Annotated in this window: 74 protein-coding genes and 3 tRNA genes; 39 read left to right on the top strand and 38 right to left on the bottom strand. The window is 60.6% G+C overall.

The window, feature by feature from the left end; translation table 11 throughout:
• From AC07RZ_RS21315 to AC07RZ_RS21295, 5 genes are all read right to left on the bottom strand, one after another.
• The coding region (locus AC07RZ_RS21315; RefSeq protein ID WP_230518179.1) for a GTP-binding protein at positions 1-212 on the bottom strand (212 nt) is incomplete at its 3' end.
• Positions 213-361: 149 nt separating this feature from the next.
• Positions 362-436 (bottom strand) — tRNA-Thr (locus tag AC07RZ_RS21310).
• A 62-nt stretch (positions 437-498) separates the two neighbouring features.
• Positions 499-572 (bottom strand) — tRNA-Gly (locus AC07RZ_RS21305).
• Positions 573-630: 58 nt separating this feature from the next.
• Positions 631-716: transfer RNA gene (locus tag AC07RZ_RS21300), tRNA-Tyr, on the bottom strand.
• A 169-nt stretch (positions 717-885) separates the two neighbouring features.
• Positions 886-1,971 carry a gamma-glutamyl-gamma-aminobutyrate hydrolase family protein gene (locus tag AC07RZ_RS21295; RefSeq protein WP_494669489.1) on the bottom strand — a complete coding sequence of 362 codons (1,086 nt, stop codon included), beginning with the start codon at positions 1,969-1,971 and terminating at the stop codon, positions 886-888.
• A gap of 211 nt (positions 1,972-2,182) precedes the next feature.
• On the opposite strand from AC07RZ_RS21295, the gene kefF reads away from it, so the two are divergent.
• The 3 genes from kefF to arsC are packed head-to-tail and all read left to right on the top strand — an operon-like array spanning position 2,183 to position 4,973.
• Entirely contained in the window at positions 2,183-2,770 is a 588-nt protein-coding gene (kefF, locus tag AC07RZ_RS21290) for a glutathione-regulated potassium-efflux system oxidoreductase KefF (protein WP_494669488.1), read from the top strand.
• Positions 2,771-2,775: 5 nt separating this feature from the next.
• A complete protein-coding gene (kefC, locus tag AC07RZ_RS21285) occupies positions 2,776-4,620 on the top strand; it encodes a glutathione-regulated potassium-efflux system protein KefC (protein WP_494669487.1) in 1,845 nt (614 codons plus the stop codon).
• Positions 4,617-4,973 (top strand): arsenate reductase (glutaredoxin), encoded by a 357-nt coding sequence (gene arsC / locus AC07RZ_RS21280; RefSeq protein ID WP_144737922.1) that lies wholly within the window; start codon positions 4,617-4,619, stop codon positions 4,971-4,973. Before kefC ends, arsC begins: the two co-directional genes overlap by 4 nt.
• Positions 4,974-4,977: 4 nt before the next feature.
• Here arsC and AC07RZ_RS21275 read toward each other — a convergent pair whose 3' ends face one another.
• Both AC07RZ_RS21275 and AC07RZ_RS21270 read right to left on the bottom strand, forming a co-directional pair.
• Positions 4,978-5,172, bottom strand: coding sequence for a DUF2905 domain-containing protein (locus tag AC07RZ_RS21275; protein ID WP_144737923.1), 195 nt, complete (start codon positions 5,170-5,172; stop codon positions 4,978-4,980).
• Positions 5,173-5,194: 22 nt separating this feature from the next.
• The gene (locus tag AC07RZ_RS21270) at positions 5,195-6,379 is read right to left on the bottom strand and encodes a class I SAM-dependent methyltransferase (protein WP_494669486.1); all 1,185 of its coding nucleotides are present in this window, start codon (positions 6,377-6,379) and stop codon (positions 5,195-5,197) included.
• 128 nt (positions 6,380-6,507) lie between these two features.
• On the opposite strand from AC07RZ_RS21270, the gene AC07RZ_RS21265 reads away from it, so the two are divergent.
• The 6 genes from AC07RZ_RS21265 (at position 6,508) to glmU (ending at position 11,356) form a co-directional block, all read left to right on the top strand.
• Positions 6,508-7,266: an SDR family oxidoreductase gene (locus tag AC07RZ_RS21265; RefSeq protein WP_494669485.1), complete on the top strand. Its 759-nt coding sequence runs from the start codon at positions 6,508-6,510 to the stop codon at positions 7,264-7,266.
• Positions 7,267-7,273: 7 nt separating this feature from the next.
• Positions 7,274-7,672, top strand: coding sequence for a dihydroneopterin aldolase (locus AC07RZ_RS21260; protein ID WP_144737926.1), 399 nt, complete (start codon positions 7,274-7,276; stop codon positions 7,670-7,672).
• A gap of 13 nt (positions 7,673-7,685) precedes the next feature.
• A complete protein-coding gene (gene ttcA / locus AC07RZ_RS21255; protein WP_494669484.1) occupies positions 7,686-8,663 on the top strand; it encodes a tRNA 2-thiocytidine(32) synthetase TtcA in 978 nt (325 codons plus the stop codon).
• A gap of 118 nt (positions 8,664-8,781) precedes the next feature.
• A complete protein-coding gene (locus AC07RZ_RS21250; protein ID WP_092394382.1) occupies positions 8,782-9,114 on the top strand; it encodes a YegP family protein in 333 nt (110 codons plus the stop codon).
• Between the two features lie 104 nt (positions 9,115-9,218).
• Positions 9,219-9,809: a YXWGXW repeat-containing protein gene (locus AC07RZ_RS21245; RefSeq protein ID WP_494669483.1), complete on the top strand. Its 591-nt coding sequence runs from the start codon at positions 9,219-9,221 to the stop codon at positions 9,807-9,809.
• Positions 9,810-9,997: 188 nt separating this feature from the next.
• Positions 9,998-11,356, top strand: a complete 1,359-nt coding sequence (gene glmU / locus AC07RZ_RS21240) for a bifunctional UDP-N-acetylglucosamine diphosphorylase/glucosamine-1-phosphate N-acetyltransferase GlmU (RefSeq protein WP_494669482.1) — start codon at positions 9,998-10,000, stop codon at positions 11,354-11,356.
• A gap of 37 nt (positions 11,357-11,393) precedes the next feature.
• On the opposite strand, the gene AC07RZ_RS21235 is transcribed toward glmU, so the two are convergent.
• Positions 11,394-11,858, bottom strand: coding sequence for an Lrp/AsnC family transcriptional regulator (locus tag AC07RZ_RS21235; RefSeq protein WP_494669481.1), 465 nt, complete (start codon positions 11,856-11,858; stop codon positions 11,394-11,396).
• A 160-nt stretch (positions 11,859-12,018) separates the two neighbouring features.
• On the opposite strand from AC07RZ_RS21235, the gene glmS reads away from it, so the two are divergent.
• Positions 12,019-13,836: a glutamine--fructose-6-phosphate transaminase (isomerizing) gene (gene glmS, locus AC07RZ_RS21230; protein WP_494669480.1), complete on the top strand. Its 1,818-nt coding sequence runs from the start codon at positions 12,019-12,021 to the stop codon at positions 13,834-13,836.
• A 13-nt stretch (positions 13,837-13,849) separates the two neighbouring features.
• Here glmS and AC07RZ_RS21225 read toward each other — a convergent pair whose 3' ends face one another.
• The 5 genes from AC07RZ_RS21225 to AC07RZ_RS21205 all read right to left on the bottom strand — a co-directional run bounded on the left by AC07RZ_RS21225 (position 13,850) and on the right by AC07RZ_RS21205 (position 18,284).
• Positions 13,850-15,076, bottom strand: a complete 1,227-nt coding sequence (locus tag AC07RZ_RS21225; protein WP_494669479.1) for a radical SAM protein — start codon at positions 15,074-15,076, stop codon at positions 13,850-13,852.
• Between the two features lie 11 nt (positions 15,077-15,087).
• Positions 15,088-15,576 carry a pyruvoyl-dependent arginine decarboxylase gene (locus AC07RZ_RS21220; RefSeq protein ID WP_494669478.1) on the bottom strand — a complete coding sequence of 163 codons (489 nt, stop codon included), beginning with the start codon at positions 15,574-15,576 and terminating at the stop codon, positions 15,088-15,090.
• Positions 15,577-15,586: 10 nt separating this feature from the next.
• Complete coding sequence (locus tag AC07RZ_RS21215; protein ID WP_494669477.1) at positions 15,587-16,846, bottom strand: radical SAM/SPASM domain-containing protein; 1,260 nt, start codon at positions 16,844-16,846, stop codon at positions 15,587-15,589.
• Positions 16,836-17,024 carry a hypothetical protein gene (locus tag AC07RZ_RS21210; protein WP_342831843.1) on the bottom strand — a complete coding sequence of 63 codons (189 nt, stop codon included), beginning with the start codon at positions 17,022-17,024 and terminating at the stop codon, positions 16,836-16,838. The genes AC07RZ_RS21215 and AC07RZ_RS21210 overlap by 11 nt, the downstream gene beginning before the upstream one ends.
• A 318-nt stretch (positions 17,025-17,342) precedes the next feature.
• Positions 17,343-18,284 (bottom strand): LysR substrate-binding domain-containing protein, encoded by a 942-nt coding sequence (locus tag AC07RZ_RS21205; RefSeq protein WP_494669476.1) that lies wholly within the window; start codon positions 18,282-18,284, stop codon positions 17,343-17,345.
• A 177-nt stretch (positions 18,285-18,461) separates the two neighbouring features.
• Between AC07RZ_RS21205 and AC07RZ_RS21200 the strand changes: the two genes are divergently transcribed.
• Together AC07RZ_RS21200 and AC07RZ_RS21195 are read left to right on the top strand one after the other, a co-directional pair.
• On the top strand, positions 18,462-19,160 hold the full coding sequence (locus tag AC07RZ_RS21200; RefSeq protein WP_494669475.1) for a pirin family protein: 699 nt from the start codon (positions 18,462-18,464) through the stop codon (positions 19,158-19,160).
• 63 nt (positions 19,161-19,223) lie between these two features.
• Complete coding sequence (locus AC07RZ_RS21195) at positions 19,224-19,646, top strand: DoxX family protein (RefSeq protein WP_342831847.1); 423 nt, start codon at positions 19,224-19,226, stop codon at positions 19,644-19,646.
• Between the two features lie 499 nt (positions 19,647-20,145).
• Here the strand turns inward: AC07RZ_RS21195 and AC07RZ_RS21190 are convergent, their stop codons facing one another.
• On the bottom strand, positions 20,146-20,784 hold the full coding sequence (locus tag AC07RZ_RS21190) for an FMN-binding negative transcriptional regulator (protein WP_494669474.1): 639 nt from the start codon (positions 20,782-20,784) through the stop codon (positions 20,146-20,148).
• A 141-nt stretch (positions 20,785-20,925) separates the two neighbouring features.
• Between AC07RZ_RS21190 and pdxR the strand changes: the two genes are divergently transcribed.
• Positions 20,926-22,425, top strand: coding sequence for a MocR-like pyridoxine biosynthesis transcription factor PdxR (pdxR, locus tag AC07RZ_RS21185; RefSeq protein ID WP_494669473.1), 1,500 nt, complete (start codon positions 20,926-20,928; stop codon positions 22,423-22,425).
• 234 nt (positions 22,426-22,659) lie between these two features.
• On the opposite strand, the gene AC07RZ_RS21180 is transcribed toward pdxR, so the two are convergent.
• On the bottom strand, positions 22,660-24,633 hold the full coding sequence (locus AC07RZ_RS21180) for an acid phosphatase (protein ID WP_494669472.1): 1,974 nt from the start codon (positions 24,631-24,633) through the stop codon (positions 22,660-22,662).
• A 179-nt stretch (positions 24,634-24,812) separates the two neighbouring features.
• Here AC07RZ_RS21180 and AC07RZ_RS21175 point away from each other — a divergent pair, with 179 nt between their 5' ends.
• The 5 genes from AC07RZ_RS21175 to AC07RZ_RS21155 all read left to right on the top strand — a co-directional run bounded on the left by AC07RZ_RS21175 (position 24,813) and on the right by AC07RZ_RS21155 (position 34,059).
• Positions 24,813-26,930 (top strand): autotransporter-associated beta strand repeat-containing protein, encoded by a 2,118-nt coding sequence (locus AC07RZ_RS21175; protein ID WP_494669471.1) that lies wholly within the window; start codon positions 24,813-24,815, stop codon positions 26,928-26,930.
• 408 nt (positions 26,931-27,338) lie between these two features.
• Positions 27,339-28,391, top strand: a complete 1,053-nt coding sequence (locus tag AC07RZ_RS21170) for an alginate lyase family protein (protein ID WP_494669470.1) — start codon at positions 27,339-27,341, stop codon at positions 28,389-28,391.
• 665 nt (positions 28,392-29,056) lie between these two features.
• Positions 29,057-32,275 carry a di-heme oxidoredictase family protein gene (locus AC07RZ_RS21165; protein WP_494669469.1) on the top strand — a complete coding sequence of 1,073 codons (3,219 nt, stop codon included), beginning with the start codon at positions 29,057-29,059 and terminating at the stop codon, positions 32,273-32,275.
• 350 nt (positions 32,276-32,625) lie between these two features.
• On the top strand, positions 32,626-33,105 hold the full coding sequence (locus tag AC07RZ_RS21160; RefSeq protein WP_494669468.1) for a hypothetical protein: 480 nt from the start codon (positions 32,626-32,628) through the stop codon (positions 33,103-33,105).
• 144 nt (positions 33,106-33,249) lie between these two features.
• On the top strand, positions 33,250-34,059 hold the full coding sequence (locus AC07RZ_RS21155) for a hypothetical protein (RefSeq protein ID WP_494669467.1): 810 nt from the start codon (positions 33,250-33,252) through the stop codon (positions 34,057-34,059).
• Between the two features lie 11 nt (positions 34,060-34,070).
• Here the strand turns inward: AC07RZ_RS21155 and AC07RZ_RS21150 are convergent, their stop codons facing one another.
• The 3 genes from AC07RZ_RS21150 to AC07RZ_RS21140 all read right to left on the bottom strand — a co-directional run bounded on the left by AC07RZ_RS21150 (position 34,071) and on the right by AC07RZ_RS21140 (position 45,517).
• Entirely contained in the window at positions 34,071-34,826 is a 756-nt protein-coding gene (locus AC07RZ_RS21150; RefSeq protein ID WP_494669466.1) for an OmpA family protein, read from the bottom strand.
• Between the two features lie 150 nt (positions 34,827-34,976).
• A complete protein-coding gene (locus AC07RZ_RS21145; protein ID WP_494669465.1) occupies positions 34,977-42,269 on the bottom strand; it encodes an ESPR-type extended signal peptide-containing protein in 7,293 nt (2,430 codons plus the stop codon).
• A 788-nt stretch (positions 42,270-43,057) separates the two neighbouring features.
• On the bottom strand, positions 43,058-45,517 hold the full coding sequence (locus AC07RZ_RS21140; RefSeq protein WP_494669464.1) for an ATP-binding protein: 2,460 nt from the start codon (positions 45,515-45,517) through the stop codon (positions 43,058-43,060).
• Between the two features lie 672 nt (positions 45,518-46,189).
• Here AC07RZ_RS21140 and AC07RZ_RS21135 point away from each other — a divergent pair.
• Positions 46,190-48,007 (top strand): AI-2E family transporter, encoded by a 1,818-nt coding sequence (locus AC07RZ_RS21135; RefSeq protein ID WP_494669463.1) that lies wholly within the window; start codon positions 46,190-46,192, stop codon positions 48,005-48,007.
• A 55-nt stretch (positions 48,008-48,062) separates the two neighbouring features.
• On the opposite strand, the gene AC07RZ_RS21130 is transcribed toward AC07RZ_RS21135, so the two are convergent.
• Entirely contained in the window at positions 48,063-48,599 is a 537-nt protein-coding gene (locus AC07RZ_RS21130; protein WP_144737954.1) for a DUF2058 domain-containing protein, read from the bottom strand.
• A 232-nt stretch (positions 48,600-48,831) separates the two neighbouring features.
• Here AC07RZ_RS21130 and AC07RZ_RS21125 point away from each other — a divergent pair, with 232 nt between their 5' ends.
• The 9 genes from AC07RZ_RS21125 to AC07RZ_RS21085 all read left to right on the top strand — a co-directional run bounded on the left by AC07RZ_RS21125 (position 48,832) and on the right by AC07RZ_RS21085 (position 58,536).
• Positions 48,832-49,236, top strand: a complete 405-nt coding sequence (locus tag AC07RZ_RS21125; RefSeq protein ID WP_494669462.1) for a hypothetical protein — start codon at positions 48,832-48,834, stop codon at positions 49,234-49,236.
• A 75-nt stretch (positions 49,237-49,311) separates the two neighbouring features.
• A complete protein-coding gene (locus AC07RZ_RS21120) occupies positions 49,312-50,661 on the top strand; it encodes a TolC family protein (RefSeq protein ID WP_494669461.1) in 1,350 nt (449 codons plus the stop codon).
• Positions 50,658-52,199: an efflux RND transporter periplasmic adaptor subunit gene (locus AC07RZ_RS21115; RefSeq protein WP_494669460.1), complete on the top strand. Its 1,542-nt coding sequence runs from the start codon at positions 50,658-50,660 to the stop codon at positions 52,197-52,199. Before AC07RZ_RS21120 ends, AC07RZ_RS21115 begins: the two co-directional genes overlap by 4 nt.
• On the top strand, positions 52,196-55,330 hold the full coding sequence (locus AC07RZ_RS21110) for an efflux RND transporter permease subunit (protein WP_494669459.1): 3,135 nt from the start codon (positions 52,196-52,198) through the stop codon (positions 55,328-55,330). Before AC07RZ_RS21115 ends, AC07RZ_RS21110 begins: the two co-directional genes overlap by 4 nt.
• Positions 55,331-55,519: 189 nt before the next feature.
• On the top strand, positions 55,520-55,879 hold the full coding sequence (locus tag AC07RZ_RS21105; RefSeq protein WP_494669458.1) for a copper-binding protein: 360 nt from the start codon (positions 55,520-55,522) through the stop codon (positions 55,877-55,879).
• A 158-nt stretch (positions 55,880-56,037) separates the two neighbouring features.
• Positions 56,038-56,388, top strand: coding sequence for an ArsR/SmtB family transcription factor (locus tag AC07RZ_RS21100; protein ID WP_494669457.1), 351 nt, complete (start codon positions 56,038-56,040; stop codon positions 56,386-56,388).
• Positions 56,385-56,792, top strand: a complete 408-nt coding sequence (locus AC07RZ_RS21095) for an SRPBCC family protein (RefSeq protein ID WP_494669456.1) — start codon at positions 56,385-56,387, stop codon at positions 56,790-56,792. Before AC07RZ_RS21100 ends, AC07RZ_RS21095 begins: the two co-directional genes overlap by 4 nt.
• A gap of 51 nt (positions 56,793-56,843) precedes the next feature.
• On the top strand, positions 56,844-57,263 hold the full coding sequence (locus AC07RZ_RS21090) for a DUF1801 domain-containing protein (RefSeq protein ID WP_494669455.1): 420 nt from the start codon (positions 56,844-56,846) through the stop codon (positions 57,261-57,263).
• 286 nt (positions 57,264-57,549) lie between these two features.
• Positions 57,550-58,536 carry an MBL fold metallo-hydrolase gene (locus AC07RZ_RS21085; protein ID WP_494669454.1) on the top strand — a complete coding sequence of 329 codons (987 nt, stop codon included), beginning with the start codon at positions 57,550-57,552 and terminating at the stop codon, positions 58,534-58,536.
• Between the two features lie 73 nt (positions 58,537-58,609).
• Here the strand turns inward: AC07RZ_RS21085 and AC07RZ_RS21080 are convergent, their stop codons facing one another.
• The 5 genes from AC07RZ_RS21080 to AC07RZ_RS21060 all read right to left on the bottom strand — a co-directional run bounded on the left by AC07RZ_RS21080 (position 58,610) and on the right by AC07RZ_RS21060 (position 62,188).
• On the bottom strand, positions 58,610-59,233 hold the full coding sequence (locus tag AC07RZ_RS21080; protein WP_494669453.1) for a DJ-1/PfpI family protein: 624 nt from the start codon (positions 59,231-59,233) through the stop codon (positions 58,610-58,612).
• A 34-nt stretch (positions 59,234-59,267) separates the two neighbouring features.
• Positions 59,268-59,711 carry a cyanase gene (gene cynS / locus AC07RZ_RS21075; RefSeq protein ID WP_494669452.1) on the bottom strand — a complete coding sequence of 148 codons (444 nt, stop codon included), beginning with the start codon at positions 59,709-59,711 and terminating at the stop codon, positions 59,268-59,270.
• A 116-nt stretch (positions 59,712-59,827) separates the two neighbouring features.
• The gene (locus AC07RZ_RS21070) at positions 59,828-60,808 is read right to left on the bottom strand and encodes an MBL fold metallo-hydrolase (RefSeq protein WP_494669451.1); all 981 of its coding nucleotides are present in this window, start codon (positions 60,806-60,808) and stop codon (positions 59,828-59,830) included.
• A gap of 271 nt (positions 60,809-61,079) precedes the next feature.
• Positions 61,080-61,385 carry a hypothetical protein gene (locus AC07RZ_RS21065; protein ID WP_494669450.1) on the bottom strand — a complete coding sequence of 102 codons (306 nt, stop codon included), beginning with the start codon at positions 61,383-61,385 and terminating at the stop codon, positions 61,080-61,082.
• 53 nt (positions 61,386-61,438) lie between these two features.
• A complete protein-coding gene (locus AC07RZ_RS21060) occupies positions 61,439-62,188 on the bottom strand; it encodes an SDR family oxidoreductase (protein ID WP_494669449.1) in 750 nt (249 codons plus the stop codon).
• A gap of 191 nt (positions 62,189-62,379) precedes the next feature.
• Here AC07RZ_RS21060 and AC07RZ_RS21055 point away from each other — a divergent pair, with 191 nt between their 5' ends.
• The 7 genes from AC07RZ_RS21055 (at position 62,380) to AC07RZ_RS21025 (ending at position 68,850) form a co-directional block, all read left to right on the top strand.
• Positions 62,380-63,327: an AraC family transcriptional regulator gene (locus AC07RZ_RS21055; protein ID WP_494669448.1), complete on the top strand. Its 948-nt coding sequence runs from the start codon at positions 62,380-62,382 to the stop codon at positions 63,325-63,327.
• A 180-nt stretch (positions 63,328-63,507) separates the two neighbouring features.
• Positions 63,508-64,077 carry a TetR/AcrR family transcriptional regulator gene (locus tag AC07RZ_RS21050; protein ID WP_494669447.1) on the top strand — a complete coding sequence of 190 codons (570 nt, stop codon included), beginning with the start codon at positions 63,508-63,510 and terminating at the stop codon, positions 64,075-64,077.
• 472 nt (positions 64,078-64,549) lie between these two features.
• Positions 64,550-65,215 carry a DUF3313 domain-containing protein gene (locus AC07RZ_RS21045; RefSeq protein ID WP_494669446.1) on the top strand — a complete coding sequence of 222 codons (666 nt, stop codon included), beginning with the start codon at positions 64,550-64,552 and terminating at the stop codon, positions 65,213-65,215.
• A gap of 27 nt (positions 65,216-65,242) precedes the next feature.
• Entirely contained in the window at positions 65,243-65,893 is a 651-nt protein-coding gene (locus AC07RZ_RS21040) for a paraquat-inducible protein A (protein WP_494669445.1), read from the top strand.
• Positions 65,890-66,525 (top strand): paraquat-inducible protein A, encoded by a 636-nt coding sequence (locus AC07RZ_RS21035; RefSeq protein WP_494669444.1) that lies wholly within the window; start codon positions 65,890-65,892, stop codon positions 66,523-66,525. Before AC07RZ_RS21040 ends, AC07RZ_RS21035 begins: the two co-directional genes overlap by 4 nt.
• Positions 66,518-68,158: a PqiB family protein gene (locus AC07RZ_RS21030; protein ID WP_494669443.1), complete on the top strand. Its 1,641-nt coding sequence runs from the start codon at positions 66,518-66,520 to the stop codon at positions 68,156-68,158. The genes AC07RZ_RS21035 and AC07RZ_RS21030 overlap by 8 nt, the downstream gene beginning before the upstream one ends.
• Entirely contained in the window at positions 68,155-68,850 is a 696-nt protein-coding gene (locus tag AC07RZ_RS21025) for a PqiC family protein (protein ID WP_494669442.1), read from the top strand. Before AC07RZ_RS21030 ends, AC07RZ_RS21025 begins: the two co-directional genes overlap by 4 nt.
• A 2-nt stretch (positions 68,851-68,852) precedes the next feature.
• Here the strand turns inward: AC07RZ_RS21025 and AC07RZ_RS21020 are convergent, their stop codons facing one another.
• Both AC07RZ_RS21020 and AC07RZ_RS21015 read right to left on the bottom strand, forming a co-directional pair.
• On the bottom strand, positions 68,853-69,242 hold the full coding sequence (locus AC07RZ_RS21020; RefSeq protein ID WP_494669441.1) for a DoxX family protein: 390 nt from the start codon (positions 69,240-69,242) through the stop codon (positions 68,853-68,855).
• Positions 69,243-69,336: 94 nt separating this feature from the next.
• Entirely contained in the window at positions 69,337-69,636 is a 300-nt protein-coding gene (locus tag AC07RZ_RS21015; protein ID WP_494669440.1) for a DUF4148 domain-containing protein, read from the bottom strand.
• 175 nt (positions 69,637-69,811) lie between these two features.
• Between AC07RZ_RS21015 and AC07RZ_RS21010 the strand changes: the two genes are divergently transcribed.
• Both AC07RZ_RS21010 and AC07RZ_RS21005 read left to right on the top strand, forming a co-directional pair.
• Positions 69,812-70,744 carry a LysR substrate-binding domain-containing protein gene (locus AC07RZ_RS21010; protein WP_494669439.1) on the top strand — a complete coding sequence of 311 codons (933 nt, stop codon included), beginning with the start codon at positions 69,812-69,814 and terminating at the stop codon, positions 70,742-70,744.
• A gap of 98 nt (positions 70,745-70,842) precedes the next feature.
• On the top strand, positions 70,843-71,697 hold the full coding sequence (locus tag AC07RZ_RS21005; RefSeq protein ID WP_494669438.1) for an NAD(P)-dependent oxidoreductase: 855 nt from the start codon (positions 70,843-70,845) through the stop codon (positions 71,695-71,697).
• Between the two features lie 45 nt (positions 71,698-71,742).
• Here the strand turns inward: AC07RZ_RS21005 and AC07RZ_RS21000 are convergent, their stop codons facing one another.
• On the bottom strand, positions 71,743-72,537 hold the full coding sequence (locus tag AC07RZ_RS21000) for a transporter substrate-binding domain-containing protein (RefSeq protein ID WP_494669437.1): 795 nt from the start codon (positions 72,535-72,537) through the stop codon (positions 71,743-71,745).
• Positions 72,538-72,729: 192 nt separating this feature from the next.
• Between AC07RZ_RS21000 and AC07RZ_RS20995 the strand changes: the two genes are divergently transcribed.
• Positions 72,730-73,533 (top strand): ParB N-terminal domain-containing protein, encoded by an 804-nt coding sequence (locus tag AC07RZ_RS20995; protein ID WP_494669436.1) that lies wholly within the window; start codon positions 72,730-72,732, stop codon positions 73,531-73,533.
• Positions 73,534-73,637: 104 nt separating this feature from the next.
• On the opposite strand, the gene AC07RZ_RS20990 is transcribed toward AC07RZ_RS20995, so the two are convergent.
• From AC07RZ_RS20990 to AC07RZ_RS20965, 6 genes are all read right to left on the bottom strand, one after another.
• Positions 73,638-74,897 carry an MFS transporter gene (locus AC07RZ_RS20990; RefSeq protein WP_494669435.1) on the bottom strand — a complete coding sequence of 420 codons (1,260 nt, stop codon included), beginning with the start codon at positions 74,895-74,897 and terminating at the stop codon, positions 73,638-73,640.
• Positions 74,894-75,193, bottom strand: a complete 300-nt coding sequence (locus AC07RZ_RS20985) for a 4Fe-4S dicluster domain-containing protein (RefSeq protein ID WP_186450476.1) — start codon at positions 75,191-75,193, stop codon at positions 74,894-74,896. The genes AC07RZ_RS20990 and AC07RZ_RS20985 overlap by 4 nt, the downstream gene beginning before the upstream one ends.
• On the bottom strand, positions 75,190-75,489 hold the full coding sequence (locus tag AC07RZ_RS20980) for a hypothetical protein (RefSeq protein WP_144737969.1): 300 nt from the start codon (positions 75,487-75,489) through the stop codon (positions 75,190-75,192). The genes AC07RZ_RS20985 and AC07RZ_RS20980 overlap by 4 nt, the downstream gene beginning before the upstream one ends.
• Positions 75,490-75,845: 356 nt before the next feature.
• The gene (locus AC07RZ_RS20975) at positions 75,846-76,436 is read right to left on the bottom strand and encodes an RNA polymerase sigma factor (RefSeq protein ID WP_494669434.1); all 591 of its coding nucleotides are present in this window, start codon (positions 76,434-76,436) and stop codon (positions 75,846-75,848) included.
• A gap of 55 nt (positions 76,437-76,491) precedes the next feature.
• Positions 76,492-77,286, bottom strand: a complete 795-nt coding sequence (map, locus tag AC07RZ_RS20970) for a type I methionyl aminopeptidase (protein ID WP_144737971.1) — start codon at positions 77,284-77,286, stop codon at positions 76,492-76,494.
• Positions 77,283-77,546, bottom strand: coding sequence for a ParD-like family protein (locus AC07RZ_RS20965; RefSeq protein WP_494669490.1), 264 nt, complete (start codon positions 77,544-77,546; stop codon positions 77,283-77,285). The genes map and AC07RZ_RS20965 overlap by 4 nt, the downstream gene beginning before the upstream one ends.
• 193 nt (positions 77,547-77,739) lie before the next feature.
• Here AC07RZ_RS20965 and AC07RZ_RS20960 point away from each other — a divergent pair, with 193 nt between their 5' ends.
• Positions 77,740-80,286: a S9 family peptidase gene (locus AC07RZ_RS20960; protein ID WP_494669433.1), complete on the top strand. Its 2,547-nt coding sequence runs from the start codon at positions 77,740-77,742 to the stop codon at positions 80,284-80,286.
• A gap of 107 nt (positions 80,287-80,393) precedes the next feature.
• On the opposite strand, the gene AC07RZ_RS20955 is transcribed toward AC07RZ_RS20960, so the two are convergent.
• The 5 genes from AC07RZ_RS20955 to AC07RZ_RS20935 form a co-directional block, all read right to left on the bottom strand.
• Positions 80,394-81,092, bottom strand: a complete 699-nt coding sequence (locus AC07RZ_RS20955) for a dienelactone hydrolase family protein (RefSeq protein ID WP_494669432.1) — start codon at positions 81,090-81,092, stop codon at positions 80,394-80,396.
• Positions 81,093-81,313: 221 nt separating this feature from the next.
• Positions 81,314-82,594: a TRAP transporter large permease gene (locus AC07RZ_RS20950; protein ID WP_494669431.1), complete on the bottom strand. Its 1,281-nt coding sequence runs from the start codon at positions 82,592-82,594 to the stop codon at positions 81,314-81,316.
• Positions 82,585-83,145 carry a TRAP transporter small permease gene (locus AC07RZ_RS20945; RefSeq protein WP_175501004.1) on the bottom strand — a complete coding sequence of 187 codons (561 nt, stop codon included), beginning with the start codon at positions 83,143-83,145 and terminating at the stop codon, positions 82,585-82,587. The genes AC07RZ_RS20950 and AC07RZ_RS20945 overlap by 10 nt, the downstream gene beginning before the upstream one ends.
• 34 nt (positions 83,146-83,179) lie before the next feature.
• Positions 83,180-84,154 (bottom strand): TRAP transporter substrate-binding protein, encoded by a 975-nt coding sequence (locus tag AC07RZ_RS20940; protein WP_494669430.1) that lies wholly within the window; start codon positions 84,152-84,154, stop codon positions 83,180-83,182.
• A gap of 26 nt (positions 84,155-84,180) precedes the next feature.
• The gene (locus tag AC07RZ_RS20935; protein WP_494669429.1) at positions 84,181-85,113 is read right to left on the bottom strand and encodes an SMP-30/gluconolactonase/LRE family protein; all 933 of its coding nucleotides are present in this window, start codon (positions 85,111-85,113) and stop codon (positions 84,181-84,183) included.
• Positions 85,114-85,511 lie beyond the last annotated feature (398 nt).

The raw sequence follows: 85,511 nt of genomic DNA, 5'->3' as shown, positions 1-85,511 counted from the left end.
TCGTATTCAACGTGCGCTGTGTTGATCGTGATGCCGCGCGCTTTTTCTTCTGGCGCTGCGTCAATCTGATCGTATGCTTTGGCTTCGCCGCCAAATTTCTTCGACAATACTGTCGCGATCGCTGCTGTCAGCGTGGTCTTGCCGTGGTCGACGTGGCCGATAGTGCCAACGTTGACGTGCGGCTTGGTCCGCTCAAACTTGCCTTTTGCCATCTTAGACTCCTAAAGATTTGATGAGAATGTCCAGGCCCGCGCCCGACCGTCTTACAGATTGAATTCGACAGACATCGAATCAGAAACTTGATATCCAGCTTTTACTGCGCTTGCCGTGCCCTATGCGGACACCAGCAACAAACCAATTCTGGTGCCCTTGACGTGGATCGAACACGTGGCCTCTCCCTTACCAAGGGAGTGCTCTACCACTGAGCTACAAGGGCTATGCTGTACGCGTGCTTCTTGACTACAACACGCCCAACTTAATGTTCCTGCAAAAAACTACTGGAGCGGGTGAAGGGAATCGAACCCTCGTCATAAGCTTGGAAGGCTTCAGCTCTACCATTGAGCTACACCCGCAAATTACCGAATTTTCACTTCACCGCTACAATTTTGTACCTGTTGCTACTTCCCTAAATGGTGGAGAGGGCTGGATTCGAACCAGCGTACTCGTAAGAGGGCAGATTTACAGTCTGCTGCCATTAACCACTCGGCCACCTCTCCGCAGGGAACCCCAGATTATAGTAAAGCACCCCTAGAGTGTCAACCATGGAAACCGATTTCTTCTAAATATTTCTTAGTTTTTTCAGTTTCACCGTCGGACTGCTGCCGGGCCTGGCCGGAATCGGGAAAAAGCGCAAAAACGCTTCACCGGCCAAGGGGCGAGATAATATCAGAAACGCGTCTCGCGTGCAGCTCTTAGAAAGCCATCGAGTATCGGCGTGCAATCGAGCAATTGCGGACCGCCGGCGCGGTGGAATTCCGGATGCCATTGCAAACCCATGACAAAGGCTGCCTTGCGGTAACGTATCGCCTCGACAATATTGTCGCTGCCCGAGATCGCCTCCACCGTCAGGTCGCGCCCCAGGTCGCGTACCGCCTGGTGATGGATGGAGTTGACCACCCATTCGTTCTGCTCGCTGCCTTGGCTGTTGAACAACGTTGCCAACGAGGAACCCTGAGGAAACTGGATCGCATGGTGCAGGCGGTCGTATTCGTCGTTCACATGCTTGATCGAGGTCGGGACATCGGTAGCGATGTCCTGGTACAAGGTGCCGCCAAAGGCCACATTGATCAGCTGGCAGCCGCGGCATATTCCCAGCACCGGTTTGCCGGCTTCGATAAACTCGTGCAGCAGTTCCAGTTCGTACATGTCGCGCACGCGGTCGCCGCCCCATTCCGGCCGGGTCGCGGCTTGTGCATAACTCTGCGGCGAGACGTCGGCGCCGCCCTGCAGCACCAGGCCATCCAGGTGCTTGGCATAGTCGCGCAGGCGGATTGAACTAGGATGGACCAAGCCATTGGTGTTGACCGTAGGAATCATGAACACCAGCACATTGCGCGACATGACCCATTGCGCAATCGACTCCTCCAGGTATTGCAAGGTGCGTCCGCGCAGGCCTTTGGCGCCTTCTTCCGGATGAAATATCCGCGCTGAAATGCCGATCTTCAGGGTCCGCTGCATCATGCGGCGGCCGGCCTTGTCGGACAGCGCGCGGAAGCGCGCGGCGATCAGCTTCCAGGTTTGCGGCCATGGCGCGCTGTAGTCATTGACCGGATCGGCTGCCTTGGGCGGGGCACTGGCTGCGGCAGGCTTGGCTTCAGCCTGCGGTTGGGCCTTGGCCGGCTCGGCGGCAGCGGGTTCTGGCGCTGCGGCAGGCTTGGCCTCAGCGGCCGTTGCTGGAGCCGTTGCAGGAGCCGTTGCTGGAACCGCATCGGGAGCCGGGGGGACGGGATCTTTAGATTGAGAGTCGGACATATATGTCAGAAATTGTCAGAAATAAAAAAATTGGGGGAAGTGCTGCTAGCATGTCCGCTGTAAGCAAAAAGAATGCCCTGACCGCGGACGAGGACCATTTATGTAGTGCCAAAGTATAGACTTGATATCTTGTGTGAACATTGTTTTCCATATCAGTTCATCCCCAGTTACCCATTTTTACCATTTCGTCCGAAACGCACCCTGCCCGCCCATGACCAAGCCACCGCAAATCCTGATCCTGTATGCGCACCCGACGCCGCACCACTCGCGCGTCAACCGCCGCCTGGCGCAGGTTGCCGCCAAAGTGCCCAACGTACAGGTACACGACCTGTATGAGCTGTATCCCGATTTCCATATCCCGGTGCGGCGCGAGCAGGCGCTGCTGGCACAAGCCGACCTGATCGTGTTCCAGCATCCGGTCCAGTGGTATAGCATGCCGGCGCTGCTGAAACAGTGGGTCGATTCGGTCCTCACCCCCGGCTGGGCCTATGGCCCGGGCGGCGACGCCTTGCACGGCAAGGATTTCTGGCTGGTCGCCACCACCGGCGGCTCGGTGCGCTCTTACCAGGCGGAAGGCCATAACCTGTTCCCGTTCTCGGCATTCCTGCCGCCGTACCAGCAGACCGCGCAGCTGTGCGGCATGCGCTGGCTGCCGCCGCACCTGCTGTTCGGCGCGCACCAGATCAACCAGCAAACCCTGGCCGCGCACATCGAGACCTACCGGAAACGGCTGGCGAACTACCCGAACTGGCCGGAATTGCTGGCAACCGATCCATCGATACCGCTCACAGGCAGCTAAACACCATGGAACAGAATCTCTTATTCAACGGCTTGATCTACCTGGCGGCGGCAGTCGCCGCCGTGCCGATCGCCAAGCGCCTGGGCCTGGGTGCGGTGCTGGGCTACCTGCTGGCCGGCATGGCGATCGGTCCCTGGGGCCTGCGCCTGATCGACAATGTCGAAGACATCCTGCATTTCTCTGAATTCGGCGTGGTGCTGCTGCTGTTCATGATCGGCCTGGAACTCGAACCCAAGCGGCTGTGGTCGCTGCGGCGTTCGATTTTCGGCTGGGGCACGGCCCAGGTGGTGACGGTTTCGCTGGCGCTGTTCGGCGCCGCCGTAGCCGCCGGGGTCGACTGGAAAACCGCGCTGATCGCCGCGCTCGGCATGTCGCTGTCGTCCACCGCGATCGCCCTGGCAACCATCAACGAACGCAAGATCAACAGCACGCCGGCCGGCCGCGCCGGCTTTGCGATCCTGCTGTTCCAGGACATCGCCGCCATTCCCATGATCGCCATCGTGCCGCTGCTCGGCGTCGCCGCCGCCCACGGCAGCGGCCAAGGCTGGATCGGCGGCCTCAAGGTGGTGGCGGTGATCGCTACGCTGATCATCGGCGGCCGTTACCTGGTGCGGCCCTTGATGCGCATGATTGCCCGCACCGGACTGCGTGAAATATTCACTGCCTTTGCGCTGCTGCTGGTGATAGCGATCGGCCTGCTGATGGAATCGGTCGGCATGTCGATGGCGCTGGGCAGCTTCCTGGCCGGCGTGCTGCTGGCCGATTCCGAATACCGCCATGCGCTGGAAACCGACCTGGAGCCGTTCAAGGGCCTGCTGCTGGGACTGTTCTTCATCGCCGTCGGCATGTCGGTCGACTTCGGCCTGCTGCTCAGCCAGCCGTGGCTGATCCTGGGCCTGGTGGCTGGTTTCCTGGCGATCAAGCTGGCGGTCCTGTACCTGCTCAGCAAGGTGTTCCAGATCGCCCGCGCCCAGCAGTTCCTGTTTGCGGCGCTGCTGTCGCAAGGCGGCGAATTCGCTTTCGTGGTGTTCGGCGCCGCCGCCGCCGCCCGCGTGTTTTCCCAGGAAACCTCGTCGATCCTGGTGGTGGTGGTGGCGCTGTCGATGGTGACCACGCCGCTGCTGCTGGTGGCCTATGACAAACTCATCGCGCCGTATTTCCTGAATGCGATGAAGCGTCCCGACGACGAAATCGACGACAATGAAAACCCGGTGATCATCGCCGGCTTCGGCCGCTTCGGCCAGATCATCGGCCGCCTGCTGCATGCCAACAAGATCGGCCTGACCGTGCTCGACCACGATCCCGACCAGATCGACCTGCTGCGCAAATTCGGCTTCAAGGTATTCTACGGCGACGCCACCCGCATGGACCTGATGCACGCCGCCGGCATCGCCAAGGCGCGGCTGCTGGTGGTGGCGCTGGACGACATCGAAGGCAGCCTGAAGCTGGTCGCGGCGGTACGCCACGTATTTCCCGACCTGCCGATCATCGCGCGGGCGCGCAACGTTTCGCACTATTTCGACTTGATGGACCTGGGCGTGACCGTGATCGAGCGCGAGACTTTCGAATCGGCCCTGCAGCTCGGACGGCAGGCGCTGCGCACGATGGGTTTCGGCGCCTACCGGGCGCGCCAGGCAGCGATGAAATTCCGCGCCCACAACCTGCAAACCCTGCACGATATGTACCCGCACCAGAAAAACCAGCAGGAAATCGTCTCGATCGCCAAAAAAGCGCGCGAGGAACTGGAAGAAATGTTTGCGCACGACCGCATCTTGCGCGAAGACATGCCCGCCAGCGGCTGGGACGACGAAGTGTTGCCGCTGGATGAACCCACTCAGGAGCCGACATGATCAAGATCTATCACAACCCGCGCTGCTCGAAATCGCGCGAAGCCCTGGCCCTCGCCGAGCAATACAGCAATGAACACCAGCTCAAGCTGGAAGTCGTCGATTACCAGAAAACGCCGCTGACCCTGGCGCAGCTGAAAACCCTGCACAAGCAGCTGGGCGGTCCGGTCAGCGCCATGGTGCGCGACAACGAAGCCGAATATGCGGCGCTTAACCTGGCCCAGGCCGATGACGCGACACTGCTGCAAGCGCTCGCCGCGCATCCGAAACTGTTGCAGCGGCCGGTCGTGACTTACCAGGACCGCGCAGTGATCGCGCGGCCGCCCGGCGTGTTCAACGAATTGATGGACACTTGATTGACTAAAGTAGCCGTACCAGCAGGAACAATACCGTCGACAGCAGGATGGTCGAGGCAAACGGCAAGGAGAATTTCCTGCCGAACAGGGTAAACCGCAGGTCGCCGGGCAAGCGGCCGAGCCCGAGCTTTTCCAGCCAGGGCAAGGCGCTGGAGAATACGATGACGGCGATGAAGATCACCAGCATCCAGCGGATCATGCGGCGCTTTCAGGTTGCACGGTCATAGCCGGTGGCTGCGGTCGTGAGTGGAAAAACGTTCCGGCAACCCGGCGTGGATGCCGACCGCCAGGACCTTGAACAACTCGCCCATCTCGGCCGGCGATACCAGTTTTTGCAAGGCATTGGCTTGCGGCAGGTAAGCCATCGCATCCTCCGGCGGCGTGCGCAGCAGCAGCTTGCCGATGCCGGCTTCCAGCAGGAACGCCGCCTGGCTGCTGTAGCCCAGCAAATCCAGCCCGCTATCAAGAGCCGCCAGCGCCATCGCCGTGAAATCGACGTGGGCGGTGACATCCTGCAAACCCGGCATGTAAAACGGATCGGGATGGGCGTGGTGCCGGTAATGGCACATCAACGTGCCCTGGTCGCGCTGCTGCAGATAATATTCCGCGGCCGGGAAACCATAGTCGAAAAATAGCGCGACCCCGCCCTGCCCCGCCTTCAGCATGCTGCCCAGCGAATGCATGAATCCGACCGCCACCGGATGCACTTCGGTCAGGTGGCCGACCGTCAGCGACTCGGCATCAGGAATCTGCGCAACCAGGGCCGGTTCAGCCGGGCGGTCAATGTAGACAAATTGGCCATCCTCGCCGTCGACGCCGGTTTCAGCCAGGCCAACCCCGCGCTGCAGCCAGCCTTGCTCGCCGCGCAACACCAGTTCTACCGGCATCGCATCCAGCACTTCGTTGCCGATCACGACCCCGGAAAACGCTTCGGGCAAACGATCCAGCCATTGCACCTGCGGAAACGCCTGCAGTTTCAGCTGCTGGCGGGCCCGCAGTTCAGCCGATAATTCGACGATGTAATACGCTTGCAGCAAGCCGGCGCCATCGGCGCTGGCTGCCAGCTCGGTCAGGATGTCGTGGGCCAGCTGGCCGCTGCCGGCGCCGAATTCCAGGATCCGGGGCTGCAGCGCTGGCGAAGAACGCAGCAATTCTGTTGTCAAATGGGCCAAAGTCGCGCCAAAAAGCGGCGTAATCTCGGGCGCGGTTGTAAAATCACCGTCTTTGCCCAATTTTGCCGCGCCGCCGCTGTAATAACCGAGGTCGGGCGCGTACAGCAGCAGTTCCATATAACGCGCGAATGAAATCCAGCCATGCTGCCGGCGGATATCAGTGGCGATCAGATTGTGTAACAGGCGCGATGCGCGCTGTGCTTCGACCGAAGCTTCGGGTAATTGCAGTTGCATGGCGCTATTGTAGAAGATATCGTCCAGGCGAAAGCAAGCAACGCCGATGAAACCGTGCAAAACAGGGGAAATAAGGCCCGGCCATGCCGCCCCAAGGAACCCTGCCCAGCAATAATGACTAGTTAACCATGCTTACCACGCCGATCCGATCCGTAGCCCTTGTCACCGACGCCGCCAGTCCGGTCGGCCGCGCCGTTGCGCTGGCGCTGGCGCGGCAGGGCTGGGACCTGGCGCTGCATTACCAGGATGACGCCGTGCCGGCGGCGCTGTCGGCGCTGCTGCCGGATTGCCAGGCGCTGGGAGCGCAGGCGATGACGATCCGGTGCACGTTGAGCAAGGAAACCGAGATCCATGCGCTGCTGCCAAGCGTGGCGGCAGAACTCGGCAACGTCCGCTGCATCGTCAACAACGCCAGCCACGTGGAACAGGACAGCCCCGCCGGTTTTTCCGCGGCGGTCCTGGAACGCCACATGCAAAGCAACCTGGCCGCGCCGCTGCTGCTGGCGCAAGCGCTGCATGCGGCGACGCTCAAGAGCGGCGGCGCGCAGGCGGTGGTCATCAACCTGCTGGACCAGAAGCTGTTCAACCCGCAGCCCGATTTCCTGTCGTATACGCTGTCCAAGGCGGCGCTGCATAGCGCCACTGCCTTGCTGGCGCAGGCTTTTGCGCCGCAGCTGCGGGTGGTCGCGATAGCGCCTTCGCTGGCCGCGACCGGAGGCTCGTCGAAGCCACCCGCGACTTTAGAAGACATTGCGGCGACCGTCTGTTTCGTCGCCGCCTCCTCCGCCATTACCGGCAGCACGCTGCTGGTCGATGGCGGCCAACATTTGTATCCTCACCCACGGGACCACGCTGCGGCTCACAGCCAGCAGTCCCACCCTCACTGAAAACACCATGCCCTCCGCACTCATCCATCCCGACCTTAGCGATTGCCGCCGCCTGTTCCTGCGCGACTACGAAGTGCAGATCAATATCGGCGTCTACGAATTTGAAAAAAAAGGCGAGCAGCGCGCGCTGATCAATGTCGACCTGTTTGTACCGCTGGCCCTGTCGACGCCCAGCAAAGACCATATGGATGAGGTGCTGGATTACAATTTCATGCGCAACACCGTGGCCAAGCGCATGGCGCAAGGCCATATCCATTTGCAGGAAACCTTGTGCGACGACCTCGCCAACGCCTTGCTGCAGCATCCGAAAGTGCGCGCAGTGCGGGTCTCCTCGGAAAAACCCGATGCCTATTCCGACTGCCACTCGGTGGGCGTCGAGGTATTCCGGATCAAACCGAAAGCCTGAGCGCGCAATCATCATGAATGACCTATTGAAGCAGGAAGTCCTTATGCAAGACCCCATCACAGCCGTGGCGCCGGCCGACGCCGCAGCCAACGTTCCCGGCAGCCGCAGCGTGGAGAAAATCGCGCACGAAAACAACAAGCTGCACAAGCGCCTGTGCCGCCAGGTCGGCCAGGCGATCGGCGATTTCAACATGATCGAAGACGGCGACAAGGTAATGGTCTGCCTGTCCGGCGGCAAGGACAGCTACGCCCTGCTGGATATCCTGATGACCTTGCGCGAACGGGCGCCGATCAATTTCGAGATCGTCGCGGTGAACCTGGACCAGAAGCAGCCGAATTTCCCGGACCACATCCTGCCGGCCTACCTGGACAAGCTGGGAGTCGCCTACCATATCGAAAACCAGGATACCTACAGCATCGTCAAGCGCCTGATCCCGGAAGGCAAGACCACCTGCTCGCTGTGCTCGCGCCTGCGGCGCGGCATCCTGTACCGGGTCGCCACCGAACTGGGCGCGACCAAGGTCGCCCTCGGCCACCATCGCGACGACATCATGGAAACCTTCTTCCTGAACATGTTCTTCGGCGGCAAGCTGAAGAGCATGCCGGCCAAGCTGCAATCGGACGACGGCAAGCAGATCGTGATCCGGCCGCTGGCCTACGTCAAGGAAGCCGACCTCAGCCGCTATGCCGAGGTCAAGCAGTTCCCCATCATCCCTTGCGACCTGTGCGGCAGCCAGGAAAACCTGCAGCGCAAGCAGATCAAGGGCATGCTGCGCGAATGGGAAAAGAAATTCCCGGGCCGGGTGGAAAACATCTTCTCTTCGCTGTCGACGGTAGCGCCGTCGCACCTGATGGACCGCAACCTGTTCGGCTTTGCCGACCTGAAAGCCGACGGCATCGCCGATCCCAACGGCGATATCGCGTTTGACGACGATCCTTGCTCGACGCCGGCAACCGTTGCCAGCATCATCCCGTTGCGGCCGGCAGACTAATCCATCGATTTCCCCGCCCGGCTATATAATCAAAGCGGACCAGCGGCGACCAGTACAACCAGCTGAGCAGATTCAGCGAACTGCGCCGCCTGGCCGGCAACTTATCAGGAGACGCGCAATGGCAGGGTCCTATGTACTCAAGAAGTCGGTGGATGGACAGTTCTATTTCCTGCTCTACTCCAGCAACGGCGAAGTCGTGCTGAACAGTGAAATGTACGTCGCCAAGGCATCCGCCGAGAACGGCATCGCCTCGGTCCAGAGCAACAGCACCCAGGACGACCGCTACAGCCGCAACCAGGCTTCCAACGGCAAGTTCTATTTCAACCTGAAAGCCGCCAATCACCAGGTCATCGGCAGCAGCCAGATGTACAGCACCACCAGCGCCCGCGACGCCGGCATCGACGCGGTCAAGAAAAACGGTCCTAGCACCGACGTCAAGGACGAAGCCTGAGCGGGCGGCGCGGATAGCCGGCGAATTGCAAGTATTTGTAATCCCTGTATTCATTCCGTACGGCAAACCGTTTAATACCCAGGATCTTTTTCTGGGAGATATAAATGAACCGTCGTCGTTTTCAACGTTATCTTGTATTGTCAGCCGTGGCAGCCGCCACCCTGTCCCTGGCAGGCTGCGTGGTCGAACCGCCGCGCACCCGCGTCGAATACCGCGAAGTCAAAGTAGTGCAAGCGCCGCCGGCGCCGCTGGAGGAAGTGGCGCCGCCAGCACCCTACCCGGATTCCTACTGGATCCCTGGCCACTGGAAGTGGGAAAACAACCGTTACGCCTGGAATAACGGCCACTGGGAACAGGCGCGCCAGAACATGGTTTACCAGCACGCCTATTGGGCCAACGAAGGCGGCCAGTGGGTATTCCATGGCGGCCGCTGGGTAGCGCTCAACAATACCTATAGCGCGCCGCCGGTGGTGATCAACGTCGCCCCGCCGCCGCCTCGGATTGAAGTCATGACACCGGCGCCTAGCCCCAGCCATGTCTGGATCGGCGGCTACTGGCGCTGGAACAACGGCCGCCACGACTGGGTCAACGGCCATTGGGAAGCGCGCCGCGACGGTTATTTCTGGGCGCCGGGACATTGGGTCCGCAACGGCAACAGCTGGGCTTTCTCGGGCGGATTCTGGCAACGCTATTAATCCCGGCCTTTGACCGATACTGTCGACAGGACATCGCCTCAACGCTGCAGACGCGGCGTTGAGGCGATTTTTCTTGTCGCCGCAACAACCTGCCCACCTTCACCACATTGTCATGCAGGCAGCGCCGGCGCTGAATTTCCGGTTGCCGCGCGTGATAAAATTTGCCACCTATTCTTTCTCTGTCCACTATGAACGTTGTCATTCTCGCTGCCGGCATGGGCAAGCGCATGCGGTCCGCACTACCGAAAGTATTGCACCCGCTGGCGGGCAAACCGCTGCTGTCGCACGTGATCGAGGCGGCGCGCACCCTGTCGCCCACCACCTTGTGCATCATCTACGGCCATGGCGGCGACGCCGTGCCAAGTTCGCTGGCAGCCGCCGACCTGGTGTTCGCCAGGCAGGAGCCGCAGCTGGGCACCGGCCATGCGGTGGCGCAAGCCGCCGCGCACCTGGATGACGCCGTGCCTACGCTGGTGCTGTACGGCGACGTGCCGCTGATCGCCAGCAGCACGCTGCAACGGCTGGTCGACAGCGCCGGCAACGACAAGCTGGCGGTCCTGACGGTAGACCTGCCGGATCCGACCGGCTACGGCCGCATCGTCCGCGAGCACGGCAAGATCGTCAGCATCGTCGAGCAAAAAGACGCGACACCGGAACAGCAGGCAATCCGCGAATGCAATACCGGTATCATGGTCGCGCCCACCGTGCAGCTCAAGAAATGGCTGGCCGGCCTGTCCAACAATAATGCGCAAGGCGAATACTACCTGACCGATATCGTCGCCAGCGCCGTCGCCGACGGCACGCCGGTGGTATCGGCCCAGCCGGCGGCCGTAGCCGAAACGCTGGGCGTCAACAGCAAGCTGCAGCTGGCCGAACTGGAGCGCATCCACCAGCGCGCCATCGCCGAGCGCTTGCTGGAACAGGGCGTCACCCTGCTCGATCCGGCCCGGCTGGACGTGCGCGGCACGCTGGATTGCGGCCGCGACGTCAGCATCGATGTCGGCTGCGTCTTCGAAGGTGAAGTCAGCATAGAAGACGGCGCAACCGTCGGCGCCTATTGCATCGTCAAGAATGCCCGCATCGGCCGCGGCGCCAGCATCAAACCCTTCAGCCACATCGAAGATGCGGTGATCGGCGCAGCTTCCCAGATCGGCCCCTATGCGCGCCTGCGTCCTGGCACCGAGCTAGGCGAAGACGTCCATATCGGCAATTTCGTCGAAGTGAAAAACAGCCAGGTCGCCGCCCACAGCAAAGCCAACCACCTGGCCTACATCGGCGACGCCACGGTGGGTTCGCGCGTCAATATCGGCGCCGGCACCATCACCTGCAACTACGACGGCGCCAACAAATCGCGCACCATCATCGAAGACGACGCTTTCATCGGCAGCGACACCCAGCTGGTGGCGCCGGTGCGCGTCGGCAAAGGCGCCACCCTGGGCGCCGGCACCACGCTGACCAAGGACGCGCCGGAAGGCAAGCTGACCATCTCGCGCGCGCGCCAGGTCACCATCGACGGCTGGCAACGGCCGGTCAAGCTGAAGAAATAAACGAGATGGGTAAACGCCGGTTTCGACCGGCGTTTTTTTATACCGCGAGCCGGGTATCGAACTTGCTGCGGTGGACCGAGAAATACGTACGCACGTTGCGCACATTCTTTTGCGCGGCAAACAGCTGGTGCGCCAGCGCATGGTAGGCAGCCATGTCAGCCACCTGCATCACCAGCACAAAATCCGGCCCCGGCGACACCCGGTAGCATTGCAGCAGCGCCGGTTCGCTGGCCGCCAGCGCTTCAAATTCCTGCAAGCGTTCAGCAGCCTGGTTATCCAGCGTGACTTCGACAATCGCGGTCAGGCCGGCGCCGACCTTGTCCGGCGCCACGATCGCCACCTGGCGCAGGATGATGCCGGCATCGGTCAGCCGCTTGACCCGCCGCAGGCAGGTCGGCGGCGAGGCGTGCACCAGCTGCGCCAGCTGATGGTTGGTTTGGGCGGCGTCGGCCTGCAAGGCATTCAAAATCCGCTTGTCCAGTTCGTCCAGAACGATATCCATAACTATATGCAGTTTATTAAATAAATCTAAGTATAAATGAAATAATATTTCACATCGTTTACATGATGAAATATTTATCCATATATAACAAAACTTTGGAATCTAATTTCATAAATGTTAGCTTAAGATTCATTCATTCACCCAATCACCGAGGAAAGCCATGTGCGGTATCGTCGCAGCAGTTGCCCAGATTAATGTCACGCCCATCCTGCTGGAAGGATTGAAGCGGCTCGAATACCGCGGTTACGATTCTTGCGGCGTCGCCTTGCACATGGATGGAAAATTGCAGCGTTCGCGCAGCACATCACGCGTGGCCGACCTGGAATTCCAGGTCGAGAAAGCCAGCCTGTCGGGTTTCACCGGCATTGCGCACACGCGCTGGGCCACCCACGGCGCGCCGGCCACCCACAATGCCCATCCGCATTTCTCGCGCGACCGCATCGCCCTGGTCCACAACGGCATCATCGAAAACCACGACGAACTGCGCGCCGAACTGCAGGCCGCCGGTTATCACTTCGAAAGCCAGACCGACACCGAGGTCATCGCCCACCTGGTCGAGCACATGTATAACGGCGACCTGTTCGCCACCGTGCAGCAGGCCGTGAAACGCCTGGCCGGCGCCTATGCGATCGCCGTGTTCTGCGTCGACGAACCGCATCGCGTAGTCGCCGCCCGCCAGGGTTCGCCATTGATCGTCGGCATCGGCAAAGGCCAGAACTTCGTCGCCTCCGACGCCATGGCGCTGGCCGGCACCACCGACCAGATCATTTACCTGGAAGAAGGCGACGTGGTCGACCTGCAGCTGCAGCGCGTCTGGATCGTCGACGCCGCCGGCAAAGCGGTGGAACGCGAAGTCAAGACCGTGCATGCCTACAGCAGCGCGGTTGAATTGGGCCCGTACCAGCACTACATGCAAAAGGAAATTTTCGAACAGCCGCGAGCGATCGCCAGCACCCTCGAAGGCGTCACCGCCATCATGCCGGAACTGTTCGGCGACGGTGCATTCAACGTGTTCAAGCAGATCGATTCGGTCTTGATCCTGGCCTGCGGCACCAGCTATTACGCCGGCCTGACTGCAAAATACTGGATCGAATCGATCGCCAAGATCCCGGTCAACGTCGAAATCGCCAGCGAATACCGCTACCGAGACAGCGTGCCGAACCCAAATTCGCTGGTGGTCACCATCACCCAAAGCGGCGAAACCGCCGACACCCTGGCCGCGCTCAAGCACGCCCGCGCCCTGGGCATGCAACATACGCTGACCATCTGCAACGTCGCCACCAGCGCCATGGTGCGCGAATGCGCGCTGGCTTACATCACCCGCGCCGGCGTCGAAGTCGGCGTCGCCTCGACCAAGGCCTTCACCACCCAGCTGGTCGCACTATTCCTGCTGACCCTGGCGCTGGCGCAGAGCAAAGGCCGGCTCAGCGACGAAGAAGAAGCCGCCCACCTGAAAGCGGTACGCCACCTGCCTGCGGCGCTGCAAAGCGTGCTGGCGCTAGAGCCGCACATCGTGGCCTGGGCCGAAGCCTTCGCCCGCAAGGAAAACGCCCTGTTCCTGGGCCGCGGCATCCACTACCCGATCGCACTGGAAGGCGCGCTGAAGCTCAAGGAAATCACCTACATCCACGCCGAAGCCTACGCCGCCGGCGAACTCAAGCACGGCCCGCTGGCGCTGGTGACAGAGGAAATGCCGGTGGTGACTGTGGCGCCGAACGATACGCTGATCGAGAAACTCAAATCGAACATGCAGGAAGTGCGCGCCCGCGGCGGCCAGCTCTACGTTTTTGCCGATGCCGATTCGCATATCAGGTCGAGCGATGGCGTGCACGTGATCCGGCTGCCGGAAAACTATGGCCTGCTGTCGCCTATCCTGCATGTGGTGCCGCTGCAGCTGCTGGCGTATCACACGGCGCTGGCGCGGGGGACGGATGTGGATAAGCCGCGTAATTTGGCCAAGTCGGTTACTGTCGAATAGCGAATAGCACTATTTACAGCTTGCCCTTTTGTTCCTGGAGCATTTCCGCCGCAAAGCAGCCATCCTGGTAGCTTCCATTCAGTCGCTTGCGGGTCAGTTCGTCAATGACGTCATAAAAAAACTCCAGATGATAGCGGGGTGCGCCAAATCGCAATGGCGTTTCGCGCACCAACTTGCCGACGATAGGTTTGAACGCATCGACGCATGCCGCTATCGATCCGATCTTTTCTTTGCGGCTGAATTCGCTCACGCCAATTTCCTCCGGCGTGTCGGGAACGATAGCGAAAAGCTGCCGTCCGGCGCGGCACCAGCCGACATGTGGAGGAAAATCCATCACGCCAATGCCATTGCTACCGAAATCCTCGTCGACGCCAAGTTGGAAATCGAGAGGCAGATTCTCATGTACCCACTTCAAATCTCGATACCACTGCGCAATTTCATCTCTCGTTAACGGCAGATGCGGCAATCGCCATCCATGATCGTGGAATGTATTAAAGCGCAATACTGAAATACGCCACTTTGAAAAATATTGCACATATCGGATCAAGTGCTCGCGGCCGTGATTATGCTTGCCGATTGTTACGCCAAGATTGATGTTTAGCGGCTGCCGACTGGCGGCATCCAGTTCGGCGTTGAATTCGTGGATGCGCGCCATGACCCGTTCGCAATCCTGTCCGTGAAATACCCCTTTGATTGGATAAGTGCGGGCCGGCATGAGCGTCAAGTTTTCATCCAGGACACCATGAAAGGTGATGGTGACATTGCCAAAGCCGTTTTCGATGCCGGTCCACAAATAATCTTTCCAGTTAGCGTCCAGCAGCGGGGCGCCGCTGGTCCACATATCGCCCCTCTGCATGGTTTTAGTCGGTTTGCAATCGTGCTCTTGATGAAAGTCGCGGTTATGCGTATTGCCGAATAGTCGCAAAAATGCACCGTTGGCGCTGAAACTGTCCGAGATCATGGGAAAGACGCGATAACCTTGATTGCCAAGGTCGTCCATGATGCGTCTTCCTTCTAGCAAGTCGATTGAACGATTGGCCGCCTCGGGCTGGTTGATGTAGAAGCAATGGGCGCACGCTTGCCGGCAAGTTTTCTTGCCGACCGTGGTATCGAGTTGTAGATAAAGGCTGATATCTTTTGCTTCGATTTGGCGGAACGGCAGCTCGAACGGGATGTCGCCATGTTCGTCATAGGAAATGGGTTCGTTGCCTGTTGTGTCGATCCTATTGCGAATATCCATGATCGGATTTCTCACCAATCCTCTTCCTTGAACACGGCGACCACCAATGCGCAGCTAGGAACGTGCGCAGTAGTCGATGTGGTCATTTTTCCCTGAATCACAGGAAGCGCATCGCGCCGATGGCAAAGATCATCGATTGAAAGCGCGATTTGTCGTTCGACATCCCGTAACGCATGATCTGCATCGGACGAAACCGCGTGATGTTCCACGAATACTCCGCCTCCATGATCGAATATCGCCCACCCGATGCCGGCGGCAAGCCCAATGCGTGCATTGTCGCCCGCCGTGCACATTGCTTGCACTACATATAAACGGTTGCCCCAGCGGGGAATAAAGTCGAGTCGGGCGTTGCTGCGCGGCGCCCACGCCGGTGGGATGACGCTGGAGAGCGGGATCAGGTTGCAGTTGCCAATCCCGGCCTTCCACAAGGCGTCATCGTATGCGGACAACTCAGTCTGTCCAGTGCCGATGCTGGAAATGACGGGTATCGTTCGCTTCATGCTATCGACGCTAATCGCCAGCCGGTTCCGGAAACTCTGTTTGCAATAACTGCGTTCGTCTCTTCAAGCTTGCTTTGATAAACGGCGTGGCGCCGCAACCCAATTCATCGCCCGTATGCACTTCTGCCATCACGGGACAGCGCGAGGTGCAATAGTATGGATCGCGGGACAGTTCGCAATTCGGACATTCCTTGAATTTGTCGTAGGTAAATTGACGAATTCCGCTGAACGAGTTTTCCCAAATATGTTTGAATGATTTGTCGCGTATGTTGCCGGCGCCGAATTTTTCATTCGAGGCGCAAATCGAACATGGATAAAGCGAGCCATCGCTTAGCAGATATGCCATCGCGACGCCGCAAAATTCACGCCCGGTCGCTTGCGCGATGCGATGGCATTCGTCGAGGAACTTGGCAACGCACAATCCCACGGTATCGTTCATGATTTGGTCGTGACGCTTGTCGGCGATATAAAGCTGGGCAGCTTGCTCGACGATATCGGGTTTCGGCTGGTATTCGGCAAAGAATCGTCCGCGTCCAATTGGACTAAATGGCGTCGATCCGAAGAAACACAGGTTCTCACGCGCAAACGCTAAAATCGAGTGCAGTTCCTCGACATTGCGATCCGCTTGCGTCGACATGATGGCGGTTGGAATATTGTTCTTGCGAAGCAGAAGTATGCGTTCGCGCAAATCTTCCCAGGTAGAGCGAATGCGCATTTCCTTATGAAATGCCATGCCGTCGATGCTGACGCTGACCACGCATTCTTCTCGCGGCAGAACATCGATTAATTCTTGGGTGATATAAGCGCCATTTGTCGCTATCGAGATGACAAAGCCCAACGCATGTGCGTAATTGAGTATTTGCAAAAAATCAGGATGTTGCATCGGCTCGCCGCCGACCAGCACCAATGCAAAGACACCTGCTGCTTTTAACTGATCCAATGCATTGAAAATCTCAGGCGTCGATAACTCATTTTTCCTGGGCTTCCCGGCTTCAATATAACAGTGCCGGCATGACAAGTTGCACGAACGGGTGATTTCGAACCATACGATCAACGGGGCGCTCAGGTGAAATTCGTCGCGTACCGGAATGGCATGCAATCTATAGGGTTCAAGTTCTTCCCGCGCCGCGCCGTGCAGCAATCGGGAGGCGACTTCGTCGTTATAAAAACCTATTTCTCCTGTGCCAAATGCTAATACGTACCCGAATTCTTCTCGTCGAATACGCACATCCGGCACGCCTCGACTAACCGGCACGGAATTAGATGGCATTGCCTACCAATACAGCGACTGGAGCAATCGTTTTAGCCGAAACATTGCCTTCAAATAAAAGATCAATGTCCAGTTTTGCGTGACCGTTTTCAGTAATGAATCGCACCAATTCTTCGCGTTGTGCATCGGAAAGATTCAATTTCAATCCTTGCTCGTGATTGCTATTTGATTTAGTCATGGCTGCTTCCTTTAGTTTCGATGGAGGGATGACAACAAATATTTAGCAAATACCTAGCAAATTCAATATATGTCGGTTTCGGGAAATAAGAACTGACAGTTTTGACAGGTAGGAATTGATCTGCTCCCTTGAAATAGTCCGGCATCTGCCTCGCCGCTTGGCTATAACCATCAATCCAATTGGAGACCTTCCGCGAGGACGGCCACCTCGAACGGGCATGCGGGATCTGATTTGAGATCGGTCGGGTTGAACAGCGGGCAGTGCGAGAAAATCGATCATATCCGGTTTCAACAAGATGAATAATTGCTATACGCTTGCCTACGTTTCCTTGCCCTCCCGCACCAAAGGATGCCAGGAATCCTCCGCCAGCTCCGCAGCAAGGAAATCGAGCAAGGTCCTGACAGCTGGAATCATCCCGCGCCGTGACGGAAATACGGCGTGGATGATGCCCGAGCGCGCGCTTAATTGCGGCAGCAGCCTGATCAGCGTGCCGGTTTCCAATTCTTCCACCACCGCTAGCGCAGGCATATAGGCGACGCCTATGCCTTGCAATGCAGCGGCGCGTAGCGTGAGCAGGTCGTCCGTGTGCAGGCGCGGCGTGTGCACGAGTTCTTCGGAATTGCCATCCTTGTCTTGAGAACGCCAGGTGACCTTGTCGCCGGCATAGCCCATGGCGACGATAGGCATTTTTGCCAGGTCCGCCAGTTGCGCAGGCATGCCATGCCGGAGCACCAGCTTGGGGCTGGCGACCAGGATCATTTTCGATGGCCCGAAGGCGCGCATGGCGAGGTCCGAGTCTTCCAGCGGCGGCACCCTGACACGAATGGCGATGTCGATTCCTTCATCGACGACATCGACGCGGCGATTGGTCGCGTCGAGCGCGATGCGTACCTGCGGTTCGGCAGCCAGGAACTTGGCGAGGATGTCGGCCAGGCCGCCCTGGAGAAGTCCGACCGGGCAGCTCATGCGTATTAATCCCTGCGGCGACGATAGCGTCTGGTGCACGGCGTCTTTTGCCGACTGCGCTTCCGCGATCAAGGCCACGCAATGGCCATAAAAGGTCTTGCCGATCTCGGTCAGGGAAAGCTTGCGCGTAGTGCGGTTGAGCAAGCGCACCCCCAGCTCCGCTTCCAGCGCGCTGACGCGCCGGCTCAGCTTGGAGGTCTGCATGCCGAGCGCCTCGGCTGCAGCGGAATAGCTGCCGGCATCGACGACCTTTGCGAAAAAGACAAGGTTATTCAGGTCATTGATTGGTGTCATACCCGCCCCCATTGGTTGATTCCATTTATTTTTCTATTTTCGACAAATATCCATTCTATTTCAACCCATTAATCCCGGTTTGTTGCTGGACTATGATGGCTTCATCAACTCGCAAGGCAAGGTGCAACGGCACTTGGCAATAAGAGCACACCTACTTGGCGATTCTTGGAGAGCAACATGCTGCAAATTCGAAATCTGGATTCACTCGCCGGCAGCGACTTGACCTGGCTGAAGGCCAAGCATCATTTCGCGCTGCACGGGCATAACAATGCGGCTCACGAGCCATTGGGGAGCCTGGTGGTCTTGAACGACGACGAAGTCGCGCCCGGCACAGGATTTCCCATGCATGGCCATCGCGACATGGAAATCGTGACCTATGTCAGAGAGGGTCTGCTCGAACATACAGACACGACCGGCGGACGCGGCCAGATTGCCGCGGGCAACGTCCAGGCATTTTCCGCGGGCAGCGGCATCCGCCACTCGGAAACCAATCCCGGCAGCGGGCCGCTGAAGCTTTTCCAGATCTGGCTGCGTCCACGTCGCCTCGGCATCGCGCCGCGCTGGTCGGCCAAGCCTTTTCCCAAGGCCGAACGGGCCAATCGCTGGGTAGTGCTGGCGAGCGGCCTGCCTGGCGACAAGGAAGCGATTGCCATCGAAGCCGACGCGCGCGTGCTTGGCGCAACGATCACACGCGGCCAGTCCATCGGGTATGAAATCGGCGCTTCCCGCCACGGCTACCTGGTGGTCGCGCGCGGCGCGGTTTCAGTTAACGGATTGCGCCTCGATGCACGCGACGGCATCGCGGCCAAGGATGTTTCAAAGATCGTCGTCGCAGCAATCGACGATGCGGAAGTTGTTCTTGTTGATGCAGCTTGATTTTCCCATTTTTTATTTCTTGCTTTTTATTTCTTATCTTTCATTTTCTTTAAGGAGCACATCATGTCCACACCTAACAAATACCTGCCTTTGATCGGACGTATCCTCATCGGCGCCCCCTTCATCATGAGCGGCCTCGGAAAACTGACTTCCTATGAAGCTACCGTCGGCTACATCGCCAGCGTCGGCTTGCCGCTGGCCGGATTGGGCTTTGCCATCGCGGTGCTGATGGAAGCCGGCGGCGGCGCCTTGCTCCTGCTGGGATACCGCACGCGCCTGGTTGCCCCCTTGATGGCCTTGTTCACGTTGGCGACAGCGATTTTCTTCCACCACAATTTTGCGGATCAGAACCAGATGATCCACTTCCTCAAGAACATCATGTTGGTGGGAGGCTTGCTCAACATCGCCTACTTCGGCGCCGGCCCGGTCAGCCTCGACAGCGCGGCAGGCAGGCAAGCCTTGGGGCCGCAAGGGAAACACGCCTGACAACTGCGCACCGGACTACCGACCTGTTCAACGCAGGCCCGCGAATCCGAAGGGACATGGATCATGCTCTGATCCATGTCCGCGATTTTTTGCCGAATATACTTGCCTGCTCCCTGCGACAAAGAGAATTTTTGCTGGCCAGGAGTGAAACACAGGGAGGCACCTGCCTTGCCACCCCGCCGGCTTACCCTAGCAAAGCGCGCCCACAAAGGGCTCGACAGACTATGTTGTCCGTTTTGACTGAAAATTTAAAAATCGCGGTTGCCCCGACAGACTTTATTGTTCGCTTTCAGTTGAAAATATCGATATGTATGGCAACAATGGTTTTCTACCGGACGGGCTCATTTCTGTAATCGCGCCGGCCATGCATCCGGCATTCTGCAGCCAGCGCCAACAGGTTAGGATCTCGTTCCCGGGTCTTCGGCACGGCATTGACGTCTTTCAGGTGAAAGCCGACGTCGACCGAACCGTGAGCTCTGATTGCAAACAGGTAGAAAATTCATGGCGACTTGGCGTCGGCACAAGCCAGCATGGCGTCACCGATCACACGATCACCTTGGGCCTTGAGCGCCTCGCCGACGCCACGGATGTCACGCACTTCTTTGTTCTGGCTCAGTTTTGACTTGCCCACAAGGCGCGTGATTTCGATCTCCAGACCGACGATGGCCTTGAGCATCGTGTCAATGTACTCCTTGGAGCTGTCCGTCATCTTCCACGGCGTCGGCTGCGACGCTTCATGGGTTCGGGTCAGGCGGGCAACCAGGCCGCGCACGAAGCGCTCATCGTCGCGGATGGCGATGCGTCCGTAGGCATGAGCCACCACGTAATTCCAGGTGGGCACCTGCTTGTGGAACTCATGCTTGGACGGATACCAAGTGGGCGAAACATACGCATCGGCGACGCGAAACACCACCAGTACCTCATCGCCGTCGGATACGTCCCTCCACACCGGATTGGCGCGCGCCACATGGGCATGCAGCACACCCATCTCGCCCTGCTGGGGATCGAGTTCAAAAGGAATATGGTTGGCATCCAGTCCACTTGCGCCATGCGTGAACAGTATTCCAAAGGGATGTTGCCTGATGAGGTCGTGCAGCACGTCTATACGAGGCTCATCGAAATGGGTGGGTACATACATGTCAGTTCTCCCGGTTTTAACCTGGTTGCAACGCTCATGCCTTTGCAGGCAGTAATGGCTGGTTATCCAATCTGGATTATGGTTATTTTCTGGATTACTATGTAGATCCACAATTGATCAATTTTAGCAGGCCAGAATCGTATGCCGCGACGCCCCCAAGCTGTTGATTTGCCGCCCATCAGCGGCTTGGACCGTGCCAGCGGCCATCTCGGCCGCCAATTGACGCACGCCCTGCGCGAGGCAATACGCACCGGCAACTTGAAACCTGGCGACCTTCTGCCTTCGACCCGCCAGCTGGCGGGCGCGCTCGATATCGCGCGCGGCACCGTCATGGAGGCGTACGAACAGCTGATCGCCGAGGGATTTCTCGATGCACAACCAAGGGCGGGCACGCGAGTCGCTTCCGCGCTGGCCCAATCGCGGCCAGCTGCCAGCGGTTCGCAAAAGCCGGCGGCAAACACGACGCCTACCCCACTTCCGGCGCCTGCAGCCGCCTTCGCCAAAGTCGCGGAGCAATTCAAGCCGCTCCCGCCGGTACCCTTTGCCGTTTCCGTTCCCAGCGGCCCGGCAGCGCCCGATGCAGCGTGGCGACGACTCGGCAACCGCATCCGCGCCCGGGGACCAGGCGCGCCCTCGGGCTATGACGATCCTCAGGGCGTCAAGGTCCTGCGGGAAGCCGTGGCAGAGTATGTGCGGAGGTCGCGCTCGGTACAGTGCAGTGCTGAACAAGTCATCATCACGGCGGGAACCCAGCAAGGGTTGTACGTCGCCTGCCAGGTGCTGCTGGGCGCCACCGACATCGCATGGGTGGAAGACCCCGCCTATCGGGGCATTACCGGAATTCTCGAAAGCACAGGGCGGCAGGATCGCATGGTGCGCGTCCCAGTTGACGATGCCGGCATCGACGTCGACGCCGGCATGGCGATGGCAAAGGATGCGCGTGCCGCATTCGTCACGCCTTCGCACCAATATCCGTTGGGAATGCCGATGAGCATGGGGCGCAGGAATGCGCTGCTGGCTTGGGCAAAGAAGAACGGCGCCTGGATCGTAGAGGACGACTACGACAGTGAACTGCGCTATGCCGGACATCCGTTTCCGTCACTGCAGGGACTTGCGCCGGATCGCGTCGTCTACCTCGGCACCTTCAGCAAGATCCTGTTTCCGTCGCTGCGCCTTGGCTACGCCATTGTTCCAGAAGTCTTGGTGCCCGCCTTCTGCGGTGCGCGCGTATTGATGGACCGGCATACACCAAGCGCCGACCAGCACGTCCTCGCCGCGTTCATCACCGAAGGTCACCTGGACCGGCATATCCGACGCATTCGCGGGGTATACGCCGACCGCCGAAACCAGCTGGCAGGCATGCTCGCGCGCTGGATTCCCAAGGATCTTGGATGGCTGCAGCCAAGCGATCAGGGCATGCACCTGGTGCTCTGGCTAGCGCGCGGTATCGATGACGTCCTGCTGGCGTCACGCGCCGTGGAGGCTGGAGTCGCCGTGCGCGCTGTGTCTCCAATGTATTCGGAGGGCAATGGCCGCCCAGGACTCGTCCTCGGTTTAGGCGGATACAGCAACGAGCAGATGGAGACTGCGGTTCGGGTCCTTGCCGAAATCATTATGTCGATGAAAAAGACCACGCGATAAGGTCACGCGGCATCGGCACCGTTGGATTACATTGCACCATAAGCTCTTGCAGCGCGTATTTCCTGAATTGCTTGTGCAATTCTTGAGCTTCACGAATTGGAAAATGAAGATTCAAGAAAGAAAAAGCTTGATTCAAATGTTTACCTCTTCCGTTGGCACTGACGAATGCCTCCTTTATGGAGTGGGACAGAGAGAGGAACCAAGCAATGCGCATCCAAAGTCAATACGAGCACTTTAGGCGCCAATACGCAATTGCAATCCCGTATTGCCGTATAACGGCGTCGCAGAAAAACCGTCCACAGAAATCGTGTCGAATTTCCCTTTAAGACTCGTCGCTGCAATGATATTGATCGTGTCGCCAACGGCAGGTTTATAGCCTCCCTGGAACTTGACATGAAGAGTGCCGCCAGCAATGGTCATGTTTCCTACGACGGCAAGTGTTCCCTGCTGGCCGTTCCCTAAATTCAGTTCCAATGTGCTGTTCGCCAGTTGCGTATATTTCCCGCGGATTGTCAGTGCGCCAGGCGCATTGCTTGCCAGCGTACCGCCGCTGACGTACACATCGCTCGCACCAAAGGCTGACACGGAATCCCCTTCCAGCGTCCCCGCCTCCAGCTGCGCGCCGCCGCTCCAGGTATTGTTGCCGCTCAGTTTCAAGACTCCGCTTCCTTGCTTCGTCAGCTTACCCGCACCTGATATATCGTTACGCCAGTTATCAACGGCGTAAAAACCTCCCTTGCTGGCGTCCATCGATACCACGACATTGCCATTGAAGGCCGCATATCCGTCTGCCGCGGCAAAAAGATTGAGGCGTCCCCAGCCTTCGGCGTCATCCAGAACCGGATATCCGGAGGCAATCGCCGTGGTTTTCAACACTACCCGGCGCTGGACATCGCTGAGGTAAGGCAAGCGCGTCTCCAACAGCACCTCGGCGCCTTTGGGTACATTGGCGGGCGCGGTAGTTGCGCCTATTTGTGCAAAACCATAAGTCGTGCGGCGCAAATAATTTGCCTTGTTGCTCGCATAATCTGCAAACCGGTCTGTGGTAGCGTTAGCAGAGTGAGCAAAAGCATTAAAGGTGTCGGCAGTTGTATTGGTTTGCGCCATAAGCGCGGCATGGGCCTGTGCAACAGCAGCAGTTTTTGCAGCCGCATTAGCTGGATCGGCCAGATTGGCAGCAACCACGGCTTGGCCAAGTACGCGTCCGCTCATCACGTCCAATGGCGAGTGCATGCCAGCCAGAATCCGGTTTTCTCCCAATTCCAGGCCGCGGCTGATAATCTCCTGGAACCGTTCAGGAACGGCATAGGCCATCGCCACTGCGTCGCGGGTGGCCTCCGCCGAATGGCCGCTGGTAAAACCGCCATCCGTTGCGGGTGTCGGGCTCTTCGCCGGCACCAGGGCAGGCACCACAACCACGCTGCTGCTCCAGCGAAATGGCCGAGCATACTTGTAAAAACGTTTGGCTGGTTCTGTTGATCCGTTGTTGCCCATGGCGTTGATAAAATCGACAACTCCACCAAATGCCGGATTGGCGCTGCCGCCGACACCGGTATTGTTACCGCTGTCATTGTACAAAACAGTGGTGGCGTCGGCCGGGACCGCCGTAATGCTTGTAGCCTGTTGCGCCGCCTGGCGCCATGCAGTCGTCAGCGGGCCCATGCCATCAGTGACGCTATATCCTTTGCCGCGACGATCGTCCAGGTAAGCGGCCGCTGCCTGAGCAGAAGTGCGATTGGACGTCGCAGTGACTACATACTGGATGTTCGCGTTGTGCACGGCTGCATTGAGTATCGTGCCGCCCGGGGTTCCATCGTTCGGAATACCTGTCCAGGCCGACGGCGCAATGGCGGGAAAATTACCGACGGCGGGCGCGGTGACGCCAGCGTCGACAATATCGGTGAGCGGCTGCCATATTTCCTTGAAGCCCGCTAGAACACGTACGCCAGCATTCGTTTCCAGAGTCGCATAGCGTGCATCCCCGCGCTGGTTGCTCGCCACATTATCGACAAAAGCAGGGATCGATGCGGCAACTGGCGCTGTGTCGACATAGCCCGGGTCCGCCGGCGGCGGCGGAATGACCAGTGCCGATGGCGTGGATTGCGGAGTCTCGAGTTGATCTGATCCTCCACCGCAAGCTGTCAATGCCATGGATGCACTGATGGCGAGCGCCAGCGGGCGACGCAGGAAGGATTGTCGTAGTCGCATTTTCTATGCCTTCATTTATCAGAAATAAAACGAAGGGATGATAGTTGCCAAATGCTACGACAGCATGACGTTGCAGCCTGCATTTGAATGGCAATGGCGTTCATCGGAATGCATGTCGTTTTTTGTCAGGCACAATCCATGCTTAGAGCGAGGCATTGATTACTTCCCTGCTCTGAGTCATGAGAATAAAAAACCTCGTTCCGCTGGCCATCGTCGCTGCCTGGATCTCGACGCTCACCGCCTGCGGGGGCGGCGACGGCGCCAGCAACAGCGCTGCGAACACCGCCAGTCCAGCGACGCCCGCCACGACCAGTACCGTAAGCGGCAACAACTCAACGACTTCCACGGGCAGCACCGGCACCAATACGACAACCACCGGATCGACTGCCACGCCGGCGACAACGGCGGCGCTGATCGACATCAGCGCCGCGATCCTGGCAAACCAGAACGTCGTCCTCAATGGCGATTCCGTCGTCGACGTCCCCTCCGGGACGACAACTTACAGCGGAATCATTTCCGGCAGCGGTACACTCACGGTCCGCGCGCCGAGCGGATCAGGCACCCTGGTGCTCACCGCCGACAGCAGCTTCACGCTGCCGGCCTCGCAACAAACCGAGACCGCCACGCAGACCAAGAGCCCCACCGATCCCAACCATGTGCATTACTGGGTCATCCACAATCCCAATCCGCCGGCGGTGATAGTCAATGCAGGCGCCACATTGCAGCTGGGCACGCCGTCATCCACCGGCGGCAGCATTGGCAGCTATATTCCCAACACTGCCGGCACCACGATCAATCTCGACAATTTCCAGATCGACGGCACTCTGGTCCTTGAATCCGGCCCGACACTCAACATGGGCATCCTGAGCGGCAGCGGCGTCATCCGGCGTCCGCCCGTCGGCACTACCGGCGGCACCGTCCGTTTCGTCGGCGACAATCCATTCAGCGGTGTCTACTCGCAACTCTACGGCGGTTATTTCGGCGTCGACCATGTCATTTTTTCGATGCCGAATGCGACCATTTTCAGCAACGAGTCTTTCATCACGGCGGCCCCGGAGGGCTTGTTCGGCGATACCGCGCTCCACCAGCTGAAGTATCCGAAAACCATTTGGGAAAGCCATTACGGCGACGATATCAACACCAACTCCGGCCTGGTGATTTTTTCGGGCATCTACAGCTATAGCAACAGCGGCGACCAGCTTAAGCCAGCCTTAAGCGACCCCAGCTTGAATACCATGCTGGTGCAAAATGTCTCTGGCAGCCTCACCGGCGGTGATCACTCCAGCTTCCGCGGCATCAACATCGAGGGCGGCACGACCCAGTGGGGCGACGGCACAACCAGTCAGTTCTTCCTACCTTCGGCGCCGTCGCCCGCTGCGCCTAATTCGGCGGTTAAGAATGCCTATATCAATCTGCACAGAGGCGCGACCCTGGTGTTCGATTACAACGGCAAGTACAGCTGCAACGTAGGCATTACAGGGGGCGGCGGCGGACCGGATGCCGACGGTTCGACCGGAACCGGCAATCTCACCATCGCCGCCACCGCCGGCAATTACGCGATACTGACCATGCCGCAGAACTACAACGGCATCACCACCATCGGCGCCGGCGCCACGCTGCAGATCGGCAACGGTGCGCCGGTCAGCGCGGTGCAGGCGACGGTGGGCGCGCCGACCGCGGCTGCGCCGTATGGCGCTATCACGCGCCAGACCACCGTGGCCACCTACACCGGAGACAGCAGCCTGCTTACGGCGGAATCGGCCAACGGCAGCCTCAGCAACGCCATCGTCGACAACGGCACGCTGATTATCGCCAACACATCGACCGCCATCACCCTGTCGAACATCAGCGGCAGCGGTACGATCAAGCAGGCCGGAGCCGCAACGACTACCCTGTCTGGCGCCAGCAGCTACAGTGGCGGCACCACGATCAGCGGCGGCACGCTGAGCGTGGCCAGCGACACCGCATTGGGCAGCGGCAGCACCACCAACAGCGCGACCTTGGCAACCGCTGGCAGCCAGCATGCGATCAACGTCAGCGGCAACTACACACAGACAGCGGGCGGCAGCCTTGCATTATCGATCGGCAGCGTGTCCGATCAGCTCAAGGCCGGCGGACAGGCGCTTCTGGCCGGCAGCCTGGTCCTCAATTTCGCCTCAGCGCCGGCGCCGGGGACCAGGTTCGTGGTCGTGCAAGCTGCGGGCGGCGTCAGCGGCACGTTCACCAGCGTCAGCGGCAACGGCGTTTCTTTGGTAGGCGGGCAGGACGCTACGAGTTACTACGTGACGGTGCAATGACGGCGCCATGAAGAAAGACGCGGGCTGCCGCCAGCGCAGCTAAGGTTCCCATGACACCGTCACTTTTGGCCGCACGACAACAATTTCCAGCGGTACAAACCAGACAACGGGCCAGCTGAACGCCGGCCTGGTCGCAACAATCAGCAAATCGGCCAGCGCGTTTGTCACGGCAACCTGTACTGCCAGTCTCGGTGGAGCGCAACAGCGCACTGTTATGGCGGATGCAGGCATGCGGTGGAGCTGGTAAACAGATTTACTCTCACGGAGTTGGAAGAAATGACTTTTTCGTTACACAGAATAAGCAGCCTGATTTGTGCAGCAATGATAACCACGTTGGGTGCTGCGTCCGCAAGGGCGGATTCCTTTACACATCCTGGCGCCTTGCATACCCAAGCCGACCTGGAGCGGATGAAAGCCAAAGTCGCGCAAAGTGCACAGCCTTGGCTTGATGGATGGAATATTCTTGTCAAGAATCCTCATGCATCGTTGAACTGGGCGCCGCGTCCTGTTGTCGTGGTTTACCGAGGCAAAGACGGCGCCGGTCATCCAGAGAATTACAGTGCGCTATTCAACGATGCTGCGGCAGCCTATGCGCTTGCTTTGCGCTGGAAGATAAGTGGCGACGATGCCTATGCCGACAAGGCTGCTTCCATCCTGGACGCTTGGTCGGCGACGCTGACCGGGATAAGCGGGAGTTCGGACAAATTCCTGGCGTCCGGAATCTATGGCTATCAGTTCGCCAATGCGGCAGAGATCCTGCGCACATACAAGAAATGGCCTGAGAGTAATTTCAATCGCTTCAAAACGATGATGCTCAACATTTTCTATCCGATGAACCATGATTTCCTGACCAGGCATAACGGCGCAAAAATAGACCACTACTGGGCCAACTGGGACCTCGCCAACATGGATTCCTTGATTGCTATCGGCATACTCGCTGACCGTCGAGACATCTATGACGAGGCGATCGAATACTTCAAGCATGGCGGGGGCAATGGCGCTATCAATCACCTGGTATGGAAAATATATCCGGACGGACTAGGGCAGACGCAGGAGAGCGGGCGTGACCAAGGCCACAATACGCTGAACATTTCATTGCTTGGGGCGTTTTGCCAGATGGCGTGGAACCAGCACGACGACATGTTCGGTTATGACGACAAACGCGTCCTGAAGGGGGTCGAATACATCGCCAAATACAATCTGGGGCAGGATGTCCCTTACACACCGTACCGTAACAGCGACGTGACCCAGGAAGTCATTTCCAGCGCCGGTCGCGGTGATAGCCGTCCGGTCTGGGAATTGTTCTACAACCACTATGTGGTTCTCAAGGGACAGGATGCGCCGTATACAAAGGCGTTCGCCGAGAAAGTGCGTCCCGAAGGCGGCGGGGGCAACTACGGCCCGAACAGCGGTGGCTTTGATCAACTCGGCTATGGCACGTTGACTTATACGTTGCGATGAATTGCCAGAAGTTCGAGACCAAGATGCGATTGGATGACCCGGATGCCGCTGCCGCATAGGCAAAGCATCACATGCCACTCTTGGGCGCCGGCGAAAACAAAACCCCGATGACCTGCAGGAGCGGCGCATTCCTGCGCTGCCAGCCATCTTCTTTGCATGTCCGAGGCAATGCCGACACCGAAGATGCACTAAACAAATTGCAGGCACGCTAAACAAGCAGGACACCTGCTTGCCGCAGGCATCAGTCCCGCCGACAAAAAATGTCAGTCTCTGACAAATGACAGGCAATAAATTCTTCATTGCCGCTAAATGTCGAAAAAAAAGCCCACAATCCTGCTGGTACAACACTTGCTCATAAGCAAGTTCCCGCACTGCTCGCGCGGGTGAATCCGTCATCGGACATTCCATGCGAACCGTAGTCCGCAGGATCCAGCAATAGACACGTGCCGCGGCACGCGAATCGGCAAGTGAAATTATTTGCACAGGCATCAGGCCTGGCCAGAATCAGCACGCAAGCTTCACATGAACACCGGGCTCAACGTTCCAATGCCTTACATGGAAACAACGCATGGCAACGTTTTGAACGCTTATTTTGACCGCTTATAAACCAACTGAACCAACCTTTTTTTGACTAGAACGCAATAACAAAAACAAAGGAACGCACCATGAATAAAGTGCCATATCGACGTCGGCTCGAATTACCCCCATTGCGCCATCTGTCGACACAAATACTGCCTCTCGCCTTGGCGTTGCTGCTTGCAGCCTGCGGAGGAGGAGGCAGCGACGATCCAGCAACCCAGGATGCCGCGGCCAAGTCCTCCAAGGTCCTGGCCGCGGCAAGCGCGGCGGCGGAAACCGTGCTGACGCCGGTGAGCGCCAGCGCCAGTTCGGCGGAACGCGGCGACCTGTCTGCCGCTTCCGCCATCGACCACAACGAGAGTACGCGCTGGGGCAGCGGCTTCTCCGACGATGAATACCTGACGCTGGATTTCGGCACAACCCAGGTCATCAATCGCGTGCACATCGACTGGGAGAACGCGCACGCTCTCCAATACCTGCTGCAGGTCTCCGACGACAACGCCAACTGGACCACGATCAAGACCGTGGACAACAGCCAGGGCGGCTCCGAGGACTGGACCGGGCTCTCAGGGCAGGGCCGCTATCTGCGCATGAAGGGCATCAAACGCTCGACCCAGTACGGCTATTCGATCTTCGAGATCCAAGCCTTCTCAGGCACCCCGGTGGCGCCGCCCGTATCCAATCCGGCGCCCGTGCCGGTCGACACCAGCAAGCCGGGCGTGACCATCACACCGGTCGCGGCGACCTCGTCAGCCCTGGAAAACCCGGGCTTGTCGGCCGCCATGGCGATCGACGGCAAGATGACTACGCGCTGGTCCAGCGCATCCGAGGACGGCGCCTGGATTCAATTCGACTTTGGCGCCAAGACGCAGGTCGGCTATATGAAGCTGCTTTGGGAAAACTCCTACGGCAAGCAATACGCGTTACGCGTGTCGGACGACGGCCAGACCTGGTCGCAGCTGCGCTACGTGAGCAATGGCCAGGGCGGCACCGAGGAATTCTTCAATCTCGGCGTCAATGCCCGCTACATCCGGTTGCAGGGCATAGCCCGAGCCACGCAGTATGGCTACTCGCTATTCGAGGTGCAGTTCAAGACGCCAGGCAGCGACAACACGCTGCCCAGCAACACCACGTCGGCCCTGAAATTTCCCGCCAGCGGCAACGGCTGGACGCCATTGCCGACGTCGGCCGAGCCGCTGGAAACGCTGCAGTTCACGCTGCCCGACGGCACGCTGGTCACCCGCTTCGGTGCGCGCGGCCTGGCGCGCCACGGCCGCGAGCGCGGCGAGGAATGGAATGAGATCGGTTATGGCCCGAACGAGACGGTCGACCCGGCTACCGGCGCACCGGTGGACAAGGGGCCAGGCAATTACCTGACTTTCGTGCCGCAGTACTTCAAGAACCGCACCTGGGGTTTCGAGGTGATCGACAATAGCCGCGTGGCAGGCGTGACCAAGCCGACGCTGAAAGTCAACGAGTACTTCCAGCAAGCCCAGCTGCCCGGCGGCGTGGCCTGGTTCCGCGCCTTCGACCGGCCTGGCGTTACCGGATATGGCTGGATGAATCCCGGCGAGCTGGTGGACCGCAACCTCACCATCTGCCCTCCTGTACCGTACCCGCCGAACGGCAAACTGGCCAACGCCGGCATGTACAACAACGGCTGCAGCCTGACTGTCAGCGGCTACCCAGGGCATGGCGCCCTTGGTCCTGACGGCTTCCCCAATGGCGGCAACGTCCCCGGACGGCCGCTGGTGGTGGGCGATGTCATCGAAGTCTCGCCGTCGTTCTTCTCGACCAAGGACGCCATGCTCGCCAAAGGCGACGACGGCGGCATCCGCTACTACTCTTCCGAATGGATATACGTGGTGGGAACCGGCCTCAGGCCCTGGTACGGCGTGCAGCCGCGCCTGAATTCAGTGCCGCTGCCGGCCGAGACCTTGTCGGGCGGCGTGGGCTCGGTGTCCTACAACTACTCGGACAATGGCTTGTTCATGTTCCAGCAGCCGCAAAACAATGTCGGCATGCAGAACATCCAGCGCTTTGTCGAAGGCCGGCGGCTGGTGCATACCAACTTCACCACCGGCGACCACAACGAACCGGGCAACGACCGCTACGCACCGGCTGTCGGGCTGCAGGGACAACGCTTCAACCAGTCCGCCTGCATCGCCTGCCACGTCAACAACGGCCGCAGCATAGCGCCAGGCGGATTGAACCAGCGGCTTGACAGCATGTCGGTGCGGGTGGCGATGATCGACGCCACGGGGCAGCAGCTGCCGCATCCGCAGTATGGCACCGCAGTCCAGATGAATGGCGTATCGACAACCGGCACCTCGCAGAACTGGGGCAACAGCGTCAGTGTCGGCGGCTTCGAGACCCGTTCGGTGAAGCTTGCCGACGGCACCGCAGTCGAATTGCGCAAGCCGACGCTGGCGTTCGAGGGACCGGTGCCGGATGCCGTCTCGCTGCGCGCCGCCCAGCCCATGATCGGCACCGGCTTGCTCGAAGCCGTACCGGAAGCGGACATCCTTGCGCGAGCCCGCACGACAGCGGACGCCGATGGCGTCAAGGGCCTGCCTAACTTCGTCTTCGATCCTGAGACAGGCGCCGTCCGCCTGGGCCGCTTCGGCTGGAAGGCTTCCAAGGCGACGCTGCGCCAGCAGGCTGCTTCCGCACTGCTACTGGACATGGCTGTGACCTCCCCCGTCTACCCCAACCGTGCCTGCAACACCGACCCTGCCGGCTGCGCTTCCGCCGGCGCCCAAAAGGGCATCTCGGAGTCCGACCTGCAATCGATCTCCAACTATCTTTCGCTGGTGGGCGTGCCAGCCCAGCGCAGTATCGCCAGCGGTTTCCCCAAAGGCGTAGCGCCGCTGGATGAGCATCGCGTCGATCCGGCACAGGTAAGCAGCGGCGCCAAGGTCTTCCAGGGCATACGATGCACGGCCTGCCACGCGGTGGAGATGAAGACCGGGCCGGGCCATCTGTTTGCCGAATTGCGCAACCAGACGATCCACCCTTATACCGACTTGCTGCTGCATGACATGGGTGCGGACCTTGCCGACAAGTTTGTCGAGGGCCAGGCCAAAGGCAGCATGTGGCGTACCGCGCCTTTGTGGGGCATCGGCTACACCGACAAGGTCATGGGCAACAGCGCCAAAGTCGGTTATTTGCACGACGGCCGCGCCCGCAACCTGACCGAAGCCATCCTCTGGCATGGCGGCGAGGCGGATCGCGCCCGCCAGCGCTTCCAGGCGCTGTCCGCGACGGACCGCGACGCGCTGCTGGCGTTCCTCAAGTCGCTGTAGTTCCTAAAGGACCGTTTTGCATGATGTGCAGGCCGCTGGGTAGATGACCTACCCAGCGGCCTTTTGCATGGTTCTCGGCATTCTTATAACCAGCGGAGCCTGGGCGGCGTCCTTTACTTCGGGTTGATTAACAGGCAACATTAATTATTTCCACAGCGCAACGGAAAAATATTTCCTAAAGTCATCATTGCGTAATAAGTAACTGTTATTTTTTACAAGCCGCCAGGACGATATCCTGGCTTGCATGGCGCAGGCCGGAGAAAGTCCGTGCCGCGTGACGGTGAAAGCAACAGTCATCCCCTGTTTTATTAACCGATGGACCTTATAGAAACACGAAGGAGAAAACGTAAATGAAAAAATTCCTGCTTTCCCTTTGCCTGATGACCCAGGCAATGTACGCCATGGCCGATGGCCAAACCGATTGCGACGCCGCTGCCGGCAGTTATCTCACGGGCACCGTCAACGCCAAACCGACATTTGCGGATGGCAAGGCGCTCAAGGGCGTCAAGCTCTCGCATACGCATATCAGCGTAAAGGCGGATACGGATGGCAGGACTTACGACGTTGCCATGGACAACGTCTACGCGAAGGATTACCAAAAGAATTCGACCTCGATTCCGAAATCGCTGGCAGCATTCAAGATAGGCGACAAGGTGGAAATGTGCGGCCAGCTGTATACCAGCGGCTATGGCATCCATTGGGTCCACGACAACTGCAACGTCACGCCGGACCAGGCGCATCCGAATGGATTCATCAAGAAGGTGCTGGCCGACGGCAGCGAAGGCGCCAACCTGGAAGCCAGCGAAACTTATTGCTATCTGTGGAACTGAGCGCCGCCGTTCCTGCTCAGTTATTCCGCTAGGTTTCCCGATGCCGTGAACCTGACTATCCGTTATTCGCTGCTGCTCGCAGTGGCCGGTGCATGCCTTGGAATGTATCTGTCGGCGACAGGGAGTTCCGGGGAAAAGCCGGGCGTGAAAACCGCAAGCCCGGCTCCTGTTTACAGTCCGTCTCCTCGCAGCGGCGAACTGATTTCGCCGTTTGCGCCAGGAACGGCATACCAGGAAAACAGCTTCGCCGCGGCCCCTCCTCCCTCTGCCGCCGTGTATGCGCGAAACGGCCGCCAGGTCGACCTGGGCGGACTTACCGCGCAGGAGTACATCGCCAAATGGAATAGCCTGGCAAGGAGCGGCGACAAAGACGCAGCCTACAATGTTTACCAGGCGGCGGCGGTTTGCGCCAGCAACGACGAGCCCGCTCCCGCATACAACAGCGCCGCCGAGCTCGGCCGCTTTCTAGATGAGCGAAAAAAATTGCTGGCACTGTGCGCGGGCGTCAATCCGGCGCAACTGCAGGAGCGCCTGTCCTTCCTGGCCTTGGCCGCGCGCGCGGGGAAAGTTGAGGCGCAAATCGATTACTTCATGGAAGGGCCATACGGCCGTGACACCGACCTGGCAAAAAGCGCGGACGATCCCGTCGTCCAGCAGTGGAAAACCGAAGCCGTCGCTGAACTGAAATCCGCCGCCGGACAGGGAGAGCCATTTGCACTGGCATTGCTGGCGCAAGTGTATGACGCCGGCGAACTGCTGCCGCGCGATGCAAAACTAGCGCTCGCCTACAAGGTCGCCGAAGCCGATGCGAGAAACAGCGCCTTGTCGGAAGACCAGCTCAGGCGCAATGCCGGCGCGCAAATGTCCGACGCGGATTTTGCCGGCGCCTTGCAGACAGGCAGGCAAATCGCGTCCGCCTGTTGCAAAAAAAATCGCCTCTCGCCGCAAGAGTAGGCCGGTCAGGCTTATTGCTCGCCGACGATTTCGATCTCGATGCGCCGGTTGGGTTGCAGGCACTGCACCAGTTGCGGCGTCAGTTTCTGGCCCGGGCATTGCACCACCGGCTTGGCTTTGCCGGCGCCATATGCCCGCACCAGGCGGCCGTCCACGCCTTTCTGTATCAAATAATCGCGGATCGTATCGGCCCTTGCCTGCGACAATGCGAGGTTTGCCTCTTCAGAGCCAATCCGGTCCGTGTGCCCGGTCACAACTACCGACGACAATTTGACGCCGTCCTGCTTGAGACGGTTTGCCAGATCGTCGAGTTTGCCGCGTCCGGCCGGATCAAGGTTGCCGAGGTCCGATTTGCCAAATGCAAACAGGCCGTCCGCACCCAGCTCCACGCGGCGCGGCAAGACTTTTTCTATTACCGGCGCATCGTTGGCTGCGGGCGGATTGATGTACTTTTCGCAGCCCGGGTCCTTCCAATGGGTAGACGTAGCCCGGTTGTCCGCGTCGAACTTCACCTTGAACTGGCAGGTAACGTACTCGTTGCCCTTGCCGGTATAAAAATTGAACGCGTAATCCCATTCGCGAACGTTGAAGATGCCTTCGCTGAAATGCGGGTTGCCGAGCTCGCGGCGCACCTGGTCTTTGTTCAGGCCCGGCGTCACGCGTTTTACATGGTCCGGGCCGACAAAATCCCCGGTCTTCAGGTAGGAACTGTCAAGCGCCGGAAAATTCACCTCGCCGGAGTCGGCCGCGGTGGCGGAAAAGCTCATGCAATACAGCATGCTGATGCATAAAGCCCGATGGAAGATACTGGAAGAATGTCGCATACATTAGTCCTGGAAAAATGTGAATCGAAAGATTTCCCTGTGCCTTGGCAGGCACAGGGATCTACTTGAATAACCGTCCACCCTGCCTGGCGTTCAATTGAGAACGCCAGACACCGCAAGCCGGGCAGCTACACCACCGGAAGTCGTGCCGGAGACGCCGCCGCTAAGGCTCCAGCGGCCGTTATCCGCAGTGCGGCGCAACGACACGCCAATCGCATTCTGGTTCTGGTAGTACCCATATCCTGCCGAGTAGGTAATCTTGCCAGCCACGTACGGTGCACTCTCCATCGACATGGCCGCCGCGACACCTGCATAAGCCTTCTTGGCAACGTCGTTGATGTTGTTCTGCAGCTGCATGGCCAGCCCGCTAGCGTATTGGTTGGCTTGCTGCAGGCCGGTATTGAGCTGGGAAACGTTGACCGCGTCCGTGGCGGCGGTGCCGGCTTCGACGTTATGAATCGCTACAGGACTGCTGCCGCCGTTGCCCATCGTGACACTGGTGTAGTTGGTAGAACCGTCAGCGTTGGTGTCGTAATGCACCCCGCCTGACTGCACCGCCTGCAATTGACGCACATTGACCGCATCCGTCGCCTGGGTTCCGCCCGCCACATTGGTGATCTGGCGTTCGTTGCCGGCGCTGCCGACCGAGACCGCGCCTTGCGTCGATGCCACCACTGTATTGGAGAACGACTCCTTGGCGCCGCCCAGGCCTGCGCGATCAGCCGTCGAACCGGCGCCGATTGCCACGCCGTTGTTCGCCGTTGCGCTCGCACCCGCCCCCATGGCGACTGAATTCGTGCCGGAGGCGGTGGTGTTTTTGCCCGAGGCAATGGCATCGGCTCCGGTCGCTCCGTCATTGTTGACATTGCCGCCGCCGCTGGAATTGACGCTGTAATACTTGGTCTGGGTAGACGCCACCACGTTGCTCAGGTTGTTGATGGCGCTGTTGGTCGCATACAGCTGGCTGCCATTGATGGCATCGGTACTGGTCGCGCTCAGCTGTCCCGCAGCAACATTCTGGATCTGCCGTTCATTTCCGACGGAACCGACACTCACCGTGCCTACCGGCGCAGCGCCGGCGAAGGAATAGGCGGTTCCGCGGATGGTGGTGCCGGCAGTCGCCACGGCTGCGGTGGTGACCGAAGCACTGCCGATCGCCACACTGTTGCCGGTGCCGGCTACCGCTCCTTGTCCCAGCGCTGTGCTGTTGGCGGCGGTTGCCTGTGCGCCCTGGCCGAGCGCGGTAGTGTTGGCCTGGCTCGCCACCGATCCTTGGCCGGCGGCGGTCGAATTTTGGCCGGTTGCCACGGCATTGGTGCCCATGCCCAGCGAATTGCTGCCGGCCGCGCCGATAGAACCGGTAAACGCCTTGCCTTCGCTGGAAGCAATCGGGAACTGGTTGGCGTTGACAACGGTGGTCAGGTTATTGATTGCAGTGCCCAGGCCGTTTGCCACCGAATAGAGCTGGGAGCCGTTGATGGCGTCGGTTGAGCTTGCCGTGACCTGCCCCGCCGCGACGTTGGTGATCTGGCGCTCCGCTCCGGCCGCCCCCACCGATACGGTGGAAGTCGGCGTAGTCCCGGCAAAGCCGCCATAGGTGGTGCCGTTGACCGTGGCGCTGGAAGTGGGATTCGCCGCCGCTGCCGCACTGCCGCTGCCCAGCACCACGGAACCGTCCAGCCCCGCGGGCACCGTCACATTGCTGCCGAACACGAAGGTATTGTTGGAAGCGATGTTATTGTTATTGCCCACGGAAAAGCTGCCGGTCCCGGTAATAATGGTCGGATCGCCGATCGCCACGCTGCTGGCGCCGCTGACGACATTGCCGGTGCCTATGCTGATGCTGTTGGCGCCGGACGCCTGCGCGCCATCGCCGATGGCAATCGATGATCCGCCCGAAGCTGCAGCCAAATTGCCGATGGCGACATCGTTCGCCGCCGAGGCAGAGGATCCGACGCCGGCCGCCAGCGCATCCACTCCGGTGGCGCCGTTGTTATCGTAGTTTCCGCCTTGGGTGCCGCCGTCGTTGACGCTGTAGTAGTGGCTTTTGTTCGCTGCAATCGCCAGGTTGGTTGCGTTCAGCTGGCTGCCGTTCACCGCATCTGTGCTGTTCGCGTTCAACTGTCCGGCCGCCACATTGGTAATGGTGCGTTCCGCACCCGTCGTGCCCACGCTCACGGTTGAGCCCGGTGTCGTGCCGGCGAAGTTGTAGGTGGTGCCGGCGATGATGGCGCTGGCCGTGCCTACTGCCGCGTCCGTCTTCGATCCCGCACCCAGCGCCACGCTGCCTGCAAAGGCTGCCTGCGTCCCAGCACCCAATGCCATCGCCTGGATGCCGTTGGACGTGGCGTTGGTGCCAAGCGCCACGCCATCGGCAAGATTCACCGTGGCGTTCTGGCCGATCGCCGTGCCGCCCGGCGCTGTCTGCTGCACGATCGCGCCATTGCCCATGCCGATGCCGTTGTCGCCGTTTACCGTGGTCTTGGGACCGATGGCGACGGACTCCGCACCAATCGCCGCCGAGTCGGTGGCGGCGGAATTAGCGTGGAAATACTTGATCGGCGTGACCGAGAACGAACTCATCGCCCCCTTCAACTGACGCAATGTCACCGCGTCCTGATCCGTCGTGCCGTCCGCCACATTGGTGATCTGGCGGAAGTCGGTGGCGTTGCCCACAGACACCGCACCGCGCAGAATGCGATCGGTGGTGTTGTACGGAATGACATTGGTACCGACGAGGATCGAACCCGAGGACGGCGCAATCGCGCGATCGGACACTGCGCCAGAACCCAGCGCCACGCCGCCCAGTATCGAGACGTTCGTGTTCAGACCAAGCGACGTGCTGTTGTCCGCCGACGCTACAGCACCCACGCCCGCCGCCAGCGCGTTGATGCCGGTAGCTCCGTTGTTGGTGTAGTTGCCGCCGTGTGTGCCGTTGTCGTTCACACTGTAGTAGTGCGTCGCGTTGGCGGTGACCGTGCTGCTGAGGTTGTCCACCGCCTGGTTGGTGGCGAACAACTGCGAGCCGTTGATCGCATCCGTGCTGCTGCCACTGATGCGGCCCGCCGCCACATTGGTGATGGTGCGCTCGGCACCCGCCGCGCCCACGCTCACCGTGCTGGTCGGTGTGGTACCGACAAAGTTGTAGGTGGTGCCGGCGATAGTCGTACTGGGCGTGCCCACTGCCACTGCCGTCGTGCTGCCTGCGCCCAACGCCACATCGCCCGCGTTCGCGCCGGCGGTAGCGCCGTTGCCGATCGACACGGCATTGGTGGTTCCCGCGGTGGACACCGGACCGATCGCTACACTGTCGGTGCCGTTCGCCGCCGAATCGGCCAAGGTGGAGTTAGCGTGGAAATACTTGATGCCGCCGCCATTGTTGATATTGGTGATCGCGGTGGTGTTGGCCGTCACCTGCGTATTGGTTGCAAACAGCTGGCTGCCATTCACCGCATCGGTGCTTGCGCCGCTCAGTTGACCTGCCGCCACGTTGGTGATCTGACGCTCGTTGCCTGCACTGCCTACCGATACCACTCCGGTCGGCGCACCGCCGGCGAAGGTATAAGCCGTGCCGCCGATTGTCGCGCCGGTGGTCGGCACCGCTGCCGCCGCCACCGTGCTGCCCTGCCCCAGCGCCACATTGCTGCCGGCGGTGCCGGCCGCAATGCTGGCGCCCTGGCCCAATACCGTCGCATTGGCGTTGCCGTTATCGGTGGCCTGGTTGCCCAGCACCGTCGATGCCGCGCCCGTCGCCGTCGCTCCGAAGCCGCCGGCGCTGGCGTTGGCGCCGCTCGATACCGGTTGCACCGCTGTCACGCTGTTGTCTGACACGAATGGACCGGTCTTGCCGCTGGTAAGAGCGTATAGCTGCGAGCCGTTGACGGCATCGGTGCTGGTGGCGTTCAACGCCGCCGGCGCCAGGTTGGTGATGGTTACCGGCGCACCCGCGCCGGCGCCGCCGGTCGCACCCAGGGTAATCTTGGTGCCGCCCACCGCATCGTACTTGACCGCGATATTGGCTGTGTTGTCGACGTTGGCGTTCAGCGCCGTCAGCGCCCCTGCGACCGTGGTCTGCGCCGTCGGCCCGGTGACTGCACCAGTAGCGCTAACACTATTGATCGGCTGGCTAAAGCCGGCGACATTGCCGGTCGCCGGATCATAGGCAGCGCCGCCGCCCAGGGTGCTCGCCGTGGTCGTGCCCAGGTTATTGACGCCGGTGACGACCGAATTCAGCTGTGAACCGTTAATCGCATCGGTGCTGGTTGCTGAAATCACGCCTGCCGCCACGTTCTGGATCTGACGCTCGGTACCTACGGCACCCACAGAAACAACGCCGTTGGTCGAAGCTGCCGCTTCTACGCCGGCGGCGGTACCGCCAAATTGCGCTGTGGTGCCTGTGTGCGGCGCCGCAGTAGTCGAATGCGAACCCAAGGCGACATCGTTAGTGTTGTTGGCTACAGCGGTATCGCCCAGCGCCACTGCACCTGCCGCCGCCGCATTGCTGGCATTGCCCAACGCTACCGAACCCTGGCCGGTTGCCGTATTGGAGTTGCCGAGCGCCACAGCGCCTTGACCGTTGGAGGTATTGTTGGCGCCCATCGCTATTGCACCGGTGCCGATGGCCGAATTCGGGTCGCCAATCGCCACTGCACCGTCGCCGCTGGCGGTATTGCCAACCCCAATCGATACCGCCTTGCCGCCGGTTGCCCTAGCCGTCTGCCCAATGGCGATCGCTCCCGCCGAATTGGCAGTCGCTCCTGTACCCTGGGCGATAGAGTTGCCGCCCGTCGCCTTGGCAGCGTTGCCCAAGGCAATGTCGTTCGCCGTCGCCGGCGTACCGCTCACGCCCGCTACCGCGTTCAAGCCTTGCGCTATCGAACTGTTGCCGTATGCGTTCGCGACCGGGCCGACGGCAATGCTGTCGGTGCCAACTGCGTTACTGTCGGCCAACGTCGAATTGGCATGGAAATACTTGATGCCGCCACCGTTGTTGATGTTGGTGATCGCCGTGCTGTTCGCCGTCACCTGCTGGTTAGTCGCAAACAGCTGGCTGCCGTTCACTGCATCCGTGCTGGCGCCGCTCAACTGACCGGCCGCCACGTTGGTGATCTGACGGTCGTTGCCTGCACTGCCTACCGATACCACTCCGGTCGGCGCACCGCCGGCGAAGGTATAAGCTGTGCCGCCGATTGTCGCGCCGGTGGTCGGCACCGCTGCCGCCGCCACCGTGCTGCCCTGTCCCAGGGCGACATTGCTGCCGGTAATGCCGGCCGCAATGCTGGCGCCCTGGCCCAATACCGTCGCATTGGCGTTGCCGTTATCGGTGGCCTGGTTGCCCAGCACCGTCGATGCCGCACCCGTCGCCGTCGCCCCGAAACCGCCGGCGCTGGCGTTGGCGCCGCTCGATACCGGCTGCACCGCCGTCACGCTGTTGTCCGAGACGAACGGGCCAGCCTTGCCGTTGGTGATGTTCGCTACATTCTGGTTGGTGCCGAACAGTTGCGAACCGTTCACTGCATCCGTGCTGGTCGCGTTCAACGCCGCCGGCGCCAGGTTGGTGATGGTTACCGGCGCACCGGCGCCCGTGCCGCCGGTCGCACCCAGGGTAATCTTGGTGCCGCCCACCGCATCGTACTTGACCGCGATATTGGCCGTGTTGTCGACATTGGTATTCAATGCCGTCAACGCTCCTGCGACCGTGGTCCGCGCCGTCGGCCCGGTGACTGCACCGGTAGCGCTAACACTATTGATCGGCTGGCTGAAGCCGGTGACATTGCCGGTCGCCGGATCATAGGCAGCCCCGCCGCCCAGGGTGCTGGCTGTGGTCGTGCCCAGGTTATTGATGCCGGTGACGACCGTATTCAACTGCGAACCGTTGATCGCGTCGGTGCTGGTGGACGAAATCACGCCTGCCGCCACGTTCTGGATCTGACGCTCGGTACCCGCCGCACCGACCGACACCACGCCATTGGCAGCATTGGCAATGCCTGCCGCCGTGCCGCCAAACTGGGCGGTGACGCCCGTGTGCGGCGCCGCCGTGGTCGAGCCGGCTCCGAGCGCCACATCATTGGCGTTGTTAGCTTTTGAATTGGCGCCGATCGCCACGCCGTTGCCCAGCACCGCATTCGCCGTATCTCCGAGTGCAATGCCGCCGGCGGCCGCAGCGGTCGACGCGTTGCCCAAGGCGATAGAACCCTGTCCAATCGCGCTGTTGCTGTTGCCGATCGCGACGGCGCCATTGGCTGCAACAGTCCCGGCCGCATTGCCTGCCGCGATGTTGTTCGCTCCCATCGTGACGGCGCCCGTACCAAAAGACACATTCGGATCGCCGATTGCCACTGCGCCATTGCCATTGGCGACCTGCCCTTCACCCAAGGCTATCGCGCCGGTGCCGCCGGTTACCTGCGAATTATGGCCGCCGGCGATGGAGCCTGTGCCGGCTGCGGCGGCGACGGTACTGCTGTCGCCAAAGGCGATGGTAGAAGCCGCTTGCGCCTTCGATGCACGACCGATCGCTATGGCGTTGGCAGCCGACGCATTGGCTCCCAAACCCATGCCGATGGAATAGATGCCCGATGCGCTTACGTCCGTACCGATGCCGACGGCCGACTCGGCCGACGCACCAGTCCCGGCAGTGCGGGCGCCCAGGTAGACTGCGTTGAGGGCCGACGCATAGGCTTGCCAGCCGACGGCCGTCCCGTGGGTTCCTCCACTCACAAGCGAGCCCGAGCCGAGAGCAACGGCATTGTTGGAGTTGACGACCTTGGTCACATAACCAATGGCGATGCTGTTGACCGAGTTCGCATCCACCGAGCTGCTGTTGGCAAAAGCAACGCTATTGGTGCTGGCACTGACCGAAAGAGATCCCATGGCAAGGGCATTGGCACCGGAAGCCGTGACATCGGTGCCAATGCCAATCGCGCCACCCGCGGTCGCACCGGTGCCGGCAGCGCTACGCGCCCCCAGATAAATGGCATTGATAGAGTTGGTATAGGCTTGGAAACCCATGGCTATGCCGTTCTGGCCGGTGGAAAGAGAGTTGTAGCCCACGGCCAGCGCGCCCAGCACGTTGGCGTGCGCAAGCGATCCCAGCGCGGTGGCTCCAGTACCGCTGGCCGCGGACTGAAAACCCATGCACGACGCGGTGCTGTTATAGACGTTGTAAGGCGCCACGGAGCAATCCACCGCTTGCGCCTGCGCCAGCGAAGCCCATCCGAGCCAGCCCGACGCCACCAGCGCGGCAAACACCGCCGGGCTCCGGCTGCGCAACAATGCGCGCCGCCCGCCTTGTCCCGGTGCGCCGCCACGAGGGCAAGCGGCAATCTCCGAAGCGACCACGAACTGGTTCCGCGCGGGACTCCAGACCTTGCTGTGAATCTTGTTCATAACATCTCCTTGGTTTAGGGAATATGGGAAATAGCAACGGGCTCGACATGCTGGCGCGCAAAAGCTCTGGGCGCGGAGATCGGTATATTGAGCACATTTTTTACAAAAACTTGTCTTGCATCGGCTTGCTTATCGTGGCGAAGCACCGACGGTTTTTTTTCGACAGCCGTCCCCTGCCTCTGCTGAAAACCAGCAGGGGCTCACGGAAAAACTGAACAATCTGTCTGAAAACGGGGCCGGCTAGCTATCGCTGCGACGATGAGATAAGCGGCTTAGAAACACGCGAGGGCGCGATTCAACCAGCGCCTGGCGGGGAGAAAAATCTGTCGTCAGAGCAGCGATTAAACGCAAAAGAATACGTTTTTTTGAAACAGTGATTAAAGAAATACATTGATCGTTCCCTCCTAGTTATCCCGATTTCGATACGTCAATCGGGTTGCAAGAATTTCACTGACGATGATGTTTTAACGCTGCCGCCGGACGAAACCGAAATGTTTTAGTTGTTGCGAATTGTTACCTTCAGTGTCTCCACCCATCATCCATAAAACGTCCATAACCCGAGAAAAATACGGAAATTCAGATGGCGTTTTAATATTTTTAACAATGCTTAACAATCTGTGTCGCAATTGCAGCCAGGAAACAACATTTGAACGAGGGCCATGCAGGATGAGCTTGATGGAAACTCTATTTTTCATCGATAGCAGCGTGGCCGTTTTTTGCAGCTGCTATCGGTTTTTCACCAGGAGGGATTAATTGAGACGTATATGACGCGTACATGACGCAAGCCGTCATCGATAGCCAGCCGCGGCTTGCAACGCATTTGGCCGAGCGATCTTTGCAAGTATCTGTTGCCGTTCTTCAAACGTTAACATGCTATACGCTACCTCTCGCACAAGCCTGTAACGAAACTGGAAATGGCCCGCTTCAGGCTTCTTCTCAATCAAGCCTGAAGCGACCAGCGTCTGGATCAATTGCTGGCATTTGCGGATACTGACCGATTCGATTTCGGCCAGGACATGCAGCCCGAACTGGAAACCTATGCATGAGGCATGGCACAGCACCTGGCGTATCTCCCCAAGCATGTCTATCCTCTCCATCAAGAGGTTGCGCAACGACTTTGGACAGGTGAAATGAACTTCAGGATTCGGATTCTGAAGCAGCTTTTCAAGGAATAGCGGAATGCCGTCTGCCATTTTAAGCAGGTGCGATTGCCATGTCGGCGAGGCTTCGAGAAACTGGGGAAACTGCAGCGCCATGCTGGTCGCCTCAGCCATGCCAAGCGGCTGCATATCCATCGAAACGCCGGGGCTCAGGGCTGGTCCTGGCATTTTGGGATGCTTCCGGCATGTCACTATCAAAAATATGCCCAAGGACCTTTCCCTCTCCCTGAGCCAGGCGATGAAATCGAGCGAAACTTTATCCGCCCATTGGATATCTTCAAACACCAGTACGGTAAGAGACCCTTTGTGATTTTTTTTCAGGCTGCCGACCAGCGAGGAAAACAGCTTTTCCCGTTCAAAGACCGGGTATCCGTGAATATTTTTTTCATGCGCATTCAGGACATTGGATAGCAGGCTTGATCCATTGTCATCTACGGAGACAGCTCCAGGAAGCACATTGGCTGATGCCGTCCCGATGCCCTCGCCGGATCCGGTGTTTTCCAAGGCTCCCCCAAGCGAGCGGACCAATGCAAGGATGGGATGCAACGGCGACAGCAGGTTTTCGATATGAAAACAAGCACAATGTGCATTGGCGAACTGTGTTCTTTTTGCAGCAAGGAATTCCTGTATCAAGCGCGACTTGCCAACTCCCGCTTCACCGCTCAGCTGCACGCATATCCCGCCGTCGACGGTGGCCTTTGTCCACGCCAGGTCCAGCGTCTCGAGTTCATTCGCGCGGCCCACGAAAGTACAGCGATGCGATGGCGCGACGTCGCGCATTGCGTTGCAGGGCTCGCGCAGCGCATGCACCTCGACTGCCTTATGCGGGGCGCCATCAAGGGACTTCATGTCAAACAGCGACGCAATTCCATGCCGGGTCTCTGCCGATGCAACCAGCGCCCCCATCGGCGCCGACTCTGCCAGGTTGCGCGCAATCGTGGTGCATTCCCCCAGTATGTCAGGCAAGGTATATCCCGGGCCTGTCATCATGATGTCGGCATGGACCGCGCTTCGGATCCCGACATGATGGAACTCTTCCGCAATGCATTGACGGATGGACAATCCGGCGGCCAGGGACCATTCGGTTATGAATTCGTTTGAAACCGGATAGCCGAAATAGGCGATGACGACAGAATTCGATTGCTGCCGGAAGGTGCCGCAATATTTCGACAACAATTCGCGCAACCGCACGATGGCCGCCGTGCTCATGCGCAGCCATGCCTCCCGGTCACAATGGACAAGGGGAAACAGCTCGAGATAGAGGGTGGAAACCAATCGATATTCTCGCCTTGTCCCGGGTGCCGGAAATTTTCCCAAGACAGGATTTGATCTTGCTGCCTGCATTGCTGCCGGCGGTTGATATGCCGGTTTGTCGAAGAGCGAGGTGATTTCTTTGGGAGGAGAAGTTCCCAGGTGCTGCTGGGTCATGCTGCAGTAAGCATCGTATATATTGCGAGCCGCAACCTGGTTGCCCATCTCAAGGTGCATGTGCATGAGGCGGGAGTGCGCCAGTTCATTCAAGAAATCTGCCGAGATGAGCTGTCGGCACCGCCGTTCCATGACATCGAATTCGCCTGCATTCGAATGCAAAACGACGGCATGCTCAAGCAGCGAAACATTTTTCTGTTCGCAGCGCGCCCGCCTGAGCTGCAGCCAGTTGGCAAGCCTCTCGCCGGCTGGAAAAATCCCGTCCAGCAACGGCCCCCTGTAAAGCGCAAGTTGCCGATCGGTTAATTTTATGCAGTCGATCTTTTCCCAATTCTCGAATTCGTCCGCGTCGATCCAAAAGCGTTCTGTTGAAAGGCGGACAATGCTGCGATCTGCGTAGAGCAGCGATTTGTCCAGTCTGGCCCGCGCAAACGCCTGCTGCAGATTGAACAACGCCCGGCGCAGATTGGCCTTGGCATCGTGCTCGCCCAACTCCGGCCACAACAAGTCGGCAAGTGATTCGCGCGTATGGGCGCGGGGTTCCAGTGCAAGATATGCCAGCAGCAAGGCAAGCTTGGTGTAGCCCAGTTTTATTTTTTGACTGGTTTCAGCGCTGTAGAATTCGAGCGTACCTAACAAATTCAAACGAGCGCTAAACATGTAGAGATTCTCCGCACAGGCGTTGCCGCGCCGGTGGAACGATTGCAGTTATTGAATACAAGTGCCTGACAGCAGCCTCTTTTAATAGCATTTTTCATGCCATGAAATCCATCGCGCGCGAAAACCATGACATCTGGCCCGCCCGGATTCCGGTGGGATCCGGCTCGGCATAAAGAGCCGAAGAGCCGCTTGCCGAGCCGTATTGCGGGCAGAGATGCCATGCCGGCGCGACGGCAGGTTCGCGCTTTCCCGTGTCAGGGATTGGAAATTTTTGCAAAAGGAATGTGCAAGATCGAACGGATTGCCTCAGCCATTTCATTGCCGGAAAGTGCCGTTTTTTGGAAATTTCTGGCGAAATTTGTCTGAGGCTTTAACTGCACGGAACAGCGGCGATTTTGCAGGCAGAAGATGGGGAGGGAAACCGGTGTGATCGCCAAGCACTATGCCGAAATCCGAAATGCTCCACTTTGCCGCATAATCTGCACGCGGAGCCGGCCCGCGCTCAAGACCCGATCTTGCTTGCCGCATTGCGTGAGGATAAGCAGCATCGGTCAGGAACGGAGCGCAATCCGGCCATGTAAAGTTTAACCACCTCAGAGGCGTCCATTGTCGAAACTGCAAAACCTACAGAGGCAGCCCGACCGTATTACCGGCATCCTGGGAACGGCAATCGTGCTCGCGTTGCTCTACTTCGGGCGCGATGTCCTCATCCCGATCACGCTCGCCATCATCCTGAGCCTGCTCATCACGCCGTTTATCCATCGCCTGCGGCAGATCGGCATAGGACCAACCGTTTCGGTCTGCGTTGCGGTCGTGATGCTGGCGCTTGCGCTGGGGGCGGTCGGACTGGCGATTGGATCGCAGGTCGTGCGGATTGGCGCAAGCCTGCCGCAATACGCCGACACGATACGCAGCAAGGTAGCCGTGCTCGATCAGCTGACCCTTGGCAAACTGGGAGAACTGAACGGAGAGGCCGGGCGCTGGATCGAGCATCTGTCCGACCGGCAGCGAGGCGCCAGTCCTGACGCGGCGGCGCCAGGCAGCAGCAAGTCGCCGATTGCCGTCGAAATACATGAGCCGCCGCAACAGCCGCTGCAATTGCTGACGCGGATCGTCTCTTCCGTATGGCCTCCGCTGGAAATGGCGGGCATTGTCTTCGTCGTGCTGATTTTTGTGCTGCTGGAACACGAGGCATTGCGCGACCGCTTTATCCGCCTGGCCGGCGGCAACGATTTGCGCGCCACGACGGTCGCGGTCAACGACGCCGGCGAGCGCCTGTCGCGCTTTTTTGTGTCGCAGTTCGCCGTCAACATCGGCGTTGGCGTGCTGGTCTGGCTGGGACTGAGCATCCTTGGCCTGTCCCAGGCGCTGCTATGGGGCGCCATGGCGGCCATCCTGCGTTTCATTCCCTATGTCGGGGTATGGATTGCCGCATTCTGCGCCACCTTGCTGGCGGCCGCCATTTCGCCGGGCTGGTCGCTGGCCGTCATGACGCTCATCCTGTTTCTTGTCATCGAGGTTGTGTTCGCCCAGGTGGTGGAACCCAAACTGTACGGCCACACGACCGGGCTGTCGCCGCTTTCGGTGGTGATCGCTGCGATCTTCTGGAGCTGGATCTGGGGGCCTGTCGGGCTGGTGCTGTCGACGCCGCTGACCTTGTGCCTGGTTGTCGCCGGCCGCTATTTCAGGACACTGAACATGTTCGAGATCTTGCTTGGCGAGATACCGGCGCTCACGCTGCCGCAGAATTTCTACCAGCGCGCACTTTCGGGCGATACCCAGGAAATCATCGCCAGCGCGCGCCGGATACTGAAAAGAAAATCGTTCGCCGCCTATTGCGACTCCGTGCTGGTGCCCGCATTGCACCTGGCGCGGGCCGACCTCGATGCGGATGCCATCAGCAAAGGCGAGCAGCTGAAGGTGGCCAGCGCTATCGCCGCCGTCATCGAAGCGCTAGGCGAAAATCCGAAATGGTGGCGGCAATATACCCGCGTCTCCATGCTGGACGACGTCAACATCGGCCATCAGCTGCGGCGCCGGCGCGAGGCGGTGATCGGCAGCACGCAAGGCTCCTTCGATGTGCCGGCCGGCACCGTCGTCCTGGGCATCGGCGCCGGTTCGCTTGGCGATGAACTGGCGGCCGAAATCCTGGTGCGGATTTTGCGCAAACAGGGCGTGGACGGCCGCCACCTGACGCTTGACGAGTTGCTGAGAGAGGCTCCTCCTCCCGGCGCCAATCCGGAGATCGTTTCGGCATTTTGCCTGGTCAGCATCGAACCCATCAAGGAACAGGCGCAGATCGAATCCGCCCTGGCTCACCTGACGACCCGCCTGCCGCACGTCAAGCAGCTGGTGCTGCTGATTGCCAACCCATTCGAACCGCCTCAACTGCAGGACAATGAAATTGAAGGCGCGCACCACGTCACGCATTCGTTTGAAGAAGCAGTCCAGGACTGCCTGGGGACGCTGCATGCCGGCGATAAGGATTAAATGTCATTAGCGGCAGCCTGGCTGGCTCGCGCTGTTTTTTGTGCAAGCGCCAGGCCTACCACATCAAGTCGTCCGGGATCTGGAAGGCCGCATACGGATCGTCTGCATCGATTTCCGCGCTGGCCTTGTTCACCCGCACGACGAGCGAGGCATCGCGTTCCGCGATCTTGTCGGCGATTATCCTCGGCACCAGTTCCCTGGCGTCGCCCTGGCAGATGATCACCAGCCGCCCGGCCACCAGGTGCGCCTGGACCGCGGCCGACACGTACAGCCGTTCGATCTTGTTGTTGTAGGTGAAATTGTAGGCGATGTCGCCGGCGCCCTTGCTTTGGCGATTCTTTTGCACCATCTGGACGATTTGCGCAGCGATCGCCTTTTCGGCGGCGGCGGCGTCGCGCTGGGCATTCAGTTCGCGGGCCCGCTCGGCATTCTTGCGTTGCGCTTCGAGTGCGGCCAGGCGTGTTTCATCGACACTGGCCGTGCCGGTCCGGCGCTCGGCCTTCTTCTGCTTGTTCTTGTCCTGGTTGACCAGTTTGACTTTATTCTTGTCGACCAGGCCGGCTTTTAAAAATTGCTCCTGCAAAGAGGCCATATGTGCTGCTCCGTAAATGAGACTGCCGGCCCGGGCAATGGCGCCGGCCGGCGGAAAGACGCTAGCATAGCAAATTTGTGAACGCTGCCAAATATACCTTGACCTTCCCACAGGGGGAACGCTGACAATGCGCTATCGAGATCAGTTTGCCGGCCACGCGCTGGAAAATTGCCGTTGCTTGACAATAAATATCGCCGCTGCTTACTATAAATAAAGCAAAAACCTGAAGACAATGAAACTCTCCCGTCCATCCCGCCTGATCGCCGCGTTCATCGTGCTGGCCAGCATGCTGTTCATGCAGCTTGCCGTGGCGGGATACGCCTGCCCGGGTTTCAGCATCGGACAGGCCGGCGAGCAGGTATCGATGCCGATGGATGGCGACCAGGCGATGGCCGGATGCGCCGGCGCCGACAAGGTCCAGCCCAGCCTCTGCCATGCAAACGACCAGGCCGGCAACCAGTCGCTGGACAAGCCGTCCATGCCGCATGTGCAGCCTTTCATGGCTGCCGCATTGACGCTGGTATTCCGGAATATCGCGCTTGTCGGCCATGCCGCCGACGCCCGGCCCAACTCCCTGCTCCTGGCGCGGACCACCGCGCCGCCGCTCTCCATACGCAACTGCTGTTTCCGCATTTGACCTCCCAGATCGCCTAGTCCGCCATCGCCGTGCCGCGTGCACGCCCGATGCTGTCTCTTGCTATCTGGAGGTTTCATGCCATCCCCTGCATTTTCTGCATTTGCCGCCCGCCATCCGGTGCGCAATGCGGTTCTTCGGTTTTCCGTAAGAACCGTTTTTGCCGCGCTGGCAGGGTCGCTTGTACTTGTCGCCAACGTCTACGCGGCCGAAGCGCCGTTGACGCTGGCCGAAGCCCAGCGCCGCGCCGTAGAGCGCTCGCGCCAACTCACCGCACAGGATTTCTCGGCTGCCGCGACGCGCGACATGGCGGTTGCCGCCGGCCAGCTGCCCGATCCGGTGTTGAAGGTCGGCATCGATAACCTGCCGGTCACCGGCCGCGACCGCGGCAGCCTCAACAACGATTTCATGACCATGCGCCGGGTCGGCGTCATGCAGGAAATCACGGGCGCCGACAAGCGCCGCCTGCGCTCCCAGCGCTTCGAGCTGGAAGCGCAAAAGACCCTGGCCGAAAAGGCCATGGCAACCGCCGCGATTGAACGCGATACCGCGCTGGCCTGGTTCGACCGCTATTACGCGGACGCGATGGCGGCGGTCGTGGCCGAGCAAGGTGAACAAGCCAGGCTCGAAATGCAATCGGCCGAAGGCGCCTACCGTGCCGGCCGCGGCAGCCAGGCGGATGTTTTTGCCGCTCAAGGCGCGCTGGCGGCATTTGACGACCGCGCCAGCGAAAGCCGGCGCCGCGTGCGCAACGCCAATACCATGCTGGCGCGCTGGATCGGCAATGCAGCCGATCTCGCCTTGGCCGAAAAACCTGCGACCGACGCGATCCGGCTGGACCCGGCGACGCTCGACAGCGCGCTTGCGCATCATCCGCAAATTGCCGTGCTGAGCAAGCAGGTCGCGGTGGCCGAGACGGACGCAAAACTGGCGAAGGCCAATGAAAAAGCCGATTGGACCGTGGAAATGGCGTTCCAGCAGCGCAGTGCGGCTTTTTCCAACATGGTGTCGGTCGGCCTGTCGATCCCGCTGCAGTGGGACCGGAAGAATCGCCAGGATCGCGAGCTCTCTTCCAAACTGGCGCTGGTGGAACAAGCCAGGGCCGAGCGCGAGGACATGTTGCGCGCCCATGTTGCGGAAACCCGCAGCATGATCGACGAATGGCAAAACGGCCGCGAGCGCTATGCCCGTTACCAGGATGAACTGATTCCGCTGGCCAATCAACGCACGCTGGCCGCGATCACGGCTTATCGCGGCGGCAAAGCGGCCCTGGCCGACGTGCTGGCAGCGCGCCGCAACGTCATCGACGTCCGCGTCCAGGCCCTGCAGCTGGCGACCGAAACCGACCGCCTGTGGGCGCAACTCAATTTCCTGTTTCCGAGCAGCGACCTGATGGCGCAGTCGGGAATGGACAAGGACTCCCAATGAATAACAAGAAACCATTCCTCGCTGCTGTTATTGTCGTTCTCCTTGCGGGAGCCGGTTATGGCCTGTATTGGGCCGGCATGAACCAGGGTAAAAAAATGGCGGCGCCCATGCCGGACGGGACGCCAGCCCCGGCAATCGGCGCGGCAAACACCGGCAGCTCCGGCAAGAAAGTGCTGTATTGGCACGATCCGATGGCGCCGGGCCAGAAGTTCGACAAGCCGGGCAAATCGCCGTTCATGGACATGCAGCTGGTCCCGGTCTATGCCGACGATGCCGGCGATGGCGGCAAGGTCGATATCAGCCCGCGCGTGCAGCAGAATCTCGGCATCCGTACTGCCGAAGTTACCAGGGGCTATCTGGCGTCGGCAGTCGCGGCGGTAGGCAGCGTGGCGTACAACGAACGCGATGCCGCCCTGGTGCAGGCGCGCAGCAATGGCTTCGTCGAGCGGCTGTATGTGCGCGCGCCGCTCGACCTGGTGCGCAAAGGACAGGCGCTGGCCGAACTGTATGTGCCGGAGTGGGTGGCGGCCCAGGAAGAGTACCTGTCGGTCCGGCGCATGCAGGGCAGCGGCATGGACAGCCTGCTTGGCGGCGCGCGCCAGCGCATGCGCCTGGCCGGCATGACGGACGACCAGGTCCGGCTGGTGGAATCGAGCGGCAAGGTGCAGGCGCGCCTGACCGTTTTCGCGCCTGTCGGCGGCGTGGTCTCGGAACTGGCCGTGCGTGAAGGCATGACCGTGATGGCAGGCGCCCCGATGTTCAAGATCAACGGCCTCGGCACGATCTGGGTCAATGCCGATGTGCCGGAAAGCCTGGCGGCGCAGGTACGTCCGGGAAACATGGTCGAAGCGCGCACGCCGGCGCTGCAGGGAACGGTATTCAAAGGCAAGGTCAGCGCGATCCTGCCGGATGTGGATCCCGCAACCCGCACCCTCAAGGCGCGCATCGAACTGGCCAATCCGGCCGGCCGGCTGGTGCCGGGCATGTTTGCGACGATTGATTTTTCGTCGGTGGCGCGCAAGGATATCTTGCTGGTGCCGACCGAAGCGGTGATCCAGACGGGAACCCGCAGTGTCGTGATGGTGGCGCAAGGCAACGGCAAGTTCATCCCGGCCGAGGTTGAAACCGGCAGCGAAAGCAACGGCCAGACCGAAATCCGCAAGGGATTGGATGCCGGACAAAAAGTGGTCGTCTCCGGCCAGTTCCTGATCGATTCGGAAGCCAGCCTGACAGGCGCCGAAACACGCATGGCGGGCATGGCGGCGCCTGCGCCCGACAAGGCTGCCGGACCGGTGCACCGCGGCGAAGGCAAGGTCGAAAGCATCACCAGGGAAGAGATCACCATCTCGCATGGGCCTATTCCCAGCCTGCAATGGGGAGCGATGACGATGGGCTTCAAGCTGCCCGCCGCCGGCTTGCCAGGCAACATTGCGGTCGGCGGCAACGTCGTCTTCGAGATCCGTCCGGTCAAGGATGGCGCGTTCGAGATCTCCACGATTGCGCCGGCGGCCGGCGCGGCGAAGGGAGCCGCGCAATGATCGCCAAGCTGATCCGCTGGTCTGTCGCCAACCGCTTCCTGGTGCTGCTGGCGACGCTGATGGCGACCTCCTGGGGCATCTGGTCGCTGGCGCGCACGCCGCTGGATGCGATACCGGATTTATCGGATGTGCAAGTCATCATCCGCACCAGCTATCCCGGCCAGGCGCCGCAGATCGTCGAAAACCAGGTCACTTATCCGCTGACCACCACCATGCTATCGGTGCCGGGGGCAAAGACGGTGCGCGGTTATTCGTTTTTCGGCGATTCCTTCGTCTACATCCTGTTTGAAGACGGCACCGATCCGTACTGGGCCCGCTCGCGGGTGCTGGAATATCTGAACCAGGTGCAGTCGCGGCTGCCTCCGCAAGCGAAAACCGCGCTCGGACCGGACGCGACCGGCGTCGGCTGGGTCTACGAATATGCGCTGGTCGACCGCAGCGGCAAGATGGATTTGTCGCAGCTGCGCGCCCTGCAGGACTGGTTTCTCAAGTATGAATTGAAAGCGGTGCCGAATGTATCGGAAGTCGCCAGCATCGGCGGCATGGTGCGGCAGTACCAGATCGTGCTCGATCCAGACAAGATGCGTGCTTACAACATCCCGCAAGGCAGGATCATCGGCGCCGTGCAGAAAGCCAACCAGGAAACCGGCGGCTCGGTGCTGGAGCTTGGCGAGGCCGAATACATGGTGCGTGCCTCCGGCTACCTGGAATCGCTCGACGATTTCCGCAAGATTCCGCTGATGACGACCGACGCCGGGGTCTCGGTGCGGCTGGGCGACGTCGCGCGCATCCAGGTCGGCCCGGAAATGCGGCGCGGCATCGCCGAATTGAATGGCGAAGGCGAAGTTGCCGGCGGCGTGATCATCATGCGGTCCGGCAAGAACGCGCTGGAGACCATCGATGCGGTGAAGGCCAAGCTGGAGAAACTGAAGGCGAGCCTGCCGCCGGGAGTAGAGATCGTCGCCACTTACGACCGTTCAAGCCTGATCAAGCGCGCCGTCGCCAACCTGAAAGAAAAGCTGGTCGAGGAATTCATCGTCGTCGCCGTGGTCTGCGCGCTCTTCCTGTTCCACGTGCGCTCGGCGCTGGTTGCCATCATCACGCTGCCGATCGGCATCCTGGTCGCCTTTATCGTCATGTACTACCAGGGAGTCAACGCCAATATCATGTCGCTGGGCGGGATTGCGATCGCCGTTGGCGCCATGGTCGACGCCGCCGTGGTGATGATCGAGAACGCCCACAAGCATATCGAAGCCTGGAACCACGCCCATCCTGGCGAAAAACTCGCAGGGGACGATCACTGGCGCGTCATCGGCGACGCCGCAGCCGAAGTGGGTCCGGCGTTGTTCTTCTCGCTGCTGATCATCGTGCTCTCGTTCATTCCGGTGTTCACGCTGGAGGCCCAGGAGGGACGCCTGTTTGCTCCCCTCGCCTTCACCAAGACCTATGCCATGGCGGCCGCCGCCGGCCTGGCGGTGACGCTGATCCCGGTCTTGATGGGTTACCTGATCCGGGGGCGGATTCCCGATGAACAGAGGAATCCGCTGAATCGTTTCCTGATCGCGCTGTACCGGCCTTTGCTCGATATCGTACTGCGCTCTCCCAAGATGACCCTGCTGGCGGCGGCGCTGGCGGCGATGCTGACGGTTTGGCCCATGGCCCGGCTTGGCGGCGAGTTCATGCCGCCGCTGGACGAAGGCGACCTGCTGTACATGCCATCGGCGCTGCCTGGTTTATCGGCGGGCAAGGTGTCGCAATTGCTGCAGCAGACCGATCGCCTGATCAAGACCGTGCCGGAGGTGGAAAGCGTGTTCGGCAAGGCCGGCCGCGCCGAAAGCGCTACCGATCCGGCGCCGCTGGAAATGTTTGAAACCATGATCCAGTTCAAGCCGCGCGGCCAATGGCGGCCCGGCATGACGCCGGACAAGCTGGTGCAAGAGCTGGATCGCATCGTCAAGGTGCCCGGGCTGTCGAACATCTGGGTGCCGCCGATACGCAACCGGATCGACATGCTTGCCACCGGCATCAAAAGCCCGGTCGGCGTCAAGGTGGCGGGTGTCAACCTGCAGGAAATCGACCGCATTACCGGCGACATAGAGCGCGCCGTCAAGCACGTTCCCGGCGTCTCGTCGGCCTTGGCCGAGCGCTTGAACGGCGGCCGCTATGTCGATGTGAATATCGACCGCGATGCGGCGGCCCGCTACGGCTTGAATATCTCCGACGTGCAAAGCGTGGTGTCGGCCGCCATCGGCGGCGACAACATTGGCGAAACCGTGGAAGGATTGCAGCGCTTCCCGATCAATGTGCGTTATCCGCGCGAAGTGCGCGACTCGGTCGAGAAGCTGCGCCGGCTGCCGGTGCTGACCGAGCGCGGCGCCCAGATCCGGCTGGGCGATGTCGCCGCGATCCGCATCAACGACGGCCCGCCGATGCTGAAGAGCGAAAACGCGCGCCTGTCGGGCTGGGTCTACGTCGATATCCGCGATCGCGACCTGAGCTCGGCCGTGCATGACATGCAGCAAGCCGTGGCGAAGGAAGTCAAATTGCCTGCGGGTTACTCGATTGCCTGGTCAGGGCAGTTCGAGTACCTGGAGCGCGCCACCGCCAAACTCAAGATCGTGGTGCCGGCCACCTTGCTGATCATCTTCGTCCTGCTTTACCTGACCTTCAAGCGTTTCGACGAGGCGGCATTGATCATGGGCACGCTGCCGTTTGCGCTGGCGGGAGGCATCTGGCTGCTGTGGCTGCTCGATTTCCACCTGTCGGTCGCCGGCGGCGTCGGTTTCATCGCGCTGGCCGGCGTATCGGCGGAGTTCGGCGTGATCATGCTGCTCTATCTCAAGCATGCCTGGGCAGAACGGCTGGCCGCCGGCAAGCACGGCGAATCCGACCTGCTCGATGCGATCCGCGAAGGCGCGGTGCTGCGGGTGCGTCCGAAGGCGATGACGGTGGCGGTGATTATCGCCGGCCTGGTGCCGATCATGCTTGGCGCCGGCACCGGATCGGAAGTCATGCAGCGCATTGCGGCGCCGATGGTAGGCGGCATGATCACTGCGCCGCTGCTGTCGATGTTTGTGGTGCCGGCGGCGTATCTGCTGCTGCGCCGGCGCCAGGTGCGCGCGGCCGGCTAGGTGCGGCCGGCTAGGCGCGGCCGGCCTGGCGTGGCCGGCGAAGGCATAGATCGCAATGGCCGTTGAAGCGCAAGGAAGCCGCAGCAAACGCGTGTGCAAGCAGGCGCGGCGCCCAACCCTCCAATGTCTGGCAGATGGATGGGCGCAATCTGTTTCAAATCATTCTCTCAACTTGAAAAGGAAACCAGCATGAAATCGATCGCAACCCTGTCCCTGCTCCTGGCACTGTCCGCATCCGGCGTGACTCTCGCGCAGTCGGGCAGCATGAAAAACATGGACATGAAGGACATGCCCATGGATACCATGAAATCCGGCGCCATGGCGAAGACAGCCACCCACACGGCTACTGGTGTGGTGAAGGCCGTCGACGCCACGAAAGGCACGGTGACGCTGGCCCACGGCCCCGTCAAAAGCCTGAACTGGCCGGCCATGACAATGACCTTCGTGGTGAAGGACAAGATGTTCTTCGACCGGCTCGCCGTCGACAAGAAGGTGTCCATCGACTTCGCCAAGCAGGACGCAGGCTATGTCGTGACCGCTGTGAAATAACGATTACGCGGATGGGCGCTTCCTGTATGCCCATGTTGTCATTCCAGACACAAGCGCACGGAAGCGTCGCATCGTGCGCATCCAAGATAGCCCTTGACATCCATAACCGTTTGGTTATGATTGATTCATGCGAGCCGCCAGTGTTCGCGGAAATGGAAATGCAGTTCAATAGAAGAGGAATCGCAGTGCACGCCGAACCGACAGCCGTTCTGAAAACCTTGTCTGATCCAACCCGGCGTGCAATTTTCGAGCGCCTGAGCATGGGTGGCGAAATGACGGTGCATGCCTTGACCGATCCGTCGGGGGTATCGCAACCCGCCATTTCGAAGCACCTCGGGGCGCTCAAGCTGGCCGGCCTGGTGCGCGGCCGGCGCGACGGGCGCGAGACGTATTACAGCGCCGAACCGAAAGCACTGGCGCCGCTGATCGACTGGATCAGTTTTTATTCGACCTTTTGGAATAACCGATTCGACCGTTTGGAAACCCTATTGAAAAGGATGGACCAATGACGCAAGCTGACGATACCAAAACCCTGATTGTGGAGCGGGACCTGCCGCACCCTGCCGAGAAGATCTGGCGCGCTTTGACGCAAGCCCCCTTGATCGAGGAATGGCTGATGAAAAACGACTTCAAGCCGGTCGTCGGCCACCGCTTCGACTTGCGCGCCGACTGGGGCGTTGTCGATTGCCAGGTGCTGGCGGTCGAGCTGAACAAGACGCTGTCTTACGCATGGGAAGCCCTGGGTCTCAAGAGCGTCGTCACCTGGACCCTCACTCCCAGCGGCGGCGGGACCCGCCTGCGCATGGAGCAGTCAGGCTTCCGGCCGGATCAGGAGCAGGCTTACCAGGGCGCCAAGTACGGATGGCAGAAGTTCTTTACGAACCTGGAGTCGGTAGTCGCCAAACTGGACTAGCGACATGGTGTCTTGCACATCCAATATATCTGGAACTTCCAGGGTGGAAACATGAAAAAACCGGACGCGAGCCAAGGTTTGTCGGCACCTGAGCTCATCTCGAAAAGAATCGCCGAACTCGGAGACTGGCGCGGGGACATCCTCGGCCGGATGCGCAAGCTGGTCAAGGAAACAGACCCGGAAGTGGTCGAGGAATGGAAGTGGATGGGCACGCCGGTCTGGTCGCACGACGGCATCATCTGCACCGGCGAATCCTACAAGGATAAAATCAAGCTTACCTTCGCCAAGGGCGCCTCCCTGGAGGATCCGGCCGGTCTCTTCAACTCCAGCCTCGACGGCAACACGCGGCGCGCGATCGACATCCTCGAAGGAGAAGAAATCGACGAGCCGGCCTTCAAGACTCTCGTCCGCCAGGCGATCGCCCTCAACAGCGCCGGCAAGTCGAAACCTTCCAAAAAAGCCAAGCCCTAAGGGATTCCTTCCCTGAACGAGCCTGGCGCCGCGGCGGCTGCCCCACTCTGCCGGCTGCGGCCTCCCATCGCGTTGCGGATCGCTTCAGGCAGAAGGCGATCCGCAGCCGCCTTGCATAGTTGCCAGCAGGCTACGCCCTCACAAGAAAAATGCTAGGATTTTGTGCTGCAGCAAGCAGGGAAAGCCACATTGGGCGCAAGGTTGTTGCCCATCCTTGACCTGCAAGCGACAGGGCATTCCGTAGTTCGCAACCGACACAATCCAACCTTCACAAGAAAGCCAATCAATGGACCACACTTCATTCCCGTTGCGCCACCTGCTGTCCAGCACCGCACTCGCCGTCTCCCTGGCGCTGGGCGCCGGCGCCGTCCCCACCGCCGTGTTCGCTGCCGCGCCCCAGGTCAAGACCCAGGCTCCAGGTTTCTACCGCGTGATGCTCGGCGATTTCGAGATCACCGCACTGAGCGACGGCACCGTCGACCTGCCGGTCGACAAGCTGCTGGACGAGCCCGCCGCCAAGACCACGGCAGCGCTGCGCAAGTCTTTCCTGGATGTGCCCGCCGAGACCTCGGTCAACGGTTTTCTCATCAACACCGGCACGAAACTGGTGCTGATCGATACCGGCGCCGGCACGCTGTTCGGCCCGACGCTGGGTAAGCTGACCGCAAGCCTGCAAGCGGCGGGCTACAAGCCTGAACAGGTTGATGACATCTTCCTCACGCACATGCATCCTGACCACCTCGGCGGCCTGGTCGCAAACGGTGCACTGGTGTTCCCCAACGCCACCGTCCACGCCGACAAGCGCGATGCCGACTTCTGGCTGTCCAAGGCAAAACTGGAGCAAGCGAGCGCCGACTCGAAGGGTTCCTTCCAGGGCGCAGTGGCGTCGCTCAACCCGTATATCGCGGCAGGAAAATTCCAGCCGTTCGATGGCAGCGGCGAGATCGTGCCGGGCGTCAAGGCTTGGTCGAGCTACGGCCACACCGCCGGCCATACGAGTTATGTCGTCGAAAGCAAGGGCCAAAAGCTGATCGTGACCGGCGACCTGATCCACGTTGGCGCCGTGCAGTTCGCGGACCCTGCGGTCACGATTGAATTCGACACGGACAAGAAAACCGCCGCCGTGGCGCGCGCCAAGGTCTTCACTGCAGCGGCAAAAGAAGGTGCGCTGATCGGCGCGGCCCACATCTCGTTTCCGGGCCTTGGGCATTTGCGCGCAGCCGGCAAGTCGTGGCAATGGATCCCAGTCAACTACACGACCGAGCTGAAATAACGCCGCCGGCAACCCGCATGCCAGGCGCAGCCGTCACGCTGACGGCGCCAGGCGCCTGGCATGCATTCCGGCTTCAGTCGCACGCAACAGCCAGCTCCTGTTTCAGGTACGGCATGATATTCCGCATCGCGCGCGATACATACTCTTCTTTCTCTCCCACCGGGGCGACATAGTGCAGTGCACTTTCCGCCGCCTCGACGCCTTCCAGCCGGGCAATTATCCAGGCGGCGAGGTACGGCGACGCCAGGCACCCGCCTGCGGTAGCGACGTTATCCCGCGCAAAGAAAGGCTGGTTCAGCACCTCGACGCCGGCTTCCTGGACCCAGGGTCTGGTCGTCAGGTCGGTGCAGGCAGGAACACTCTCCAGCAGCCCGAGCTTGGCCAGCACCAGCGTGCCGGAGCATTGCGCAGCCAGCAATTGCTGCGACGGGTCGAGCTGCAGCTGCGCCATCAGCGCCTCGTCGGCGACGATTTCCCGTGTCCGCATGCCGCTGCCGACGATGACCGCGTCGGCAGTGCTTGCCTCGCGCAGGGATGCCTGCGCTTCGATCACCAGCCCGTTCATCGACCGCACTCGCGCCGCAGGGCTCGCGATCGACACGCGCCAGCCAGGCTTCTTGATGCGGTTCAGGACACCGAGCGCGATCAGGGAGTCGAGTTCGTTGAAGCCTTCGAAGGTAAGGATAGCAATATGCATGGCGTCGTCTTCCGGTGCAGATGGGGTTGAGGAATCAGTATTGCTTGTAGGGGAGGAATTTGCCGCTCATGAGGATGCGCACGCGGTCGCCGTTAGGGTCGTTCTCGCGCTGCAGGTCCATCTTGAAATCGATGGCGCTCATGATGCCGTCGCCAAACTCTTCGTGGATAAGCGCTTTGAAAGTACTCCCGTATACATTGACCAGTTCGTAGAAGCGATAGATCAGCGGGTCGGTAGGAACTGACGTCGGCAGCGAGCCTTTGTACGGTGTCACGGTCAGCCACTTGGCCTCTTCCGCGGTCAGGCTGAAAATTCCCGCGAGGACGCCCGCCTGTTCCGCGCTCAGCGTCATTTGCCCCAGGCACGCAGCGGTGACCCATTCCTTGCTAAGCCCGACCTTGGCCGCGACTTCCGACCACTTGATGCCCGAGGACACTTTGGCGGCAATGATTTTTTCGGTAACTTCGAGGCGGTCCATAAAAGCTCCTTCAAGGAATGCGGGGTCAGGGTTGGGGTAGGGTTAAATATGCTGCCGTCTGCTTGCGTGAATCGGATTGCATTGAGTCAGTCCATGATCGGTCCATGGCAGTGCGGCTAACAGCCCGCAACACATTTCCCTTCCACGTTGAATTCCATGGTCTTGCCGCTAAGGGGAGCGTATACGGGGACTTTCACCGCGGTTTTAAATTCCAGGAATTTGCTGCCCGGCAGGAATTTCCCATCCTTGGTGGCCGCCTCATTCACGTGCGAAGCTATCACGGCGTTGGGGCGCACCAGGTCGTTGATCACATACGCGGCTTCCTGCGGACCGGTGGAAAAAATGCCGCCGATGTTCAGCACCGCCAGTTTGGGTTTATAGAAGCGCCGCACCACCAGGTCCTGGTCGGCAATGATGCCGGTGTCGCCAGACAGGTACACCGCCAGCCCGTTGGAAAAAGTCAGCACGAAACCGCCTGCGGGACCGACATAAGCCTTCACGCCGTTGGCCGACAGGCCTTCTGCAAGCGCTCCGCCCAGGAATTTTTCGTCCAGTCCGTTTGAATGCGCCGCCGGGACGCCGGCAATGCTGACGCCGCCGATTTTCCGCTGGCCTCCGAAGCGGACCAGCAGCACCTGGTCGGCGCTACCGCCGGCAGCCGTGATCCTGCGCGAGAAAAAATCTCCCATTTCGCCGCCAACGAACAATTTGGCTTTCTTCGCCAGGACTACCTCTTCGGTTACCGAAGACGGCGCGCTCTTTACCGAAAAATCGGGAGAGGCGCAGGTGCCGGCATTTGCCTCGGCCTGGTGTGCATCGCCCAGGTGATCGCTGTGCACATGGCTTAGCAATACGCCATCGATTTTACCCAGCCGGGGATCGCCGCCGCCGCGCACCGTGCGGCCGGCGTCATACAGAATCCGCGTTCCATCCGGATCCTCGAAGATCAGCGCACGGTCCTGCGCGCAGAATTCGCCATCGTGGCTGCCCAACGGCGTGATTTTGACTGTAGCGGCGCCGGCAGCGGTCGCCGCCGGCATGGCGCTGATGCAAAAAAAAGAAAACAATAAACTCGCGATTACGGTCGTGTTTTTCATGAGGAGTTTCTCAGATATCAGGGATAGGAATCTTGTTCCGCGATCCGGGAAATTGGTCCGTGCCTGTTATTGCCGCGCCGTCAAACCCAGGTTTGCGCTTGAGCCAGACTCATCATAACCAGAAACCATGCCCAATGCTAAATCATCATGCTGTCGCGCAGCTTACGCTCGAAGACGCGGTATTGCGGAACTCGGCTGCAACTTGCTTAATGTGTTGCAGGTATTGCGCTGCACTCGGCTATTAATTGCAGACGCCTGCCGCCGAGGGCTTCTACGCGCACACTTGGTGCCGCACCTGCGCGATGCGCCAGACGACGGACCGCTGGTTGATGGCCGCATGCACTGGCGAGTCCGCCGTCTCGCCCATGATTCGAGACGCGGCGTCCTCGCCTTCGGCCATGGAACTCCAGACCAGCATGTCCACGATAGAACCGTCTTCCAATTCCGCGATGTGGCGGGACTGAAAGCCGGCCTGGCGCTTCAGCCATGCATCGATGTCAGCATTGGCGGCGATGAAGTCCTTCACGCCGCGTCCTTTGACAAGCTTGAAAGTCGTGATCTCGAGGGCGGTAGACATCTTGTAACTCCTGTGTGGCTGATTTGCGGGGTGCGGCTCTTCGTCAAACGTGCTCATCGCTGCGCTGTAGGGCGGATGATCAATTCACTCACGTCGACATCGGCCGGCTGGCTGATGGCGAAACCGATCGCCTGCGCGATGGCTTCAGGTGAAATCGCCAGGTCCATCATTTCGCGGACCGCCGCCTGCACCTGTGGGTTGGCAATGCCGTCGACCAGTTCGCTGCGCGTAAGGCCGGGACTGACCACGGTCACGCGTATGTCGGTGTTTTCCTGCCGCAGCCCCTCGGAAATTGCCCGCACTGCAAACTTGGTCGCGCAATAGACCGCCGCGGTAGGATCGACCCGATAAGCGGAGGTGGAAGCGATATTGACGATATGTCCAGCTTTCTGTTCTTTCATGACCGGCAGCACTGCCGCGATGCCGTGCAGGACGCCGCGCAGATTGACGTCGATCATCCGGTCCCACTCGTTGACCCGCAGTTCCTCGAGCATGGACAGAGGCATGATGCCCGCATTGTTGACCAGCACGTCGATCCTGCCGTAGCGCTTGACGACAGTGTTCGCGAAGGCGCGTACGCTGTCGAGGCTGGTGACGTCCAGTTCTTGGAAACTTGCCTCGCCGCCAGCGTCCAGAATTTCCTTGGCGATGGCGGCGATACGGTCGACGCGGCGGGCGCCCAGCAGCACCTTGTGGCCGCGGGCAGCCAGGTGGCGGGCTGTCGCCTCGCCGATGCCGCTGCTTGCGCCAGTGACGAGTACCACTTTTCCTGGGGCGGCGTTCGGGATGAGATTGGTTGCCATGGTCGGCTCCTCTTCGATGGATTGGATAAATCGGATGACTGCATAGTGTCATCGACTGGACCACGCGCGTTATCCGGATTCTCCATAAATCATCTACGATCCTGCAAATCATTGAACCTGCCTGATGCGCCAACTGGAATATCAGGTAAGCTCGATACTGCTGCAACCCTTAGAAAATCAAAGTATTTCCCATGAAAACAAGCTTAGACCCTTATCGGGAAATGGCATCCATCATTGCCCGTTTCGCCAACACCGATGGCGAGCTTGAGACCGCCATCGACGGTTTTTTCATCGGCCGCCGTTCTTCCCCATCCCAGGCGCTCAACACCACGCAGTGGCCGTGCTTCGCGCTGGTCGTCCAAGGGGCGAAACGCCTGACGCTAGGAACCGAGGTGTTTGAATACGGCGTCGGAGATTGCCTGGTGGTGTCGCTGGACCTTCCGGTCGTCTCGCTCATTACGCAAGCGAGCATTGAAGTTCCGCACCTTGGTGTGGCCATGGCGATCAATGGCGAGCGGCTCAAACACCTGATCGGCAGGATAGGCATGCCGGCGGGAGCGGGCGCCGCCGACGCAATACGCGGTGCAGCCGTCAACCTCGCCGCGCCGGAATTGCTGGATGCGACGCTGAGAATGCTGAGATTGCTCGACCGCCCAGGCGACATACCGGCAATGGCGCCGTTGATCGAAGAGGAAATCCTGTACCGCCTGCTGACCTCGCCTTACGGCCCGCGGCTCTTGCGGATCGCCCAGGCCGAGAGTCCCAGCAACAGGATTTTCAAGGCCACCGCCTGGCTGCGCCAGAATTTCGCAAGCCCGCTGCGCGTGGAAGACCTGGCCCGCCATGTCGGCATGAGCGTGTCCTCGCTCCACCACCATTTCAGTGCCGTGACGGCGATGACGCCGATGCAGTACCAGAAGAAGCTGCGGCTGTACGAGGCGCGCCGCCTGATGCTGGTCGAACGGCTGGATGTCGGCTCAACCGGATATCGCGTCGGCTACCAGAGCCCATCGCAATTCAGCCGGGAGTACAGCCGGCTGTTCGGACGTTCGCCGCTGCGCGACGTGGAAAGCATGCGCGAATCCTTCGTCGTCGATTTGTCCCGCCGGGACGCGGATTCGATTGCACCGCAACCCTAGCGTGGTTAAAGGTTGGTTTTCTGAAGCGATGACGTCGATTGCGGACGCTTGCCGGGTCCCGATGCAGAGGGCCGGGCCCGCCGGACAAGCCGCAAAACAGACCGCAAAGATTGTTTTTATCGGCATTCCGAGCTATCGTCTCGGGTTTGGCGGCAATCCTTCCCGCAGCGGAGACAGAGAATGGACAACACCACGCGATCGGAACGATCACGCAACGCCATCATCCAGGCAGCCCTCGCCATCATCGCGCGCGACGGCCCGCGCCGGCTGACGCTGGATGCGATTGCGCGCGAAAGCGGCATCAGCAAGGGCGGGCTGATGCATCAGTTCCGCTCGAAGGAGGCGGTGCTGAAGGCGCTGCTGGAATACCAGGCTGAATATTTCGAGAAATTTTCCCAGGGCTACATGGCGCAAGTCAGCGCGACGTCGTCCGAACCCCTTCTGGCGACACAGATCGCGGTAGCCCGCGAAGCCGTCACTACGCAGCAGTCGGTCGCCTTTGCCATCCTCGGCGCCATCAGCGAAGAGCCCGGGCTGCTGTCCGCCTTTAAAGAGATCGACGCCAAAAAGATCGCGTCGATCAAGGCCGAGGCCGCCGATCCTGAGCTGGCGATGCTGCGCTGGTATGCGGCCAAAGGCTTGCTCCTGAATGCCCTGTTCGGGTTATGTCCACTGTCGGACGAAGAGCGCCAGCGCATGTTTGAGCGCCTGCTCGACAGCAAGCAATGGCTGGTTCCCGGCAAAGCCTAGGACAACGCCTGGCTTGCGCGCCTTCCGACAGGAAGACACGCGATCAATGATGCGCCTTGGCCGCCCTCCACCGGGGCTCGGTTGCCGACGCCGCCCCGGCGGCCATGGTGCGACGCATGTTGCAATATAGACATTCCACACAAAAAAGACCCGGCTCCATCCCTCCCCCCGAAAGCCTGGTACGACGCCTCTTCGTGCGCGGCAAAGGCATCAGAGAGGGTTTTATATTTTCTTTTAAAAAACCGACCAGACGGTTTGCAAATACAGAATTCGGTGCTATATTCGCTTCCTGAGTTAGCGCGAAAGGGCGGCCGGAGAGCTGATTTCGGCATCGGTTGAACGCTGCATTTCACTCCGTCCAATAGCGCCAGGCAGCGATCGCCATCACGGTCACGCCCGACTCATCCACCACGCCGTACCAGGGGATGGCCGTCATTCCTTGGAAAAACCTGAACACTGAAGAGGAATTGAAATGCACATATCCATCAAGACCGGCCGGCTGGCCATGATCGCAGCGTTCTGCCTGGCGCTGGCGGCATGCGGGACCACGCAGCCGGTGGCGTACTCGGGAATCTCGTCGTCGCCAAAGCTGACGCCTAACCAGAAAGACGATACCGGACGTGTCCCGTACAGTTATTCGGCGCCCGTGGAATGGCAGAAATACAACGCGCTCATCATCGATCCGATCGCAATCTACAGCGGGCCGGATCATCAGTTTGGAGATTTGTCCGAGGCGGACAAACAGGAACTCGCCCGCTACATGGATAGCACTTTCAGAAAAGCATTAAGCCAGCGATTCCAGGTAACCGCCAATCCCGGATCGAATACCCTCAAGCTCAGGTTGACCTTGGCCGGCGTGGGTACAAACACTGCAGTGGCATCGACGGTGACCCGCTTTGACCTGGCTGGCATGCCTTACAACGTAGTCCAGTCCATACGTGGGAAAGAAGGGGTTTTCATGGGGTCGGTCAGCTATTCAGTTGAAATCTATGACGCCACAAGTAACCAGCTGCTGAAGGCGTTCGTGACAAAGCAGTATCCCAATGCGATGAATATCGTGGCGACCTTCGGTGCGCTCCATGCCGCCAAAACCGGCATCGAAAAAGGTGCAGATGCGCTGGTCGCTTCCCTGAAATAAGCGGCTGAATCCGTAGATAAACGCGCCATGACCGACCATGACACCACGTGCAATGCGCCCGCACCAAGCACTGGCGGCCAGCACCTGGTCGCCTGCGAATACTGCGACGCCGTCTACCAGCGCGCCGGCCTTGCCGAAGGCGAACGCGCGCAGTGCCGGCGCTGCGGCGGCACGCTGTACCGCGAGAGCACGCGCGCCTATCAACGGCTGCTGCCGTTGGTGGTGACCGCGCTCATCCTGTTTGTGGTGTCCAACATCTTTCCGATTGTCGAGATGGACCTCAAGGGCATCCGTACGCAAACCACCTTATGGGGCGCGGTCCAGGCGCTGTATGCCGACCGCGACATGGCGCTGGTGGCCCTGCTGGTGTTTGCGACCACCATCCTGCTGCCGCTGGCAGAGATGCTGATGATGCTCCATCTGCTGGCGCCGATGGCGCGGCGCCGTTTGCCGGCAGGTTTCGAGTACGTCGTGCGCTACATCCGCCGCACACGGCCATGGGGCATGATCGAGGTCTACCTGCTTGGCGTGGTGGTGACGCTGGTCAAGCTCTCCAGCGTGGCCGATATCCTGCCAGGCCCAGCGCTCTGGTCATTCAGCGCGCTGGTCATCGTGCTGGCGGTCATGCTGTCGTTCGATCCACGCGACCTGTGGCAATACAGGGAGCCGCCGCGATGAGCATGCCGCTGCCCGCGGTGCCGACCACCGCGTCGATGGGACTGGCGTCCTGCCACGCCTGCAACCTGCTCAGCCCACATGCACCCGAAGGCCGGCCCTGCCCGCGCTGCGGCGCCGCCGTGCATCGCCGCAAGCCAGGCTCGCTGGCGCGCACCTGGTCTTTCCTGATCGCCGCCGCGATCCTCTACATCCCCGCCAACCTTTTGCCGATGATAGTCACGCAATCCGTTTTCGAGACCGTGCGCGACACCATCCTCTCCGGCATCGTCTATTTCTGGATTTCGGATGCGAAAGCGCTGGCCATCCTGGTGTTGGCCGCCAGCGTCGTAGTGCCGCTGCTAAAGATGATGGCGTTGACGCTGCTGCTGCTTTCGGTGCATTTCCGCTGCAGCCGGCGCATCCGGCAGCAGACCCAGCTGTACCGCCTGCTGGAGACAGTCGGCCGCTGGTCGATGCTCGACATCTTCGTCGTCGCCATGCTGGCCTCGCTGGTGCGCGCCGGCAAGCTGGCCACCATCGTCCCCGGTCCCGGGGCCCTGGCTTTCGCCGCTGTCGTGGTACTCACCATGCTCGCTTCGCTGAGCTTCGATCCCCGCCTGCTGTGGGATGCGCTGGATGCACGCAATGACTGAGTCCGATTCCCCCAATCCGCCGATGCCGCCCGCGCCGCCGCGTCCCGAACTGCGCCGGCGTCCACGCTGGCTGCCTTCGCTGGTATGGCTGATCCCGATCGTCGCCGCCATCGTCGGATTGTCGCTGCTGGTCCACACCCTGTCCGAACGCGGCCCCGAAATCGCGGTGACGTTCCGCACCGCGGACGGACTCGCGCCCGGCAAGACGCCGGTACGCTACAAGGCAGTCGATATCGGCGTGGTCAAGTCGCTGCGCCTGGCGCGCGATCGTTCCCACGTGATCGCCACCATCGCCCTGAGCAACGACGCCAACAGCTTCCTGGCCAAGGACACCCGATTCTGGGTAGTGCGCCCGCGCTTTGCCGTCTCCGGCATTTCGGGCCTGGAGACACTGCTGTCCGGCGCCTACATCGGCGTGGACGCCGGCAAATCGGATATGCGCAGCGACAGTTTCGCCGGACTGGAAGTGCCGCCGGCGGTATCCACGGACGCCTCCGGCAAACAATTCGTCTTGCGCGCCGCCGACCTCGGCTCGCTCGACATCGGTTCCCCTGTCTATTACCGGCGCGTGCGGGTAGGCCAGGTAGTGGCTTACCAGCTCGAGCCCAATGGCCAGGATCTCTCGTTGCGTGTGTTCGTCGACAAGCCTTACGACAAGCTGGTCACCGCCAACACCCGTTTCTGGCATGCCAGCGGCATCGACATCAAGCTCGACGCCGGCGGCCTCAAGGTGAATACGCAGGCGCTCGCCACCATGCTGCTTGGCGGCGTGGCGTTCCAGGATCCCGACAATGCCAAGGCCGCTGCCGCAGCCGGCGAGAATATGCGGTTCATCCTGGCCAGCGACCAGGCGGAAGCCATGAAACCCCTCGACGAACTGAAGCCGGCGCTTGCCGTCCTCAATTTCGACCAGTCTGTGCGTGGCTTGTCGCCAGGGGCAGCACTGAACTTTCGCGGCATCGTGGTGGGCCAGGTGCGCTCGATCGGGATCGAATACCAGCGCGACAGGAAAACCTTCCGCTTCCCCGTGATCGTGGAGCTGTATCCGTCCCGCATGGGCTTCAGCCCGCGCGACCTGGATGACAAGCAGAAAACCCACGACATCGCCGAAACCATGAACCGGCGCGGCCTGCGCGCGCAGCTGCGCAACGGCAACCTGCTCACCGGCCAGCTCTATGTGGCGTTCGACTTTTTCCCCAAGGCGGCGCCGGCCAAGGTCAGCGTCGACGGTCCCATGCCCGAACTGGCTACCACGCCCGGCACGCTGGACGAATTGCAGGCCAAGCTCGGCTCCATCGTCGACAAGATCGACAACGTCCCGTTCGAACAGATCGGCCGCGACCTGCGTACTTCGATGGCGGCGCTGGACAAGATGCTCAACAACGCCGACAAGCTGATGGCCCAGGTCGACGGCAACCTCGTGCCGCAATTCTCAGCCGCATTGCAAGACGCACGCCAGACCCTGCAAGCGGCCAACCAGACGCTGGCCCCGAATGCGCCTTTGCAGCAGGATACGCGCCGCATGATGCAGGAACTGACGCGCAGCGCCGCTTCCCTGCGTAGCTTGACCGATTACCTGGAACGCCATCCCGAAGCGCTGCTGCGCGGGAAAGCGGAGACGGAGAAGCCATGATCCCATCCGCCCATCTCGCCGTGCTCTGTGCGGAACTGCTGCTCGCCGCCGCCGTGCTGGCCGGCTGCGCCTCGCCCGAACCGCGTTATTACACGCTGGCGCCGGGGCCGTCCATCGATGCCGGCGCTGGGCCAGCCGGCGTCCAAGGCAAAGAACCGCTGCTGATTGAAGTGCCTCCCGTCCGCGTGCCTGAACGTCTCAACCGGGCCAACCTGCTGCTCGGCGATGGCAACGGCGCGCTCAAGATGATGGAGCAGGAGCGCTGGTCGGCGCCCCTTCCCGACGAGCTGCGCGACGCGCTGTCGCAGCGGCTGCAAGCCAGCCTGGGCGCTATCGACACCTATTACCACCGCGACGCCTCCGGCGCGGCGCCCCTGTATCGCGTTACGGTCGAAGTGGTGCGCATGGATGCCGAACCCGGAAGACGCGCCGGCGCCACCATCAACTGGGCGGTGCAGCGCTTCCCGGACAGCAAGGTGACGGCGGGCCGCACGCAGGCGGAGTTGCCGGCGCCGGGCGGAGTGGATAGCGTGGTGGCCGCCTACCAGCGCATTGTCGCCAGCACCGCCGCCGATATCGCAACGGCAATACGGACGCTGCAGCAAATATCGCCGGCGCCCTCGGCCACCGGGCATTCCCTGGCGCGCTACAGCCAATATCACATCGCGCCCGAGAAGCAGGAAATCCCCTGATCTCATTTTTCTTCAGGCGAACCGCCATCCGATGCCGCCAGCATCAGCAAGGCGCCAATGATCGCAACGTTTTTCAAGAAGTGGTTAAGCTGGTTCTGCATGGCGGCTGGTTCTGCCTGCCAGAACCGATGTGCGGTCAAGGTCGCAATCACCGTGAACAAAGCCACGATCACGGCGACCGGACGGACCCGCCAGCCGGCCAGGATCGCCAGGCCTCCGCCGAATTCAACCAGGATCGCGGCCAGCACGGAAAAAGTGGCGAACGGCACGCCGATGCGGTCCATATATCCGACCACGCCGGAAAAGGCAGTGATCTTGAGCAGGCCGGAAACGACGAACAGCGACGCCAGAAGGACACGGCCGCTGCGGTACAGTACAGGTGAAGTTTGCATGGTATTTTTATTCAATGGTTCAATGCCGTGGCGACACGCGCAGCGCATCGCCACGTTTCCCTGATTTGCATGGTTCGTCAACGCGCTTGCCGGCTTAGTAGCCGGCGTTGTCACGCAACTCATCCAGCTCTCGATTGGCGACAGGCGTATCGCGCTTCAGCTCCACCTTGACTTCAGCACGGCTCTTGGTCGACGCCACAGGCTGCAGCACCGGGTAGGCAGAGGCGGCATGGTTCAGGCTGCCCTGGTCGCTTGCCTGCTGCAATTCGGTCACGACCTCCGCGCGTGTCTTGGTCGAAACAAAAGGTGCTTCTGGCGGATAGCTTGCTTCAGCAAGTACCGAACCGGCAGCAGCGACAAGAGTGGTAGCAATCACGATTTTCAGGATGTTCATTTTGTGCTTTCTGTAGAAATATGCGCCGGGATGGCGACGGTGTCGGCATTCTGTGAAACTTGTTTTCCAGCATGTCTTGCCGTGTGATTGATACTATGCGCAACGACAATCCAGATAAATTAGCTAAAATGCGATCTTCCGTTCTACATATGGGACGATAAAGCCGGAACTTCCGATGAAAAAACTGAATATCGACCTCAACGACCTGTATTTTTTTGTCCAGGTTGTCGACCGCGGCGGCTTCACCGCAGCGGCAGACGCCCTGGACATCCCGAAATCCAGGCTGAGCCGGCGTACCGCGGAACTGGAGAAAGTATTGGGAGTCCGCCTGCTGCACCGGACCTCGCGCCGCATCGCGCTTACCGACGTCGGCTCCCAGTTCTACCAGCATTGCGTGGCGATGATCATCGAGGCCCACGCCGCCGAGGACGTCGTGCAGCGCACCCTGGTCGAGCCGGTGGGAGCGATACGCTTCAGCGCCCCGGAAGGAATGATCGATATGATCCTGAGCGACCTGCTGCCGCGCTTCATGGCCATGTATCCCAAAGTCCAGGTCATGACGCAGATTACCAATCGCAACGTCGACCTGGTCGAAGAAAGGATGGATGTCGCCTTGCGCATCAATTCGCAGGCGCTGGAGAACTCCAGCCTGGTCCAGGCCAACTTGTGCTCGACCCCGTGGGGGCTGTATGCGAGCCCGTCTTTCATGGAACGCGCCGGGAAGCCGCAAAGCCCGGCCGACCTGGCCGCGCTGGACGCGCTTGTTTTCGGCATGGACGACGAAGCGCCGGCATGGCGATTGCTGAACCAGGCAGGCGAAGAGCAGGTGGTTGCGTTGAAGCCGCGCATGAGAAGCGACAACATCCGGCTTCTTAAAAAGGCAGCGCTGGCGCACATGGGCGTGATCGCTTTACCGCGCCACGTATGCTCGGAAGACCTGGCGCAGAAATCCCTGCAACGCGTGCTGCCCGATTGGCGCCCGCCCTCGGGGCAGGTGCGCCTGCTATTCCCGACCCGGCGCGGCCTGGTCCCGGCCGTGCGGGCTTATATAGAATTCCTGAAAGCCGAACTGCCTGCCAGGATTGCGCTGCTGTCCGGGGAAAATTGACGATTTGCGCACAACGCGGCGGCGCCGCTCGGGCAAATTGTTCCGGTGTTATATTTTGCCATTCTGTTGTTCAGATTCAATTTCAAAAGGATACAGTCATGGCAAACATTGCTTTTCTCGGTACCGGGCTGCTCGGCGGCGCATTCGCTGAAGCCGCCGCAAAACGCGGTGATTCGGTAACCGCATGGAATCGCTCCATCGACAAGGTTCACGCCCTTGCCCAGTTCGGCGTGAAGGCTGCCGCAACGCCCGCCGAAGCGGTCCGAGGCGCCGCACGGGTGCATATCGTGGTGAAAGACGACGCGGTGGTCGAAGAGCTTATCGCGGCGGCGCGTGCTGGACTGTCGCCCGAAACAATCCTGATCGACCACACCACAACCTTGCCGGCGCTTACAGCCAAACGGGCCGAACGGCTGCATGCGGCCGGAGTGAAATACCTGCACTGTCCCGTCTTCATGGGACCGCCGGCCGCTCGCAATGCCCAGGGTACGATGATGGTCGCGGGCCCGAAGGCATTGTTCGAATCCGTGCAGGCGGATCTCGCCAAGATGACAGGACGTCTCGAATACCTGGGCGAGCGCAGCGACCTTGCCGCGGCAAACAAATTGTTTGGAAACGCCGTGATCATCGGCCTCTCCGCGGTGGTGGCCGACATCCTCACCCTGGCGCAAGCGAGCGCCGTGGATGGCGAGGACGCCATCAAGCTGCTTGGGCTGCTTGATTTGAACGGGATGGTGACCGGCCGCGGACTGAACATGGCAAAGGGCAATTTCGCCCCGAGCTTTGAACTGGCGATGGCGCGCAAGGATGTGCGGCTGATGCTGGAAACGACCGGCAACCGGCCGATGGCAGCCCTGCCCGCAGTCGCGGCCAGGATGGACCAGCTCATCGCCGCGGGACACGGCGCCGCGGATGCCAGCGTGCTTGGCATCGACGCGGTGCAGCGGCCTTAAACGGCCAATCCTGGCCGCCAGGCCTCAGCGGCCGTTGCCTGCAGTTCAGTCAAACTGGACTGCCAGTTTCCCCGGCAACGGCACGTTCAGCCATTTTTGCACGATCGCGTTCAACTCATGGTTCTTCTTGGCCTGGGTCAACGCGGCATTCACCTTCGCCATCAGCGCCGGCTCCTCTTTGAGCAGGCCGACGTAGCAGGCCGATTCCTGGATGATGTATTTCATTTGCGGCTTGTTGCTGGCGGCTTTTTCCGCCAGCGCAACGGCGACGAAATCGCCGGTGCCGACCAGCTGCACCTGGCCCGACAGGTAGGCCGAGATCATGCCGTTGTTGTCCTCGTAGCGTTTGATCACGGCGCTGGGCGGCGCGGTTTCTGTCAGCTGGCTGTCCTGGAACGTTCCGCGTGCGACACCGATGGTTTTTCCGGCGAGGTCGGCAGCGCCCGCAACTTTCAAGCTGGCGGGGCCGAAGACACTGTTGTTATAGGGTGAATACGGTTGCGAAAAGGCGATGACCTTTTCGCGTTCGGCGTTCTTGCCCAATGTGGAAATCGCCAGGTCGGCCTTGCGCGTCTGCAGATAGGCGATGCGGTTGGCGCTGCTGACCGGCACCAGCTCAAGTTTCAGCCCCATGTTCCTGGCGATCAGCGTTGCGACGTCGATATCCAGTCCCTGCAGTTTCATGTCCGAGGTGACGGATCCGAACGGCGCAAAATCCTGCGGCACGGCGATGCGCAGGACGCCGCGCTTCTGGATATCGGCCAGGGCATCGGCCCGCGCATCTTGCACTGCCATGATGCACAGTCCGAGGGACAACAGCAGGAGTTTTGCGAATCTCATCAAGGCACCCTTACGAAGACGTTTATCTAAGCGCCATCCCGATGCTTGATGCATCGGAATTAGCGGACATGCACATTTTTTAGGCAATAAACATGCCATGCGCGAGGTAAAATCCGATCCAGACTATCCCGCCGCATGGAATAGAACAACAGGCCAGCATTGCCACGCTAACATTTTATTCCTTCTGAAGCCATGACCATCACTATCAACGAAGACCTCCGCGCCTATATCGATCCGTTGACCGAGGACGAATTCGCCGCGCTGGAACGCAGCCTGCTGGCGGAAGGCTGCCGCGACGCGCTGGTGCTGTGGGGCGACCTGCTGGTGGACGGGCACAACCGCTACAGCATCTGCCAGAAACATGGGATTGCGTTCAACACCATGCAGAACCACACGTTCCAATCCATCGAAGACGTGCACCTGTGGATGATCGACAACCACCTGGGGCGGCGCAGCGTATCGGATTTCCAGCGCGGCGTGCTCGCATTGCGCAAGAAAGAGATCGTGGCGGCGCGCCAGGAACAGGCCCGGCAATCGGCTGCGCAGCCCGCCGGGACCGATGCCCCGGCCCAGTCCGATGGCGAACCGCCATGGACCCGGGAAGCCGTTGCGCGTACCGCGCGGGTAAGCAGCGCGACCTTGGGGCAGATCGAAAGAATCCAGAAAACGGCTGCGCCTGAGCTGGTAGGCGCCGTGAAGTCAGGCCTGATTTCCATCAACGCCGCGGCGGCCGTAGCCTCCTTGCCGAGCGAGAAGCAGGTAGCGGCGGTCGCCGGCGGAAAAAAGGAATTGCGCCAGGCGGCAAGGCAGGTGCGCGAAGCCCGGCTGCCGCCCAAGCCCGAACAGGATCCGCCGCCGATAGACGCCACGCCCGAACAAATCGAGATTCACCGCCTGCTGCAGCAGGTGGTTGAACTCACCCAGGAACGCGACCAGCTGAAAAAGAAAGTGCAGCACCTGACCATTGCGCTGGCGGAAGCGCGCAGCGGACAATAGTTCGCCGCGCATGCGGCCGGATTAGGTAGCCGCGCCAGGATTTACCAGGGGAAAAAACAGGCACATCAAGGCATCGCTCCGTTTGCGAATCAAGCGATTGCGCTTTAAACGGCGGCTGCGGGCTGCGTCGTCGGCCCGCTGCGCTGCAGGCGCCAAAGCAGCATCAACGCTACCAGCGACGTGCCGACGACGACATAACCCACATCGTCGAAGTGCTGCAGTTTGCCATCCGCCCCGAGCGTGACGATATGTCCGGCGACGACCGAGGCGACACCGCCTGACAGCTGCTGGATCGAAGCGCTGATGGCGTTGAAGGAGCCGCGCTGGGTGCTGACCGGCACTGAAGACACCAGCGCCTGGAACGGAATCATGCGCGAGAATATCCCGACGAACATGAAAGCATTGACGACGATCAGCAGCGGCAGCGAGGTCGGCCCGAGGTGGGTATAGATCAGCACCATGGTGATCGACAGCGCCGTGCCGAGCATGAACACGCGGAATTTGCCGAATGCATCGGCGGCCTTGCCGATCATGGGGCCAAAGAAGATGGTGCACAGCCCCGTGACCAGGTAGACCGTCGGCAGGCTGTGCAGGTCGATGCCGAGGTTGCTCACCGCATAGGCGCTGCTGAAGGGCATCAGCATGAAGCCGCCGGTGGTCAGCAACGCCGTCGTCGCGAAAGCCATCAGGTAGCGCGGCTCGGTGACCGTGTGGAACAGGTGCATCCACGGACTGTGTTCCTGGGGTATGGCAAGGTGGGCGGTGACAGGCTGCATGCGCCAGGTCACGAACAGGCCGCCGACCACGCCCAGGACCGCCATCGCCAGGAACGGCACATGCCAGTCCCAGCGGTTGGACAGGTACAGCCCGACCGGGATGCCCAGCACCTGGCTGGCGGCGAATGCGGTCTGGATCAGGCCCATCACGCGGCCGCGCATCTGCAGCGGGAACAGGTCAGTCGATATGGCCAGCACCACCGAACCGATGACGCCGCCGAACAGGCCCGTGACGATGCGCGCCAGCAGCAGGCTCTCGAAGCTTTGCGCCAGCCCGCACCACAATGTGCCGATGATGAAGCCGGCATAAAAGAACAGCAGGATCTTCTTGCGGTCGAAACGGTCGGCGAAGCCGGCTGTCAGCAATCCCGACAGGTCGGCGCTGAACGCGTACGCGGAGACCACCAGCCCGAACTGTTTCGGACCGATGGCGAGCGCGGGCATGATCACGGCGCCCAGCGGCGACATGAGCATGAAATCGAGGATGACGGCAAACTGCAGGAACGCCAGCATGCCGACCACAAACTTCTGGTAACGGGAGAACTGCGATGGCGAGGGTGCGGCAGGAAGGTTCGTAGGTTCGGTCATAAGCGGCTAAGGGTAATGGCATGTTCAGGGCACGCGCTGACGCACAAACCACATGCCCGGCACGCATCGGCGTTTGGCGTATAGGCAACCTGCATGCCGTGCACGCGCAATTTGAATTTCTGTAATGTACCAAGGTTTTGATAATCGCTGTCGTCGATGCGCCGGACCTGGAACACGTTTTCCGGGCATACCTCCACGCAGTCGCCCTTGCCTTCGCAGCGTTTCAGGTTGACCACCGGGACGATCGCTCCCGGTTCCTGTTTGCAGCTGGCGGTCGAGGTATTAGCCACGCTCATTCCTCGTTTTTTTTGCAAGAGGCTGAACGGCCTTTGCGGAACTGCTCGCGCTCTTCCGCCGTCATTGCCTGCCATTTCTGCCATTGCCGGCGGCCGTGCCATCCGCCGTGCCCGCGGAATCCGCCGAACAGGATCCGGCTCAGGACCAGCAGGCCGAGCGCATGCCAGTAGTCGATCTGGAGGATGCCGGCGAACAGGCCAGGCATCACCAGGTTCCACAGCACCATGACAGCGCCGCCAAGCACGGCGGCGACCGCCAGCACCATCAGCAATTTCCAAAAAAATCTCGCTTTCATCTTCCTGCTCCTTTGCATGTCAATTCACGTGCCAATCCATAGGCACAATTCATGTGTCGATTTATTGAGAGTTTCATAAAACATGACAAAGCCCTTGCCCGGTTTTCCAGGCGATCAACAAACGCAGCTAACTGGGGTCAGAGTGAACTTTCTGCGCGCTTTTTGCAGAAACTTCACTCTGACCCCACTTAGCGGGCCACGGAGTAGCTGCCTAAAAACAAAACCGCGCTGTGCGCCCTGCCTTTCTCCGAATCCGTTATGTGGGGTCAGAGTCAAGTTTCGCGATGAAGCGCTGCGAAAGTTGACGCTGACCCCAGATGACTCCTGCCGTGGCGATGTCATGGATGGTGAAGCTCTCAATAAATGCCGAATTCGTCGTATGCCGCCTGCAGCCGGGCGCGCAAGTACAAGACCGCGTAGCGCTTGCGCGCCAGCAGGGTATTCACGGCGACGCCGCTTTGCGACGCCATTTCCTTGAAGCTGAGTCCGTCCAGTTCGTGTCCGACGAACACCTCGCGCTGGCTGGCCGGCAGTTCGTCGAGGGCTTGCTGCAGCTCCCTCAGCAAGACCGACCTGGCGTGCACCGCTTCCGGGCCGTCGGGCGCCGGCAGCGCCAGGTCGAGCCGGTACTCGCTGTCATCGCCGTCCGGATCGCCGCTCATTTCGCCGATCTCGTTTACCGACTGTTCTTTCTTCTTGCGGAAACGGTCGATGATGCGGTTGCGCGCAACCCGGAACAGCCAGGCACTGGCTTGTTCGATCGGAGCGGGAAGGCGGTAGGCCTGGACGAATTCCTGGAAGACATCCTGCAGGATATCGTCCGCTTCGTCCGGATCGCGCACTCGGCGCAGGATGAAATTCCCGAGCCTGGCGCGCTCACGCAAGACAGTCGCAGTGATGTCTCGGTCTTGGTCGTTCATCGGCTGCGGGCTGTTCGGCGGGCTCATACCAATGAAGACGTTTCACAATAAGGAATATTGTGGCAGGGGTGAAAAAAAATTCTCAGGCGATCGCGGCATAGGAGCCGGTGCCGTCCGGCCAGGGCGTCAGCAGCTCAAAGCCGTCGGCCGTCACCGCAACCATGTGCTCCCACTGCGCCGACAGCGAATGATCCCGGGTGACCACGGTCCAGCCGTCGGCCAGTTCTTTCGTTTCGCGCTTGCCGGCATTGAGCATCGGCTCGATGGTAAACACCATGCCCGGCTCCAGGCGCAGCCCTTCGCCGCGGTTACCGTAGTGCAGCACCTGCAGGTCTTCGTGGTAAACCTGGCCGATGCCGTGCCCGCAGTATTCGCGCACGACGCTGAAGCGCTCGCGCTGGGCCACGGCCTGGATTGCATGTCCGACATCCCCAAGCGTCGCGCCGGGCCGTACTTGCAGGATGCCGGCCCGCATCGCTTCGTAGGTCGTATCCACCAGCCTGCGCGCCAGCGGGCTGGGTTCGCCCACAAAGTACATGCGGCTGGTGTCGCCGAACCAGCCGTCGGCGATGACGGCGACATCGATATTGATGATGTCGCCCTTCTTCAAGATCTTCTGCGGCGACGGGATGCCATGGCAAACCACGTGGTTGACCGAGACGCATATCGTCTTCGGGAAGCCGTGGTAGCCGATGTTGGCCGGTGTCGCTTGCTGCACGTGGACGATATGGTCGTGGCACAGGCGGTCCAGCTCCTCGGTGCTGACGCCGGGCTTCACGTGCTCCGCGATCATCCGCAGCACATCGGCGGCCAGGGCGCCGGCGACGCGCGCCTTGGCGATGCCGGCTGCCGACTTGATCCAGTCCGGCCGGCTCATCGCACGGCCTTCCGCGCCGCCTTCGCCGCGGCAGGCGCAGCCGCCGTTTCCTGCGTAAAAAACGCCAGGCTTTCGTCGCTCGCCTGCCTGGCGCGCATCAGCAGCTGGCAGATTTCGCCGTGGCACAACTCCGGATGCAGCTCGGACAGCATGCCGATGCGCATCCAGTGCTCAGCCTGGGCATTGATGGATCGGCTCAGCGCATCGCTTGCGGTGCGGAGGTTGTCATGCATTAGATCGGAGATTTTGACGATGCCCATGGCTGTATTCCAGTTATACGTTTTATATACGTTTCGTATATTACCATAATCGGCGCCAGCCTCGATCCATGTCAATTTTTTAAAAAAAACCGGAAAAAAATGACCCTTTTTCCAGAGTCGAATGGCAATATCAGCAAGGTCAGCCACAAGCTGGCAAAACCCTTGTTGCAGACGAATCGAACTGAGGACATTAATGGCAATAAAATCCACCTTGACCTGTCTCTGGGTCTCACTGCTTGCGGCCGGCGTCACCACGGCGCCGCACGCCGCCCCCGCAACCGCACCGTCGCCGGCCGCGGCATCCGCCTCCGGCTACAACCAGCCGCCCAAGGAAATCCTGGACGTCATGCGCGCGCCGTCGCCGCCGTTGCCGGTGCTGAGCCCGACGCGCGACCGGATGCTGCTGGTGTCCTGGCAGGAATACCCTTCGATTTCACGCGTGGCGGCGCCGTTCCTGCGCCTGGCCGGGGTGCGCGTCGAACCGGGCAATCACAGCAAGCACGATACCCCTGGCGGCTACGGCATCACTCCCTGCGCCAGGAGCTTTGACCTGGTGCACATCGCCGACGGCGCCCAGTCCCCCATCGCGCTGCCGGCAGGCGCCTGCCCGGGCCGGCCGCTGTGGAGCGCCGACGGCAAGCGCTTTGCTTTTGAAAATATCGCCAAGGACTCGGTTGAGCTCTGGATCGGCGACGCCAGCAGCGGCGCTGTACGCCGCGTCCCGGGCGCGCGCCTGAACCCGATGCTGGAAGACCAGCTGCAATGGATGCCCGACCAGAAAACGCTGCTGGTCAAGCTGGTGCCCCCGCGCATGGGCCCGCCGCCTGAACCGGCCGTGCCCAATGGCCCGAGTATCCAGGAATCGGATGGCGGCAAAGGACAGAGCAGCACCTACGAAAACCGCGACACGCTCAACAGCAAGCACGACGAAGACCTGTTCGACTACTACGCAGCTTCGCAGCTGGCGCTGGTCGACGCCGCCAGCGCGACGGTGACGCCGGTCGGGACGCCGGGCCGCTACGAATCGCTGGGACCGGCGCCGGATGGCCGGCACCTGCTGGTGACCTCGATCCGCAAACCCTATTCCTACGTGACTACCTTCGACCGCTTTCCGCAAGAGGTGGAAGTCTGGGATCTCGCCAAACGGCAGGACATGACGGTGCATCACATCGCCTCGCTGCCGCTGGCGGACCGGGTCCCGATCGGCGGCGTCGCACTCGGCCCGCGCGACTTCACCTGGCGCGCTACCGAGCCGGCGACGCTGGTCTGGGCTGAAGCGCTGGATGGCGGCGACTGGAAAACCAAGGTGCCGGCGCGCGACAAGCTGATGCTGCAGAAGGCGCCGTTCAGTTCGGCGGCGGTGGAAATCACGCGCACCGAACAGCGCTACATGGGCATCGCCTGGACCGAGCAACCCGGCCTGGCGCTGATGCACGAATACGATCGCACCCGCCATTGGCGGCGCAGTTTCCTGGTCAATGTCGACGATCCGCAGCAACAGCCGCGCTTGCTGTGGGACCTGTCGACCGACGAAAAATATGCCAATCCAGGCACCCCGGTGAAACGCCAGCTGCCGAACGGCGCCTGGGTGCTGCGCCAGGAGGGCGATGCGATCTTCCTCAGCGGCGCCGGCGCCTCGCCTGGCGGCGACCGCCCGTTCCTGGACAAGCTCGACCTGAAGACGCTGAAACCGGAACGCCTGTTCCGCAGCGACAAGGCGTCCTACGAGCAGTTCCTCGGTTTTGCCGGAGCGGATGCGCGCACCTTCCTGACCTGGCGCCAGTCGGTGACCGAAGCGCCGAACGCCTTTGTCCGCACCCTCGGCGCTCCGCTTGACGCCGCCGCCGGCGAAGCCGCCTTCGCTTCGACCAGCGCCGCTGTCACCCGGATCGCGGATCCGACGCCGGTGGTGCGCCAGATCAAGAAGCGCCTGGTGAAATACAAACGCGCCGACGGCCTCGATTTGTCGTTTACCCTGTACACCCCGCCCGGCTACCAGGAAGGCACGCGCGTGCCGACCATCCTGTATGCCTACCCGCTCGATTACGCCGACGCCTCGCAGGCCGGCCAGACCACCGGCTCGCAAGAAACGTTCACGCGGCTGCGCAAGTACCAGCTGTTGCTGCTGGCCGGGTACGCCATCATCGATAACGCCGCCTTCCCCATCGTCGGCGATCCGAAAAAAGCCTACGACACCTACATGGAACAGCTGGTCGCCGACGCCACGGCCGCGGTGGGTGAAGCGGTCCGGCTGGGCGTGGCCGACCCCGACCGCATCGGCGTCACCGGCCACAGCCACGGCGCGCTGATGACCGCCAACCTGCTGGCGCACTCCGACCTGTTCCGGGCCGGCGTCGCCACCAGCGGTTCCTACAACAAGACGCTCACGCCGTTCGGATTCCAGAACGAGCAGCGTTCAGTGTGGGAAGCACAGGATGTCTACCTGAAGGTATCGCCGTTCTTCTTCGCCGACAAGATGAAGACGCCGATCCTGATCGTGCATGGCGCGGACGACGCCAATCCGGGCACCACGCCGCTGCAGGCCAGCAAGCTCTACGAAGCGATCCGCGGCAACGGCGGCGTCACGCGGCTGGTGATGCTGCCGCATGAACCGCACTGGTACGCGGCGATGGAATCGAACGAACAGCTGGTCTATGAAATGCTGCGCTGGTTCGACCGCTATGTGAAGAACGCGCCGCCGCGGACGCCGGCGGCAGAAGCTCCGGCGACGGCAAAGTAACGATAACGGCAGGGATGTATTTCATGAACGCCAACCTTGAGCGGTTGGCGTTTTTTTTGCAAGAACCACAACCGGAAGCCGCGACAGCGCCTCCGGCCAGATACGCCTTACAGGTTGTCGCTGAGGAAAGTCAGCGAATTGCCGTGCGCTTCCGCCGCGGCGCGCTGGTTGTAGCTGGAACGGTGCGAACAGTTGAAGCCATGTTCCGCGCCCGGATAAATGTGGACTTCGACATCCTCATTGTTTTCAAAACGCTCGGCGATGCTCTGCACGGCGTCCAGCGGAATATGGCTGTCGGCGCCGCCGAAATGCATCAGCAGCGGCACCTTGATGTCGCCGGCGCGCTGCAGCTGGTTCTGGATGCCGCCGCCGTAGTACGCGATCGCCGCGTCGACCAGGCCGTCGGCCGCCGTGTTGTACGCCAGCATGCCGCCGAAGCAATAGCCGATGACGGCCAGCTTGCCGTCCAGTTCAGGCCGGGCCTTCAGGGCGGCAACAGTCAGCGCGATATCCGACTGCGCCTTGGAGAAATCGGTGGCCTGCATCAGCTCGACCGCGCGTTTCCAGCCGGCGTCGTCGTAAACCAGTTCGATATGGCTGCCGCTGCGCCAGAACAGGTCCGGCACCAGCACCACGTAACCGTCGGCGGCGTATTGCTCGGCGACCGAGCGGATGTGTTCGTTGACGCCGAAAATTTCCTGCAGCAATACGATGCCGGGGCCCTTGCCGGTGTGCGGGACGGCCAGGTATGCGCCGAACGTGCCGTCGGCGGCCTGGATGTCGATCCATTGGGTGGTAACGCTCATGAGTGTTCCTGTCAGTATCAAGAATAAATGTCGGGGATGTTGCAGGGAGGCCAAGCTTGCCGCCGCTGAATCCAGCGGCATCCAGTGCGAACGCCTGGATTAGGACAAGCCGGTGCCTGACAGGATGCTACCAGATGCCGGCGCAACGGGTTTGCGCGCCCGCAAAAACAAAAGGAATGGCGGCGGACATGGCCTTGCCCGCCGTGAAGGAAGAAACGCCGCTAAGCGAACCACCCCGGTATCCACAACGAAAATCCGGGCACGAAAGTCACCAGCATCAAGGTGAACAGCAGCGCAAGATAAAACGGCCAGATGGTGCGCATGATTTCCCCCATGCGGATGCCGCCGATGGTGCAGCCGATGATTTGCGCCGCGCCGATCGGCGGCGCATTCAATCCCAGCGAACAATTGATCAGCAACATCATCCCGAACTGCACCGGCCCCATGCCGAAGTGCTCGCAGATCGGCAGGAAAATCGGCGTGCAGATCAGGATGTGCGCGGCCATGTCGAGGAACGTGCCGAACAGCAGCAAGGCCAGGTTGATCAGCAGGAAAATGACGATCGGGTTGCTGCTGACCGCCATCAGCGCGTCGCCCACCGTATCGGCCACGCTGTACAGGCTGATCAGGTAGCCGAAAGCGGATGAAATGCTGATCAGCATCAGGATCACGCCGGTGGTCTTGACCGACTTCACCGCCGCTTTCAGGAAATCGGCCCAGCTCAGGCTGCGGTACACCAGGGTGGTAAGGATCAGTGCATAAAACACCGCGATGGCGGCCGACTCGGTCGCCGTAAAGACGCCCGAAGTGATGCCGGCAATGATGATGATCACCACCATCAGCCCCGGCAGTGCGCGCAAGACGCTGTGCAACGCTACCGTCCAGCCGAGGAAGGTGCCGGCGGGATAACCGCGATGCACCGCCACCAGGTAAGCCACCGTAAGATTGGCCAGGGTCAGGATCAGGGCCGGCAGCAGCCCGGCCAGGATCAGGGTGGTGATCGACACGCCGCCGCCGGCGACCAGCGCATAGATGATGATGTTGTGCGAGGTCGGCATCAGCACGCCCACCAGCGACGAGTGGGTGGTGACGTTGACCGCGTAGTCGGTGTCGTAATTCTCGCGCTTCATCATCGGGATCATGACCGCCCCCATGGCGGAGATGTCCGCCACCGGCGAACCCGATACGCCGCCGAACAGGGTGCATGCCAGCACATTGGTCATGCCCAGCCCGCCGCGGATGTGGCCGACCACGCCGCGCGCGCACTGGATGATGCGGTCGGCGATGCCGCCGTACAGCATCAGCTCGCCGGCGAAGATGAAGAAGGGAATCGTGAGGAAGGAAAACACGCTCATGCCGGCCGTCATCCGCTGGAAGATCACAGCGATCGGCAAGCCTTCATAAAATATCGTGGCGATGGCCGACAGGCCGATCGAAAACGAAATCGGCACGCCGATCAGCAACAGCACCAGGAAACTGAGCGACAGTAGAGTCAATGCCATGATGGGACAACCCTTGTACGTTGCAGCAATGCGATGATGTGTTCAATCGAGAACAGGACGATCAGGCTGCCGGACAGCATCAGCGGCCAGTAGGTCAAACCCTGCGAAACACCGAGGTTGGGGATCATGTAGTCGATGATCTGGCGGCCCAGGATCCAGCCGTTCCAGATCATCAGGACCGCAAACAGGATGACCAGCAGGTGGATGAAGATCTTCAGCGGCACCCTCACTTTCGGCGGCAGCGCGCCGGTCAGCAGTTCGACGCCCATGTGGCGGTCGTCGCGCACGCAGACGGCGACGCCGATATTGGTGACGTACAGCACCATGAGCAAGGCCAGCGCCTCGGTCCAGGACGGGCTGTTGTTGAGCACATAGCGGCCGAAAATCTGGCCGAATACGGCAACCGCGATCAGCACCAGGCCGGCCACCGCCAGCCGCATGCACATCAGCGACAGCCAGGCGTTGCAGCGGGTAAGAAACGTGAACGGCGGCAGCAAGGCGACAGGCAGCTTGTCGTCAATCGCGTCGCCGGTTTTATTGACATGAGTCATGACCGGTTCCTTGATGGAGAAAGTAGGCGCGACCTTATTTGGTGTCCTGGATGCGCTTGAGCATGTCTTTCATGCCGGGCGTGGTGACGAATTTCGCATAGACCGGCGCCATGCTGGATTGAAATTCCGCCTTGTTCGCTGCCGTGATGCGGACACCGGCTTTTTCGACGATGGCGCGCGAGGAAATTTCTTTCTCGTCCCACAGCTTGCGCATGTAAGGCACCGACGCCTTGGCCGTCTGGCGGATCATGTTCTGGTCGTCGGCCGACAGCTTGTCGAAGATCACTTTCGACATCAGCAGGATTTCCGGCGTCATGTCGTGTTCATCCAGCAGCACGTATGGCGCGATCTCGAAATGGTGCGCGGTCTGGTAGGTAGGCCAGTTGTTTTCCGCGCCGTCGACGATGCCGCTCTTGATCCCGGTGTAGACCTCGGAAGTCGCCATCGGCGTCGCATTGGCGTGCAGCGCCTGCAGCATCGCCACCGACAGCTCGGACTGCGGAACGCGGATCTTCATGCCCTTCAGGTCCGCCAGGTTCTTGATCTGCTTTTTCGTGTAGAAGAAACGCGCGCCTGAATCGTAGAACGCCAGGCCGACCAGGCCATGCGATTCGCAGGAGCGCAGGATTTCGTCGCCGATCGGCCCGTCCAGCACGTGCCGCATGTGTTCCTTGTCGCGGAACACGAACGGCAGCGAAGGCAGCATCGTTTCCGGGCAGATGGCATTGAGCACGCTGGCGTGGGTGCGGGTAAATTCAATCGCTCCCAGCTTCACCTGTTCCACCGTGTCCGGCTCGCTGCCGAGCTGGCTGTTGGGATATACCTTGATGCTGTATTTGCCCTGGCTGCGCTGCTTCATCAGGCCGGACATGTAGTTGACGGCGGCAACCGTCGGGTAGTCGGCCGGCTGCACATCCGCATCGCGGAACTCCCTGGCGAAAGCGGGCGGCGCGCACAGCATCAGCGACGCCGCGCCGGCCATGCAAAGCATGGATAGGCATTTCTTCATTTTTCTGTCTCCTGGTTTTTATTTATTTACAAAAAATCGTCGCCGGGTTTCGCCGCCGCCCGGGTCTGGAATTCGGTCTCCGGCAGTCCGGCCACGCCGGGCCGCAATGCGATGACTGCGCCGGCCCATTCATCGTCCGCGGCCTGGCCGGCGCTGATCGACGTCACCAGCAAGGTATCCAGCCCGGCGCCGCCGAATGCGCACATCGCAGGCTTGGCCATCGGCAAATCGATGCGCCGGTCCAGCTTGCTTTCGGGCGTAAAGCGCAGGAGGCAGCCGCCGTCGTTGCCGCAGGTCCAGTAACAGCCGTCGACATCGACCGCGGCGCCGTCCGGCCTGCCGGGATGCTGGTTCATGTCGGCGAAAATCCGTTGCGCGCTGGGTATGCCGTCGTCAATGTCGTAGTCGTAGGCCCAAATCAGCTGGCGCGACACATGCGAATCCGAGAGATACATGGTGCGGCCGTCGGGCGACCAGGCCAGGCCGTTCTGGACGATCAGCCTGGAGACCATCGGCAGCGACACGCCCTGTGGCGTATAGCGGTACAGGTGGCCGTCGGCCCGCGCCGCGGCCATGTCGAGGAACATGGTGCCGCTCCAGAAACGGCCCTGGCGGTCGCAGCGGCCGTCGTTGAAACGCATGCCTTCGCGCAGGCCGGGCGGGCTCGCCAGTTTTTCTGCCGCGGCGGCTTGCGCCTCGTCCAGGCGCAGGCTGAAAATCCCGCTTTCCATTCCGGCAACCAGGCCGCCGTCGTCTTTCAGCGCGATGCAGCCGACCATTTCCGGCAACGTCCAGCTGCGCGCCGAACCTGATGCGGCATGCCAGCGCCAGACCGTCCTGGCAGGAATATCGACCCAGTACCAGGCGCCCTCTTTTTGGCTCCACAGCGGGCTTTCGCCGACGGCGCAGCGCAGGCCGCCGAGACGGTCGATATTGATCGTCGTTTTCTCGGTATTCACCTAATCTCCTGTTTTTGGCAGAACCGGCGCAGGTCTTGGCCTGCTTGCGAAATTTCTTTGTTATCAGTCATCCTACAACTTGAATCGCAGTATAAGCAGCAAAAAATATTTTAGCAATCAGATTTATTTGCGCCTATTGTATGCATACGGAAGCAGTCCGGGAATGAAGATTTGTCGTTCGCGCCTTGTTGTATGACGACTGACAATAAATCAACTGATTGCGGTGAGGCGTAGGGCGCCAATAGCGCAGCGTATTGCGCCGTATGTTTGATTCGGATAATGCAGCATGCTCTTACACATCTCATGCGGCGTAATACGCTGCGCTTGTATGGTTAGAAATGACGCTTTCTGGGAAACTAGAAGGTGCCGGAGTGGAGGGACAACGCTTCGCATCTGCG

It is taken from the genome of Collimonas sp. GW821-FHT07E08 (assembly GCF_059418905.1).
This window is presented reverse-complemented; position numbering and strand designations above follow the sequence as displayed.

Bases quoted from the DNA above. Each gene is read 5' to 3' on its own strand.
- AC07RZ_RS20960 (WP_494669433.1), top strand. From the start codon at position 77,740: ATGGCAATAAAATCCACCTTGACCTGTCTCTGGGTCTCACTGCTTGCG.
- AC07RZ_RS21000 (WP_494669437.1), bottom strand. From the start codon at position 72,537: ATGAGATTCGCAAAACTCCTGCTGTTGTCCCTCGGACTGTGCATCATG.
- AC07RZ_RS21180 (WP_494669472.1), bottom strand. From the start codon at position 24,633: ATGCGACTACGACAATCCTTCCTGCGTCGCCCGCTGGCGCTCGCCATC.
- AC07RZ_RS21030 (WP_494669443.1), top strand. From the start codon at position 66,518: ATGACTGAGTCCGATTCCCCCAATCCGCCGATGCCGCCCGCGCCGCCG.
- AC07RZ_RS21045 (WP_494669446.1), top strand. From the start codon at position 64,550: ATGCACATATCCATCAAGACCGGCCGGCTGGCCATGATCGCAGCGTTC.
- AC07RZ_RS21225 (WP_494669479.1), bottom strand. From the start codon at position 15,076: ATGGATATTCGCAATAGGATCGACACAACAGGCAACGAACCCATTTCC.
- glmS (WP_494669480.1), top strand. From the start codon at position 12,019: ATGTGCGGTATCGTCGCAGCAGTTGCCCAGATTAATGTCACGCCCATC.
- AC07RZ_RS21245 (WP_494669483.1), top strand. From the start codon at position 9,219: ATGAACCGTCGTCGTTTTCAACGTTATCTTGTATTGTCAGCCGTGGCA.
- AC07RZ_RS20980 (WP_144737969.1), bottom strand. From the start codon at position 75,489: ATGAAAGCGAGATTTTTTTGGAAATTGCTGATGGTGCTGGCGGTCGCC.
- AC07RZ_RS21050 (WP_494669447.1), top strand. From the start codon at position 63,508: ATGGACAACACCACGCGATCGGAACGATCACGCAACGCCATCATCCAG.
- AC07RZ_RS21100 (WP_494669457.1), top strand. From the start codon at position 56,038: ATGCAGTTCAATAGAAGAGGAATCGCAGTGCACGCCGAACCGACAGCC.
- AC07RZ_RS21040 (WP_494669445.1), top strand. From the start codon at position 65,243: ATGACCGACCATGACACCACGTGCAATGCGCCCGCACCAAGCACTGGC.
- map (WP_144737971.1), bottom strand. From the start codon at position 77,286: ATGAGCCGGCCGGACTGGATCAAGTCGGCAGCCGGCATCGCCAAGGCG.
- AC07RZ_RS21080 (WP_494669453.1), bottom strand. From the start codon at position 59,233: ATGCATATTGCTATCCTTACCTTCGAAGGCTTCAACGAACTCGACTCC.
- AC07RZ_RS21170 (WP_494669470.1), top strand. From the start codon at position 27,339: ATGAAAGCCAAAGTCGCGCAAAGTGCACAGCCTTGGCTTGATGGATGG.
- AC07RZ_RS21020 (WP_494669441.1), bottom strand. From the start codon at position 69,242: ATGCAAACTTCACCTGTACTGTACCGCAGCGGCCGTGTCCTTCTGGCG.
- AC07RZ_RS21270 (WP_494669486.1), bottom strand. From the start codon at position 6,379: ATGCAACTGCAATTACCCGAAGCTTCGGTCGAAGCACAGCGCGCATCG.
- AC07RZ_RS20965 (WP_494669490.1), bottom strand. From the start codon at position 77,546: ATGGGCATCGTCAAAATCTCCGATCTAATGCATGACAACCTCCGCACC.
- AC07RZ_RS21250 (WP_092394382.1), top strand. From the start codon at position 8,782: ATGGCAGGGTCCTATGTACTCAAGAAGTCGGTGGATGGACAGTTCTAT.
- AC07RZ_RS20940 (WP_494669430.1), bottom strand. From the start codon at position 84,154: ATGAAGAAATGCCTATCCATGCTTTGCATGGCCGGCGCGGCGTCGCTG.
- AC07RZ_RS20945 (WP_175501004.1), bottom strand. From the start codon at position 83,145: ATGACTCATGTCAATAAAACCGGCGACGCGATTGACGACAAGCTGCCT.
- AC07RZ_RS21055 (WP_494669448.1), top strand. From the start codon at position 62,380: ATGAAAACAAGCTTAGACCCTTATCGGGAAATGGCATCCATCATTGCC.
- AC07RZ_RS21005 (WP_494669438.1), top strand. From the start codon at position 70,843: ATGGCAAACATTGCTTTTCTCGGTACCGGGCTGCTCGGCGGCGCATTC.
- AC07RZ_RS21095 (WP_494669456.1), top strand. From the start codon at position 56,385: ATGACGCAAGCTGACGATACCAAAACCCTGATTGTGGAGCGGGACCTG.
- AC07RZ_RS21125 (WP_494669462.1), top strand. From the start codon at position 48,832: ATGAAACTCTCCCGTCCATCCCGCCTGATCGCCGCGTTCATCGTGCTG.
- AC07RZ_RS21065 (WP_494669450.1), bottom strand. From the start codon at position 61,385: ATGTCTACCGCCCTCGAGATCACGACTTTCAAGCTTGTCAAAGGACGC.
- pdxR (WP_494669473.1), top strand. From the start codon at position 20,926: ATGCCGCGACGCCCCCAAGCTGTTGATTTGCCGCCCATCAGCGGCTTG.
- AC07RZ_RS21260 (WP_144737926.1), top strand. From the start codon at position 7,274: ATGCCCTCCGCACTCATCCATCCCGACCTTAGCGATTGCCGCCGCCTG.
- AC07RZ_RS21145 (WP_494669465.1), bottom strand. From the start codon at position 42,269: ATGAACAAGATTCACAGCAAGGTCTGGAGTCCCGCGCGGAACCAGTTC.
- AC07RZ_RS21060 (WP_494669449.1), bottom strand. From the start codon at position 62,188: ATGGCAACCAATCTCATCCCGAACGCCGCCCCAGGAAAAGTGGTACTC.
- AC07RZ_RS21215 (WP_494669477.1), bottom strand. From the start codon at position 16,846: ATGCCATCTAATTCCGTGCCGGTTAGTCGAGGCGTGCCGGATGTGCGT.
- AC07RZ_RS21200 (WP_494669475.1), top strand. From the start codon at position 18,462: ATGCTGCAAATTCGAAATCTGGATTCACTCGCCGGCAGCGACTTGACC.
- AC07RZ_RS21105 (WP_494669458.1), top strand. From the start codon at position 55,520: ATGAAATCGATCGCAACCCTGTCCCTGCTCCTGGCACTGTCCGCATCC.
- AC07RZ_RS21195 (WP_342831847.1), top strand. From the start codon at position 19,224: ATGTCCACACCTAACAAATACCTGCCTTTGATCGGACGTATCCTCATC.
- AC07RZ_RS21265 (WP_494669485.1), top strand. From the start codon at position 6,508: ATGCTTACCACGCCGATCCGATCCGTAGCCCTTGTCACCGACGCCGCC.
- AC07RZ_RS21130 (WP_144737954.1), bottom strand. From the start codon at position 48,599: ATGGCCTCTTTGCAGGAGCAATTTTTAAAAGCCGGCCTGGTCGACAAG.
- glmU (WP_494669482.1), top strand. From the start codon at position 9,998: ATGAACGTTGTCATTCTCGCTGCCGGCATGGGCAAGCGCATGCGGTCC.
- AC07RZ_RS21110 (WP_494669459.1), top strand. From the start codon at position 52,196: ATGATCGCCAAGCTGATCCGCTGGTCTGTCGCCAACCGCTTCCTGGTG.
- AC07RZ_RS21275 (WP_144737923.1), bottom strand. From the start codon at position 5,172: ATGATCCGCTGGATGCTGGTGATCTTCATCGCCGTCATCGTATTCTCC.
- ttcA (WP_494669484.1), top strand. From the start codon at position 7,686: ATGAATGACCTATTGAAGCAGGAAGTCCTTATGCAAGACCCCATCACA.
- AC07RZ_RS21295 (WP_494669489.1), bottom strand. From the start codon at position 1,971: ATGTCCGACTCTCAATCTAAAGATCCCGTCCCCCCGGCTCCCGATGCG.
- AC07RZ_RS21220 (WP_494669478.1), bottom strand. From the start codon at position 15,576: ATGAAGCGAACGATACCCGTCATTTCCAGCATCGGCACTGGACAGACT.
- AC07RZ_RS21090 (WP_494669455.1), top strand. From the start codon at position 56,844: ATGAAAAAACCGGACGCGAGCCAAGGTTTGTCGGCACCTGAGCTCATC.
- AC07RZ_RS21085 (WP_494669454.1), top strand. From the start codon at position 57,550: ATGGACCACACTTCATTCCCGTTGCGCCACCTGCTGTCCAGCACCGCA.
- AC07RZ_RS21035 (WP_494669444.1), top strand. From the start codon at position 65,890: ATGAGCATGCCGCTGCCCGCGGTGCCGACCACCGCGTCGATGGGACTG.
- AC07RZ_RS21070 (WP_494669451.1), bottom strand. From the start codon at position 60,808: ATGAAAAACACGACCGTAATCGCGAGTTTATTGTTTTCTTTTTTTTGC.
- AC07RZ_RS21140 (WP_494669464.1), bottom strand. From the start codon at position 45,517: ATGTTTAGCGCTCGTTTGAATTTGTTAGGTACGCTCGAATTCTACAGC.
- kefF (WP_494669488.1), top strand. From the start codon at position 2,183: ATGACCAAGCCACCGCAAATCCTGATCCTGTATGCGCACCCGACGCCG.
- AC07RZ_RS21205 (WP_494669476.1), bottom strand. From the start codon at position 18,284: ATGACACCAATCAATGACCTGAATAACCTTGTCTTTTTCGCAAAGGTC.
- AC07RZ_RS21175 (WP_494669471.1), top strand. From the start codon at position 24,813: ATGAGAATAAAAAACCTCGTTCCGCTGGCCATCGTCGCTGCCTGGATC.
- AC07RZ_RS21120 (WP_494669461.1), top strand. From the start codon at position 49,312: ATGCCATCCCCTGCATTTTCTGCATTTGCCGCCCGCCATCCGGTGCGC.
- AC07RZ_RS21210 (WP_342831843.1), bottom strand. From the start codon at position 17,024: ATGACTAAATCAAATAGCAATCACGAGCAAGGATTGAAATTGAATCTT.
- AC07RZ_RS21025 (WP_494669442.1), top strand. From the start codon at position 68,155: ATGATCCCATCCGCCCATCTCGCCGTGCTCTGTGCGGAACTGCTGCTC.
- AC07RZ_RS20975 (WP_494669434.1), bottom strand. From the start codon at position 76,436: ATGAGCCCGCCGAACAGCCCGCAGCCGATGAACGACCAAGACCGAGAC.
- AC07RZ_RS21165 (WP_494669469.1), top strand. From the start codon at position 29,057: ATGAATAAAGTGCCATATCGACGTCGGCTCGAATTACCCCCATTGCGC.
- AC07RZ_RS21015 (WP_494669440.1), bottom strand. From the start codon at position 69,636: ATGAACATCCTGAAAATCGTGATTGCTACCACTCTTGTCGCTGCTGCC.
- AC07RZ_RS20990 (WP_494669435.1), bottom strand. From the start codon at position 74,897: ATGACCGAACCTACGAACCTTCCTGCCGCACCCTCGCCATCGCAGTTC.
- AC07RZ_RS21010 (WP_494669439.1), top strand. From the start codon at position 69,812: ATGAAAAAACTGAATATCGACCTCAACGACCTGTATTTTTTTGTCCAG.
- arsC (WP_144737922.1), top strand. From the start codon at position 4,617: ATGATCAAGATCTATCACAACCCGCGCTGCTCGAAATCGCGCGAAGCC.
- kefC (WP_494669487.1), top strand. From the start codon at position 2,776: ATGGAACAGAATCTCTTATTCAACGGCTTGATCTACCTGGCGGCGGCA.
- AC07RZ_RS20995 (WP_494669436.1), top strand. From the start codon at position 72,730: ATGACCATCACTATCAACGAAGACCTCCGCGCCTATATCGATCCGTTG.
- AC07RZ_RS21150 (WP_494669466.1), bottom strand. From the start codon at position 34,826: ATGAGCTTTTCCGCCACCGCGGCCGACTCCGGCGAGGTGAATTTTCCG.
- cynS (WP_494669452.1), bottom strand. From the start codon at position 59,711: ATGGACCGCCTCGAAGTTACCGAAAAAATCATTGCCGCCAAAGTGTCC.
- AC07RZ_RS20955 (WP_494669432.1), bottom strand. From the start codon at position 81,092: ATGAGCGTTACCACCCAATGGATCGACATCCAGGCCGCCGACGGCACG.
- AC07RZ_RS21190 (WP_494669474.1), bottom strand. From the start codon at position 20,784: ATGTATGTACCCACCCATTTCGATGAGCCTCGTATAGACGTGCTGCAC.
- AC07RZ_RS21235 (WP_494669481.1), bottom strand. From the start codon at position 11,858: ATGGATATCGTTCTGGACGAACTGGACAAGCGGATTTTGAATGCCTTG.
- AC07RZ_RS21160 (WP_494669468.1), top strand. From the start codon at position 32,626: ATGAAAAAATTCCTGCTTTCCCTTTGCCTGATGACCCAGGCAATGTAC.
- AC07RZ_RS20985 (WP_186450476.1), bottom strand. From the start codon at position 75,193: ATGAGCGTGGCTAATACCTCGACCGCCAGCTGCAAACAGGAACCGGGA.
- AC07RZ_RS21115 (WP_494669460.1), top strand. From the start codon at position 50,658: ATGAATAACAAGAAACCATTCCTCGCTGCTGTTATTGTCGTTCTCCTT.
- AC07RZ_RS20950 (WP_494669431.1), bottom strand. From the start codon at position 82,594: ATGGCATTGACTCTACTGTCGCTCAGTTTCCTGGTGCTGTTGCTGATC.